At 61.8% G+C, this 84,181-nt stretch carries 70 protein-coding genes, 2 tRNA genes and 1 pseudogene; 41 read left to right on the top strand and 32 right to left on the bottom strand.

Annotated elements, in window-relative coordinates; translation table 11 throughout:
• Positions 1-217, bottom strand: a 217-nt coding sequence (locus tag CRP40_RS20405) for a transposase (RefSeq protein WP_141400916.1), incomplete at its 3' end; no start/stop codon positions are given.
• Between the two features lie 881 nt (positions 218-1,098).
• Between CRP40_RS20405 and CRP40_RS20400 the strand changes: the two genes are divergently transcribed.
• Positions 1,099-2,037: a DMT family transporter gene (locus CRP40_RS20400; protein ID WP_050587343.1), complete on the top strand. Its 939-nt coding sequence runs from the start codon at positions 1,099-1,101 to the stop codon at positions 2,035-2,037.
• Between the two features lie 72 nt (positions 2,038-2,109).
• Here CRP40_RS20400 and CRP40_RS20395 read toward each other — a convergent pair.
• Positions 2,110-2,454 (bottom strand): annotated as a pseudogene (locus tag CRP40_RS20395) (helix-turn-helix domain-containing protein); the annotation flags it as partial.
• A gap of 157 nt (positions 2,455-2,611) precedes the next feature.
• On the opposite strand from CRP40_RS20395, the gene CRP40_RS20390 reads away from it, so the two are divergent.
• The 4 genes from CRP40_RS20390 to CRP40_RS20375 all read left to right on the top strand — a co-directional run bounded on the left by CRP40_RS20390 (position 2,612) and on the right by CRP40_RS20375 (position 7,192).
• Positions 2,612-3,133, top strand: coding sequence for an RNA polymerase sigma factor (locus CRP40_RS20390; protein ID WP_050587342.1), 522 nt, complete (start codon positions 2,612-2,614; stop codon positions 3,131-3,133).
• Between the two features lie 41 nt (positions 3,134-3,174).
• The gene (locus CRP40_RS20385; protein WP_239930236.1) at positions 3,175-4,053 is read left to right on the top strand and encodes a FecR domain-containing protein; all 879 of its coding nucleotides are present in this window, start codon (positions 3,175-3,177) and stop codon (positions 4,051-4,053) included.
• Positions 4,054-4,139: 86 nt separating this feature from the next.
• A complete protein-coding gene (locus tag CRP40_RS20380; RefSeq protein ID WP_033695097.1) occupies positions 4,140-6,563 on the top strand; it encodes a TonB-dependent receptor in 2,424 nt (807 codons plus the stop codon).
• Between the two features lie 98 nt (positions 6,564-6,661).
• A complete protein-coding gene (locus tag CRP40_RS20375; RefSeq protein WP_027915500.1) occupies positions 6,662-7,192 on the top strand; it encodes an ATPase AAA in 531 nt (176 codons plus the stop codon).
• Positions 7,193-7,210: 18 nt separating this feature from the next.
• On the opposite strand, the gene CRP40_RS20370 is transcribed toward CRP40_RS20375, so the two are convergent.
• A complete protein-coding gene (locus tag CRP40_RS20370) occupies positions 7,211-9,169 on the bottom strand; it encodes an ATP-binding protein (RefSeq protein ID WP_050587341.1) in 1,959 nt (652 codons plus the stop codon).
• Positions 9,170-9,380: 211 nt separating this feature from the next.
• Here CRP40_RS20370 and CRP40_RS20365 point away from each other — a divergent pair, with 211 nt between their 5' ends.
• Together CRP40_RS20365 and CRP40_RS20360 are read left to right on the top strand one after the other, a co-directional pair.
• A complete protein-coding gene (locus tag CRP40_RS20365; RefSeq protein ID WP_027915499.1) occupies positions 9,381-11,156 on the top strand; it encodes a sensor domain-containing phosphodiesterase in 1,776 nt (591 codons plus the stop codon).
• An 86-nt stretch (positions 11,157-11,242) separates the two neighbouring features.
• The gene (locus CRP40_RS20360; protein WP_027915498.1) at positions 11,243-12,571 is read left to right on the top strand and encodes a PAS domain-containing methyl-accepting chemotaxis protein; all 1,329 of its coding nucleotides are present in this window, start codon (positions 11,243-11,245) and stop codon (positions 12,569-12,571) included.
• A gap of 74 nt (positions 12,572-12,645) precedes the next feature.
• Here the strand turns inward: CRP40_RS20360 and CRP40_RS20355 are convergent, their stop codons facing one another.
• Positions 12,646-13,467: an amino acid ABC transporter permease gene (locus tag CRP40_RS20355; RefSeq protein ID WP_027915497.1), complete on the bottom strand. Its 822-nt coding sequence runs from the start codon at positions 13,465-13,467 to the stop codon at positions 12,646-12,648.
• Positions 13,464-14,285, bottom strand: coding sequence for an ABC transporter substrate-binding protein (locus CRP40_RS20350; protein ID WP_027915496.1), 822 nt, complete (start codon positions 14,283-14,285; stop codon positions 13,464-13,466). The genes CRP40_RS20355 and CRP40_RS20350 overlap by 4 nt, the downstream gene beginning before the upstream one ends.
• Before the next feature lie 118 nt (positions 14,286-14,403).
• On the opposite strand from CRP40_RS20350, the gene CRP40_RS20345 reads away from it, so the two are divergent.
• Together CRP40_RS20345 and betT are read left to right on the top strand one after the other, a co-directional pair.
• Positions 14,404-15,288 (top strand): homocysteine S-methyltransferase family protein, encoded by an 885-nt coding sequence (locus tag CRP40_RS20345; RefSeq protein WP_027915495.1) that lies wholly within the window; start codon positions 14,404-14,406, stop codon positions 15,286-15,288.
• A gap of 164 nt (positions 15,289-15,452) precedes the next feature.
• A complete protein-coding gene (gene betT / locus CRP40_RS20340; RefSeq protein ID WP_027915494.1) occupies positions 15,453-17,426 on the top strand; it encodes a choline BCCT transporter BetT in 1,974 nt (657 codons plus the stop codon).
• A 6-nt stretch (positions 17,427-17,432) separates the two neighbouring features.
• Here the strand turns inward: betT and CRP40_RS20335 are convergent, their stop codons facing one another.
• Positions 17,433-18,389 carry a bile acid:sodium symporter gene (locus CRP40_RS20335; RefSeq protein ID WP_027915493.1) on the bottom strand — a complete coding sequence of 319 codons (957 nt, stop codon included), beginning with the start codon at positions 18,387-18,389 and terminating at the stop codon, positions 17,433-17,435.
• Between the two features lie 147 nt (positions 18,390-18,536).
• Here CRP40_RS20335 and CRP40_RS20330 point away from each other — a divergent pair, with 147 nt between their 5' ends.
• The 9 genes from CRP40_RS20330 to CRP40_RS20290 all read left to right on the top strand — a co-directional run bounded on the left by CRP40_RS20330 (position 18,537) and on the right by CRP40_RS20290 (position 32,326).
• A complete protein-coding gene (locus CRP40_RS20330) occupies positions 18,537-19,082 on the top strand; it encodes a fimbrial protein (protein ID WP_027915492.1) in 546 nt (181 codons plus the stop codon).
• A gap of 136 nt (positions 19,083-19,218) precedes the next feature.
• Positions 19,219-19,911 (top strand): molecular chaperone, encoded by a 693-nt coding sequence (locus CRP40_RS20325; protein WP_033695101.1) that lies wholly within the window; start codon positions 19,219-19,221, stop codon positions 19,909-19,911.
• Between the two features lie 40 nt (positions 19,912-19,951).
• Positions 19,952-22,483, top strand: a complete 2,532-nt coding sequence (locus CRP40_RS20320) for a fimbria/pilus outer membrane usher protein (protein ID WP_231977376.1) — start codon at positions 19,952-19,954, stop codon at positions 22,481-22,483.
• Positions 22,480-23,829: a fimbrial protein gene (locus CRP40_RS20315; RefSeq protein ID WP_042139696.1), complete on the top strand. Its 1,350-nt coding sequence runs from the start codon at positions 22,480-22,482 to the stop codon at positions 23,827-23,829. The genes CRP40_RS20320 and CRP40_RS20315 overlap by 4 nt, the downstream gene beginning before the upstream one ends.
• Entirely contained in the window at positions 23,819-24,556 is a 738-nt protein-coding gene (locus CRP40_RS20310; protein ID WP_033695094.1) for a molecular chaperone, read from the top strand. Before CRP40_RS20315 ends, CRP40_RS20310 begins: the two co-directional genes overlap by 11 nt.
• Positions 24,557-24,628: 72 nt before the next feature.
• Complete coding sequence (locus CRP40_RS20305; RefSeq protein ID WP_027915487.1) at positions 24,629-27,451, top strand: ATP-binding protein; 2,823 nt, start codon at positions 24,629-24,631, stop codon at positions 27,449-27,451.
• Positions 27,448-28,635 (top strand): EAL domain-containing response regulator, encoded by a 1,188-nt coding sequence (locus tag CRP40_RS20300; protein ID WP_097223527.1) that lies wholly within the window; start codon positions 27,448-27,450, stop codon positions 28,633-28,635. Before CRP40_RS20305 ends, CRP40_RS20300 begins: the two co-directional genes overlap by 4 nt.
• A gap of 114 nt (positions 28,636-28,749) precedes the next feature.
• Positions 28,750-31,650, top strand: coding sequence for an ATP-binding protein (locus CRP40_RS20295; protein ID WP_027915485.1), 2,901 nt, complete (start codon positions 28,750-28,752; stop codon positions 31,648-31,650).
• Positions 31,651-31,678: 28 nt separating this feature from the next.
• Positions 31,679-32,326, top strand: a complete 648-nt coding sequence (locus CRP40_RS20290; RefSeq protein WP_027915484.1) for a response regulator — start codon at positions 31,679-31,681, stop codon at positions 32,324-32,326.
• A gap of 145 nt (positions 32,327-32,471) precedes the next feature.
• On the opposite strand, the gene CRP40_RS20285 is transcribed toward CRP40_RS20290, so the two are convergent.
• The 3 genes from CRP40_RS20285 to CRP40_RS20275 form a co-directional block, all read right to left on the bottom strand.
• Entirely contained in the window at positions 32,472-33,059 is a 588-nt protein-coding gene (locus CRP40_RS20285; RefSeq protein WP_027915483.1) for a hypothetical protein, read from the bottom strand.
• Between the two features lie 135 nt (positions 33,060-33,194).
• The gene (gene glyA, locus CRP40_RS20280) at positions 33,195-34,448 is read right to left on the bottom strand and encodes a serine hydroxymethyltransferase (RefSeq protein ID WP_023533265.1); all 1,254 of its coding nucleotides are present in this window, start codon (positions 34,446-34,448) and stop codon (positions 33,195-33,197) included.
• Positions 34,449-34,699: 251 nt separating this feature from the next.
• Positions 34,700-38,569: a bifunctional diguanylate cyclase/phosphodiesterase gene (locus CRP40_RS20275; protein ID WP_081728217.1), complete on the bottom strand. Its 3,870-nt coding sequence runs from the start codon at positions 38,567-38,569 to the stop codon at positions 34,700-34,702.
• Between the two features lie 199 nt (positions 38,570-38,768).
• On the opposite strand from CRP40_RS20275, the gene CRP40_RS20270 reads away from it, so the two are divergent.
• The 3 genes from CRP40_RS20270 (at position 38,769) to gdhA (ending at position 42,668) form a co-directional block, all read left to right on the top strand.
• A complete protein-coding gene (locus CRP40_RS20270; protein WP_027915481.1) occupies positions 38,769-39,164 on the top strand; it encodes a hypothetical protein in 396 nt (131 codons plus the stop codon).
• Positions 39,165-39,371: 207 nt separating this feature from the next.
• Entirely contained in the window at positions 39,372-41,039 is a 1,668-nt protein-coding gene (gene ettA, locus CRP40_RS20265; protein WP_023533201.1) for an energy-dependent translational throttle protein EttA, read from the top strand.
• A 288-nt stretch (positions 41,040-41,327) separates the two neighbouring features.
• Positions 41,328-42,668 carry an NADP-specific glutamate dehydrogenase gene (gdhA, locus tag CRP40_RS20260; protein WP_027915480.1) on the top strand — a complete coding sequence of 447 codons (1,341 nt, stop codon included), beginning with the start codon at positions 41,328-41,330 and terminating at the stop codon, positions 42,666-42,668.
• Between the two features lie 84 nt (positions 42,669-42,752).
• On the opposite strand, the gene CRP40_RS20255 is transcribed toward gdhA, so the two are convergent.
• The 4 genes from CRP40_RS20255 to CRP40_RS20240 form a co-directional block, all read right to left on the bottom strand.
• The gene (locus CRP40_RS20255) at positions 42,753-43,250 is read right to left on the bottom strand and encodes a GreA/GreB family elongation factor (protein WP_027915479.1); all 498 of its coding nucleotides are present in this window, start codon (positions 43,248-43,250) and stop codon (positions 42,753-42,755) included.
• Between the two features lie 70 nt (positions 43,251-43,320).
• A complete protein-coding gene (locus CRP40_RS20250; protein WP_027915478.1) occupies positions 43,321-43,671 on the bottom strand; it encodes a hypothetical protein in 351 nt (116 codons plus the stop codon).
• 143 nt (positions 43,672-43,814) lie between these two features.
• Positions 43,815-45,668, bottom strand: coding sequence for a DUF4105 domain-containing protein (locus tag CRP40_RS20245; protein ID WP_027915477.1), 1,854 nt, complete (start codon positions 45,666-45,668; stop codon positions 43,815-43,817).
• Between the two features lie 72 nt (positions 45,669-45,740).
• Positions 45,741-46,229: a DUF3015 domain-containing protein gene (locus tag CRP40_RS20240; RefSeq protein ID WP_023533283.1), complete on the bottom strand. Its 489-nt coding sequence runs from the start codon at positions 46,227-46,229 to the stop codon at positions 45,741-45,743.
• A gap of 253 nt (positions 46,230-46,482) precedes the next feature.
• Between CRP40_RS20240 and CRP40_RS20235 the strand changes: the two genes are divergently transcribed.
• The 4 genes from CRP40_RS20235 (at position 46,483) to CRP40_RS20220 (ending at position 50,736) form a co-directional block, all read left to right on the top strand.
• Positions 46,483-48,921, top strand: coding sequence for an ATP-binding protein (locus tag CRP40_RS20235; RefSeq protein ID WP_027915476.1), 2,439 nt, complete (start codon positions 46,483-46,485; stop codon positions 48,919-48,921).
• A gap of 156 nt (positions 48,922-49,077) precedes the next feature.
• The gene (locus CRP40_RS20230; protein ID WP_027915475.1) at positions 49,078-49,416 is read left to right on the top strand and encodes a hypothetical protein; all 339 of its coding nucleotides are present in this window, start codon (positions 49,078-49,080) and stop codon (positions 49,414-49,416) included.
• A gap of 92 nt (positions 49,417-49,508) precedes the next feature.
• Positions 49,509-49,997 (top strand): TIGR00645 family protein, encoded by a 489-nt coding sequence (locus tag CRP40_RS20225; protein ID WP_003247486.1) that lies wholly within the window; start codon positions 49,509-49,511, stop codon positions 49,995-49,997.
• 121 nt (positions 49,998-50,118) lie between these two features.
• Entirely contained in the window at positions 50,119-50,736 is a 618-nt protein-coding gene (locus tag CRP40_RS20220) for an FKBP-type peptidyl-prolyl cis-trans isomerase (protein ID WP_027915474.1), read from the top strand.
• A gap of 46 nt (positions 50,737-50,782) precedes the next feature.
• On the opposite strand, the gene CRP40_RS20215 is transcribed toward CRP40_RS20220, so the two are convergent.
• The 3 genes from CRP40_RS20215 to CRP40_RS20205 all read right to left on the bottom strand — a co-directional run bounded on the left by CRP40_RS20215 (position 50,783) and on the right by CRP40_RS20205 (position 52,551).
• Positions 50,783-51,028 (bottom strand): hypothetical protein, encoded by a 246-nt coding sequence (locus CRP40_RS20215; protein ID WP_027915473.1) that lies wholly within the window; start codon positions 51,026-51,028, stop codon positions 50,783-50,785.
• Between the two features lie 83 nt (positions 51,029-51,111).
• Positions 51,112-51,453 (bottom strand): zinc ribbon domain-containing protein YjdM, encoded by a 342-nt coding sequence (locus tag CRP40_RS20210; protein ID WP_027915472.1) that lies wholly within the window; start codon positions 51,451-51,453, stop codon positions 51,112-51,114.
• 129 nt (positions 51,454-51,582) lie between these two features.
• On the bottom strand, positions 51,583-52,551 hold the full coding sequence (locus tag CRP40_RS20205) for a polyprenyl synthetase family protein (protein WP_027915471.1): 969 nt from the start codon (positions 52,549-52,551) through the stop codon (positions 51,583-51,585).
• Between the two features lie 244 nt (positions 52,552-52,795).
• Here CRP40_RS20205 and rplU point away from each other — a divergent pair, with 244 nt between their 5' ends.
• The 5 genes from rplU to CRP40_RS20180 all read left to right on the top strand — a co-directional run bounded on the left by rplU (position 52,796) and on the right by CRP40_RS20180 (position 56,484).
• Positions 52,796-53,110, top strand: coding sequence for a 50S ribosomal protein L21 (rplU, locus tag CRP40_RS20200; protein WP_023533254.1), 315 nt, complete (start codon positions 52,796-52,798; stop codon positions 53,108-53,110).
• Positions 53,111-53,148: 38 nt separating this feature from the next.
• A complete protein-coding gene (rpmA, locus tag CRP40_RS20195) occupies positions 53,149-53,406 on the top strand; it encodes a 50S ribosomal protein L27 (protein WP_023533198.1) in 258 nt (85 codons plus the stop codon).
• Positions 53,407-53,595: 189 nt separating this feature from the next.
• Positions 53,596-54,822, top strand: a complete 1,227-nt coding sequence (cgtA, locus tag CRP40_RS20190; protein ID WP_027915470.1) for an Obg family GTPase CgtA — start codon at positions 53,596-53,598, stop codon at positions 54,820-54,822.
• 85 nt (positions 54,823-54,907) lie between these two features.
• Entirely contained in the window at positions 54,908-56,026 is a 1,119-nt protein-coding gene (gene proB / locus CRP40_RS20185; RefSeq protein ID WP_027915469.1) for a glutamate 5-kinase, read from the top strand.
• Entirely contained in the window at positions 56,023-56,484 is a 462-nt protein-coding gene (locus CRP40_RS20180) for a CreA family protein (RefSeq protein ID WP_023533236.1), read from the top strand. Before proB ends, CRP40_RS20180 begins: the two co-directional genes overlap by 4 nt.
• Before the next feature lie 203 nt (positions 56,485-56,687).
• Here CRP40_RS20180 and mksF read toward each other — a convergent pair whose 3' ends face one another.
• From mksF to mksB, 3 genes are read right to left on the bottom strand one after another with little or no spacing between them, the layout of a single operon-like run.
• On the bottom strand, positions 56,688-59,519 hold the full coding sequence (gene mksF, locus CRP40_RS20175) for an Mks condensin complex protein MksF (RefSeq protein WP_027915468.1): 2,832 nt from the start codon (positions 59,517-59,519) through the stop codon (positions 56,688-56,690).
• On the bottom strand, positions 59,516-60,223 hold the full coding sequence (gene mksE, locus CRP40_RS20170; RefSeq protein ID WP_027915467.1) for an Mks condensin complex protein MksE: 708 nt from the start codon (positions 60,221-60,223) through the stop codon (positions 59,516-59,518). Before mksE ends, mksF begins: the two co-directional genes overlap by 4 nt.
• Positions 60,213-61,502 (bottom strand): Mks condensin complex protein MksB, encoded by a 1,290-nt coding sequence (gene mksB, locus CRP40_RS20165; protein ID WP_023533191.1) that lies wholly within the window; start codon positions 61,500-61,502, stop codon positions 60,213-60,215. The genes mksE and mksB overlap by 11 nt, the downstream gene beginning before the upstream one ends.
• A 223-nt stretch (positions 61,503-61,725) precedes the next feature.
• Here mksB and CRP40_RS20160 point away from each other — a divergent pair, with 223 nt between their 5' ends.
• From CRP40_RS20160 to CRP40_RS20150, 3 genes are all read left to right on the top strand, one after another.
• Complete coding sequence (locus tag CRP40_RS20160) at positions 61,726-62,511, top strand: hypothetical protein (RefSeq protein ID WP_027915466.1); 786 nt, start codon at positions 61,726-61,728, stop codon at positions 62,509-62,511.
• Positions 62,508-62,960, top strand: a complete 453-nt coding sequence (gene rimI / locus CRP40_RS20155; RefSeq protein ID WP_023533216.1) for a ribosomal protein S18-alanine N-acetyltransferase — start codon at positions 62,508-62,510, stop codon at positions 62,958-62,960. The genes CRP40_RS20160 and rimI overlap by 4 nt, the downstream gene beginning before the upstream one ends.
• A 133-nt stretch (positions 62,961-63,093) precedes the next feature.
• On the top strand, positions 63,094-63,597 hold the full coding sequence (locus CRP40_RS20150; protein WP_033695098.1) for a D-Ala-D-Ala carboxypeptidase family metallohydrolase: 504 nt from the start codon (positions 63,094-63,096) through the stop codon (positions 63,595-63,597).
• Here CRP40_RS20150 and CRP40_RS20145 read toward each other — a convergent pair.
• Positions 63,537-64,454 (bottom strand): LysR substrate-binding domain-containing protein, encoded by a 918-nt coding sequence (locus CRP40_RS20145; protein ID WP_027915464.1) that lies wholly within the window; start codon positions 64,452-64,454, stop codon positions 63,537-63,539. The two genes, CRP40_RS20150 and CRP40_RS20145, sit on opposite strands and share 61 nt — an antisense overlap.
• 177 nt (positions 64,455-64,631) lie before the next feature.
• On the opposite strand from CRP40_RS20145, the gene CRP40_RS20140 reads away from it, so the two are divergent.
• On the top strand, positions 64,632-65,243 hold the full coding sequence (locus CRP40_RS20140) for a LysE family translocator (protein WP_027915463.1): 612 nt from the start codon (positions 64,632-64,634) through the stop codon (positions 65,241-65,243).
• A gap of 82 nt (positions 65,244-65,325) precedes the next feature.
• On the opposite strand, the gene CRP40_RS20135 is transcribed toward CRP40_RS20140, so the two are convergent.
• Positions 65,326-65,402 (bottom strand) — tRNA-Met (locus tag CRP40_RS20135).
• Between the two features lie 314 nt (positions 65,403-65,716).
• Here CRP40_RS20135 and CRP40_RS20130 point away from each other — a divergent pair.
• The 3 genes from CRP40_RS20130 (at position 65,717) to CRP40_RS20125 (ending at position 68,424) form a co-directional block, all read left to right on the top strand.
• Entirely contained in the window at positions 65,717-66,931 is a 1,215-nt protein-coding gene (locus CRP40_RS20130; RefSeq protein ID WP_027915462.1) for an MFS transporter, read from the top strand.
• A gap of 116 nt (positions 66,932-67,047) precedes the next feature.
• Positions 67,048-67,185, top strand: a complete 138-nt coding sequence (locus tag CRP40_RS22055) for a hypothetical protein (RefSeq protein WP_165919232.1) — start codon at positions 67,048-67,050, stop codon at positions 67,183-67,185.
• Positions 67,186-67,263: 78 nt separating this feature from the next.
• Complete coding sequence (locus tag CRP40_RS20125) at positions 67,264-68,424, top strand: MFS transporter (protein WP_027915461.1); 1,161 nt, start codon at positions 67,264-67,266, stop codon at positions 68,422-68,424.
• A 77-nt stretch (positions 68,425-68,501) separates the two neighbouring features.
• Here CRP40_RS20125 and CRP40_RS20120 read toward each other — a convergent pair whose 3' ends face one another.
• Both CRP40_RS20120 and CRP40_RS20115 read right to left on the bottom strand, forming a co-directional pair.
• Positions 68,502-69,455: a FecR domain-containing protein gene (locus tag CRP40_RS20120; protein ID WP_027915460.1), complete on the bottom strand. Its 954-nt coding sequence runs from the start codon at positions 69,453-69,455 to the stop codon at positions 68,502-68,504.
• Positions 69,442-69,957 carry a sigma-70 family RNA polymerase sigma factor gene (locus CRP40_RS20115; RefSeq protein ID WP_027915459.1) on the bottom strand — a complete coding sequence of 172 codons (516 nt, stop codon included), beginning with the start codon at positions 69,955-69,957 and terminating at the stop codon, positions 69,442-69,444. Before CRP40_RS20115 ends, CRP40_RS20120 begins: the two co-directional genes overlap by 14 nt.
• Before the next feature lie 171 nt (positions 69,958-70,128).
• On the opposite strand from CRP40_RS20115, the gene CRP40_RS20110 reads away from it, so the two are divergent.
• The 3 genes from CRP40_RS20110 to CRP40_RS20100 are packed head-to-tail and all read left to right on the top strand — an operon-like array spanning position 70,129 to position 74,318.
• A complete protein-coding gene (locus CRP40_RS20110) occupies positions 70,129-70,752 on the top strand; it encodes a DNA-3-methyladenine glycosylase (protein WP_027915458.1) in 624 nt (207 codons plus the stop codon).
• A 36-nt stretch (positions 70,753-70,788) separates the two neighbouring features.
• The gene (gene ada / locus CRP40_RS20105) at positions 70,789-71,844 is read left to right on the top strand and encodes a bifunctional DNA-binding transcriptional regulator/O6-methylguanine-DNA methyltransferase Ada (protein ID WP_027915457.1); all 1,056 of its coding nucleotides are present in this window, start codon (positions 70,789-70,791) and stop codon (positions 71,842-71,844) included.
• Between the two features lie 56 nt (positions 71,845-71,900).
• Positions 71,901-74,318, top strand: coding sequence for a DUF3772 domain-containing protein (locus CRP40_RS20100; RefSeq protein ID WP_027915456.1), 2,418 nt, complete (start codon positions 71,901-71,903; stop codon positions 74,316-74,318).
• A 1-nt stretch (position 74,319) separates the two neighbouring features.
• On the opposite strand, the gene CRP40_RS20095 is transcribed toward CRP40_RS20100, so the two are convergent.
• Positions 74,320-75,120, bottom strand: a complete 801-nt coding sequence (locus tag CRP40_RS20095; protein WP_027915455.1) for a helix-turn-helix transcriptional regulator — start codon at positions 75,118-75,120, stop codon at positions 74,320-74,322.
• A 98-nt stretch (positions 75,121-75,218) separates the two neighbouring features.
• Here CRP40_RS20095 and CRP40_RS20090 point away from each other — a divergent pair, with 98 nt between their 5' ends.
• Positions 75,219-76,679: an MFS transporter gene (locus CRP40_RS20090; protein ID WP_027915454.1), complete on the top strand. Its 1,461-nt coding sequence runs from the start codon at positions 75,219-75,221 to the stop codon at positions 76,677-76,679.
• A 122-nt stretch (positions 76,680-76,801) separates the two neighbouring features.
• On the opposite strand, the gene ychF is transcribed toward CRP40_RS20090, so the two are convergent.
• The 8 genes from ychF to CRP40_RS20050 form a co-directional block, all read right to left on the bottom strand.
• On the bottom strand, positions 76,802-77,902 hold the full coding sequence (ychF, locus tag CRP40_RS20085) for a redox-regulated ATPase YchF (RefSeq protein WP_027915453.1): 1,101 nt from the start codon (positions 77,900-77,902) through the stop codon (positions 76,802-76,804).
• A 24-nt stretch (positions 77,903-77,926) separates the two neighbouring features.
• On the bottom strand, positions 77,927-78,511 hold the full coding sequence (pth, locus tag CRP40_RS20080) for an aminoacyl-tRNA hydrolase (RefSeq protein ID WP_027915452.1): 585 nt from the start codon (positions 78,509-78,511) through the stop codon (positions 77,927-77,929).
• A gap of 79 nt (positions 78,512-78,590) precedes the next feature.
• Positions 78,591-79,190, bottom strand: coding sequence for a 50S ribosomal protein L25/general stress protein Ctc (locus CRP40_RS20075; RefSeq protein WP_027915451.1), 600 nt, complete (start codon positions 79,188-79,190; stop codon positions 78,591-78,593).
• 120 nt (positions 79,191-79,310) lie between these two features.
• Positions 79,311-80,252: a ribose-phosphate pyrophosphokinase gene (locus tag CRP40_RS20070; RefSeq protein ID WP_003247410.1), complete on the bottom strand. Its 942-nt coding sequence runs from the start codon at positions 80,250-80,252 to the stop codon at positions 79,311-79,313.
• 48 nt (positions 80,253-80,300) lie between these two features.
• Positions 80,301-80,375 (bottom strand) — tRNA-Gln (locus tag CRP40_RS20065).
• Between the two features lie 19 nt (positions 80,376-80,394).
• The gene (gene ispE, locus CRP40_RS20060; protein ID WP_027915450.1) at positions 80,395-81,255 is read right to left on the bottom strand and encodes a 4-(cytidine 5'-diphospho)-2-C-methyl-D-erythritol kinase; all 861 of its coding nucleotides are present in this window, start codon (positions 81,253-81,255) and stop codon (positions 80,395-80,397) included.
• Positions 81,256-81,259: 4 nt separating this feature from the next.
• Positions 81,260-81,877: a lipoprotein insertase outer membrane protein LolB gene (lolB, locus tag CRP40_RS20055; RefSeq protein ID WP_023533208.1), complete on the bottom strand. Its 618-nt coding sequence runs from the start codon at positions 81,875-81,877 to the stop codon at positions 81,260-81,262.
• A 4-nt stretch (positions 81,878-81,881) separates the two neighbouring features.
• Entirely contained in the window at positions 81,882-83,603 is a 1,722-nt protein-coding gene (locus tag CRP40_RS20050; RefSeq protein WP_027915449.1) for a tetratricopeptide repeat protein, read from the bottom strand.
• Positions 83,604-84,181 lie beyond the last annotated feature (578 nt).

The raw sequence follows: 84,181 nt of genomic DNA, 5'->3' as shown, positions 1-84,181 counted from the left end.
CCAACTCTTGGATTTTTTGCTGCTCTGGCGTCAACGCTTTGCTGGCCGGCGTAACGCCGCCGCGCTCCTGCTGAAGCTGATTAACCCATCGGCGCAGTGCCGACTCGACCAAGCCGAGCGAACGGGCCGCTTCGGCATGGCTGTAGCCTTGATCGAGCACCAGGCAGGCAGCTTCGCGCTTGAACTCAGGGGTAAAGGTACGGCGTTGCTTGGTCATCGGACACCTCTCTGTGGCGAGCATTCTCGCCTAAATGGGTGTCCGGGGTTAGTAGACCACTACAAGTTTGCGCCAGAGCCATGGTGAGTTGCACCACTTCCTGGGACACGATCTTGGGCCATAAAGCGAAGACCTCAGGCTTATCCCTTGCTACAAATATCCTCGTGGCTGACGACCTTCGGCTTCGCTTGGATGTGGGTGACCTACGCATTCATCAAGGCATGAACGTTGATGCCACGGCGATCGTCGCTCTCACTGGACCCTTCGCAATTCCCGATTCGATTCCACTGTAGGCCATAAATAGCTGATTTGTTCATAGATACCCTAATGAGGTACGTCTATAAATCCACCAAATGCCAGCTCCGCGAAAGCCGGCCCTGATTCAGGTGCGCCCGCGCTTTGCAAAGAACCGTCAGCGGTTCCGCAAAGCTTCGATCCCAAGCGGTCATCGGCAAGACCCTTGGTTTACTCAGCTTGCGAAGGCAGCCGTGACCTTGAGAAGACCCGCTACGGGGCGAACGGTCCCACCACGTCCCCCGCTGTCCGGCTAAACCCGGCTCTCCAGCGCTCACTCGATGTGGGGAAATCGCACAGTGGCGGCGTGTGACATAAATAATGTCCTGTTTTGACAAGAGCCTGTCTTACCTGAAGGGTTGATCAATCCCTCCACCCTCAATAATTCACATAACGGCTCGCTTCGCGCCACAGGCCAGTCGTTGCAGTTTCGCGAGTAAGCAGCCTCGTCTTACAACTCCAATGCTGCGGCGCCCCTTGCACCGGCAATCCGGTAGCACTCCTATAAAAATAGAACCTATTACCTCTCTAACACCGCGCCGCGCCGCGCGGAACGCGCTCGCGCGCTTATTGAAGACTTGACTGCCATGATCGTTACTTCTGCTTCCAGCACCGGTGTCTCCACCGGTCATCGCAATGCTTTGCTCGCCGCACACGTTGCGGCGGTGCTTTTCGGGCTTACCGGTATCCTCGGGGCGTTGATTCTCGCCGATGCCAGCGTCATCACTTTCGGCCGAGCGACATTTGCCTTCATCGCCCTCGGGTTTGTTGCTGGCCTCAAGGGCACTCGTCTGTTGGATGCCCTGAGCTGGCGCAACCTCCCGGTCATAGGCCTCACTGGCACTTTATTGGCCGCCCACTGGGTGACGTTCTTCATTGCTGTGAAAGTGGGGGGCGTAGCAGTCGCTACGCTCGGCTTCGCCAGCTTCCCCGCGTTCATCGCGCTCGTGGACTTGCTGCTGTTTCGCGAGCGTATCAGTAGAACCGAGGGCCTGCTGCTGCTGATGGTGACAGCTGGGCTGGTGTTGGTGTTGCCTTCATTCGACCTGCTCGACAAGGGTACTGTCGGTTTGGTCTGGGGGTTGGCTTCGGGCTTGTCATTCGCACTGCTGGCGGTGGCTAACCGTCGCCACACGGGGGGTATGAACGCCCTGCAGATCGCGTTTTGGCAGAACGTGGTAGTGGCAGCGCTGATGATCCCCTTTGCGTTTAGCCACCTCGCCACTGCCAGCCTGCGGGCTGATGACTGGGTGAACCTGGCGTTGCTGGGCGTTTTCTGTACCGGGCTTTCGCAGTTTCTTTTCGTAAAAAGCCTGGATGGCCTGCAGGCGCGCACGGCTGGGATGATCATCGCGCTGGAGCCTGTGTATGCCATCGCTTGTGCTTGGTGGCTATTTGGCGAACAGCCTTCATTGCGCATGGGTGCTGGGGCAGCGCTGGTGGTACTCGCCACTGTGCTGAGCGCCCGCTGCAAACCATCACCTCCACTGACGTGTAGCCAGGGTATGTCCGGCTCACTCGATTAGGGGGCCGAACCGGTCAATTAAGGCGAGATGGCGTTGGCGAGGCCTGAGACCCGTCTGCGCGCCGGTTCCACGTCAAACGGGTTCGCGCTGTACGCTTGTCACGCAGCCAAAGCGTTTTTCTTTCGAAGGACTGTACCCGAAGAACGACGCATAACACTTGCTGAAGTGGCTTGCCGAGACGAACCCGCACGCCACGGCAACGTCCAACAGAGGCAAGTCGGAATATTGCAGCAGCCGTCGGCTTTCGGTGATGCGCAGCTCCATGTAGTAGCGCACAGGCGTAGTCCCCAGCTGATGTTGAAACAAGCGTCCGATCTGGCGCTTCGAGCGACCTACGTATTCGGCTATCTGATCCTGGCTCAGGGGCTCTTCGATGTTTGCGGTGATCAGGCTGATCGCTTCACGTAGCGGCTCACTGAATGTTGGTGGCTTTCGTTTTCACCCCCATCAGTGCGTCTGTCTACTTGAGCGTATCGTGGTATGGGCCATTCATCCTGGCCAAATGCCACAATCTCTTGCGAGTAATTCTCAATAACGTTAGCATCGCCGCTTCTTCTGTGCCCGGCATACGCCAATGTCTGACGAGCAGCAAGCCCGCAGCCTGTCCGTGCTTTACAAGCGCCACCGCAACGAGTTGCTGGCGTTCCTTACCCGCAAGGTGCGTTGCCGTGAAACCGCTCGCGACCTCACACAGGACACGTTTGTGCGTCTGCTGCACAGTGAACATGGCCACGTGGGCAATATACGGGCCTTTCTGTACCGTATCGCCACCAATCTGAGTATCGACCACGCTCGTCGCACCCAAGTACGCGGCGTCAACGACGACCAGGCGCTTGAGCATTTGCTGACGGACGCCACGCCTGAGCGCAGCGCGGTCGCAGGCAATACACTGACTCATTTGGAGCGCCTGATCGATGGCCTGCCGTCGCCAACACGGGAGGTGTTTCTGCTGGCCCGTGTCGAGCAATTGGGTTACAAGGAAATTGCCCACCGGTTGGGGCTCAATGAGCGCGCAGTCGAACGGCACCTCAACAAAGCACTCCAGCAGTGCGCGGCGGCCGCCCTGGACGCGCGTATGCAGATCGAATCGTCATGACTGGCTCCCAAAGACACGATGCCACAACCCAGCAGCAGGCCGTGGACTGGTTTACTCGTCTGCGCGCTGCCGACGTCACGGTCCAGGAGCGCGACGCCTTCGAAACATGGCGTTTGCAACCGCAGAACGCGCATGCCTACGCCGAGGTGGAGCACTTGTGGCAGTGCCTCGAGCTGCCAGCACGGCGCGTATCCAAGGCACGGCGAACGATAAAGGCAAAGGGATTGCGCCTGGGCGCAGCGGCTTGCCTGTTGCTCGCACTGGGTACGCTCATCCTGGCGCGGCCTGAGCTGGTGAACCTCGGGGCTGACATTGCCACCGCTACAGGTGAGCGACGCGAAATCCAGCTTGGCGACGGCTCCCGGCTCTTGCTCGACAGCGCCAGCGACGTGGATGTGGATATGGCAGGAACTACGCGCAGCGTCCGCTTGCGCCGTGGGCGCCTGTTCGCCGACGTAGTCCACGACGGCCGACCCTTTGTGGTTCATGTGGGTAACGCCAAGGTCGAGGTGCTGGGGACACGGTTCTCCGTCAGCCGCGCGGGGGACGAAGAGGAGGTGATCTTGCTAAGCGGCCACGTACAGGTGTCCACACCGACCCAGCAGCGCCGCTTGACGTCCGGTCAGCGCTTGACGCTGCGCGGTGCTGAGGTCACCGGCCCGCAGGCGGTAGACGCCGAACGTCTGCTGGCCTGGCGCACTGGGCAACTCAGGGTTCGTGATGTGTCGTTGCAACAGGTCCTGCAGCAACTGGCTACCTACCAGGGGAAACAGCTGGTGCTGGTGAACGATCAGGCTGGACAGCGCCGGGTGAGTGGAAGCTTCAACCTGGATGAGCCTGATACTGCACTCGATGCCTTGATCGCCAGCCAGCATCTGCAGATCAGTGAGCTATTGGGCCACTGGTTGATCATTCGATAAATGCGCTTCGTGCGGGGAATGCGAGGCGTGCTGCGTCACACCCATACATAAGAAAAATTTGCATTCGCATTTCATGGGGAAGACACATGCACCGCATACGCACGACGCTGTTCAAACGCAGCACGCTGGCCACGGCGCTCCTGGCGCCAGGCCTGTTGCCATCGGTAGGCGCGCTGCCCGTACAAGCGCAGGAGCACCCAATGGAGCGGGCCCGGGCGCAGCAGCATACCTTCGATATTCCTGCCCAAAAGCTGGCTGACGCGCTAGACACGTTCAGCGCGCAGAGTGGCTATCAAGTGATCTACACCGCTGAGCAGGTAAACGGCCAAACATCGCCTGGCGTGCGGGGCAGTTTCGGTGTCCGTGAGGCCCTGAACGTGTTGCTGGGCAGCAGCAAGGCGCAGGTCAGCCAGCCGAATGGCAGCAGCTTTCTGATCACTGTGCCGATGCAGGTCGGTGGCAGCATACAGCTCGATACGCTCAACATCTCTGGCAAGGCGCCTGGCTCGACCACGGAGGGGTCCGGGTTATACACCAGCTATTCCTCGAGTAGCTCCACCCGCTTGAACCTTACCCCGAAGCAAACGCCGCAGTCGCTGACGGTGATGACGCGCCAACGGCTCGATGACCAGAAGCTCACCACGCTCAATGAGGTACTGGAGCAGACGCCAGGCATCACTGCCTCGCACACCAGCATCGGGGCTGAAAACAACACCTACTGGTCACGCGGATTTCAGATCAACAACTTCGAGATCGATGGCGTGCCGACGTCGTCTCGCATCGACAACTCGACGCAATACACGGCCATGTACGACCGGGTCGAGATCGTGCGCGGCGCCACAGGGCTTATCAGTGGCTCCGGCACCCCTTCGGCGACCATCAACCTCATTCGCAAGCGGCCCACGTTCGAGCCCCAGGTTAGCGTCCGCGCCGAGGCCGGCAGTTGGGACCGTTACGGTGTCGGCCTTGACGTATCCGGACCACTGACCGAGTCGGGTAACGTGCGCGGCCGGTTGGTACTGGACTACAAGGACCAGAAGTACTGGGTTGACCGCATGTCGTCAGACGCCGCGCTGGTGTATGGCATCGCCGAAGTTGACCTGGCGCCCTCGACGCTGCTCACGCTGGGGTTCAGTCACGCCAATACGCATACCAACTCACCGCTTCGCGCGGGCTTTCCCGCTTATTTCAGCAACGGCAACAAGACCGACTTCCCTCGCTCGACGAACAGCTCGCCCGACTGGGCGTATTACGATCGCAAGGTGACCAACCTGTTCGGCTCGGTGGAACATACCTTCGATAACGGCTGGAGCGCCAAGATGGAGCTCAGCCACACCCAGAATACCTTCGACCAGCTCACAAACTACCTTAACGGCGCGATCGATCAACAGACCGGAGAGGGCGCCTACCTCTACCCCAATCGCTGGACCGGCACCCCTCGACAAGAGACCGTGGACGCCTATGTCACCGGGCCGTTCAGCCTGTTGGGGCGCGAACATGAACTGATCGTGGGCACCACGTTGTCGCGTTATGGTGAGCACACGCCCGAGCGTGGTGGCTGGTACGGTCCGTGGACTGGCTACGACGGTACCCTGGGCAGTTTCTTCACCTGGGACGGCAGCGGGCCTCGTCCCGACACCACCCCGGTGGGCAAGAGCCTCATCGACGAGGACCAATACGCTGCCTACCTCACCACGCGCCTGCATGTAACGGACAATACCCATATCATTTTGGGTAGCCGGGTCACCGACTGGAAACGGTCCAACGACAGGGTCGACGAAGGCGGCCTCAGGACCAGTGACAGCCAGAACCGGCATGGCGTTTTCCTGCCTTATGCAGGGCTGGTCTATGACCTGAACGATACCTGGTCGCTGTACGGCAGTTACACCAAGATTTTCAACCCTCAGCAATACGGCATGAAAGGCGACAATGACAAAGCGCTGGACCCTCAGGAAGGGGTTGGCTACGAGGTGGGCATCAAAGGTAACTTCAACGACGATCAGCTCAACGCCAGCCTGGCGTTGTTCAAGATTGAGCAGGACAACCTGGCAGTCTATGTGCGCGATCCGGATATCTATCGGCTCGAGCAGGGCACCACGACCAAGGGCGTCGAGTTGGCGCTTGATGGCGAGCTGGCCGATGGCTGGCAAGTCATGGCCGGCTATGCCTATAGCATCAGCACCAACCAGGACGATCAACGCATCGTCACCAACATTCCCCGCCACAGTCTCAAGACCTTCACCACCTACCGCCTTCCTGGGGCCTTGGACCACGTGACAGTAGGTGGTGGCGTTAATTGGCAAAGCAAATACGGTCAGGACCTGCGCACCTTCACGCAAGGCAGTTTTGCCGTCGTGAACTTGATGGCTCGGTACGATGTGAGCGAGGACCTGAGCCTCAAGCTGAACCTCAATAACGTTTTCGACCGGTCCTACTACGGCTATGCCGACAGCTGGGTGGTGTATGGCGAGCCACGTAGTTTCGTGACCAGTGCTGAATACCGTTTCTGATCAGCGCTCAGCGGGCTGCGCGCAATTGGCACGCAGCTTCGAGACTTCTTTACAACTCCAGCCTCGTGTACACAATGGCGGGTTGAGAGGGAGTCCCCATGAAACGCGTCATGATCATTGGTCAGCCAGGCGCCGGCAAAAGCACGCTTGCTCGCCAGCTGGGCGAGCGAACCGGCTTGCCGGTCGTGCATATCGATACCATTCACTGGCTACCCGGCTGGGTCGAGCGCAGTCGGGACGAAAAGACCCGCCTGTGCCATGAAGTGGAGGCGCGCGAGCGGTGGATTTTCGAGGGAGGGCATTCGGCAACCTGGGAGAACCGTCTTGCCAGGGCCGACCTGTTTATCTGGATTGACCGTTCCCTGACGGTCCGACTGTGGCGTGTCCTGGTCAGGACCTTGACCCAGTTGGGCCGCACACGTCTGGACTTGCCAGATGACTGCCCCGAGTCGCTACGCAACTTGCCTGGCTTCATCCGGTTCATCTGGTCCACGCGGCATTCTTCACAGGACAAGATCAAGCACCTGATGGCGACGGCGCCTCCCGGGTGTCAGGTAGTGCACCTGCGCTCCAACCGGCAGACGCGTCAGTTTCTGGCATCGATCGACTCGCCGTCCTCTGGCGTGTAGCGCTCGTCGGCCATGGCGCTAGCGCCGTGTGGCCTGGTCCCGCACTGGGGGCGCATCTTGTGAATCACCGAGCATCCCTTCCACACACGCCTTGAACTGGCCGAGCGTGAAGGGCTTGGGCAGCAAGCGCGTATGCGGCTGCTGCTCGGCAAGGCTGGCCGGCGCCTCGATCAACCCAGAAATGAACAGCACCCGCACCGCTGGCACGAGCGCCTGCACCCCTTGGGCGATGTTGTCTCCCGTCAAGCCGCCGGGCAGGACCAGGTCGGTTACCACAAGCTGCAGGTCCTGGCACTGTTCGATCAGGAGCAGCGCATCGGCAGGATGAGTGACTTCGATTACGTCGAAACCCAGCTCCTGCAAGGCTTCGCCGACCAGCTCCCGGATCGCGCCCTCGTCTTCGATCACCAGTGCACTGCCGCGGTGGTCGGTGCGGGCCGCCAGGGTGGCGTGCGTGATCGCTGTGACACTGGACGAAACGGACTCAAGGTGGACGGGCAGCAGCAGGCTGACTGTGGTGCCGCTGCCCATCACCGACTCGATCACTGCGGTGCCGCCCGCCTGGCGAGCGAAGTCCCTGACCATCGACAGCCCCAGACCCGTGCCCGACCCCAGCGGCTTGGTGGTGAAGAACGGTTCGAAGGCCCGCTCGGCAATGCTGGCCGGCATCCCCAGACCCGTATCGGTGACGCTCACCTGAATGTATTCGCCAGCGCGTAGCCCAAGCTGCTCCAACTCAGCCGTGCCGCTCGTCACCTTGCTGACCCGCACCTGCAAGCGGCCCCCTTGGGGCATGGCGTCACGTGCGTTGATGCACAGGTTCAGCAGCGCATTTTCCAGTTGATGGGGATCGCAATAGCACAAGGCTGGCGACGGATGCGGGCTGAGCTGAAACTCGATCTTGGGTGTAAGGGTTCTGGCCAGCAGCTCTTTCATGTCGTCCACCAGCAGCACCACATCGACCGTGGCGCTGGCCAGCGGTTGTCGTCTGGCGAAGGTCAGCAGGCGGTGGGTGAGGGTGCTGGCTTTGCGAGTGGCAGTTCTGGCCAACGACAGGTAACGACCCAGCTCGTCGTGCCGGCCTTGCGCCAGGCGTTGTTCGATCATGTCCTGAGTGCCGGTGATCACGGTCAGCAGGTTGTTGAAGTCATGGGCCAGGCCGCCGGTGAGCTGGCCGAGCGCTTCCATCTTCTGGCTTTGCTGCAGTTGCTGGCTGACCTGCTCGAACGCCTGCTGCCGCTCGCGGTACTGGGTGACGTCCCGCGCCACGGCGAAGTAACGGCCCTCGAACCTGGCTATGCGCCAGTTGAGCAGCAAGGGTTGGCCATCGCTGCGCACGCTCTGGGTGTCGAGCTCGACGATGGGCTTGTGGTTGAGCTCACGTAACGCGTTCGCCAATTGCGCGGGGGAGATGAAACTGTAGAACGTCCCAGCCTTGAGTTGCTCTTCAGTGAAGCCCGTTTCTACCTGCCATGCCGGGTTCACCGACAGCACCTGACCGTTTTCGGACAACGTGCAGATCAGGTCGGGGGACACGTTCCACAGGCTGTCGCGCTCACCCGTTCGGTGTTGCACTTGCTGCTCGAGCGTTTCATTGAGCCGTTCCACGGCGCTCAGGTTACGCCTGAGCGAAGCACACACCACTGCCATGGCGAAGGTGACCACGCCAAAACTCAGGCTGTTGGCCCATGTGGTCCAGTCCGCATCGAAACCCAGCAGTCCGATGAAGAAATACTGGGCGATCAGCACCGCCATGATGCAGCCCAGCAGGGACGGGCCTGCGCCGAACCAGAACCCGATCAGCATCAGGCCAGGAATGAAAAACAGGTACGGGAGCGCGGCAGGCGACATCTGCGCGCGCGCCAGGGAGCACGCAGCGATGATCAACGCGGCGCCCACGTAGCGGCTGGCCGTGCTCGGCTCGGCACGTCGCAGGCGTTGCAGGATGGCGGTAATCCTTTCTTTGAACCAGGCCAAGGCTGACTCCGTAACAGGCTGAGCATCATCTATGCAATCTGCCGTGCCAAGCGCGGCTGACAGCCTTTTAGGCTAGCTGACCGCAGGCGTCCAATAGATTTTTTGGCCGACCACCGGTGGGGGCGCTCAATTGTCGAGAGAAACCGATCACAGCTAAGCTGGCAATGTGCCTTATGGGCTAGAATTTGCTGTTACCGCGACCGGAGTTTTCATGGACAACTTGACGACCCTTCGAGACGAGCGCTTGCGCCTGGTTGAAGTGGACCGCCTTACATCGGACCTGGCAAATGGAGAGGATCCGGTGCTCAACGGCGTCGTCAACATGCTCTGTGCGCACTTCGACGTCCCGACCGCGCTGGTCAGCATCGTCGACCGCGATTACCAGGTATTCAAGGCCAAGATCGGCATGGCCGACGACCGCACGCCGCGCGAAATGTCCATCTGCGCCCACGGCCTGCGCCAGGAAACGCTGCTGGAGATCTGCGACACGCTGCAGGATCCCCGCACGGTGGATAATCCCCTTGTGCAATCGGCCCCCCACATTCGCTATTACGCCGGCGCGCCGCTGATCGTTCGGCCAGGCGTCAGCCTGGGTGGGCTGTGCATCATCGACCATGCCACGCGCGAAGCCTTGTCGGAGCGCGACCGTAACCTGCTGACCAACGCCGCCAACGTGGTGGTGGCCCGGCTGCAATCGATCCACCGGCAGAACTTCTACGATCCGATGACCGGGCTGCCCAATCGGCGGCGCTTCGAGACGGACTTCAAGGAAGGTGCCGTGACGGCCGGACAGGTGGCTGTTTTCATCGAGCCGGTGTCGGCTGCGGGTATGGACCGGCTGTTCAAGGCGCTGGGCATCGAGTTCTTTACCGATTTCATGCTGGCAGTCAAAGAAGTGCTGCTCACGGCACTTGTGCCCGGTTGCCGCCTTTATCGGGCCAGCACCCTGGGCTTCATGACGGTCATCGATGCGTGCGATACCCGCTTTCTCGCCGGTTGGCTTCAGACGCTGGTGGCTTCGCTCAGTGGGCCGCTGCGCAGCGGTCACATACCGGTTACGCCGGATGTTGGCATCAGCGTCCTGACGCTGGGTGTGGACGCCAGCGCCTCGTCGGACATCCTGCGGCTGATGGCCAGCATGACCGACACCGCTCGCAAGAGCGAGCAACGCTGGTTGGCGTACGACCCGGTGGTGGACGCGAACCTGCGTCGCAACACCGCCATACTCAACGCCCTGGAAGCCGCACTGCTGGCACCGGACCAGTTGAGCCTGGCCTACCAGCCCAGGATCGACCTTGGCAGCAACCGCTGCGTGGCGGTCGAGGCGCTCTTGCGCTGGACGCACCCGCAACTGGGTGTGATCAGCCCGGCCGAGTTCATTCCGCTGGCAGAAACCACCGCTTCCATCCGCGGCATCACGCGCTGGGTCGTGGAGCAGGTGTGTCGTCAGATCGCCCAGTGGCAGGCCAGCAACGTGGTGTTGCAGGTCTCGCTGAACATCTCGGCCCTCGACCTGGGTGATGGCCAGTTGTACGAAGATGTGACCCGAGCGCTGGCCCGACACCAGGTCCACCCGAGCCTGGTGGAACTTGAGTTCACCGAAAGCGCCCTGGTGGCCGATTTCGATGCCGTGCAGGAACAGCTCCAGCGCTTCCGCGCCCTGGGTATCTCGATTGGCATCGACGATTTTGGCAGCGGCTACAGTAACTGGATCTACCTGCGCAAAATCCCCGCCACCAGCGTGAAGCTCGATCGCTCCCTGCTGGCCGAACTGCAGCCAGGCGGTAACGACTGGCACATCGTGCGCGGGTTGGTCAGCCTGCTGCGTGACCTGCGCCTGACGGTAGTGGCCGAGGGCGTGGAGAAGGACCTGCACCATCATGTGCTACGGGGATGGGGCTGTGATCAAGGACAAGGCTATTATTACGCAAGGCCCCTCTCGGCAGATGACCTGGCGACATGGTTGTGTCAGCCGCGGCAAGCCTGACGTTGTGTGAAGCAGCACTCGGTGTGCGCTGCCTGACAGCGCCTGTTCATTCCCAACAGTTGTCATCCGCAATGACGAGGATCGCCATGTTCAACAAAGCGCTTAGGGATGAGGTCGAGGCACTCAAACGGGAGCTTCATGGGCTCAGGGCTGCGCAACAGAGCAGGTCCGACGAGATGCTTGAAATCACCGTGGACCGTGACCTGCTGATCACGGCCGTCAATCCGCGGTTTTCCAGCTTCGTAGGTATCGACGCTTCGAAGCTTGTCGGTACATCGATGGGCACGCTCACGCCTGACTATGTGAGGGACTTGCCATGCTACGAGGATTTTCAGACCGCGATGAGCCAGGGCACTGGGGTGAGCGACGACTACCGCTACATCGCGGCCGATGGGCGCCTGGTCTGGATGCGCGCGGCGTGGTGCCCGGTCAAGACCCCCAGCGGCGAGGTGACCCACATGACGGCTTACGGCACCGAGGTCACCGCTGCCATCGACAAGGCCCGGGAAAACGATGAGTTGATCAAGGCGCTTTCCCGCTCCACGGCGGTGATCGAGTTCGGGCTGGACGGCACCATACTCACCGCCAACCAGAACTTCCTGAATACGGTGAACTACACGCTCCCGGAAATCGTCGGCAAGCACCACAGTATTTTCTGCGATCCGGCCTACACGAAGTCGCCGGACTATCAGCGACTGTGGGCCAGCCTCAACGATGGTCGCTTCGTCGCCGAACGTTTTCAGCGGTTCGACAAGGGCGGCCGCGAGCTGTGGCTCGAAGCTTCCTACAACCCCGTGCGCGATACCCGGGGGCGGCTGTACAAGGTCGTGAAATTTGCGGTGGATATCACCGCTCAGGTCGAAAGCGAGAAACAGGTCAGCTCAGCGGCGGACGTTGCCTACGAGATCTCCATGAAGACCGACAGCTCCGCCCAGCGCGGCGCTGAGGCGGTCAGGGACACGGTAGAAACCATGAACCGCATCGTCGAGCAGGTCTCGAACGTATCCAGCGGCGTCGAGGCGCTGGGGCATCAGTCGCACCTGATCACGTCCATCGTGTCGACCATCGGCGGCATCGCCCAACAGACCAACTTGTTGGCCCTGAACGCGGCCATCGAAGCTGCGCGTGCAGGTGACCAAGGGCGGGGCTTTGCCGTGGTGGCGGACGAGGTGCGCAAGTTGGCCGGCCGAACCAGTGCCGCGACCCAGGAAATCGTCGAGGTGGTGCAGAAGAATAACGCCTTGGTGGAGGAGGCAGTACACAGCATGGGCGAGAGCAGGAAGCAGGCTGAGCTGGGCCTGAGCCTGGCCCAGCAGGCAGGTACCGTGATCACGGAAATACAATCAGGTGCGCAGGAGGTGGTCACTGCCGTGGGCCAGTTTTCCTCGAAACTGGTGGCAGAGGCGGGACGTTAGCCCCATCGGCGCCTGACTGGCGATTGATTGCTACGCCCGCCCCTGCGCAGTGGCGGGGCAGGCGCTACGTACCCTCAGCGCTGATAGGCTTTGCCGTAGTGCCGCTCAAGGCGCGCCTGCACCAGCTCCAGCGCGATCGACAGCACCCAGTAGATCACGGCAGCGGTGGTCAGCATTTCCAGGTAGCGGTAGCTCGACCGTCCGTAGGACTGGGCCAGGAACATGATTTCCCACACCCCCATCACCGAGATCAACGACGAATCCTTGAGCATGGAGATGAACTGGTTGGCGGTTGGCGGGATGATCACCCGCATGGCCTGCGGCAGTACGATGTGGCAAAAAATCTGCGGCGGGCGCATGCCCAGCGCCAGCGCCGCTTCGCGTTGGCCTTGGGCAACACCCAAAATGCCTGCGCGAAAGATCTCACTGAGATAGGCGCCGTAGTTCAGCGACAGGGCGATGATACCGGCACTGATCGCGCCGGGCACCAGGCCTATCTGGGGCAACCCCAGGTAAATGAGCAGAATCTGGATCAGCAGCGGTGTACCACGGAAAAAAGACGTGTAGAAACTGGCAACACCCACCAGCACCGCGCTGCCGGACAAGCGTGCCAGCGCGGCGGCAAAGCCCAGCGCCACCGACGCCACCATCGAGCACATGCACAGGAACAGCGTCAGCGCTGCGCCCTGCAGAAAACCATTGGGTCCCAGTTTTAAACCGGCCAGGTTAGGAAACTTCTCCAGGATGATCGAGAACTTGAGGTCGAAGCTCAGGAAGAACCCGACGAACAGGGCGAACATCACCAGCCAGGTGAGCATCAACCGTGTGCGAAAACCCAGCAGGCGTGTGCCCGTGGTATTGGCCACGGGCTTGGGGGAGGGCGTAAAGGTGCTCATTTGCTGATATCGGCGCCGATCCACTTCTGCGAGAGCTTGCTCAGGGTGCCGTCCGCCTTGAGTTCGGCGAACACCTGGCGAACTTTGGCATCCCACTCCGGGTCGCCCTTCTCGATGGCGACCGAGTTGGGTTCTTCATACAGCGGCGCACCGGCGAGCTTGAAGCGTTTGTCCTGGTCCAGGCGCGGCTTGGCCGTGACAAGGTTGGTCAGGATCGCATCCAGGCGCACGCCCGCGCCCAGCCCAAGGTCCTGGAACGCCACATTGTCGGTGTCATACGGGGCGATCTGCACGAAATCGAAGGGGTAGTCGAGGGCGCGTTCTTCGTCACCCTCGATGACCAGGTTCTTGTTCAGGTAGCTTTCATAGCTCGACGCGCTGGTCAGGCCGACCTTGCGCCCGTTCAGGTCCTTTGCATCGTGGATGCGCTCATCCTTGGCATTGACCACGATGACGGCCGGGGAGGCGTAGTACTCCACCGGGAAGTCGAACACCTGGGCGCGGGCCTTGCTGGGGGTCATCGAGCAGATGCAGATGTCGTAGCGCCCACTCCAGCGACCGGCGGCGATTACATCCCAGGAAGGGGTCTCCAGGCGCAGCTTCACGCCCAGTTTATCCGCCACCGCCTTGGCAACATCCACGTCAAAGCCGTCGAGCTGGTTCTGGTCATTGAGGAACGAGAACGGGGGATAGCTCTCCATCAGCACATTGACCAGTTCCTTGCGTGATTCGACCCGCTCCAGCGTGGCGCCGGCAAAAGCCTGAGTGGCGGTCGCAAGCAGCGCAAGGCCTGCACCGAGCAATGTGGAAAAACGCATGTTCATACCTGAAGTGTTGGCCAAATGAGTATTAGGGTATTAAATAGTTATATATCCAACCCACATAATGAATTTTATTCATAAGCACCTTCAGAGTAGTTATATGAAAGAGCGAGCGATGGTGATTCTCGACGGTGGCATGGGCCGCGAACTGCAGCGCAGCGGTGCGCCGTTCCGCCAGCCAGAGTGGTCTGCACTGGCGTTGACCGAGGCCCCGGAAGCGGTGGTGGGGGTGCACGCGGCGTTCATTGCCGCAGGTGCCCAGGTCATCACCAGTAACAGCTATGCGGTCGTCCCCTTCCACATTGGTGAAGCGCGCTTTGCCGAAGAGGGCCGGCAGTTGGCCAATGTCGCCGGTCAACTGGCCCGCCACGCGGCCGACACCGGCCCGCACCCGGTGAGGGTGGCCGGTTCGCTGCCGCCGTTGTTCGGGTCCTATCGTCCCGACCTGTTCCAGCCTGAGCGCGTCGAGGAAGTCCTGCGGCCGCTGCTAGAGGGCCTGGCGCCACACGTTGACCTGTGGCTTGCCGAAACCCAGAGCGCGATCGCTGAAGTGCGCGCCATACGTGCCCACCTGCCCGAAGACGGCCGCCCGTTCTGGGTGTCCTTCACCTTGCAGGACGAAGACGTCGATACGGTGCCGCGCCTGCGCTCCGGTGAGCCGGTGGCCGAGGCGGTGCAAGCGGTGATCGAGCTCGGCGCGGCAGCGGTGCTGTTCAACTGCAGCCAGCCAGAAGTGATCGGCGCGGCCATCGATGTCGCCCGTTCGGTCATCGATCAGCAGGGTGGAGAAGTCGCCATCGGTGCCTATGCCAATGCCTTCCCGCCCCAGCCCAAGGAAGCCACCGCCAACGACGGGCTGGACGAACTGCGCGAAGACCTGGACCCACCGGGCTACCTGGCCTGGGCCAAGGACTGGCGCGCACGCGGCGCCAGCCTGGTAGGTGGCTGCTGCGGCATTGGCCCCGAGCACATTGCCGAGCTCAAATTAAGCCTCGGCTGACGGGTTCCAGAGCATCTGCAAGGCAAACGAAGCGTTTAAGTTTGGGAAACGCTGGAACTGACGGTAAGGTTTCAGCATCTTCCATTCATCATGCGCCACGGGCAGTCGTGTTCTGACTGCCCAACCATGGAGCGCAGCGCTGAACGTCAGAAGGAGCAATGCCTATGCCTGAAGAACAACAACGCACGAGTACCATCAACCCGCCTGTCTTTTTCACCAGTGCCGTACTGATCCTGTTATTGGTGCTGTATGCCACTTTGTTTCAAGAGCATGCCCAAGGTGTGTTCGAAGCGGTTCAGCAATGGATCATCACCAATGCCAGCTGGTTCTACATTCTGTCTGTCGCGTTGATATTGATCTGCGTGGTCTTCCTCGCCATCAGTCGATATGGCGATATCAAGCTCGGGCCTGACCATAGCGAGCCGGATTACCGCAACAAGAGCTGGTTCGCCATGCTCTTCTCTGCCGGTATGGGCATCGGCCTGATGTTCTTTGGCGTAGCCGAGCCGGTCATGCATTTCATCAACCCCCCTGTGGGCGACCCCAACACCGTTGCCGCTGCCCGGGAGGCCATGAACATCACGTTCTTCCACTGGGGGCTGCATGCATGGGCCATTTACGCCATGGTGGCGTTGATCCTGGCCTACTTCAGTTTCCGCAACGGCCTGCCGCTGACGCTGCGATCAGCACTGTATCCGCTGATCGGTGAGCGCATCTACGGACCCATCGGCCATGCCGTAGACATCTTCGCCATTCTGGGTACGGTTTTCGGTGTCGCGACATCGCTGGGCTACGGCGTGCTGCAGATCAACAGCGGCCTCAACCAGTTGTTCGACTTGCCGATCAACACGACCGTCCAGGTGATCCTCATTGCCGTGACGTGTACCTTGGCCACGCTCTCGGTAGCGAGCGGGCTCGACAAGGGCGTCCGGATTCTGTCCGAGGTCAATCTTGGCCTTGCCGCCATACTGATGCTGTTCGTGCTCACCGTAGGGCCGACGGTATTTCTGCTGCAAGCGTATGTGCAGAACACTGGCGCGTATCTGTCTGACATCGTCAGCAAGACCTTCAACCTCTTCGCCTACGAACCCACCGACTGGATTGGTGGCTGGACCCTGCTCTACTGGGGCTGGTGGCTTTCCTGGTCGCCCTTTGTCGGGTTGTTCATCGCACGCATCTCGCGTGGCCGGACCATTCGTGAGTTCGTCTGCGGCGTCTTGTTCGTGCCTGCCGGTTTCACCCTGCTGTGGATGACGGTATTCGGCGACTCGGCCATCCATATGATTCTGCATGGGGGTGTCAAGGAACTCGCGGCGGTGGTGGACAAGGACAGTTCACTGGCCCTGTTTGCATTCCTTGAACAATTCCCTTGGTCAACGGCCATTTCCATGGTGGCAGTGCTGATGGTGGTGGTGTTCTTCGTCACCTCCGCCGACTCGGGTGCATTGGTCATCGACATGCTGGCCTCCACCGGCAAGGGGCAATCGCCGTTGTGGCAACGCGTGTTCTGGTCGATCACAACTGGCGCAGTGGCCATTGCCCTGCTGTTGGCCAATGGATTGAAGGCGTTGCAGGCGGCCACTATCGCCAGTGCCTTACCCTTTGCGATCATCCTGCTGGTGGCCATGTGGGGGCTGTTCAAGGCATTAGGCATGGACGCCACGCGCCGCGGCCTGCGCACACAGGCGCTACCTGGCCAGCGTCAGCACCGGCAGAACCACGGTGGATGGCAGCGCCGTCTGCGCAACATCGCCATGATGCCGCGTCGCGCTCACGTCACCCGGTTCATTGGTGAGGTGGTGAAGCCAGCCTGCGAGGAAGTTGCTCAGGAACTGCGCAAGCAGGGCTATGACGTCACTGTCGATGAACGTGAAGACGGCCGCGTTGCACTGGAACTGTCCCATGCCGGCGAAGGCCGTTTCCGGTACGAAGTGCGCCCGCGTGCGTTCAACACCCCGAGCTTCGTGTTGCGCGAAACCGACGACAGCAATGATTCACGCAAGTATTTCCGTGCGGAGGTGTACCTGCGCCAGGGTGGGCAGGACTACGACGTCATGGGCTGGAGCCGTGAAGATGTGATCGGCGACATCCTCGACCAGTACGAGCGCCACCTGCACTACCTGCACGTGGTCAGCTGAAGCCGCCTACGTGCGGGCGATCACTGGAATCGCCCGCACGTACACCAACTCGCAGATCAGCTCGACCAATGTCTGCGTGATCACCGCCGCTGCTGCCAGCGTTCGTATCTGCTCTGGCAAGGCGAGCGCCAACGGCAAGACTACCAACGAATTGCGCGTCGAAGCACTGAACATCACGGCGCGCTTTTGTTGTACAGGCAAGCCCATCAACCTTGCCGTCGCCCAGCCAATGACCGGTGCCAAAAGCGCAAAGCCCAGGTACACCGGCACCACCGGCAGCAATTGGTCCAGCCTGTGCAATACCATGCCGATCTGCGAGGCGATCACCACGAACAGCACGAGGGCCATCGCCGGCACGGGCATCCACGCCCAGGCGTCGTTCCAGCGACTGATCCGCTCTGCTTTGGCCACGTGCGCACTGGTCAGCACCGCCAAGGCCAATGGCACGGCGATCATCAGCAAGAACGCCTGCACGAAAGGCCCGACCGTCAGGCTTATCGCATGGTCGTCTTCGATCATGAGCGTCAGGTAAAGCGGCAGAAGCACCAGTTGCAGCAGCAACAGCACGGGTGTTGCGGCCAGCATGAGCCGTGCATCGCCCTTGCCCATGTGCGTGAACACCACCACGTAGTCGATGCAGGGTGCCAGCAGGACCAGCAGGGCGCCGATGAGCAAGGCCGGGTGGCCTGTCAGCCCACGGGTCAACGCCCAAGCCAGGACGGGCACCAGCACAAAATTGGCCAGGAGCAAGGCTGTCATGAACCGCCGATTTGCCAGGCTTGCGCGCAGGTGCAGAAAGGGGATTTGCAGGAACATGGCGTACATCAGCACGGCGATGGCTGGTGTGATCAGTGCTTCCAGAATAGCGCTAGTGGTATCGGCTATAAGGCCGAAGGCGATGGCTGCCAGCACGGTGGCGAAATACACGGGTGTCTGCCGGGTTTCGAGTTGGTCTTTGGTCAAGAGCGTACCTGCTTGGAAAAAGGCGCAGCGCTGCAGGGGGATGCGGCAATTGAGCGCGTGTAGCCGTTTTAAGACTCGTCTGAGTTATCCAACAGCGCCAGGGCTGCATTCTATGCGCAGCCCACATAACAACCACAGGACGCTGTAATGAATATTCGCGCTATCGCTTTTGCTGCAGCTGCAACCATGGCCGTGCCTGGCCTGGCGAACGCGGCCAACACCATCACGTTCAGCGGCGAGGTCACCGACCAGACCTGCTCGGCTGTCGTCGATGGCAACACCGAGCCAACCGTTGTCATGCAAAGCGTGCCAGCCAGTGCGCTGAACGGCAGCATCGGCAAAAATACCGGGGAAACCCAATTCACCCTGCGCCTGACCGGCTGCGCCGCGCCGACCGACGCCAACGAGCAATTCACCACGCTGTTCCAGGCCACCAACCCGACGTCGCTGGGCAACCTGACCAACACCGCCGCCAATGGCGCGACCGGCGTTGCACTGCAGTTGCTCGACGCACCCGGCGGCAGCCCGGTGGACCTGGCAGGTGGTGCGGCCGTCACCGCCGGACAAATCATCCTGAGTTCCGGCCAGACCTCCACAAGCCACGACTATGCCGTGCGTTACGTGTCCGAGGCCGCCACCGTTACGGCAGGCCCTGTCCTTGGCGCCGTTACTTACACCCTGCGTTACGAGTGATTGGCGCACGCCACTTTTTCCGACTGCCGCCATGGGGCTCGTATCCAGAGCGGCAGGCCTTCGAGGTATCTGCATGAGAACTTTGCCAGTGGGCCGGCTCAGGCTGGTCGCCATTGCGCTTGCCTTCGTGCTCGGCATGACGGGCGCCACCCTCGTCCAGGCCAGCGTGGTAGTGACGGGGACGCGGGTCATTTATCCCGGGAATGCGAAGGAAAAAACCCTGCAGCTCACCAACCAGGACCCCTTCGCCAATGTTGTGCAGGCCTGGGTGGACGTCGATGACCCCGCCTCCACACCTGAAACCGCCAAGGCTCCGTTCATGGTCAATCCGGCCGTGTCACGCGTGGCTCCGGGCAGCGGACAATCCCTGAGGCTCATATATACCGGCGCCGCGCTCCCCCAGGACCGGGAGTCGGTGTTCTATCTGAACGTGCTCCAGATCCCCCCGCGCAACGCTGCACAGGCCGACAGAAGCCAGATGCTGCTGATCCTGCGCAATCGCCTGAAGCTGTTCTACCGGCCTGCTGGCATCGCAGGCGCGGTCGAGCAGTTGCCTGAAAAATTACGTTTCAGCCTGGTCGAAAACGGCGCCAGCTGGCAAGTGCTCGTCGATAATCCGACGGGCTTCTATGCCTCGTTCGGGGCTGCGACGATCACTGTCGGCAACAGACAGGTGAAACTCCATGCTGCCATGGTGCCGCCCTACGGCTCGGTGCACTGGACGCCAGAGGCTACCGGAGCGCTCACAGGTACAGCGCCGCAGCTCACGGCGCAGTTGATCAACGACTATGGTGCACGTGTGGGCATCACTCATGCCTTGCAGCGCTAATGTGCGGCGCACCTCGGTCCTGCTGGGCAGCATTGCCTGGATGATGGCCCGGCTGGCCCACGGCGAAGGCGACTACCGTTTCGACGACAGCCTGTTGCTGGGCTCGGGGCTGGCCGGTGGCAGCCTGGAGCGCTTCAATCGGGTGCAGCAGATCGACCCGGGTACTTACCTGGTCGATGTGTACGTGAACACGCACTACGTGAACCGAAGCGACGTGAGTTTTCGACTGCAAGACGATGCTGTCGAACCTTGTTTTTCCGAACGGTTTTTGCATCGACACATGAACGCCCGCAAGCTTGAAACCCCTACCGCCGACGCGGGCCAGTGCCTGGCGCTGAGCACGCGGCTACCAGGGTCAACGTTCCAATATGACTCAGCCCGCTTGCGCCTGGACCTCTCCGTGCCCCAGGCATTGCTCGACATCAAGCCGCGCGGCTACGTCGATCCGCAGGACTGGGACGCAGGCGGTATGATGGGCTTCGTCAACTACGACGCAAGCCTGTACAACTCGCGCTACGAAGCCTCAGCAAGCGAGGCGGCCAATTACGGTTACCTGGGCCTGAACACGGGGGTGAACGTTGGGCTCTGGCGTTTGCGGCATCAGTCCAACTACAGCTACTCAAGCTTCGGCGGCGCCGCGGTCAGCCGCTGGAACAGCATTCGCACCTATGCTCAGCGTGCCATTGCCCCTTGGCAGAGCGAACTGACGGTCGGTGACAGTTTTACCGAGGGCAACCTGTTCGGTAGCATCGGCTTTCGAGGCGTGCGGCTGGCCAGCGACGATCGCATGCTGCCCGACTCTCAGCGTCAATATGCCCCACAAGTGCGCGGCACGGCGGTGAGCAACGCGCGCGTGGTAATCAGCCAGAACGGCCGCAAGGTGCATGAAACCACAGTGGCGGCGGGTCCCTTTGTGATCGACGATCTGTACGGTACGGCCTACAACGGTGACTTGGACGTGCAGGTAATCGAGGCCGACGGCAGCGTCACGCGCTTCACTGTCCCTTATGCGGCGGTGCCCGACTCCATCCGTCCGGGTATCTCTCGCTACAGCGCCACGCTCGGTGAGGTACGCCAGACGGGCGCGAACCAAGGGGCTTTTGCCGAGGCCACTTATCAACGGGGCCTTAGCAATGCACTTTCCGCCAACCTGGGCGCTCGGGTAGCGCAGGATTACCTCGCCGTGCTGGGCGGTGGCGTACTGGCAACGCCCTATGGTGCCTTCGGGGTCAACAGCACGTTTTCCAGTGCCACCGTTGAAAACCAACAGCGCAAGCAAGGCTGGCGCATGGGGCTTAGCTACAGCCGTACCTTCCAGCCAACCAACACCACCCTCAACCTTGCCGGCTATCGATACTCAACCCAAGGGTACCGGGATCTGGCCGATGCGCTAGGTGCGCGGCAGGCCTCCGAGCGCGGTGACAGTTGGGACTCGACCAGTTTCAAGCAGCGTAACCAGCTGACCTTGCTGGTCAACCAGGGGCTGGGGGGGTACGGAAACCTGTACCTGTCTGGCTCGAGCAGCGACTATTACGACGGCAAAAGCCGTGATACGCAGGTGCAGTTCGGTTATTCCAACACCTGGCGGCAGCTCAATTACAGCCTGGCCTATTCACGCCAGCGCACGACGTGGTACCGGGACACGGTAACCAGTGCCGTGCCCGATTTCGCAAACCCGGCAGACCAGCGCGACACCAGCAGTCGTACCAACACCCTGACGCTGACGTTCTCCATGCCCCTGGGCAACTCGACCCGGGCACCGAGCATCAGCTCGATGCTGACGCAGCGCTCAGGTGATACCCGGGGCAGCAGTCTCCAGACGGGGATCAACGGCACCCTGGGCGCCCAACGCGACATGAGCTACGCAATCGCAGCCAGTCGTGACAGCGCCGGACGCGGGACGAACTGGACTGGCAATCTCCAGGCACAGAGCGCCGTTGCCACCTTCAACGGTGGCTACTCGCAAAGCGCCGATTACCGGCAAATCAATGGCGGCATTCGCGGTGCAGCTGTCTTGCATGAAGGCGGTCTGACCTTGGGGCCTTATGTGGGCGACACCTTCGCGCTGGTGCGGGCCAAAGGCGCAGGTGGCGCGACCATCCGGGGCGGGCAGGGGGCTCGTGTGAACGCTGATGGCTATGCGCTGGTGCCTTCGTTGTCGCCCTACCGGTACAACCCGGTAGGGCTCGACCCCAGCGGCATGGGTGATCAGGCCGAGCTGATCGAAACGGAGCGAAAGGTCGCGCCCTACGCCGGTGCTGCGGTGGTGGTGGATTTCAAGACGTTGATCGGCCATGCCTTGTTGATCCAGGCCAGCTTGCCGGGCGGTGGGGCTATCGCGCTGGGCGCCGATGTGCTGGATGAGCACGGCACCATCATTGGCATGGTGGGGCAGGGAGGGCAGGTGTATGCACGCGCCGAGGCTGATAGCGGGCACCTGCAGGTTCGCTGGGGCGTAGGCCCTGACCAGGCATGCCTGTTGCCCTTCGACGTCAACAGCAGCAACGCCCATGACAGCCAGGGCTTCATTCATCTGAAAAGTATATGCACGCCTAACGAGGAACCCACATGACGCTCAGGGCCTGGCTATTGGCAGCCTTCATGTTCGTAACCGTTCAGCACGCCTGGGCGACCTGCTATAAAGTGACCTCTGTGGGGGGCGCCACTACCACGGCCAACACTGCTATCAGGCCTGGTGAGGGAACTGCCGGCAGCTGGGCCGGGGCGTGCGATACCTGCAATGGATCATTGGGCTTACCGAGTGTGATCAACGTCAGTGATCCAAGCTTTCAACCCTATGGCACGTTGATTGCGAGTTCCGTAGTGCCCTTCACGCAGTATGGTGTGACCGCTGGCTACAATCCGGAGTACGTATTTTTTCGCTGCGCGGGGCAAGATGCGGTTTACGAAATGTGGTCCACCAATGGCGATGACCTCTATAGCGGTTGGTACCAAGGGGGCGACAGCGTCGGTCAAAGTATTGGTTTGCAAGACGCCTACAGGACAGCCTGGCCGAATGTGCTGTTGAAGCTATTTCATCTCGAAAGCGGCGAGCCTTTTACCCACATTTGGCGCGAGCGCAGGCTCACTGGCCTGGACATCGATTCTCGCGGCTTCCAGTTGGTCAAGGCCAAGAACCTCAGTGCCGTACGCGCGGAGCTATACAGTGCACCGAAAGACCCCAGTTACAACTACTACAGCGAAACCGTCCCATCGCAGCTCTACGCCTACGCACAGGCGGCGGCCTATATCGCCATCAAGGGGCCAGGGCTGGCCTATCCAACAGTGGGTCAAACGCACTATGGAAACTGGAGTGGCTGGTACGGAAACTGGCCGGGAGCGTTGGGCTTGTACAACAAGGTCACGCTCAAGCGTTACCCCACCTGCAGCGTCACCAGTGTTACTCCCTATGTGGTGTTTCCCTCGATCAGCGTGAGCGAGATCAACGCGGGCGGGCGCCGCGAAATGCCTTTTCAGATCAACTTTCGCTGCCAGAGCAACATCGTCAACAGCACCAGCGCCAACGGCACGGCCATTGGCATCAAGGTTTCATCCGGTGCCCTGGCTGCGTCGTCTTCCCTGGGTTTGGTCAATGCCCAGGGCGGCCTTACCTACCTGCTGGCGGACCGTTATGGCCAGGCAGGTGTGGCGCAGGGAGTAGGCATACAGTTGCTGCGCGACGGTGCGCCCATCAATTTGCTGGCCAATGAGGATTCTGCCAATGGCAGCGGCGCGGCTGGCCGGGGTTGGTACCCGGTGATCAGCAGCGCTGCCAACCTGACCGGTACCGTCAATGGCATCGGTCAGTACACCGAGACATTCCGAGCGCGTCTGGAGAAACTCTCCACCGGCACCATGCCTACCGTAAGGCCCGGCCGGGTCGAGGCCACAGCGCAGGTGGTGATACGTGTTCAATAGCTGCGGGCAGCGTCTGCTGCTGCTGGTCGCCGTGCTGATCAGCACCCCCGCCAACGCTGGGGTCACTGCCGAGCGCACGAGGGTCATCGTGCATGAGGGCCAGCGCGAAACCTCACTGGCGCTGGTCAATCAAAACGCCTATCCGGTCGTGGTCCAGACCTGGATCGACAATGGGGATCTGGCTGTTACCCCGGACACGGCAAGCGCACCGATCATGCCGCTTCCTCCGATGTTCAGGCTTGAACCCCAACAGCAGCGAAGCGTGCGCCTCGTGACGACCGGGCAGGTGCTTGCCCAGGACCGAGAGTCGCTGTACTGGCTTAATGTGTACGAGATTCCACCTCGGCCAAGCGAGGTGCTGGAGGAGGGCGCGACGCGCCTGACGATCACCCTGCGCACTCAGCTGAAAGTCATCTACCGGCCCAAGGGTTTGTCAAACAAGGCCGAGCTAGCGCCTTCGCACCTGGTTGTCAGGGTCCAGGGTCGCCGTGTGCAGTTGCGTAATCCGACGCCGTTCTACATCTCCCTCTCCCACGCACAGATCGGCGAAGGCGAGCGTTCGATCATTCTGGATGCGCCCATGCTGGCACCGTTCAGTACGCAGCATCAGACGGCACCGGCCACCGCGCCGAGCGACGCGACGTTTCGCTTTTCATGGCTGGATGATGAGGGTAATGCGCAGCGCGGTGAGCGGCCCATCACGCACGCGGTGTCCATCAGCCCGTAAGGCCACATACCGTCTCGCCAGATTGAGATTCGTCCTATTCAGGTCTGTCGGTGCCGCCCCTAGGCTGGCTGGATGAAGCTAGCCAACCTGTTACCTGCCGCCCAGTGGAACCTGTCGACGCCTATTGCAGCGCGTAATCTCTTACGCCTGTTTGCGATCACCCTCGTAGCGGGTGTCTATGTCGGCGCCTACGGTTACATGCGCATGACCCTGAACGAGGAGATTTCGTCCCGGCGCAGGTACATGAACGAGGCCATCTTCAACGCTCAGGATTTCTTTGTCAGCCGTCAGACCCTGCTCAGATCGCTGGGGCTCTCGACGGTCAAGCACGCCGCTGCTGCGGGCGATAGCGAGACCTACATTCCAGGCGAGGAAGTCCACATTTTCCTCCGTCAGCCCGGGGGTACCTGGAGCTTGTGGCTGACGCCACGCATGCTGGATTTTCTACGCGCCAAGCAGACCAACCTGGTCTACGTGCCGCACGCCCTGGATGCCTCGGTGCAGTGGCTCTACAGCCGGCCTGAGGTTCCACCCCTGGTCCCCAACGCCGTGCTGCAACGTCTGCGTGGATCGACCGGCGAACCTGGGGACGAGCAAATCTGGCTGGCAGACCCTGGAGACGATAAACCGCCTTCGCTCTACATTTTCACTGCCATGGATGAGCGCGACCGCGCTTCAGGTTGGCTGGGGCTCGAAGTCGAGGGCCCGCAGTTGGTCGCAGCGTTGCGCCATGAGCAGGCGGGTGACTTCCAGCTGGTCGACAGCGCAAGCCAGATCATCGCCAGCAAGGACCGCGAGCAGCAATTGACTTCCCAGCGCCATACGGCAACGCGCGTGGATGATGGTTTCGGTTGGGAGGGCGGCTATTGGCTCCCGGACCGCCTGACCATTCGCAAACAGCTCGACCATTCGGACTGGCAGATCATCTACAGCGCACCCTTGGCCTCTATCATTCCGGCGCTGATTCTGCCGTTCGGGCTGGCAGTGCTGATCAGCGTTGCCGTCACACTGTTGATGCTGTGGCTGGTCCGCCGGGTCGACGTGCGACTCATCCGCCCGGCAGCTGCTCGAATCGAGGCATTGGTCGAGAGCGAAGCGTTCAGCAGTGCCGTCATCCGCACCGCCCCGGTTGCGCTGTGCGTGTTGCGCCGCAGTGACGGTGCAGTGGTGCTGGCCAATCGGCTGAGCGAGCAGTGGCTTGTAATGGGTGATGAGCGAACCCGAGTCTGTCAGGACTGGATTACCCGTGCGTTCGGCAAGCCTGCGCAGACCAGTTGCACACAAGAGCTGCAAATGGCCGATGGCCGTCACCTGTGTCTGAGTTACGCACCTACCCGCTATCGACGTGAAGATGTTCTGATCTGCGCCTTCAGCGACATCACCGAACGAAAAACCGCCGAGCTGTCGCTGCAACAGGCCAGGGCACTGGCCGATGCTGCCAATGAAGCAAAAACGCTGTTTCTCGCCACCATGAGCCATGAAATCCGCACGCCGCTCTACGGCATGCTGGCAACGCTGGAACTGCTTTCACGCACCCACCTCGATAGCCAGCAAAGGGGGTACCTCAATGCCATCGAAGGTTCATCGGCTACCTTGCTGCAACTGATCTGCGATGTGCTGGATGTGTCCAAGATCGAGGCTGGTCAGCTGGCGCTGGAGGTCAGTGCGTTCTCACCCGTCGAGCTGACCCAGGACGTCATGCAAGGCTATATGGGGGCCGCACACACCAAAGGGTTGCAGTTGCTGAGTTGCATGGATCCGCAGCTTCCTGAACAGGTAGTGGGTGACACGACGCGTACGCGCCAGATCCTTGGCAATCTGCTTAGCAACGCGGTCAAGTTCACTCGCAGTGGCCGAATCATGGTCAGGCTTCACCTGGTTGGGGTCGAAGGTGATCGCATGATGCTGCGCTGGCAGGTAGTGGACACGGGGCAGGGCATCCCTGAGCAAGACCAGCAACACTTGTTCGAACCGTTCTTCCAGAGCGGTCCCAGTACCAACACGGTGGCAGGGACCGGCCTTGGCCTGTCCATTTGCAAGCGGCTGGTCGAGTTGATGAACGGGTCGATTCGTGTGTTCAGCGAGCCGGGTCTGGGCAGCAGCTTCTCGTTCACGCTGCCACTGGGGCAATTGGCGCTCGATGAGGACCAGAGCTGGGCCCAGCCTTTGCTCAACCAGGGCGTCATGGTTTATTCACCTGTGCCCGAACTGGCCGATCATGCCGCTGGCTGGCTACGTCGCTGGGGCGCCCGGGCGCAAGTGATTGCCGTGCCGGACGTCCGTCATGAACCGGGCATCGTGCTGGTCGAGTTATGTCCAGGGCCTGCCAGCTCGGCTGTCATCAGGCAATGGCCTGGCCCATTGGTACTGGCCTGCGCCGATGAGCACGCGCTTTCGCGTCCTTCGGCTCAATACTGGCAGGTGGGGCTGAACAATCTTCAGTGCCTTAACCAGGCGGTGAGCCAGGCCCAGGGCATCGAGGCACGACACAGCGCAACGGCCCGTCAGGCAATGATCGAAACCAAACTGTGCATTCATGTGCTGGTGGCGGAGGACAATGTCATCAACCAGTTGATACTGCGGGATCAACTGGAGAAGCTCGGCTGCACGGTCACCCTTGCCAACGATGGCGAGCAAGCGCTGGCCCTGTGTCAGAAGGAGGTCTTCGACCTGGTACTGACCGATGTGAACATGCCCAGACTCAACGGGTATCAGTTGGCGCAGAACTTGCGCCAACAGGGCCATGCCCTACCCATCATCGGCGCAACTGCCAACGCCATGCTCGATGAGGCAGAGCGTTGCCTGGGCGCCGGAATGGATCAGTTTCTGGTCAAGCCCTTCACTCTGCACGCGCTCTATCAGTGCCTGCTGCCGTATCGCAAGGGCTCGGCCTGATGATCCACCGCGTCTTGATCGTCGAGGATCATCCCTTTCAACACCAGTACCTGGCTCAGCTGTTCCGGTCCGTCGGTGGGTTCGACGTCGAGCTGCAAGCCGATGCCAACCTGGCGATCGAGCAGTTGCGCAATCAAGCCTTCCACCTTGTCGTCACTGACCTGATGATGCCGCAACTGGATGGGGTACAGTTCATCCAGAGAATGAGCCTGCTACCGTCGCCTCCGGCGCTGGGGCTGATGACCGCTGCCTCTGCGCGCGTGCTCGCAGGCGTTGGCAAGGTCGCCGAAAACCTCGGTATCCGCCTGGCCGGCATGATCAGCAAGCCCGTGCAGGGTCATCATGTCGCTGCACTGCGTCGCTACATGGATAGCACCTGCGATCAAGGCCATCTGCAACCTCGATCCTGTTCCGGTGGCCATTCGGTCAGTGCGCTTACCCGTGCACTGCAGGCGGGCGAGATCCAGGCGTGGTTTCAACCCAAGAAATCCATGCTCGACGGCAGGATCGTCGGTGCCGAGGCCCTGGCCAGGTGGCTGCATCCGGTCGAAGGTCTTTTGTTGCCGCGGGCATTTCTGGCCGATTTGGAATCTGCAAGGCTCGATTTGCCGTTGCTGTACAACATGCTTGAGCAAACGCTCACCGCTCAATCACGCTGGGCCGCAGCAGGATACAGGCTGCCGGTCTCGATCAATCTGCCTACACACCTGCTGGACCGTCCTGATCTGGTCGACACGTTGTACCGAACGGTCCGAGAGCGAGGTGCCGACCCCAGGACCATCACCTTCGAGCTGACCGAAACGTCGACCACCCGACGGTCCAGTGATTACTTTGCAGGGACGTGCCGGCTGCGCATGATGGGCTTCGGCCTGGCCCAGGATGATTTCGGCAAGGGGTACAGTTCCTATTCCAACCTGGTATCCACGCCCTTCACCGAAATGAAGATTGATCGCTCTCTGGTCAGTGGTTGTGCGAGCAATCCTGACATGGCCATCGCTTTGGCCAGTGCCGTCCACCTCGGCCGCGCACTGGGGCTTGTGACAGTAGCAGAAGGCGTTGAAACGCGTGATGAGCTGGAAGTTGTCCGCAAGGCTCAGTGTCATCAGGTGCAGGGGTTCATCATCTCCCCGGCTGTGGATCGAGACGGCATGCTCCCATTGCTCAACGGACAGCTCTCCGAGTGAGGGGTGAGTTGGCGAAGAAACGTTTCAGCATCTGCAATGTGCCGTCATATGGCATGAATTTTGTGTCTGTTTGAGCACTCTCATCTTCATAACGTGATGTCGACGATCAACACCATGAAAAATGCCAGCCTGCGCATGGATAAACTTGCGCGCAGCTCTCAGCGCCTGAACAAAGCCATCTTGCTGCTCAGCGGGCTCATGCTGCTGTTGTCCAGTACCTGTTATTGGGCAGTATCGCGCCTTCTGGAATCGGAACAGCAGCGGTTGGAGCTCCATTTTGCCCGGGTGATCGAAATCATCCATGAGCATGAGATCTTCTTGCGCAATCTCGCCAACAGCATGCCAGCCGGTCGCGCGCTTCCTGCGCCGGTGGAGCAGGGCGTCATGATGCTCGATTCGACGAGCGTCGATGGCAAGACACTGGTCAAGGCAAAAGGATTCGAACTCTCCTTACCCTTCACCCTGGCCTACACCGGCGACTTTCGGGCTCAGGAGATACGCGGCGCCTTGGGGTTGGGGTTGCGTCTGACCGACTACTACGGGGGGTTCTGGGCCCGCTCGTTCTACGCATCGCCTCAGCTGTTCGTGCTCGAACGGGGAACCGGCGCGAGCATTGCCGTCCCCGCGGCTGGCGACCAACGTCAGCATCAGCCGCTGTTGCCTCACCATTATGTGACCGTGGTTGATCGCTTGGTGCACTTACTGGCTCAACCCGACCTGCTACCCGATCAGCATGTCCACTGGGTGCGAGCGCCAGCACGCCTTTACAATGACAACCTGCGCATGGTGGCGCTTCTGAAGTTGGGGGCTGAGCACACCCTCAAGCCGAGTACGACGGGCGACCGGACAATGGTCTTGGCTGCCGTAATGGATACGGAGCAGATCGACGAATTCGAGCGTGTGCTCAGGTTATCGGTCTACAACCAGTTCACCCTGATTTCCCCGGATGGCAAGGTCTTGATGGGAGAGCGCAGCAAGGGTGATCTGGCGCCGCTTGGCCTGAGCTTCAACCGTAGCGGCTTGCGTTTCAAGATGATGTCTTCGTCGGGAGACGCGTGGACTGGGCTGTATGCCATCAGTTACGGGGACTTTCTGCGCTACGCCAAATGGCCGCTGCTTGGCCTGGCGTTGACAATCATCGCTGCGATCCTGCTAGGGCTCTGGGTCAATCACTGGTACAAGTCGCGCATTGTTCGGCCCGCCCAACGAGCACAAGTCCGGCTTGCAGAAAGCGAGGCCTTCAGCCGCATCATCCTTCACAACGTGCCGGTCGGGCTGTGCGTCGTGAGGCGACATGATCACAGGGTGTTGTTGGAAAACGAATGCGCGGTACACCTAGGCGTTACCGCAGCGGTGCTGCAACTGCTGCGTGATAACCACGGTGACCAGGCGCCGGGCGAACTGTGCCTGCTGGTGGATGGGCGTTACGTCCAGGTGGTGGCGGTCGCTACCCGTTATGACGGAGAAGACGTGTTTCTATGCGGCTGCAACGACATCACCCGCCACGTTGGCGAGCAATTGCAGCTCAACCAGGCTCACCAGCGTGCAACGGCGGCCAATGAAGCCAAAACCGTTTTCCTGGCCACCATGAGCCATGAGATAAGAACCCCGCTCTACGGTGTGCTGGGCAACCTTGAGCTGCTGTCGCTGACCGAACTCAGCGAACGCCAGAGGCATTACCTGCAGATCATCGAAACCTCGTCGACAGTCCTGTTCCAGCTGATCAGTAATGTTCTGGATGTGACCAAGATCGAGTCTGGGCAGATGGCCTTCGAGCATGCCGCATTCGATCCGCGTCAGCTGGTCGACGATGCGCATGCCAGTTTCGAGGCCACAGCGCAAAGTAAAGGGCTGCAACTTGAGGCTGAAATCGACGCACAAGTGCCTGCACGGGTGGAAGGAGATGCCGGGCGAATCAGGCAGATCCTGCACAACTTGCTGGGCAACGCGATCAAGTTCACCCCCTCCGGACGCGTACGTCTGCGCCTGATCGTTCAAGAGCGAAGCGACCAGGATGTGTTGTTGCAATGGCAAGTGACGGACACCGGAAAAGGTATCCCTGAAAAAGCCCTGGAGCATCTGTTCAAACCGTTCTATCAGGTGTCCGCAGGGCAGGAAGGTGGGGGTGCAGGGCTCGGGCTTTCCATCTGTTCACGCTTGAGTGAGTCGATGGGCGGTACCATGCGCGTGGTCAGTGAGCCCGGTCTGGGGAGCAGCTTTTCCCTGTTCATACGCTTGCCAATCGTGGCCTCCTCGCCGGTCTTGGTGCCTGTGCCGAAAGAGGGTTCGCAGGCGCCGTCTGCGCCGTTGAAATTGAGCGTGTTGGTGGCAGAGGATAACCCAGTCAGCCAGGCGGTCATGCGTGAGCAGCTCGAAGCCATCGGGGCTTACCCAACCGTCGCGGCTGACGGCCACCAGGCACTTCAGCTTTGGCAATCCAAGCGTTTCGACATGGTCATCACCGACATCAACATGCCCAGGATGAACGGCTACGAGCTGACCCGCGCGCTGCGAGAGGCAGGTGTCGAAGCACCTATCATCGGCATCACCGCCAATGCACTGCGCGAAGAAGGTGAGCGCTGCCTGCAAGCGGGTATGACCGCGTGGATAGTCAAGCCTCTGAGCCTTGGTACCCTTCGGCAGGTACTGATGAACCACTGCCCTGGAACGATTGACACTCACGTTGCACCCGACCCGGGCAGGGATGATTTTTCAGGCTGGATTCAACTGTCCCAGCCCATGCGCCAATTGCTTGCCCAGACGTTGGCCAGCGATATCGAGCAGTTGGAGAAGGGGGTGATCGAGCACGATGCGGTTCTGGTCGAACAACGGTTGCACAGCTTGAGCGGTGCACTGGCCAGCATCAATGCCACGGCGTTGTACGGCGCATGTCAACGGCTGGAAAACATGTTTCAGGAGCTGCCGCTCGACGCACGCCTGGGCGGGCAAGTCCGTGCTCTGTGCAGGCGGCTTGCCAAGGTCGCGCAGCGCTTGTCAGACGAGATTCCCGGATGAGCCTTGTCCCCTAATGGAGTAATTCTGCATGCCTCATCACAAGGTTGTCATCGCTGACGATCATCCCATCGTCCTGCTGGGGGTGCGTGAAGTCGTTCAACGCATCGGGCGCTATAAAGTCGTCGGTCAAGCCACCAACTCATCGGAATTGATCGATCAACTGCGCCTGCACAACCCCCGCACCCTGATCACCGACTTCAATATGCCGGGGGATTGTACCTACGGAGATGGCTTCAAGCTCATCGAGTACATTCTGCGTCACTTCCCGGACACCCAGGTCCTCATTCTGACCATGATTTCCAATGGGTTGATTCTTTCCCGGCTTCAGGAACTGGGTGTGGCAGGGGTCATTCAAAAAAACCACCTGCATGATGAAATCGAAAAAGCGCTGAGTGCCATCCGCAAGCGGCGTCGGTACCGAAGCCCGTTGCCGCCACCTACATCCGTGGTACGCGAAGCAGTGAAGGTCGAGGCCCGCTTCAATCAGCTGTCCCCCAGGGAGCTCGAAGTCGTCCGGCTCTTTGTCACTGGCATGACCGTAGGTGATATCGCGCGGCAACTGTCGCGCAGCAACAAGACAGTCAGCGCCCAGAAGGTGTCGGCGATGCGCAAGCTCAACGTCGACAGTGACCAGGACTTGCTGACTTACTGTATCGAATCCAGGCAGTTTCAGTAACGAGGTTCTGTGCCTGGCGAGGCGTTGCCCAGCCGGTGCGTGGCCCTGATGACACGCGTACAGACGATTGGACCCGCAGCGCAAAAAGCCCAGCTACTCGCTGGGCAATCTATCGGTCTTCAGCCGACGATCATCATTCAAAGCGCTACGCTGGCTTGAGCCAATCTACATTCCGCTCCTGAATGACCAATTTGAGCGAGCGGCCAACTGCATTGGCGTGACATACCGAATAGTCGCCAACAGGGTAGAGCGCATGACGTCCCCACGGCCCTGCCTTGCTTTCCAGTTTGATATCGACCTGGTCACCTTCGCTGGTTGTCAGATCAAACGCGTTACCGCTCGACGCCTCGGTGATTTTCCAAGCGGTAGGGTCTTGCTGCTCGATGCGCTTCACTTCCACCAGACCATGCGTTGTCGCGAAAATCCCCTTACGAAGATGTGCTCCGCTGCGAACGTAGAGGCGGTAGCCGTCCTCACTGTGCCGGAAATACAGCAACAGGGGTAGGACAGCAGAGGATTTCTCGAAAGTGACCAGCCCCAGTTCTTGACCGTGGTGCCAATCGTCTTCGGAACAATTCAGTGCACCCAGCGTAGCGGCGCCGTCCACGGCATATCCGGGCGTGGTCAGGGGGCTTGCCAGTACCACATTGTCGTTCGTCATGCTGTCGAAGGTGTTCAACGGGCAATCAGCTGCATGCAGTGTCGCGAGAAAAGAGTGCGCTTTGTGATTCATCGTATACCTCCAGTGTTCATGAATGCACTCAGGAGGCTATGCCGACACGCGCGAGGGGACTAACCGGAACGGGTTCCAGACGCAGGATGCAAAAAGCCCGGCACTTGGCCGGGCTTTCCAGTGGGCGATCAGCGATCAGTTGCCGTAGACCGGCAGCTTCTTGCAGATGGCTTTGACCTTCTCGCGCACGGCGTCGATCACCGCTTCGTTGTTCAGGTCGGCAAGGATGTCGCAGATCCAGCCAGCCAGCTCACGGCACTCGGCTTCCTTGAAACCGCGGGTGGTCACGGCCGGGGTGCCGAAACGCAGGCCCGAGGTGACGAACGGAGAGCGCGGGTCGTTAGGAACCGAGTTCTTGTTGACGGTGATGAACGCCTTGCCCAGCGCCGCGTCAGCGTCTTTGCCCGAGATGTCCTGCTTGATCAGCGACAGCAGGAACAGGTGGTTTTCGGTGCCACCGGAAACCACGTCGAAACCGCGCTCGATGAAGACGCTGGCCATGGCCTGGGCGTTTTTCACCACTTGCTGCTGGTAAGCCTTGAACTCCGGCTGCAGGGCTTCCTTGAAGCAGATGGCCTTGGCCGCGATCACGTGCTCCAGTGGGCCGCCCTGGGCGCCTGGGAATACAGCGGAATTGAGCTTCTTCTCGATCTCTTCGTTCTTGCGAGCCAGGATCAGGCCGCCGCGCGGACCGCGCAGGGTCTTGTGCGTGGTGGTGGTGACGACGTCGGCGAAAGGAACCGGGTTAGGGTAGACACCGGCGGCGACCAGGCCAGCCACGTGCGCCATGTCGACGAACAGGTAGGCACCCACCTTGTCGGCGATGGCGCGGAAGCGGGCGAAGTCCAGCACCTGCGAGTAGGCCGAGAAACCGGCGACGATCATTTTCGGCTTGTGCTCGACCGCCAGGCGCTCGACTTCGTCGTAATCGATCAGGCCGTTGCCATCGATGCCGTACTGCACGGCGTTGTACAGCTTGCCCGACGAGCTGACGGAGGCACCGTGGGTCAGGTGACCACCATGGGCCAGGCTCATGCCCAGAATGGTGTCACCGGCCGACAGCAGGGCCAGGTAGACAGCGGCGTTGGCCTGGGAGCCGGCGTGCGGCTGGACGTTGGCGTAGTCGGCACCGAACAGTTGCTTGGCGCGGTCGATGGCCAGCTGCTCGACGACGTCGACGTATTCGCAGCCACCATAGTAGCGCTTGCCTGGATAGCCTTCGGCGTACTTGTTGGTCAGTACCGAACCCTGGGCTTCCATGACGGCCGGGCTGGTGTAGTTTTCCGAGGCGATCAGCTCGATATGCTCTTCCTGGCGCAGAGCTTCTTGCTGCATGGCTTCGAAGAGCTCGGCGTCGTACTTGGCAATGGTCAAATCACGGCTGAACATGGCGGTCCTCAAGGATCGGGGGTGAAGTGGGTGGGCATTCTACCCCATTGATCCGCCGCTGGCATATGAAGTGGCATCAAGTCGCGGACCAGTGGGGTTCATGTTGCATCCCGCGCCGTTGCTGGGCTGGGCGGGCATGCGAGTTGACTTTCAGGTCCGGTTTCTGGCGTTGCCTGTGCGTGGTGGCGGGCCGGGCGTGATGGGCCCCGCTGGCGTTTCGGCAGCCGCGTGAGGGCAGGGTCAGGGGCGACTCAATTGAACATGAACAACGTCTCATTGGCGAATTGCGCCTCGAACTGATGCGCCGGCATCGGTCGCCCGAACAGGTAGCCCTGTACTTCGTCGCACCCGTGCTCCCGCAGAAACTCAAGTTGCTCATGGGTCTCGACGCCTTCGGCGATGACCGCCAGGTTCAGGCTGTGGGCCATGGCGATGATCGCCCTGGCGATCTGCGCATCCTGCTCACCTTCGGGCAGGCCGTCGACGAAGGTGCGGTCGATCTTCAACACATCGATCGGGAACTGCTTGAGGTAGTTGAGCGAGGAATAGCCGGTCCCGAAATCGTCCACCGCGATGCTCAGGCCCAGGTTCTTGAGGCTGGCCAGAATCTGCAGCGCTTCGTTTACTTCGCGCATCAGGATGCTTTCGGTCAGCTCAAGCTCAAGACACGCCGGTGGCAGGCCGCTTTCTTCCAGGATGTTGGCGATCCGCGTGCCCAGTTGACCATCGGAGAACTGGCGCGCGGAAATGTTGACCGACACTTTCGGCACACGCACCTTGGCCTTGTGCCAGGCCTTCAATTGTCGGCTGGCTTCGCGCAGTACCCAGTCACCCACGTCCACCACCAGGCCCAGCTCTTCGATGACGGGAATGAAGTCGCCCGGTGGCACCAGGCCGCGGGTAGGGTGCCGCCAGCGTAGCAGTGCCTCGGCGCCGGTCAGGCGCTTGCCGTCGCCGCTGAATTGCGGCTGGTAATACAGAATGAATTCGTTCTGCTCCATGGCATGGCGCAGATCGCTTTCCAGTTCCAGGCGCTCCAGGGCACTGGCGTTCATTTCAGCCTGGTAGAACTGGAAGTTGTTCTTGCCGCGCTCTTTGGCGTGGTACATGGCGGTGTCGGCGTTCTTCATCAATTGGCTCAACTCGCCGCCATCCTGCGGGCTGAGTGCGATGCCGATGCTGGCCGTGACGAAGAACTCGCGGTTCTCCAGCACGAACGGCTTGACCAGGCTGCCCAGGATGTTTTCGGCCACGTGAATGGCGCGGTTCAATGCCAGCTCGCGAGTAGGCCGAGGCTGGAGCAGCAGCGTGAATTCATCGCCGCCCATGCGCGCGACCGTATCGTCCTCGTCCACGCAGGCCAGCAAGCGCAGGGCCATGTCCTTGAGCATGCGATCGCCCGCGGCATGGCCCAGGGAGTCGTTGATGGGCTTGAAACGGTCCAGGTCCAGGAACATCAACACCACCCAGGCCTTCTGCCGCTCGGCCTGCTGCAAGGCGTTGTACAGCCGGTCCTGGAACAACGTACGGTTGGGCAAGTGGGTCAGGGCGTCGTAGTAGGCCAGGCGGTGAATGCGCTGTTCGCTGGCCTTGCGTTCGCTGATGTCGGTAAAGAAGCACACGTAGCTGGCCAGGTCGCCTTCATCGTCCAGCACGGCAGTGATGCCTACCCAGGCCGGGTAGTGATCGCCATCACGGCGCTTGAGCCACACCTCGCCCTCCCAGCTGCCACGCTGGTTGAGCTGCTTGAGGATGTAGCGCAGGTGCGCCTGCTGCTGGTCGTTCATCACCAGCATGCTCGGCAGTTGGTCCAGCACCTCGCTGACTGCGTAGCCGCTGACCCGGCTGAAAGCCTCGTTGGCCTGCACAATGTAGCCGGCAGGGTCGGTGATCAGAATGGCCGAAGTCGAATGCTCGAAAACCGTCGCAGCCATGCGCAGGTCTTTCTCCGCCCGGCGCTGCTGGCTGATGTCGCGACCTACCCCCAGTACGCCCTCGAAACGCTGATCGTCATCCCAGACCAGTACCAGGCGCAACTCGATGGGGATCTTGCGGCCGTCGGCGCGCAGGCAGTCGAACAGGAACAGCTGGGTCGGCAACTGGCCACGCAGTTCGGCCAGTTGAGCCGGATCGTCCATCGCCTTGCTTACCCGCTCCATCAACCCGTAGATGCCAGTGAGCTGGGCGGGGTTGGCGATGATCGAATGCCACCCGTTGGCGAAGATCCAGTCGGCGTGATAGCCCAGCACGCTTTGCACCGAGGGGCTTACGTAGTCGAGCTTGAGCTGGCTGTCGGTGGAGAAGATCACGTCACTGATGCTTTCGGCCAGCATCCGGTAGCGCTGTTCGCTGTCGCGCAGCGACTGGCTCGCCTCGATCTGCACGGTCACGTCCTTGCCCACGCCGATGATGCGCGTCACCCGGCCGTCGGCGTCACGCGCCAGCACCTGCTCGCGTATGTCGTAGCAGCGCCAGTTGCCATCGCGGTGCCGGAAACGCAGCTGGCAATGCAGCGGCAAGTCATGGCCGTTGTCGAGCTGCTGTTGGCGCAGGTCCTGGTAATGCGCAGCGTCTTCAGGGTGCAGCAGCAGCTCCCAGAAGCGGTCGCCCATGCGGGCCAGTTCCGTGCGGTCATACCCCAGCGTCTGGCCCAGGTGACGGTTGCTGAAGATCATCCGCTGGCTGTGGATATCCTGGACGTAGAGCTGATCCGGCACGGTACGCACCACGTCCGACCAGAACCGCTCGCGTTCGAGCAGCGAGAGCTCCACTTTCTTGCGGCTGGTGATGTCGCTGATGCTGAGGATCACGGCCTGGTAATTGCGGCGCAATTGCGGCAGGCGCGCTGTCAGCCACAGGTGCAGCTCGCCGCCATGCGCAGCAGGCAGGCGCACCTCGAGCTCCAGGGACGGGCGTTGGTCGATCAAGGCGTCGAGCAACTGCATACCGACACTGTCCTGGCCGTCGCCGCTGTCGTCGATCAGGCGCTGCCAGGCTTGCTGGTGATCTTCGATATGAAGCAGCTGGCGCGCCACCTGGTTGATTTCGGTGATCTTCAGTTGCGCCAGGAGCGAGCGGCGCAGTTGAGGGTCCAGCATCAGGCTGTGCTTGAGTGCGGCGCGGTTGCGCAGGTGATAGCGGTCCAGTTGGCCGGGCAAGCTGGACAGGTCGAGCACGCACAGGGCCACACCTGTGCCTTCGAAGATCTCTTGATAGCGTCGGCGATCTTCCTGCAAGGCCCGCTGGCGGCGGCGCATGTTGACCAGGGCCAGGACCGGGAGCAGGGCGCAGAACAGCACCAGCAGGCATTTGCCTATCAAAGCAGGCAGCAGGTCGTTGCGCGCCTGTTCAGCATCGAACAGGCCGCGCAGTTGCCAGGCACTATTGTCGATGAACGCCAGCATGACGCTCTGCAAGGGCGCGTCGGGGCGCTCGGAGGCCAGGTAGCGTTGCAGCACCTCGCCCGTACGGTTGTTTTCCAGCAGCCACAACAGCTGATCGGCCTCATGCAGATGGCCAGTAAGCGCGCGGTAGTAATCAGGTGACAAGCGCAGCAGCCAATGGCCTTGGCCTGGCGACTGGCTCAGCAACAGGTACACGCTGGCGTTGCTGGGCGCATTGGTAAAGAAATAGGGCCGCTCCTGGTTGAGCCTCAGCACCTCACCGACGACTGCGTGATCGTCGCTGGCAGGTGCACTGTCGGCAACGATCTGCCCGGCTCCGTCTATCCAGACCACGCTGCGCAGCGCGGGCATTCGTTCGCGCAGCGTATCCACCAAGCCGCCAGCTGCCGGTGCCGCCACGGTGGGATAGGGCTGGAGCAGGTTGATGGCCTGCTGCGCCTTGAGCGCCATGTTCAAACCCAGGTGGTCCGCCAGTTCGGTCGTGTCTTCCAAACGCTTGTCGCGCAGCTCGGCCTGGGTAAGGTTGAACTGCGCGAACAGCTGCCACAGCAGCAACCCGAGCAGAATCAGGGCGAGCAGTGCCAGCGCACCCTTGATCGACCCGCGCAGGCTGGCAGCGGGCGCCTTGGACGCGCTACGCGATGACGGCGGTGGAGTGAGTTTGATCAAGCGTCGATCCTGCGATGGGCCTGGCGATGGCAGGGAGGGGTCGGGCATGGCGTATGCTTTTTTTATGAGGTAACCGATGCGCGGTGGCGCACTATAAGCCGACCACTCGAAACCGGCTAGCATGCCTCGCATTATGGCAAAGTGCCAGTGCCATTCATGCTTCCGACCGCTCGTATTCGGCAAGCACGTGCCTGCTGTGCGAGAATGCCGCCCGCTTTACATGACACTGCTTGGGAGATGTTCGGTTTTGGTTACTCATTTTTCCATCAATGGCCTCGATTCCGCCTGTGGGCGCAGCAGTCAGACCCTTGTCAGCTCTGCCGTGACCGAGGACGTATCCTGCAAATCGTGCCAACGCTCGCTGGCCAAGCCCGAGGCGGCCACGTCAACCAAGCACAAGGCGCCATCGCTGGCCGAGCTGCGCACGTCTGCCAAGGCACCCGTCCCAGCTGCAGTCGTTGCCGACGCACCGCGCCCGGCGGCGGCATCGGTCACGTCCGGCACCTCTGTCAATCGTGTCGCCGCTGCGCAACCTGCGCGCCCGGACGGGTTCTGCGTCAAGTCCGCCTGGGCCGCGCGCCTGGCCGAGCAGGGCGACCGTTGCCGGCTGCCACGGGGCAAGGCGCGCCAGCGTCACGTCTGAACAAGGGCTGCTCGCCAGGCGCGACTACAGGGCAAGGCCACTGCTGCCGGACCACCGCTTCAGGCCTGCGCCGCCGGCGCGGCGCCTCCTATCAAATACTGCGCGTTGGCGTAGAATGGTCCACTTTGTTCAACGACACCCGACCCCTGGCCGACCCGCTGGGGCGATCGTCGATGTCTTTACCTATCTGAATTAGAGGGCTTGGTTTTGGCTCAATACGTCTACACCATGCATCGGCTGAGCAAGGTCGTGCCGCCGAAGCGGGAAATCCTGAAGAACATTTCCCTGTCGTTCTTCCCTGGCGCCAAGATCGGCGTGCTGGGCCTCAACGGCGCAGGTAAATCGACGCTGCTGCGGATCATGGCGGGCGTCGACAAGGAATTCGACGGCGAAGCCCGTCCGATGCCTGACATCAACGTGGGCTACCTGCCCCAGGAGCCTCAGCTGGACCCGAGCAAGTCGGTCCGTGAGGTGGTCGAGGAAGCCGTCAGCGTCATCAAGGACGCCCAGGCGCGTCTTGACGAGGTCTACGCGGCCTACGCCGAGCCGGACGCCGACTTCGACAAGCTGGCTGCCGAGCAGGCCAAGCTCGAATCCATCCTGCAGGCCGCCGACGGGCATAACCTGGAACGCCAGCTGGACGTCGCCGCCGACGCGCTGCGCCTGCCGGCCTGGGATGCACGCATCGAGCACCTCTCCGGTGGCGAGAAGCGCCGTGTCGCCCTGTGCCGCCTGCTGCTGTCGGCCCCCGACATGCTGCTGCTCGACGAACCGACCAACCACCTGGACGCTGACTCGGTCGCCTGGCTCGAGCGTTTCCTGCACGATTTCCCCGGCACCGTGGTGGCCATTACCCACGACCGTTACTTCCTCGACAACGTCGCAGGCTGGATCCTGGAGCTCGACCGCGGTGCCGGTATTCCCTATGAAGGCAACTATTCGGGCTGGCTGGAAGCCAAGTCCGATCGTCTGGCCCAGGAATCCAAACAGCAGAGCGCCCATGAAAAGGCCATGAAGGAAGAACTGGAGTGGGTGCGCAAAGGCGCCAAGGCCCGCCAGTCCAAATCCAAGGCACGTCTGCAGCGTTTCGAGGAACTGCAGTCGCAGGAATTCCAGAAGCGCAGCGAAACCAACGAGATCTATATCCCGGCCGGTCCGCGTCTGGGCGACAAGGTCATCGAATTCAAGAACGTCACCAAGGGTTATGGCGACCGCGTCCTGATCGACAACCTGTCCTTCGCCATGCCCAAGGGTGCGATCGTGGGCGTGATCGGGGGTAACGGCGCCGGTAAATCCACCCTGTTCCGCATGCTCATGGGCAAGGAGCAGCCGGATTCGGGCAGCATCGAGATCGGTGAAACCGTGCAACTGGCGTGTGTCGACCAGAGCCGCGAGGACCTGGACGGCGCCAAGACCGTGTTCCAGCAGATTTCCGACGGCTCGGACATGATCCGTATCGGCAACTACGAAATCCCGTCGCGCACTTACGTGGGCCGCTTCAATTTCAAAGGGGGCGACCAGCAGAAGTTCGTCAAGGACCTCTCAGGCGGTGAACGTGGCCGTCTGCACCTGGCCCTGACCTTGAAAGAGGGCGGCAACGTCCTGCTGCTCGACGAACCGTCCAACGACCTCGACGTCGAGACCTTGCGTTCCCTGGAAGAGGCGCTGCTGGACTTCCCCGGCGCCGCCATCGTGATTTCCCACGACCGTTGGTTCCTGGACCGCGTCGCGACTCACATCCTGGCATACGAAGACGACTCGAACGTGGTGTTCTTCGAAGGCAACTACACCGAGTACGAAGCCGATCGCAAGAAGCGCCTGGGCGATGCCGCCGCACAGCCGCACCGTGTGCGTCACAAGAAGCTGGCGCAATAAGCCAGCGTCTGCTGCACAGAAATGGGGCCCTCAGGGGCCCCATTTTCGTGCGTGCTTCACAATTTGTTCGGATTCTGTCCATAGGTCATGAAGGGCTACGGCAGGCCTTCTGGTAGCTGACATCTAGTGGGCCGCGCCTGAGTTGCCGTCTGAGCGGTTTGTATACATTTACATAAAACGCACCAAATTATTTCAATAAAACGACATTTCGCCCTGTTGCAGGGCAATTGCTTCTTGGTACATTCGGGAAAAACCAATAAGTCCAATCCTCTTGGTGAGATGTCTACCATGATCGAATCCGTCGACAATTTCCTTGCACGCCTGCAACAGCGTGACCCTGGCCAACCCGAGTTTCACCAAGCCGTCGAAGAAGTGCTGCGCACCTTGTGGCCCTTTCTGGAAGCCAACCCTCACTACCTGCAAGCGGGCATTCTCGAGCGCATGGTCGAGCCTGAGCGTGCAGTGTTGTTCCGGGTGTCGTGGGTGGACGATCACGGCAAGGTTCAGGTCAACCGCGGTTACCGTATCCAGATGAACAGCGCCATTGGCCCCTACAAGGGCGGCCTGCGCTTCCACCCTTCGGTGAACCTCAGTGTTCTGAAATTCCTCGCATTCGAGCAAGTCTTCAAGAACTCCCTGACCTCGCTGCCCATGGGCGGTGGCAAGGGTGGGTCTGACTTCGATCCCAAGGGCAAGAGCGACGCCGAAGTGATGCGCTTCTGCCAGGCCTTCATGAGCGAGCTGTACCGTCACATCGGTGCCGACTGCGATGTTCCGGCCGGGGACATCGGGGTAGGGGCGCGCGAGATCGGCTATATGTTCGGGCAATACAAGCGTCTGGCCAACCAGTTTACCTCCGTGCTGACCGGCAAGGGCATGACCTATGGCGGCAGCCTGATTCGTCCGGAAGCCACGGGCTATGGCTGTGTGTATTTTGCCGAGGAGATGCTCAAGCGCCAGGGCCAGCGCATCGACGGCCGTCGCGTGGCGATCTCGGGCTCGGGCAACGTCGCGCAATACGCCGCGCGCAAGGTGATGGACCTGGGGGGCAAGGTGATCTCGCTGTCCGATTCCGAAGGTACCTTGTACGCCGAAGCGGGCCTCACCGACGCGCAGTGGGAAGCGGTGATGACCCTCAAGAACGTCAAGCGCGGCCGCATCAGCGAGCTGGCCGGGCAATTCGGCCTGGAGTTCCGCAAGGGCAAGACGCCGTGGAGCCTGGCCTGCGACATCGCGCTGCCATGCGCGACGCAGAACGAACTGGACGTCGAGGATGCCAAGGCACTGTTGGCCAACGGCTGTATCTGCGTCGCAGAAGGCGCCAACATGCCCACGACCCTGGCGGCTGTGGACATCTTCCTTGAAGCTGGCATCCTCTATGCGCCGGGCAAGGCGTCCAACGCGGGTGGCGTTGCGGTGTCGGGCCTGGAAATGTCGCAGAACGCCATGCGCTTGCTGTGGACTGCTGGCGAAGTGGACAGCAAGCTGCATGGCATCATGCAGTCGATTCACCACGCCTGCGTTCACTATGGTGAAGAGGGCGATGGCCGGGTCAACTATGTCAAAGGGGCCAACATTGCGGGCTTCGTGAAGGTGGCCGATGCGATGCTGGCCCAAGGGGTCGTCTGATCGCGTGAGGCTTGGCAGCCCATCGTCGGCACACCAGTTACAGGCATATTGGAGAGGTCTCGCCGGGTCGGCTGCGGTGGGCTGTCAGCCCGCCCCTTCGATCTCGATGATCTCGATAGCCTGTTCACCGACGGGGCGGCGCCATGTCACCTCATCTCCCGGGGCTGCGCCCAGCAAGGCCCTGCCCAGGGGTGAGCCCCAGTTGATCAATCCACGCGCCGCGTCAGCCTCATCTTCGCCCACCAGGCACACCAAGTGTTCCTGGTCCTGATCGTCGATGAACCTGACGCGGCTGCCTATCTGCACTTTTTCGGTGGACAGGGCTGTCGGCACCACTTGGGCACTGTGTACCCGCGCGGCGAAATACCGCAGATCACGCTCGATTTCGGCCAATCGCTGTTTGTCGGCACGCTCGCCCTGAGCCTGCAACTCACTGCGCAACGTATTGAGTTCGGTCAGCCGTTGCTGCAGTTGGCGCAGGCCGTTGGCGGTGACGTAATTGGGCTGGTCGCTGACACGCCGCTCGACGGGTTGGTCGGCCTGGGCGGCGGCCTGGTCTTCGTTGACAAATGCTCGGCTCATGAGTGCCTCCTTGTGCAGAAGACCATCATGGCAGGGGCGGGGTTTCAAGCAATGCCCACCTGCGACGTCTTCAACGCCAGGCGCGGGCAGCGCCGCGGTCTTTCTCCTGCTGCCACTCACGGTCCCGTTCGTCCCAGAAACGCTCGTGGTAGCGCTGCTGTTCGGCCCGCTCCTGCATGGCCTGGCATTGGCGAAAGCCATCGTCCCAGCCGGACTCGTACTGCCGTTCTTGAAGGTAGCGCGGCACGTTCTTGCGAAAATCACCTGCCGGCACGCCCGCGGCCTGACGGCCGCTGCTGCACCCGTCCTCGAAGCCATCGGCGTAGGCAGGGGGAAACCCCTGGCCAAGCATCTGCTCGTGAGTCGTTTCGCACCCCGACAGCAGCATCGCCACGCACAGACCCAACCAGAACCGCCACATAGACCTTGCCCTCATGCCGTCCAGGTGAAGTCTAGAGGGCCAGTTGTGGGCGTGCTGTCAAAACCGTGTCAAAGACTGGTTGAGGCGGGCCACAGGCCGGAACATCGCCGTAAACATGAACGCTTTCACACCAGACCAGACCCTCAGTAGTGATACCACTTCACTTCCAGCATCACCTCGTTCTGCGCCGTGGACAGGTGGCTGAACTGGCGCGAGGCACTCAGGCGCAGCCCCAGGTTCTGGCTGATTTCCCACTGCTGGTTCAGGCTGACGCTACGGCGCACTTCGCCATTGGTGAAGTAATCGCCCTTGGCCTCCAGCGTCATGTTGCCAAGCCCATTGCGCCACAGCAGCCCGCCATTGAAACCTGCGGCAGGTGCGATGAACTGCGCGAAGTCGTTGTGGTGTTCTACACGGACTGTACCCAGTGCAAAGCCCAGCAAGTCATCACCCAGCTGCCAGGTGCCACCGGCGCCACCATTGACGTGGCTCACCAGCACCTCGTCATCGTGTTTGCCCGGCACCCGCTCAAGGCCGCCGGCCACTTGCCACGACCAGGGCTTGAGCAGTTCGTTGCGCGGTGTCAGCGAACGAATGGTCGCCAGGTCCAGGCGTTGCACTTGCCAGTCATTGCCTTCGTACTGGCGCACTTTCAGTTGCAAGATCTCGATCTGCGCCCCCAATGGGAAGCCGTAGGCGTTGTCGTTGAGATCATGGTAAGCCATGCGCAGGCCATATTCGGCATAGGCGCGGTCTTCGCGCGTGCCCACGCCCAACTGCCAGGTACGCGAGTCATGGCCGTCCTCGGGCAACCCCGGGCGCTCGATGGCCAACGGCGGCGGCGGGTTGGTGTTGATCGCGCGTAGCAGTTCGAAGCTGCGCTTGGCCTGGCCGGGGTCACGTTCCTGGCCATTGGCGCGGTAACGCTCAAGGCGGTAGGCAGCGTCTTGTATCAAGGCCTGCCGCTCGCGGGGCAGGGCCTTGAACGCGGGGTTTTGCAATTGCGCAGTGTCGGCGCTTACGGCCAGCACCTGGCGTTTCTCGTCATGGTCCAGTGGCGCTGCACGCGCCAGCAGTTCGCGCTCGCGCGAGGGGCGGTAGAGTTCACTGGCGACCAAGCCTGATTGTTTCACCGCCTTCACGGTGTCGGTCGGTATGGCGGTCAGCGGGAACTGCGAGGTCAGGTCCAGGCCTGGCCGAGCCACCTGCAGCAACTCCAGCAGGCGATAGGAGCAGTTCTCGTCGAAGAAGAAGTAGTCGAACTGAATCTGTTTCAGTTCCCAGACGTGCTCGACCATGCGGCCTGTTTCTTCCGGCGTGAGGTCTAGCTGGTATTCCCACAGGTCGCGGTTTTCCAGGCTGCGGTATTCCGACAGTTTCTCCTGATAGGGCATCAGCGCGAACAGGCCGGGATAACCACCGGCCAACCCTTTCCAGGCATACAGAATGCTGTTGTCGCTGCCTTCGATGTACGCGCCGAAGTTGATCGCGTAGCTGAGCAGCGTGGTGGCGTCACTGCGGGTAGTGGACTGGTCGATGCGCAGCAGCGTGTGCCCGAACATCGACGAGGGGCTGTTCAGGTAGGCAGCCGGGAAGATCAACGCAGCGCTGTGCGGGTCGATCGACTGGTACCAGGTCTTGAATTCCTGGCACTGGGGTTGCGGCAAATCCTGTAGGCCAAGTTGCTCTTTCAGCCAGCGAGTGCGGGCCGGGAATACACACTGAGCGTGCTTGTCGCCCAGGCTTGCCGGGGCATACAGCGCCTGCACCGTCGCTTTCAGCTCACGGTCCGGATGGTGTGCGCCATCGTGGGCAAGGAAGAATGCGTCATCGTCTACGTAGCTGCGCCAGCCACCGAGCTTACCGGTTTCGTAATGGCCCAAAGCAATCCAGTAGGGGGTACTGGCCAGTTGCTGGAGACGGCCTTGATCCAGCATCGGCGCAGCATGAACAGGGGCGCAGAACAACAGCGCCAGAGAGGCAAGGCGTTTGAGCATATCGGGCAACTACTTCCAGACGATGCCGAAGAAAGAGAGACCCGCCCCGGAGCCGGGGCGGGAAACGCGCGTTTAGGCTTCGGTAGCGTACTTGGCCAGGCGTGGGTCGTTCTTCAGAACGGCCAGGGTGTTGCTGTGCACTGTTTCAGCATTGACATCGGCGCTGCTGAAGATCTGGTTGAAGTGATCGTGGGTGACCGATGCGAAGTGCGCACGGTCTTCCGGCGCCACGCCCAGTACCACGGCGTAGGTGGTCAGTGCTTCACCCTGACCCATGGCCATGTCTTCGGAAAGCTCGTTCATCATGCCGTTCATGGCGAACCACGATTTGCCGCCGTAGGTCAGTGCAGACTTGGTGGAGCAGCCGTTGGTGCCGGAGGTCATGCCGAAGGTGGCGTTACCGGAAGTGCCGTTGGTGGTGGAAGCCAGGAAGTGTGCCGGAGTGCCGCGCTGGCCTTCGAACAGCATGTTGCCCCAGCCGCAATTCGGGCCGCCTGGCGCGTCGGCCATGGCGTTGAGCGAAGCGACGGTGAACAGAGTACCCAGAAGAATCCGTTTCATAGCATTTATTCTCTATTTGACTTAAACCAAGGGTCAGGTTTCTGGCAACTCGGGTGCCAGGTCGGGAAAGCATTTCACCCACCCGCGCAAGTTGGAGTTTAGGCATGTTCCAAAGGTTGCGTTACCGATTGCGAAAAATTTGCTTGTACAAGACACCGTCGCGCCTGCGACATAAATCCCGAGGAGCCTTGCAACCCGCGCGCAGGCAGCGCCAGAATGCTGCGTATCTGCCCCGCCGAAGTAAGGAAACCCAATGCCCGATCCTGTCGCTGCGCGCCTGCGTCTTGCGCCTGAAGCCCTCACCCGGCGTTTCTCTCCCGAGCAGTTTGCTTTCACCAATACGGACGATCTGGAGCCGTTTCGCGGCGTACTGGGCCAGGAGCGTGCTGTCGAGGCCCTGCAATTCGGCGTGGCCATGCCGCGCCCCGGCTACAACGTATACGTGATGGGCGAGCCCGGTACCGGCCGGTTCTCGTTCGTCAAGCGTTACCTCAAGGCGGAGGGCAAGCGTCAGCAGACCCCATCCGACTGGCTTTACGTCAACCATTTTGACGACACCCGCGAGCCGCGAGCCCTGGAATTGCCATCGGGCAGTGCCGGGGACTTCATCGCTGACATGAACGGGTTGATCGACAACTTGCTGGCGACATTCCCGGCCGTGTTCGAACACCCCTCGTACCAGCAGAAAAAAGGCGCCATCGACCGCGCCTTCAACCAGCGCTACGACCGCGCGCTGGATGTGATCGAGCGCGCTTCGCTGGAAAAGGACGTGGCCTTGTACCGCGATGCCAGCAACGTGGCCTTCACGCCGATGGCAGACGGCAAGGCCCTGGATGAGGCCGAGTTCGCCCAGTTGCCTGAGCACGTGCGCGAACAGTTTCACGAAGACATCGCCCTGCTCGAGGAGCGTTTGAACGAAGAGCTGGCCAGCCTTCCGCAATGGAAGCGTGAGTCGAACAACCAGTTGCGCCAGCTCAACGAAGAAACCATTACCCTGGCACTCGAGCCTTTGCTCGCACCGCTGTCGGAAAAGTACGCCGAGAACGCTGCCGTGTGTGCCTACCTGCAATCGGTGCAACTGAACCTGTTGCGCACGGTGGTCGAGCAACTGGTCGAGGACAGCAAGACAGACGCCGTGGCGCGCAAGATGCTCGAGGAGCAGTACGCACCCAGCCTGGTCGTGGGCCATCATCATGACGGCGGGGCGCCGGTGGTGTTCGAGCCGCACCCGACCTACGACAACCTGTTCGGTCGCATCGAGTACAGCACCGACCAGGGCGCGCTCTACACGTCGTACCGGCAGTTGCGTCCGGGAGCCCTGCACCGGGCCAACGGCGGCTTCCTGATCCTGGAAGCCGAGAAAATGCTGGGTGAGCCCTTTGTCTGGGATGCGCTCAAGCGCGCCCTGCAATCGCGCAAGCTCAAGATGGAGTCACCCTTGGGCGAGCTTGGCCGGGTGGCGACCGTCAGCCTTACCCCGCAGGTGATCCCGCTAAACGTCAAGCTGGTGATCATCGGCTCGCGTCAGTTGTATTACGCGCTGCAGGACCACGACCCGGACTTCCAGGAGATGTTCAGGGTGCTGGTGGATTTCGACGAAGACATGCCCATGGTCGACGAGAACCTGGAGCAGTTCGCCCAACTGCTGCGCACCCGTACCAACGAGGAGGGCATGGCGCCCTTGACCAGCGACGCCGTGGCCCGGCTAGCGACCTACAGCGCTCGCCTGGCTGAAAACCAGGCACGGCTCTCGGCCCGGATCGGCGACCTGTTCCAGCTGGTCAGCGAGGCCGACTTCATTCGTCAGCTGGCCAACGACGAAATGACCGATGCTGGCCATATCGAACGTGCACTCAAGGCCAAGGCCACACGCACCGGGCGGGTCTCGCAGCGGGTGCTGGACGACATGCTGGCCGGCATCATCCTGATCGACACTCAGGGCGCGGCCATCGGCAAGTGCAATGGCCTGACCGTGCTGGAGGTGGGCGACTCGGCATTCGGCATGCCCGCGCGTATCTCGGCCACCGTGTACCCGGGCGGTAGCGGTATCGTCGACATCGAGCGCGAGGTAAACCTGGGCCAGCCTATCCACTCCAAGGGGGTGATGATCCTGACCGGCTACCTGGGCAGCCGCTATGCCCAGGAATTCCCGCTGGCGATCTCGGCCAGCATCGCCCTGGAGCAATCCTACGGTTACGTGGACGGCGACAGCGCCTCGCTAGGTGAGGCCTGCACGTTGATCTCGGCCCTTTCGCGCACCCCGCTCAAGCAGTGCTTCGCGATCACCGGTTCCATCAACCAGTTCGGTGAAGTGCAGGCTGTCGGGGGTGTGAACGAGAAGATCGAAGGGTTCTTCAGGCTCTGCGAAGCCCGTGGCCTGACCGGTGAGCAGGGGGTGATCATCCCGCGCGCCAACGTGGCCACGCTCATGCTCGACGAACGTGTGTTGCAGGCGGTCGAGAGTGGCACCTTCCATGTGTATGCGGTCAGCCAGGCAGATGAGGCGTTGAGCCTGCTGGTAGGCGAGGAGGCGGGTGTGCCTGACGAGAAAGGGCAGTTCACCGAGGGTAGCGTGAATGCACGCGTCGTCGAACGGCTGCGCGAGATTGCCGAGATGATCAGTGAGGAAGACATCGAGAAGGCGGAAAAGGAGCGCCTTGAAGAGGTGATCGCGCAAGCCAAGCCTGCTTGAGTCAAGAAACCGGCGCTGGCGGCCAATGGCTACCGTTCGGCGCCGGTTTTCCATCTTGTGCTGACGCTCTTCTATGCTGAACCAAGGACGACATCAGTGTTCAGGATGAAGACAGCCCGTTTGCTGGGCTGAACGGAGCTTTCGGAGGACGCGGCCATGCGCAACCTCAGCCTTACACGTCAGTGCCTGGGCCTTGTGACCCGCATCGAATGCAGTATCCGGCCACTGGCTGGCGATACCGGTATGTGGACGCTGCTGTTCGCCGCCGGCATGGCCGGTGAGCAACCCTCGGCAGTAAAGGCCCAAGGGCCGTTTCACGGGCCGCAGGTGGCCGAGTCCGTGCTCAATGCCATCGTCGACAGCCTGACCCTGCACGGGTATCAGCTCAACGAAGACCCGCCCATCTGGTGCCTGCACCTGCAGGCGCAGTTGCGGCGCATGAACGGCGAGCGCACCAAAAACCTGGGCGACTACCAGTTCCATCCTGAGACCTGAACAGGCCGGGACGGTCATCCAGCTTTTGCTGCATGAGGCGGCTGGCTATACTCGCGGTCGTTTTTCCAGCCACCTACGAGTCCCCATCCTCCATGGAACGTATTCTCGAAAATGCGATGTATGCCTCCCGCTGGCTGCTCGCCCCCATCTACTTCGGCCTGTCCCTGGGCCTGCTGGCCCTTGCGCTGAAATTCTTCCAGGAAGTGGTCCATGTCCTGCCCAACGTCTTTGCCTTGAGCGAAGCCGACCTGATCCTGGTGATCCTGTCGCTGATCGATATGTCGCTGGTCGGCGGGCTGTTGGTCATGGTGATGATTTCCGGCTATGAGAACTTCGTTTCGCAGCTGGATATCGACGAGAGCAAGGAAAAGCTCAACTGGCTCGGCAAGATGGACTCCTCCTCGCTGAAGATGAAGGTGGCTGCGTCGATCGTGGCCATCTCGTCCATCCACCTGTTGCGGGTGTTCATGGATGCCCAGAACATCTCCACCGATTACCTGATGTGGTACGTCATCATCCACATGACCTTCGTGGTCTCGGCGTTCTGCATGGGTTACCTGGACAAGCTCACCAAGCACTAGCCTCGACTTCAGCTGCACGCGGGGGTCTGCCGCGTGCAGCTAGGTGCCTCTCGATATGCTAGGCTGCTCGCCCTTTTCATCAAGGGCGTGGCTGCGCTGCGCCCTGCAGTGGAGCATGACAATGTCCGAGATCAACCTGTCTACCGACGAAACCCGCGTCAGCTACGGCATCGGCCGTCAGCTGGGTGGCCAGCTGCGCGACAACCCGCCGCCAGGGGTGAGCCTGGAAGCGATCGTGGCCGGCCTGACCGACGCCTTCAACGGTGCAGACAGCCGCGTCAGCGAGGCCGATCTGTCGGCCAGCTTCCAGGTTATCCGTGAAGTGATGCAAGCCCAGGCAGCCGCCAAGGCCGAGGCTGCAGCGGCTGCCGGCAAGCAGTTCTTGGCCGACAACGCCAAGCGCGACGGCATCGTCACCCTGGATTCGGGCTTGCAGTACGAAGCGCTGAACACCGGTGAAGGCGCCAAGCCATCGCGCGAAGACCAGGTGCGTGTGCACTACCACGGCACCCTGATCGACGGCACCGTGTTCGACAGCTCGTACGATCGTGGTCAGCCGGCCGAATTCCCGGTTGGGGGCGTGATCGCAGGTTGGACCGAAGCCCTGCAATTGATGAGCGCCGGCAGCAAGTGGCGCCTGTATGTGCCAAGCGAATTGGCCTACGGTGCCCAGGGTGTCGGCAGCATCCCGCCGCACAGCGTACTGGTGTTCGACGTCGAATTGCTCGACGTTCTGTAATACCGCTGGGGCCGCATTGCGGCCCTTTCCCAGCTCGCCAGATGTGTCAGTTCCAGTCTGTCCCCATCGGGCGCAACGCCCGTGCGTAGCAGAACAGAAACAGGTTGCGCACCAGCTCCTTCAGTACCCCAGGCTCATTCGAATTCAGCCCGCGCAGGTCCAGGTCGCCCTGGTCGCGCAGTTCATCCAGCGCCTCTGCTTCGAGCACCGCGCACACCTCACCGGTCTCCCGATGAAGAATGCGCAGGTATGGGTGAGGGCGGTCCAGCCAGGCATCGATCAGATAAGTCATGACTATTCTCCTTGGATAACTTTCCAATGAGAATAATTCTTATTATCAAAATAGCAAGAACCAATTGGCGGATCTGGATGAAATCAGACCTTGCGCACGAATTCCGATTTCAGCTTCATCGCGCCAATACCGTCGATCTTGCAGTCGATATCGTGGTCACCGTCGCACAGGCGGATGTTCTTGACCTTGGTGCCGACCTTGACCACCAGGGACGAGCCCTTGACCTTCAAGTCCTTGATCACGGTCACGGTGTCGCCGTCCTGTAGCACATTGCCGACGGAATCTTTTTTTACCACGTCGTCATTGGCAGATTCGGCTTCGCCGCTGGCCGACCACTCGTGGGCACATTCAGGGCAGATCAGCTGCGTGCCATCCTCGTAGGTGTATTCGGAATTGCATTTGGGGCAGGGTGGCAACGTACTCACTTGGGTTCCTCGAACAGACAGGCGGAAAAAGCCGCCATTGTAGAAGGTCTGGTTTCAGAAGTGATTATGTCCGGACAAAAGTCCGCAGCGGTTCGAGGAACGAACCGCGTGTGGGGAAGGGACGTACCGTTAGTGAGTGCGTGCGACGGCGAACTGGCTGAGTTCGACCAGCGCATCCCGGTATTCGCTGGCAGGGAGCACTTCCAGGCACTCGATGGCGCGCTTGACGTAATCCTGCGCCAGGGCTGCGGTGTACTTGAGCGCACCCGATGCCTCTACCGCAGCGCGGATCTGCTCCAGGTCTTCAAGGCCGCCTTTCTGGATGGCCTGGCGTACCAGTGCTGCTTGCTCGGCAGTGCCCTCGCGCATGGTGTAGATCAAGGGCAGGGTGGGCTTGCCCTCGGCCAGGTCGTCGCCCACGTTCTTGCCCAGTGCCTCGGCGTCACCTTCATAGTCGAGCAGGTCGTCGACCAATTGGAAAGCCACGCCCAGGTGGTCACCGAACATGCGCAAGGCCTCGCGCTGGGCATCGGAAGCCTGGGCCAGGGCCGCAGCACTGTGGGTGGAGGCTTCGAACAGCATGGCGGTCTTGCCGCGGATGACGTCCATGTAGACGTCCTCGGTGGTGCTGGCGTCGCGAACCCGCGACAGCTGCAGCACTTCACCCTCGGCAATGACCCGGGTCGCCCTGGACAGGATCTGCATGACCGGCATCGACCCCAGTTCGACCATCATCTCGAACGAGCGGGAATAGAGGAAATCACCGACCAGCACGCTTGGGGCATTGCCCCACAGGGCGTTGGCCGTGGAGCGGCCGCGGCGCATGCCCGACATGTCGACCACGTCATCGTGCAGCAGGGTGGCGGTGTGCAGGAACTCGATGGTTGCCGCCAGCAGCCGCAGGTCGTCGCCCCGGTGGCCCAGGGCCTTGCCGCACAGCAACACCAGCAATGGGCGCAGGCGCTTGCCACCGGCCGACGTGATATAGTCGCCGATCTTCGATACCAGCGGCACGCGCGAGGTCAGCTGCTTCTTGATGATCTCGTCGACGGCGCTGAAATCGTCAGCCACCGCACGGTAGAAGGTTTGGGGTTGCATCGGCTGCTCCAGTGAGGTTGCGCGGCATGCTAGGTTGCGGGTCCCGGTGTGTCAAGGCACGGTGCCAGTCGGTCGGGCGCTGCACTTGCAAGCAAAACCTGTGTTGCGTACAATCGCGCACCCTAACTTCCTGGGCAGCACCTGCCTTACGCAATTGCGCCGGGCCGTTCCAGCCCTGTGCAGCCATGCCAGCCAATACTCATCATATAAAGCGCTGGGTGAGCAGGATTATCGGAGAAATACCATGTCTTACGCAGTAATCGTTACCGGCGGCAAGCAGTACAAAGTCGCTGAAGGTGAATTCCTCAAGGTCGAGAAACTGGAAGTCGCCACTGGCGAGTCCGTGACTTTCGATCGCGTTCTGCTGGTCGCCAACGGTGAAGAAGTCACCATCGGTGCTCCAGTTGTTGCTGGCGCTAAAGTAGTGGCCGAAGTCGTTTCGCAAGGCCGCCACGACAAGGTTCGCATCATCAAGTTCCGTCGTCGTAAGCACCACATGAAGCGCATGGGCCACCGCCAGTGGTTCACCGAGATCAAAATCACCGGCATCCAGGCTTAATCCCCTAGATCCCCTGAATTTATTTGGAGAATTGAACCATGGCTCACAAGAAGGCTGGTGGTAGTACTCGTAACGGTCGCGACTCAGAATCGAAACGCCTTGGCGTGAAGATGTATGGCGGCCAGGTTATCAAGCCAGGCAACATCATCGTCCGCCAGCGCGGCACCGAATTCCACCCAGGCTACGGCGTGGGCATCGGTAAAGATCACACCCTGTTCGCCAAGATCGAAGGCGTGATCAAGTTCGAGAAGAAAGGCGAGTTCAACCGCCGTTACGTGAGCATCGTCGCAGCCTAATCGCGACGTCGCTCCAGAAGCCCCGTCATGCGACGGGGCTTTTTCGTTTGTGGTGAGCCTCTTGCAAAGCTGTTTGTATGGGTTGCCGGCGTGGGTTTCTACGGTCGTACGGGGCCGCCGCGCTCATTTTTGCAAGAGCCTCATGTTTATCAGTGTTCAACTCGTCGGAAGGCGAGAGGCGGTTTTTGAATGAAGTTTGTTGACGAAGTATCCATTCGGGTCAAAGCCGGTGACGGCGGTAACGGTTGCATGAGCTTCCGTCGCGAGAAGTTCATCGAGAACGGTGGCCCCAACGGCGGCGATGGCGGTGACGGTGGTTCGGTGTTCATGGTGGCAGACGAGAACCTCAATACCCTGGTCGACTATCGCTACACCCGTCACCACGAAGCTCAGCGCGGCGCCAATGGCGGCAGCACCGACTGCACCGGCAAGAAGGGTGAAGACCTGTTCCTGCGTGTGCCGGTGGGCACCACGGTCATCGATGCCTCCACGCAGGAAGTGATCGGTGACCTGGTCAAGCCGGGGCAGAAGCTGATGGTCGCTCAGGGCGGCTGGCACGGCCTTGGCAACACCCGTTTCAAATCCAGTACCAACCGCGCACCGCGCCAGACCACTCCAGGTAAACCGGGTGATCAGCGCGACCTGAAGATGGAAATGAAAGTGCTGGCCGATGTAGGCCTGCTGGGCCTGCCGAATGCGGGCAAGAGCACCTTCATCCGCTCGGTATCGGCCGCCAAGCCGAAAGTGGCCGATTACCCGTTCACCACCCTGGTGCCAAACCTGGGCGTGGTCAGTGTCGACCGCTGGAAAAGCTTCGTCATCGCCGACATTCCTGGGCTGATCGAAGGTGCCTCCGACGGTGCTGGCCTGGGCATTCGCTTCCTCAAGCACCTGGCGCGTACCCGTGTTCTGCTGCACCTGGTGGACATGGCGCCGCTGGACGAGAGCAGCCCGGCCGATGCCGCCGAAGTCATCGTCAACGAGCTGACCCGCTTCAGCCCGTCGCTGGCTGAGCGTGAGCGCTGGTTGGTGCTGAACAAGGCCGACATGGTCATGGACGACGAGCGCGACGAGCGGGTCAAGGAAGTGGTCGAGCGCCTGCAATGGAAGGGCCCTGTGTATGTGATCTCGGCCATCTCCAAGCAAGGTACCGAAAAGCTCAGCCACGACCTGATGCGCTACCTCGAAGACCGCGCCGACCGCCTGGCCAACGACCCGGCCTATGCCGAGGAGCTGGCTGACCTCGACCAACGCATCGAGGACGAGGCTCGCGCCCAGTTGCAGGCCCTGGACGATGCCCGCACCTTGCGCCGCACCGGTGTCAAGAGCGTGCACGACATCGGCGATGACGATGACTGGGATGATGATTTCGAGGACGACGAAGACGGTCCGGAAATCATTTACGTGCGCGACTGATCGGTTGCAGTACACTAAACGCCGCTCGCTTGAGCGGCGTTTTTGTATCCACGGTATCTACAGATTCGACATAGGTTGGAAGACGATGCGAAGCAAGGTGACGGGCGCCAGGCGCTGGGTCGTGAAGATTGGCAGTGCGCTGCTGACCGCCGATGGCAAAGGCCTCGATCGCGGCGCCATGGCCGTGTGGGTCGAGCAGATGGTCGCGCTGCGTGAGGCGGGCGTGGAGTTGGTGCTGGTCTCCTCGGGCGCCGTGGCTGCCGGCATGAGCCAGCTGGGCTGGACGTCACGCCCCAGTGCGATGAACGAGCTGCAGGCAGCAGCGTCCATCGGCCAGATGCGCCTGGTGCAGGCCTGGGAGTCGAGCTTTGGCGAGCACGGCAAGCATACCGCGCAGATCCTGCTGACCCATGACGACCTGTCCGACCGCAAGCGCTACCTCAATGCGCGCAGCACCCTGCGCACCCTTGTCGAGCTGGGCGTGGTGCCGGTGATCAACGAAAACGACACGGTGGTGACCGACGAGATTCGCTTCGGTGACAACGACACTCTGGCGGCGTTGGTGGCTAACCTCGTGGAAGCCGACCTGCTGGTGATCCTGACCGACCGTGACGGCATGTTCGATGCCGACCCGCGCAACAACCCCGATGCGCAACTGATCTTCGAAGCCCGTGCCGATGACCCGGCGCTGGACGCCGTGGCGGGCAGCACCGGTGGTGCACTGGGGCGCGGCGGTATGCAGACCAAGCTGCGCGCTGCACGCCTGGCGGCACGCTCTGGTGCCCATACCATCATCATTGGCGGGCGCATCGAGCGCGTGCTCGATCGTCTCAAGGCCGGTGAGCGGTTGGGCACCTTGCTGTCGCCTGAGCGCGGCATGCTGGCAGCCCGTAAACAGTGGCTGGCGGGTCATCTGCAGACCCGCGGCACGCTGGTGTTGGACGAGGGAGCGGTACAGGCGCTGCGCCAGGCCCACAAGAGTTTGCTACCAGTGGGCGTCAAGGCCATCCAGGGCAGCTTCCGACGTGGCGAGATGGTGGTGTGCGTGGGCCCTGACGGGTTGGAAGTGGCCAGGGGCCTGGCTAACTACAGTGCCCTGGAAGCGCAGAAGATCATTGGGCAATCCTCCGACGCCATCGCGACTATCCTGGGTTATAGCGCCGAGCCTGAGCTGGTGCATCGTGACAATCTGGTGCTGGTATGAACATGCTGAAGAAACTGTTTGTCGTGGCAGCCCTTGGGTTGCCGATGCTTGCTGGCGCCGAGGAAATCGGCCAGGTGTCCACTGTCTTCAAGTTCCTGGGGCCGAACGACCGCATCGTCGTGGAAGCCTTCGACGACCCCAAGGTCGAAGGTGTGACTTGCTACCTGTCGCGGGCCAAGACGGGGGGAGTGAAGGGTGGACTGGGGTTGGCCGAGGATCGCGCCGAGGCCTCGATCGCCTGCCGCCAGGTAGGGCCGATCAGTTTCAAGGGCGAGCTCAAGGATGGCGATGAGGTGTTCAAGGAGCGCACATCGCTGGTGTTCAAGACCATGCAGGTGGTGCGCTTCCTGGACAAGAAGCGCAATACGCTGGTGTATCTGGTGTACAGCGACCGCATCGTCGAAGGCAGCCCGCAGAATGCCGTGACGGCGATTCCGATTCTGCCGTGGGCTCAGTGACGGGTAGGCCTGGTCGATTTCGAGTTGAAAACGTGCAGGTGTCGAGGCACGGGCAACTGACGTGAACCGCATCTAGAGGCTGTCGTTTGCCACGGTGGCCTCGGCATGACACGGGACGGGCCGCTATGGGAGGCGGAACAGTTCCAGCATCTGAGCTTCGCAGCGCCCACTGTCGGGGCCGCTCTGCGGCCCCACAATCTCCGTCAGATAACCACTTCACCCTGATCTTCGCGTACCACCACCTTCACCTCCTCCAGCGGGCTGATGAACTTCCAGTCCGATTCGTCGATATAGATGCCGTTGGGGCCGCTGCCGCCTTCCAGGTCGATGGCCACGTGTGCCGAGACCTGCGGCTTGACGCTCGCCAGAATCGGCACGAACCCCAGCTGCAGGCTGGTCTCCAGCAGTGCCGCCTGGTTGCGTTCGTCGATGTCCGCCGCTTCGTCCAGGTAGTACGGCAGGCGCACACGTCCGGCCAAGTCACGGTCCATCAGGTGCAGCAACAAATACATGTTGGTCAGCGCCTTGATGGTCATGGTCGTACCGTTCGAAGCCGCGCCGTCGATGTCGGCGTGGATGATCGGCTGGCCGTTGACCTTGGTGATCTCGAACGCCAGCTCGAACAGGTCCTTCAACCCCAATTGGTTATGGTTCGCGGCGACCAGGCGCGCCAGGTATTCCTTGGCCTGCTCGTTCCGGTTGTCCTGGTCGGCGTTCTGGGTGAGGTCGAACACCGACAGGGTTTCGCCTTCTTCATACTGGCCGGCACTGTGGATGATCTGGTCGATGTGCTTGAGTGCCTCCTTGTTCGGTGCCAGCACCACGCGGAAGCTTTCCAGGTTCGAGACCTGGCGCCGGTTGATCTCGCGGTTGAACAGGGCAAGCTGGTGCTCGAGGCTGTCATAGTCGCTGCGGATGTTGCGCAGGGTACGGGCAATGTCGGTCACGGCAGCGCGACGCGCCTTGGCCAGGGTCAACGCCTCGTCGGTGCGGTGGGCATAGGCGTTGACCAGCAACTGCAGGCGACGCTCCATGTCGTCCTCGCTGTCGAACTTGGCCACGCCTTTGAGGCGTACCTGCGCGTACAACGCTTCGATCTGGTTATCCACCCGCTGCAGGCTCTGCCAGCTGTCCTGGTAGTCGTTGAGCAATGGCAGCAGGTTGTCCATGGAGTCGTCGATGGCCTCCATGAACGGGGTGCCGAGGGGCAGGTCGGCCGGTAGCAGCTGACGGCGGCGCAGTGCGTCGTCCAGGGTACGTTGCTTGGACTCAAGGTCGCCCAACTGGCGCGCCACCAGTTGCAGTTTGGCCGACAGCTGCTGCACGCGCTCGGTGAACGCATCGCTGGAGCGCTTGAGCTCATCCTGGGCGGCCTCCATCTGTGCGAGCTGTTCGAGCTTGGCAGGCTCTTCGGCGGCCAGGGTCTGGCTGCGGCGGTAGTCTTCCAGGGCTTTCTGGGCGTCGAGTACCTGCTGGTACAGCGCTTCGGTCTGCGCCTTGGAAGCCGAGCGGTCGGCGCTTACTGCCTGCTGGGTCTTGAGCTGGCGCAGCTCCTTGTCCAGGCGCTCCTTCTGATCACGCAGCGCGGCGCGGTCAGCCAGCGCCTGCAAAGCCGGTGGGTCGATGTGGGTCAGGTCGATGGACAGACCCGGCGCCTCGAAACGCTCACCTTTGAAGCGGTCGAGCACCGCTTCAAGGGATTTCACCCACAGGTCGCTGTCGTCCAGCTCGATGCCACGCTCACCCAATGGCAGGCTGAACAGGGCGCCGTTGAACAGGCGCATCAGGCGGTCGACATCCTGCTGCGAGAACTCTTCGCGCAAGCGGGCGTAACTGTTGTTGTCGGCGTGGTCGAGCTGCTGCTTGACCTGCCTGAGGCGTTTTTCCAGGTCGCCAACGCGCTGGTCGAGGTCTTCGGCACTGAACTGACGGGACTGGGCCAGGGCGCCTGCAAGCTCGTCATGGGCATCCTTGGCCGCCAGCAGCTGCTGTTCCAGCACCTTGACGTCATCGACCAACGCAAAACGATGGCGCAACACCGACAGCTCGCCCAGCCAGCGCTGGATGCCGGTGATTTCACGCTCAAGGCGCATCAGCTCCTGGGTGCCGCCGCGCTGATCGTTTTGCAAGCGGTCCTGTTCACCCCGGTAATGCTCGGCCTGGATGACCAGTTCTTCCTTGCGCGCCATGGCGTAGTCCTGCCAGGTACCCAGCAGGTTGTCGAGCACCGGCGAAATCCGGTGCAGCTTGCCGCGCAGGATGTCGCGTTGGGCGACGCCGCCTGCCAGCGCCTCGACCAGCGGGCCGGCGGCGACCAGGGCGTTGTAGTCCTGTTCCATGCGCCGCACATCGCGGAAGGCTTCTTCGCAGGCGGCAATGTAGTCGACGCTGCCAGAGCGCAGGCTGTGCTCGAAGGCATCGAGGAACAGCTGCTTGAGCTTGGCTGCCGTGATTTCGCGCATGTGCAGCAGGTTGATGAACAGCGCGCGGAAGGTCTTGAGGCTCTGCTCGCTGGTCGAGCGCAGCGGGATCAGGGTCAGGTCCAGGGGCACCGAGGTATGGCCGCCGACCAACAGGCGGCGCAGCTCGTCCGGCTTGAGCTCGTAGGCTTTGATGCCTTTGCTTTCGAGGTTGGTGAACAGCTCTTTCTGGCGCAGACACGTGTCGTTTTTCTGATAGTGCGCCAGGTCCAGCTCGCCCTGATAGGCGAAGAACTGGTGCCCGAAGCCGCCACCCGGCCCACGGCCGACGACACCGATCACGTGCGGACCATGGGGCAGGCTCAGCTCGCAGAGGATGTACGAGGTATCGCTGGCAAAGTAGAAGCGGCGCGACTGCTCCAGGCTGTACTTGCCGAAGCTCATGTCCGACATGCGTGCCAGGATCGGGAACTGCAGGGCGTTGATCGATGCCGACTTGCCCAGGTTGTTGGCGCCGTACACCGACAGCGGATGCTCCAGTGGGAACAAGCCCAGGCTGTAGCCTGCCGTGTTGAGCAATGCGAAGCGGCGGATGCCGTAGCGTTCCTGGCTCATGCGTCGATCTCCTGTTGCTCTTGGCGAATGGCACGAGCCAAGGCCTGCTCTTCGTCTTCCTCAGCCTCGAACGGCGTCAGGTCGAGCGGGTCGTCGGTGTGTTCAGGCATTGGCTCGGCGGGGTCTTCGGCCAGCACTGGCGTGGGCAAGGGCAGGGCGCTGTGCAGCGTTGCCGCCAGGTCCCGGTCCTGCTGCACGGCCAGGCAAACGTCCAGGAACCGGTGCATCGGCGGCAGGAAACGGTAAATGCCACCTTCTTCATGGGCGAAGCCGAGCTGGGTCATACGGCGCAGGATCTTTTCTTCCAGGTCCTCGACGGTCTGCACCTCGGCCTGCACGAACAGGTCCCGGTACTTGTCGAGCAACGAAGGCAATTCGTCGCGGCCAACGCTGCCGCCGTCGAGCACCGCGATCGGGTCACGGCCTTGATCGGCCAGGTGCTCGACCAGGATGAAGGTGAACAGCGACAGGCGCTGCGCCGTCTTGTTGACCTGGGCCGCCGTCATGTCCGGCACGAAGTAGTAGAAACCGCGGGTGTCGCACACCAGCTCGAAGCCCAGGGCCTTGAACAGGCTGCGGTACTGGTCCTGGAAGTTGGACAACTGCGCGTACAGCTCCGGGTCGCGGCGGCTGATGTGGAAACCTTTGAACAGCTCGCGGAAGATCGGTGCGAGCTGGGACAGTTCGGAAAGATCAAGATGCATGGGCTGGGCTCGCGTGGGGTTCTGGGGACGCACTGGGGGCGTCTTCGCGGCTGGAGGTCAGGGCGTACGAACGCAGGCTGACGCGGTGTTCCTGGGTGTCGTAGTCACGGCGCTCGAGGCGCTCGCGGTTGAAGCGTTTTTCCCGTGACAAGCGCGAGAACCAGTACAGCAGTTCGTCGGTGGCGCCTTCGGGCTCCTGCTCCAGCAGCCACACCATCAGGTCTGGCAGTGGCAGCGCCTGTTCACAGCGTTCGGTCATTTCCTTGACCGTGCGCGGTGCGCGAGGCTTGTCGTCGGACGCGCTCTTGTGCGCCTTGGGGAAGCGCGCCGGCTTGGGCTCGAAGCGCGCCAAGGCATAGACATAGGCTTCGACCTGGCTGGCGCTGCCCAGGAAAGTGCTTTGCGGCCGGGTGAACAACGGCATGGCTGCCTGGGGCAGCGCGTCCAGGCCCTTGCGGCGCACCACCGACAGGGCCAGGGCAGCGCCACGGGTCACCGCGTTGTGACGCCGTGCTTCCTCGCGCAGCGGCAGCAGCAGTTCACGGGCATGACGCAGGGTCAGCTGGGCGCTGGTCTGCATCTCCAGAATACGCGCATGGGTGCGCAGCAGCATGTCGTCGTCGACCAGGTGGCCAAGGCGCGCCTGTTCCCCGAGCAGTTTCAGCAGCACGGTCTCGACCTTGCGCACCCCTTGCTCGAAGGCGCCGTCGGCGTTGACCAGCTGGATCATCGGCTCGACGTATTCATCCCAGGTGGCCAGCACTTCGGCATAGCGCTGGCGCAAGGGTATCTGGCGGCTGCTGGTCTTGGCCCGCTCGGCTACGGCCACCAGTGCCTGCTCATCGTTGTCGAGCTTCTTCAGCACGTCCCGCACGCGCATGTCCAGGAGCCGCAGTTGCCGCGCCAGATCGTCACTGTCGCGGTTGTCGAAGGCATCCTGGATGTGCCCGGCCAGGCGCTCCAGGTGACGCAGGTAAGCCTCGATCTCCAGGCACAGGCCAAGGCGATGCTCACGGCGCAGATAGGCGAGGAAGTCGTGGATCTGGGCGTTGAGCTCGAAGCGGTTCGGGCTCTTGGCAACGGGCACCAGGATGTCCAGGCGGATCCACACATCGAGCAGTTGGGTGATGTCCTGCGGGGTGCTCTCGATCTGCTGGCGGGCCACATGCTGGCGCAGCTCCACCAGGCTGAGGGTGCCCTGGTCGAAACGCTCGCACAGCGGCTCGATCAGGGCCCAGTGTTCGGCTAGGGCACGCAGGACGCGCTTGGGTTCGATCATCGGCTTGGACTCGTTGCCAAGAAAAAGGGGGCGATTGTACTGCATCCGACGGGTTGGTTCTTATCCCCTTGGCTTGTCGTGCGACAGGCTGATCGAGCCGCCCGCCTGCTGTGGCTTGCCCAGGCAGGCAGGGCATGCGTAAAAAACCGCCGAGCAGATGCGGCACTGGCAGGTTATCGGCGGTAGAATGCGCACCTGTCCCAACCCCCCTCGGATGACCGCCTTGCTTACCGAACAACGTCGCCGCGCCTACCTGTCCGCCATGCAAGTGGTGCACTGGCTGCCGCGCGCCGAGCTGCCGTTCGCCGCGCCGTCACGGCCTGAACTGCTGCTGCCGTTGGCGCCGCCCGAGGACATCGATTTCGAGCCGCCGCCACGCCAGGTACCCGACCAATCGCCTGTCGCCCCCCAGGCCCGTGTCATCGAGCGGCCGAAGATCGAGGTGCCGCGGCCGGGCGCTTCCGCCAAGGCTGCGGCCAAGCCTGTAGAGGCGCCCGAGCAGGCTGCGACACCTCGCCCAGTGCCGGTGCCGCCTCCGCGTTTTGCCTTGCAATTGCTGCGTGCCGGCGATTGCCTGTTACTGGTCGAGCTGGCCACCGGCCAGCCTTTCCAGAGCCGTGACCCGTCCTACCTGCTGCTCAAGGATATGCTGCGCGCCGCCGGCCTGCCCGACGCCCCGCAAATCGTGGGTGAGCCGGTGCGCTGGCCGCTGCTGATGCGCGGCAACATGGACCAGGGCCCGGACGCGGCCCGCGATTTCGTACAGGGTTTTGTCCAGGCTCGCCTGGAGGAAGCGCCCTGCACCTGCCTGTGGCTGGTGGGCATGCCTGCGCTGCGCTTTGCCGCCGGCGCCGACGACCAAGCCTATTATCAAACCCTCAAGCTCGACGGCCTGGGCGAGGCCTGGGCCTTGCCGGGCCTGGAACTGTTGATGGACGAGCCGCAGCGTAAAGCGGACGTCTGGAAAGCCATGCGCCAGCTGATGGCGCGCTGGAAACGCGTTGAATGAGTGACTCGATCAGTTTTCGCCCCATGACCGAGGCGGATCTGGATGCCGTGCTGAAAATCGAATATGCCGCGTTCAGCCACCCCTGGACCCGCGGCATCTTTCTGGATGCCCTGAAATCCTATGAAGTCTGGCTGATGTTCGATGGGCAGCAACAGGTCGGCCACGGCGTGATCAACGTGATCATCGACGAAGCCCACCTGCTCAACATCACCGTCAAGCCGGAGAACCAAGGGCGCGGCCTGGGCCTGCGGCTGCTCGAACACCTGATGTCGCGCGCCTACCAGCTCAACGGCCGCGAGTGTTTCCTTGAGGTGAGGGCCAGCAATCCGGCGTATCGCCTGTACGAGCGTTTTGGCTTCAATGAAATCGGCCGCCGGCGCGACTATTATCCAGCTGCGGGTGGTCGCGAGGATGCGTTGGTGATGGCCTGCACGTTGTTCCCGGACTGAGCCAGCGGCAGGGTGCCGCTGCCATGACGTGCAGGGGTGGGCCATGTCGAAGAAACGGAGTGTGGTCGCCGCGCTGCTGCTGGCGGTAAATTCAGTGCCCAGCGGGGCCGTGGCCGATGAGCGCGACCTGTGGATGTTCGCCCAGTGGGCAGGTGACCACCCGACGCGGCCTTTTCGCGACATGCTCGTGCAGGCACGTTTGTACGGTGTTGTGCCGATTCATCAGCTCCTGCGCTCGGCCTCGGACTGGAAAGTGTGCCGGGCTTCACCGTTTGCCGTGCCGCCCAAGCAACATTGGCCGGCTGTGCGCGCTACGCTGTCGTTGCTCCGAACACTGGGTGAGCAAGGGGCCTTACCCGATTTCGAAGTGGTCTCCGCCTACCGTGACCCGGGCCTCAACCGCTGTGCCGGCGGGGCGATCGGCAGCGCGCATACACAAGCATTCGCCGTGGATGTCCTGCTGGCGCCTTGGGCCGACCCCAACCCGCTGTGCCGGTTCTGGCAGCAGCACGGCCAGGCATGGGGCATGGGCCTTGGCCGCTACCCGAGCGGTCGCATCCACCTGGACACGGCCGGCTACCGCACCTGGGGCGGCGATGGCAGCGCGGCGTCATCCTTTTGCAGCAAGCCCAGGTGAGTCAGGCAGCCCTGGCATTCCTGTTTCACCCATTCGGCAAACCGCTGGCGCTTGCCTGCATCATTCAGAGGGCAGGGGCTCAACAGGTGGTAGGCCGAGCCATCGCGTACAAAGCCCAGGGGCGCCTGTAACTGCCCTGTATCGAGTTCGTCACGCACCATCAAGGCGGATGCCATCGCGACCCCCAGCCCTGCGCTGGCCGCCTGAATCGACAGGTAAAAGTGCTCGAAGTCGCTACGCTCGCCCGCGATGGCTGTCTCACCTGTAAGCCGCAGCCAAGTGGCCCAGGCGTCGGGGCGGGTCGCACTGTACAACTGTCGATGGCCTTGCAGCTTCGGCGACAATGGCGGACGCCCCACAGGGCCAATCCACTCGTCACAGATCTTCTGCTGATGCAGCGTCATGCCCCAATGAAAGTCGTCGCGGCGGATAGCGATGTCGACGTTTGTGCGGGCGAAGTCCAGCGGGCCGCCTGCGGCCACCAGCTGCAATTGAAGATCAGGGTGGGCAGCGTTAAGACGCGGCAGGCGCGGGATCAGCCAGCGCATGGCGATGGTGGGCTCGCAGGAGACGACCAACACCGGATTGTCATCGCTGTCCTTGAGCCGCTGCACCGTGCTTTCGAGCTGTTCGAAGATGGCTTGGGTCGTGGCATGCAGTGCTCGCCCCGCCGAAGTCAGGAACACGGCGCGATTGCGTCGTTCGAACAACGCCACCTCCAGGCTTTCCTCGAGCAAGCGCACCTGGCGGCTGACGGCGCCATGGGTGACGTGCAGGCACTCGGCTGCGCGGATGAAGCTTTGGGTGGTGGCTGCGACGTCGAAGTAGCGCAAGGCGGCCAGGGGTGGAAGCTTCATGGCAGGCATGGATTCCTGATGGGTGCGGTATGCGCGTATGGAAAAACCAGCCAATACGCGTGATGAAGCACGATGAAAACTCACCGATTTCACGCACTTTAAATCGTTTTTAGGCGCCTGATAAGCGTTCGATAATGCCTGACCTGTGCATGTTCATCGCCTATCGAGAGTCCATGAATGACTGAAATCTTCGCTGTCGCCTTGTTTACCCTGCTAGCGGTCATCAGCCCCGGCGCCGACTTTGCAATGGTCACCCGATGCAGTTATGCGCAAGGGCGCATTGCTGGCCTGGCCGCTGCCGTGGGTATTGGCCTTGGGGTTCAGGTGCATGTGCTGTACACCGTGCTCGGGCTATCGATCATCGTGACTCAAAGCCCGACACTGTTCTTGTGCATGAAGGCCATTGGTGCGTGCTACCTGCTGTACCTGGGCTATCGGTCCTTGACCAACACTGTGCGCGTGCGTCTTGACGACAAAGGTGCTGCAGGCGGGGCGCTGCAAGCGCTGCGCACCGGGTTTTTGACCAATTGCCTGAACCCCAAGACCATGCTGTTCGTCATCAGTGCGTTCAGCCAGGTGGTGGAGCAGGGCAGCCCGCTGTGGCTCAACCTGGCCTACGGCGCATTCATGTCGCTTGCGCACTGGGCGTGGTTCAGCTTGGTCGCTGTGTTTTTTTCCAACACCGTATTGCGCAAGGCAATGATCGAGCGGCAAATCATCGCAGACCGGGTGATCGGGGTGGCACTCATTGCGCTGGGGCTGATGGTGGCGATGAGCAGTGTGGGTTGATTGCACCGGCTGCCGAAAACCGCCTGACTTTCTGGCAGGCAAAGAAAAAGGGCTTACCTTGCGGTAAGCCCTTCGTCTTGTTTGGTGGCTACACAGGGACTTGAACCCCGGACCCCAGCATTATGAATGCTATGCTCTAACCAACTGAGCTATGTAGCCGATGGCGCGCATTATTCTCTTGAACGGCCCCCCTGTCAACACGATTTTTAAAAAAAATTTACACGCTTTCAAAAACTTAGCGAGCGATCGCGTGATGCGTAGCGTTATCCATCCCCTGAAAAGCCCGAATCGTAGGGGTGATCAGCTCCAGTTAGGGCCTTTACCTCTTTGTACCGCGCATCCGCTCGCTCCTGTCTGACGCCCACCACAGGCCTGGGAAAATGGCTGCCAGACTGGATCTGGAAAAAAAGGTAGCTATGTATCTATTTGTATCCCGATAATCGGAGCCCAGCTTTCCGACGGAGATCCAGGCCATGGCCATCCCCAGCGCCGCCCCGGCGTCCACTCAAGCGCAGGCGAGCACCGCTACACCGCTGGTGATGCGCATCATCGGCTTCTGCGCCTTGGCGCACCTGATCAATGACCTGATCCAGTCGGTACTGCCGGCCATCTACCCGATGCTCAAGGCCAATTACGACTTGAGCTTCGCCCAGATCGGCATGATCACCCTGACATTCCAGATCACCGCGTCGCTGCTGCAACCCTGGGTAGGCTTTTTCACCGACCGCCGGCCCACGCCCAATCTGCTGCCCATGGGCACGGTGTGCACGCTGATCGGTATCGTGCTGCTGGCATTCGTCGGCAGCTTCCCGATGATTCTGCTCGCCTCGGCCCTGGTGGGCATCGGCTCTTCGACATTCCACCCCGAAACCTCGCGTATTGCGCGATTGGCCTCCGGAGGCCGCTTTGGCCTGGCGCAATCGACTTTCCAGGTAGGCGGCAACACTGGGTCTGCCCTGGGTCCGTTGCTCGCAGCGGCCATCGTCATTCCGTTCGGGCAAACCCACGTCGCCTGGTTTGGCGTGGCTGCACTGTTCTTTCTCGCCGTGACCCTGATGCTGCGCCGCTGGTACATCGAGCACCTGAGCCAGGCCAAGGCGCGCAAGGCGGTACAGGCTACCCATGGCATCTCCCGCGCACGCGTGGTTGCCGCGCTAGTGGTGCTGGGGCTGCTGGTGTTTTCCAAGTACTTCTACATGGCGAGCTTCACCAGCTACTTCACCTTCTACCTGATCGAGAAGTTCGGCGTTTCGGTCGCCAGTTCCCAGTTGCACCTGTTCCTGTTCCTGGGCGCGGTAGCGGCGGGCACCTTCTTTGGCGGGCCCATCGGCGATCGCATCGGGCGCAAGGCGGTGATCTGGTTCTCGATTCTGGGTGTGGCACCGTTCACCCTGGCACTGCCCTACGCGGACCTGTTCTGGACGACGGTACTGAGCGTGGTGATCGGCTTTATCCTGGCCTCGGCATTCTCGGCCATCGTGGTGTATGCCCAGGAACTGGTGCCCGGTAGCGTAGGCATGATCGCGGGCATCTTCTTTGGCCTGATGTTCGGCTTTGGCGGCATCGGCGCGGCATTGCTGGGCTATGTGGCTGACTTGCGCGGTATCGAATACGTGTACGGGCTTTGCTCGTTCCTGCCCCTGTTCGGGGTGCTGGCGGTATTGCTGCCGAGCACTGGCAAGCGCTGATGATCAACGGGGCAGGGATGCCCCTTGACGCCACAGTCACTGGGGCGATTGACGGTATCGCCTGCTCTGGCCTAGAGTGCCGCCTCTTGCTCACTTTATGCGTAGTAGCCAAAGCAATGCGCCGTTTCCAGTCCTTGCCCTGTTGCCGTCAGCCTGCCCTGGATGGGCTGCGCCGTGCCTGGCCGAGTGACACCGTGCTCAAGCGCCGCCGCAGCGTCCTGTTTGCCTTCACCTTCTCGCCACACCTGAACTGATCAGCATTTGAACAGCGTCCGCCGTGCTGGTGGGTGCGTTTTTGTCTGCACGTCTTATCGGTTTGCTGGGAGTGGTTCATGAACATACGTTTGCTGGCGGGCTTGCTGTTCGCCGTTTCGGTCGTGGGATTCAGCCTGGGCGCGACCCTGCCGCTGGTGTCGTTGCGTCTGCACGAGGCTGGCGCAGGCACCCTCGAAATCGGGATGATTTCCGCCATCCCCGCGGCCGGCATGATGCTGTCGGCATTCCTGGTGGATGCCTGTTGCCGGTATTTCAAGCGACGCACGCTCTATTTGCTGTGTTTCAGCCTGTGCACGCTCAGCATCGGCCTGCTGGAGCCTGCATTCGCCTCGTTGTGGGGGCTGGCGGTCTTGCGCCTGGCGTTGGGCCTTGGCATGGGTATCGCGATCATTCTCGGGGAATCGTGGGTCAACGAACTGTGCCAGGAACATAACCGCGGCAAGATCATGGCCCTCTACGCCACCAGCTTTACCGGTTTCCAGGTGCTTGGACCGGCGATGCTGGCGGTGCTCGGTGCCCACAGCCCATGGATCACTGGCGTGGTCACGGCCTGCTATGGTCTGGCGTTGGCGTGCATTGTGGTAACGGTTCCCAATGACCGGGTGCTGCACGCTGAAGACGACAAGAGCTTCGGACTGGCCGGCTTCTTCCGCGTGGCCCCGGCCCTGTGCGTGGCCGTGCTGTTCTTCTCGTTTTTCGATGCGGTGGTGCTCTCGCTCTTGCCGGTGTATGCCAGCAGCCACGGATTTGCCGTGGGCGTGGCGGCACTGATGGTGACCGTGGTGTTCGCAGGGGACATGCTGTTCCAACTGCCGCTGGGCTGGCTTGCCGACCGCATCGAGCGCACTGGCCTGCACCTGGCGTGCGGGGTAGTAGCCATGGCCATTGGCATAGGGTTGCCCTGGTTGCTGAACATGACGTGGCTGTTGTGGCCGTTGCTGGTGGTGTTGGGCGCGGTCGCGGGCGGTATCTATACCCTGGCGCTGGTGCTGATAGGCCAGCGTTTCAAAGGGCAGGACCTGGTCACCGCCAATGCCAGCGTCGGGCTGTTGTGGGGCGTCGGCAGCCTGGTAGGGCCGCTGATCAGCGGTGCCGCCATGGACGTCGCGCCCCACGGGCTGCCCATGGCGCTGGCATTGATGGCCGGTCTGTTCGTGTGCTTTGCACGGCAGTCTCATCGGCGTGAGCAGCCGTCGTGCACACCCTCTGAAAACTAGCAGACTTCCGTGCAGGAACGGCCTTGCAGGTTACCCAAGTGATTGCCAACTGGCGCCCCTGACGGCCATGCCGAGACCTAAGCGGCATCGATGTTGACCCAATACCGGGTGTGGTAATCGATACGCACCGGCAGGCTGCGGGCCAGTAGTTGCAGGATCTGATTGGTGTCGGCCAGCTGGTAGGTCCCGGAAACCTTGAGGTTCGCCACCGCTGGCGCGCAGCGCAGCAGGCCGGGGCGGTATCGGTTTAGCTCGGCGACGAAATCCGCCAGCGGCATTTGCCGAACGCTGAGTACACCTTCCGTCCAGCCCCAAGGGTCACTGGGCGGCGTGATGGCCTGATGGCCTCCATTGGCCTGCACGCGCAAGGTCTCGCCGGAATGTACCCGCACTGGCGTGGCACCGGTCATCACCGTGGCTTCGCCCCGGCGCACCGCCACCAGTAAGTCGTGATCGCTCTGGCGCACCAGCAGTTGCCCGTCGAGGGTGCGCAGGGTGGCCACTCGGGTATTGATGAAGAACGGGCGCTTGTCGGCAGGGTTGCTGTCCAGGCTGACTTCACCGCGCAGAAGCGCCAGGCGGCGTTGGCCCGCCGTGAAACGTAGGTCGATGGCACTGGCGGTGTTCAGTTGGATGCGGCTGCCATCGCTGCCTTGCAGTTGTCGGCGCTCGCCGGTGGCCGTGGCACTGTCGGCCAACAGCTCTGGCAGGCCCAGCGGCTCACGCGCCATCCACCCAAGGCCGCTGCCGACCACCAGCAAGGCCCCCAGCTTGAGCTGGTCGCGCCGGCTGATGCCTTGGCGTTCGCTGCCTTGGAGGGTACGACGGCTGAGGTCCTTGGGCAGCCCGGCGAGCTCATCGCCCAGGTTGCTGACGCGCTGCCAGGCCAACCCATTGTGAGGGTGCAAGGACAACCACCGTTGGAACTGCGCCTGGGCATCCGGGCCGGGGCTGCCGAAGCGTAGCCTGACCAACCAGTCGATGGCCTGGTCGACACGGGCCTGGGCCGGTGCTTGGTCAGGCGTCGGCATAACGCAACCGGTAGCAAGTCTTGAGCGCCTTGGCCAGGTCGCGCTCCACGGTCGCTTTCGAAACGCCTAGCAGCAAGCTGATCTGGATGATGCTCAGCCCGTCCAGTTGCGCATGCAGAAAGGCCTGGCGAGCACGCGGCTTGAGCTGGTGCAGGGCACGGTCGAGCCGCTCCAGGCTATCGAGGATGACCAGCCTGTGTTCTTCGCTCGGGATGTCGGTTTCGGGTAGATGTGCCAGGCTGTCCTGGTAGGCCCGCTCCAGCGCCCGGCGACGAAACTGGTCGATCATCAGGCCACGGGCGATGCTGCTGAGGTAGGCGCGAGGCTCTTTCAAAGGCGAGGTCTGCCGGGCGCGCAACAGCCGCACGAAGGTGTCCTGGGCCAGGTCGGCTGCATGTTCGCTGCAACCGACGCGACTGCGCAGCCAGCCGCGCAACCACGCATGGTGGGATTGGTAGAGCAGGGCGACCTCGGTCGGTTTGAGCGTGTCGGGAAGCTGCATCGTCGCCACGGTCGGTTCCTGTCAGGTGTGATTGTGAATGGTTCTCAATTCTATGCGGGTAGGGCTGTGGCGAGCAATGCTCCCTCAGGAATTACTTGCGCAAGATCTGGCAGTCGGCCGATGAGTGGCTGGGTTAAGCTGGCATCTCCTCTGGTCGATGGAGCCGCTTCAATGTTGATCGACGCCGAACCTGTCGCCTACCGGCAAGCGGCCGAGTACCTGAGTGGGCTGGATGCGGACTGGGCACGGCACATCGCCGCCGTCGGCCCCTGCCGCCACCGTACTACTCCGGGGCGCGAACCCTTCGAGGCACTGGTGAGGTCGGTCGCTTACCAGCAACTGCACGCCCGTGCAGGCGACGCCATCCTTGGACGACTGCTGGCGCTGTTTGGGCCAGGGGTTTTCCCCACGCCCACCCAACTGCTGGCAGCGGACCCTGCCGCCTTGCGCAGCTGCGGCTTTTCGGCCAGCAAGCTGGGCACGGTGCTGGGCATTGCCCAAGGTCGCCTGGACGGTGTCGTGCCAACCCGCGAGCAGGCCCTGGGCATGACCGACGACGAATTGATCGAGCGCCTGGTGACCCTGCGTGGGGTCGGGCGATGGACGGTTGAGATGCTGCTGATCTACAGCCTGGAGCGTCTGGATGTGCTGCCGGTCGACGACTTTGGCGTACGCGAGGGCTATCGGCGGCTCAAGGCTATGGAAAAAGCGCCGACGCCTGCACAGATGCGCGCGTTGGGCGCCGTCTGGCGACCTTATCGCACCATCGCTGCCTGGTACTTGTGGCGGACCTGAGCGCCTGCCGAACTGCACTTAGCCCGGAAGATGAACATGACAACCTATACCACTCCCGAGCAGCGCTGGCAGGCCGTCGCGGCGCGTGTTGCCGAGGCGGCGGACCATTTCGTCTATGCCGTGCGCACCACCGGTATCTACTGTTATCCAGGCTGCAAGGCCAGGCTGCCCCTGCGTAACAATCTGGAGTTCTTCGAGTCCCCGGCATTGGCCGAGGCAGCAGGCTACCGCGCCTGCAAGCGCTGCGCGGGCCCGCCTGCCATGTCGGCGCGTACGCGGCGCCTGGTCAGCAGTGCCTGTCGCCTGATCGAGGCGTGCGATCTACCGCCCAGCCTGGCGCAGTTGGGCGAGCGCCTGGCCGTCAGCCCGTTCCATTTACATAGGCTGTTCAAGGCGCAAACCGGCCTTACCCCCAAGGCCTATGCCGAGGCCTTCCGCGCCCAACGCCTCAGGACCAGCCTGGGGCAGGGGCAGGGCTCGGTCACCGATGCCATTTTCGAGGCGGGCTACAACTCCAGCAGCCGCTTCTATGCCGGCGCCGAGCAGCGCCTGGGCATGCCACCACGGCAGTTTCGCGCAGGTGGCGCCGGGGTGACCATCCGCTTCGCCGTGGGCCAGTGCTCGCTAGGTGCCATCCTGGTCGCCCAGAGCGAAAAGGGCATCTGCGCGATCTTGCTTGGCGATGAGCCCGAGGCGCTGGTGCACGCCCTGGAAGACCAGTTCTGCAACGCCGAGCTGGTGGGTGCCGATGCCGAGTACGAACGGGTCGTGGCGCAGGTCATCGGGTTCGTCGAGGCGCCGGCGCTCGGTCTGGACCTGCCGCTGGATGTGCAGGGCACCGTCTTTCAGGAGCGCGTGTGGCAGGCGCTGCGTGAAGTACCTGCCGGCTGCCGGGTCAGCTACAGTGACATCGCCCAGCGCATAGGCGCCCCCAAGGCGGTGCGGGCAGTGGCCAAGGCCTGCGCGGCCAACCGTATTGCCGTGGCCATTCCGTGCCACCGGGTGGTGCGCCGGGACGGCGACATCAGTGGCTACCGCTGGGGGATCGAGCGCAAACGGCAATTGTTGGCACGCGAAACAGCCCTCTCCTGATGGCCCGAAGCGGCGTAGAATCGCTTGCCAGATCGAATTGCAAAGAGGAATGTTCGATGAGGCGTGTCAGCCTTGCCCGCTTTAGTCACAGCCTGATGCTGTTGCTGGCGCTGATCGTGGCAGCGTCCAACCCAGCCTGGTCGGCGCCGGCCCCTGCGGCGACGGCGCAGGCTGCCGCCGACGCACCGGCACTGGACGAAACTGCGACCGTTGACCAGCTCAGCGACCGGCTGGACCAGATTCGCCAGGGCGTCACCAGTGACGCCAACGATGACCTGCTGGCGCAATTGCGCATGGCGGCCGTGCAGGTCCAGCGCCAGGCCGATGCCTTGAGCACCCAGCGTGCAGCCGATGCGCAGAAGGTGGATGACCAGTTGAAAGTCATCGGCCCGGCGCAGCCGGACGAGCCTGCGCCCTTGACCCAGCAGCGCAAGGCGCTGGAGGCCGAGAAGAAAACCCTGATGGCCCAGCAGGACCAGGCCACTAAGCTAACCCAGTCGGCGCGGGACCTGTCCACGCAGATCGTCAACCTGCGCCGCAGCCTGTTCAACTCGCAGATATCCAGCCGGGCAGCGTCGCCGTTGAGCCCTGCGTTCTGGCAGAGCATGATCCGCCCGACCCAGGACGACGTGGCACGGCTGCATGACCTGCGTGGCGAGATCACGGATGCGCTCGACAGTGCCCTGAGCGCCGAACACCGCTGGCTCTTCTTCGCCAGCCTGATCGCCTCGATCCTGGTATGGACCCTGGTGCGAGGGTTGCTGGAGCGGCTGTTGGCCAGGTCCATGGTGCGCTGGTTGCCAGAGGGGCGCTTGCGTCGCAGTGCCTTGGCCGTGGGCGTAAGCCTGGCGACCCTGGGCACCATTGCCGGCTCGGTATCGTTGCTGCGCTGGGGCGTTGAAAGCAGTGCGCAACTGGGTTCGGACCTGGCCAGCCTGACCGACCACATCCTTGCCCTGGTGGTGTTCAGCGCCTTCATTACCGGCCTTGGCCGGGCATTGTTGATGTTGCAGCGCCCCTCCTGGCGTTTGCCGGCGATTGCGGACGAAGTGGCCGAGGCCCTGGGCTGGTTCCCCAAGGTGCTGGCACTGGCCTTGATGGTGATGATGACCCTGGAGCGGGTCAACAGTGTGATCGGCGTCAGCCTGGCCCTGACCGTAGCGGTCAATGGCCTTACCGCTCTGGTGGTGGCGTTGATTTTCGCCGGCGCCCTGATGGCCTACCGCCGTGCTCGGCGTCGGCATGGTATTGACCGGGCAACGGGCCTGGCCGGTTTGATCCCGTTCGTGATGGTGGTGTGGCTGGCTGCGATCCTGCTATCACTGATCACCGGCTACCTGACCCTGGCCTATTACCTGACCGCCAAGCTGCTGTGGGTCAGCCTGGTCGTCACGTGCGCCTACTTGCTCACGACGTTCCTGAGTGATCTGTGCGAAATGCTGCTCTCGCCTCGCCAACCGGGTGGCCTGGCGCTGGCGTCCACGCTGGGCCTGGCACCACGGCACCAGGCGCAGGCGAGCACGGTGCTGGCCGGCATTGGCCGCACCGTCGTGGTGATTCTGGCCCTGCTGCTGACTTTGATGCCGTCGGGCACCAGCCCCAGCGAACTGTTGCTGAGCCTGGGGGACTGGGACGGCACGGGCGGCAAGCTGCTCGGCAACCTGAACATCGTGCCCCAGGACATCGTGCTGGCCCTTGGCATCCTGGCTGGCGGGATGCTGGCCATTCGTGTGGTCAAGCGCTGGTTGAGTGAACGCCTGCTGCCGGAAACCGACATGGACGCCGGCATGCGCGCCTCGCTGGTCACCCTGGTGGGTTACCTGGGCTTCCTCTTCCTGGCCATGCTGGTGATGTCGACCCTGCACATTAACCTCACCAGCCTGACCTGGGTGGTGAGTGCCTTGTCGGTCGGTATTGGTTTCGGTCTGCAGCAGATCGTGCAGAACTTCATCTCCGGCCTGATCCTGCTCACCGAACGCCCGGTCAAGGTGGGCGACTGGGTGAGCTTGGCGGGTGTCGAGGGAGATATCCGTCGTATCAATGTGCGCGCCACCGAGATCCAGATGTCGGACCGCTCCACTGTGATCGTGCCCAACTCGCAGTTCATCTCCCAGAACGTGCGCAACGTGACCATGGGTAATGCCCTGGGTGTGGTGGGTATTACCCTGACCTTGCCCCTGGACACTGACGCCAACCGGGTCCGTGAGCTGCTGCTGACCGCCTTCCAGGAGCACGAGGCCATCCTCGAAGCACCGGCGCCATCGGTGTCGTTCAAGGACCTGACCAATGCGGGCATGGTAATTGGCGTCAGCGGTTATGTGGCAGGACCGCGGTTGGTGGGCGGGGCCCGCAGTGACCTGCTGTTCACCATACTGGGGCGCCTGCGCGATGAAGGTATCGCCCTGTCGGCGCCGCAGAGCATGGTGCTGCTGCAGGACGGGCAACGCCCGGACGACGCTGAAAAAGACGCGTGACCTATGGGCTGCCTGGCAGCCCATCTTGACGTGCGTACACCACCAGCCGAAGGTGCCGGTCTTCATCGACGGTCAGCGAGGTATGCTCGAACGGCTGGGCCTGCCCATCAATGACCAGTTGGCGCACACCGCTGCAGGGCGCGTGCACGTCGTGGGTGCGCCAGCCGGCCTTGAAGGCTGGCGAGACGTGCTCCAGTTCGTCCACCAACGCGTGGATATCGGCCTCTTGCGTGGCCCGGGCAAAGTCGCGGCGAAAGCTTGCCAGCATCAGCGGGGCCTGGCTGTCCCAGTCGTGCAAGCGCCCATGCACTGTTGGGTCGGTGAACAGCAGCCAGAGCAGATTGCGCCGCTCAGGCGGGTGCGGGGCGAACCCGAACAGTGCGTCGGCAGGCCCATTGAACCCCAGCACATCCCAGCGCAGGTTGAGGACGAAGGCCGCGTGCGGCAGGTCGTGCATCAAACGCCGTACCAGCGACGGCAAGACACACCAGGTCTTGCCTGGCTCAGCGGGCGGACGGGCATGTGCCAACAGGAACAGATGGCGACGCTCGGCGGCATCGAGTTTCAACACCCGCGCCAGGTTGTCCAGAAAACTGGCCGACACGCCGATGTCGCGGCCCTGCTCCAGCCAGGTGTACCAGGTCAGTCCGACACCCGCGAGCGCGGCAACCTCTTCGCGTCGAAGCCCAGGTGTGCGCCGGCGGCCGCCGCTTGGCAAACCGACGTCCTCGGGCGACAGGCGCTCGCGCCGCGAGCGCAGGAAGTCGGCCAGATCGGATCGTGTACGTTGCAGCGTTCGCATGGCGTGTCTCGTTGCTTTGAGTAATAGCATAAACGGTTAAATTGTAATGGTTTATAGGCCATCCCAGAATGCCTGTGTCTAAATTCTGGAAAGGCACGATGAACGCCAATACTCCTCTCCCGTTAACGCCCACACATCGCCTTGGAAGCCCGCCGTGGGTAGGTCTGTCGGTACTTTTGCTGGCAGGCTTCGTGACGATCTTCGACCTGTTCGTGGTCAACGTCGCCATCCCGAGTCTGCAGACCGGGTTGAACGCAAGCTTCGCGCAAATCGGTTTCATCGTGGCCGGCTATGAGCTGGCGTTCGGCGTGTTGCTCATTACCGGGGGGCGCTTGGGGGACGTATTTGGCCGTCGCCGGTTGTTCATCGTCGGTATGGCAGGGTTTACCGTGGCATCGGCGTTATGCGGCCTGGCGCCCAGTGCTGCTTTTCTGATCAGTGCGCGGGTTGTACAGGGGCTGGCCGCCGCGCTGTTGTTCCCTCAGGTCTATGCTTCGATCCGGGTCAACTTCGATGCCCAGGACAGCCGCCGCGCGTTCGGCTTGCTGGGGATGACGCTGGGGCTGTCTGCCATAGCGGGGCAGGTGCTGGGCGGCTGGATGGTGCATGCTGACCTGTTCGGATCAGGCTGGCGCAGCATCTTTCTGATCAATGTGCCTATTGGGTTGCTCGCCATCGTGGCGGCGCGCTACATCCCCGAGAGCCGCGCCCCCCAGCGCCCGGACCTGGACTGGGCAGGCGTGGCGCTGGTCAGCCTGGGCCTGGCATTGCTGCTTGTGCCGCTGATCGAAGGACCGGGGCAGGGGTGGCCTGCCTGGAGTTTCTGCGCGCTCGGCCTGGCACTGGCCTTGCTCGCGCTGTTCAAGCGACAGCAGGAACGGCGACGAGCGACCGGCAACTTGCCATTGGTGGATATGCAACTGCTGGCGCAGCGTCGCTTTGCACTGGGTGCGCTACTGGTGCTGGTGGTCTATTCCACATCCAGTTCCTTCTTTCTGTGCTTCGCCTTGTTGATGCAAAGCGGGCTGGGTCTGGATCCCTTCAGGGCCGGCAGCATCTTCGCACCCTGCAGTGTTGGTTTCGTGCTGGCATCGCTCGCTGCCCCACGGCTGGTTGCGCGCTGGGGAATACGTGCCATCGTGGCAGGGGCATTGCTGTATGCCCTATCGATCGGGTTGCTCATTGCCCAGGTGCAGACGGCAGGCGCGCAGTTGGTAGCCGTTCGGCTGATCCCGGTACTGATCGTGGTGGGGGCGGGCCAGGGGTTGGTGATGACCCCTTTGCTCAACCTGGTGCTGGCCTTGGTTGACGAAGCGAAAGCGGGCATGGCCTCGGGCGTGATCTCGACCGTGCAGCAGGTCGGTGCGGCGCTGGGGGTGGCCGTAGTTGGGATTTTCTTCGCGGCGGCCCTGCCAGGGGCGGAGGGCTCATTCGTTCAGGCCGGTCAGTATGTGCATGGGTTTGTGGCTGGCATGCTCTACAACCTGGGTGCCGCAGTGATGGTGATCGCCTTGCTGGTGATGCTGGCAGGCGAGCAGCGGTCTGGGGGAGGTGAGTAGGCACAATGCACCGGTGCAATGCTCTTGCTTTTTCCGGGCTTGAATAAAAACAGGAGCGTTCGGCAGGCCCTCGATTGGGCTACTGAACGCTCCTGCTTGTTTACGCCGTGGTTGTCAGCGGATCAGACGTTGAAGCGGAAGTGCATCACGTCGCCATCTTTGACGATGTAATCCTTGCCTTCCAGACGCCACTTGCCGGCTTCCTTGGCGCCGCTCTCACCCTTGTACTGGATGAAATCGTCATAGGCCACGACTTCGGCACGGATGAAGCCTTTCTCGAAGTCGGTGTGGATCACCCCGGCCGCTTGTGGGGCGGTGGCGCCTACGCGCACGGTCCAGGCACGTACTTCCTGCACGCCGGCCGTGAAGTAGGTCTGCAGGTTCAGCAACTCGTAACCGGCACGGATTACACGGTTCAGGCCAGGTTCTTCCAGGCCCAAGGCCTCGAGGAACATGTCCTTTTCCTCACCGTCGTCCAGCTCGGCGATTTCCGCTTCGATCTTGTTGCACACCGGTACGACCACAGCGCCTTCTTCTTCGGCGATGGCCTTCACTACGTCCAGGTGCGGGTTGCTCTCGAAACCGTCCTCGGCGACGTTGGCGATGTACATCACCGGCTTGCTGGTCAGCAGGTGGAAGCTGCGGATCAGGGCCTTTTCGTCGGCGCTCATGTTCTTCATCAGGCTGCGCGCTGGCTTGCCTTCGGTGAAGTGCGGGATCAGCTGTTCCAGAATGGCCTTCTGCGCCAGGGCTTCCTTGTCGCCACCCTTGGCGTTGCGGGCCACTTTCTGCAACTGCTTTTCGCAGCTGTCGAGGTCGGCAAAGATCAGTTCGAGGTCGATGATCTCGATGTCGCGCTTGGGATCGACGCTGTTGGAAACGTGAATCACGTTCTCGTCTTCGAAGCAGCGCACCACGTGGGCGATGGCGTCAGTTTCGCGGATGTTGGCGAGGAACTTGTTGCCCAGGCCTTCGCCTTTCGAAGCACCGGCCACCAGGCCTGCAATGTCGACGAATTCCATGGTGGTGGGCAGAATGCGGTTGGGCTTGACGATTTCAGCCAGCGCATTGAGGCGCGCATCGGGCATGGGCACGATACCGCTGTTCGGCTCGATGGTGCAGAAAGGGAAGTTCTCTGCCGCGATGCCAGACTTGGTCAGGGCGTTGAACAGGGTGGACTTGCCGACGTTGGGCAGGCCGACGATGCCGCAATTGAAACCCATGGGTATTCCCCTCTCTAAAGGAAATCAGGCCTTCTGGCTGTGCAGCTCGCGCATCGCCTTGGCGAAGTCGCCAGCGAGCACGTCCGGCAGCACACCGAGGGCAAAGTCGATGCTGGCGTCGAGCTTCTCCTGCTCGGCACGCGGTGCGCGGCCCAGGACGAAGTTGGAGACCAGCTTGGCATCACCTGGATGGCCAATACCGAGCCGCAGGCGATGGAAGTCGTTCTGGTTGCCGAGCTGCGCGATGATGTCGCGCAGGCCGTTGTGCCCACCATGGCCGCCGCCGCGCTTGAGCTTGGCAACGCCGGGAGGCAGGTCGAGTTCGTCATGCGCCACCAGTATGGCCTCCGGCTTGATCCGGAAGAAATTGGCCAACGCCGCCACGGACTGGCCGCTACGGTTCATGTAGGTGGTGGGGATCAGCAGGCGAACATCGTTACCCTGATGGCTGAACTTAGCCGTCAGGCCGAAATATTTCTTGTCAACGGTCAGCGAGATGCGCTGGGCGCTGGCAATGCGTTCAACGAAAAGAGCCCCTGCGTTATGCCGGGTCTGTTCGTATTCGGGGCCGGGGTTACCCAGGCCGACGATCAACTGGATGGCGGTCACGTCAGGGGCTCTTCCTTGGAGTTGGTGGGTTACAGGGCGCGCGGCACTGTAACCCGATCAACGCCGGCGTGCGAGTGGATTACTCGGCAGCGCCTTCTTCCTCAGCTTCAGCGGACACGCGTGGGGCGTGAACGTTGGCAACTGCTTTGTCATCACCGTGGGCCAGAGCGACGAACTCTACGCCTTTCGGCGCTTTCAGGTCCGACAGGTGGATGATGGTGCCGATTTCAGCATTGGCCAGGTCGACCTCGATGAACTCAGGCAGGTCTTTGGCTTCGCAGGAAACTTCCAGCTCCGACTCAACGTGCGAAATTTCGCCGCCTTTCTTGACCGGGCCTTCTTCGTTGATGAAGTGAACCGGTACCTTGGCGGTCAGTTTCTGGCCAGCAACGACGCGGATGAAGTCGGCGTGCATGATGAACTGCTTGGCCGGGTGGCGCTGCATGGCCTTGATGATGACGTTCTGCTTGACGCCGTCAACGTTCAGTTCGATGACGTGGCTGAAGGCAGCTTCGTTTTCGAACAGCTTGGTGATTTCCTTGGCCACGATGGTCAGGGATTGAGCTTCTTTATCACCACCGTAGACTACGGCTGGGATGCTGGCGGAGTGACGCAGGCGGCGGCTCGCACCTTTCCCCAGGTCAGTACGCACTTGGGCGTTCAGATTGAAATCAGTCATTTTGTTTCTCCAAAATAGCCCCCCGAGGGCGTTTGCGACCAGCGCCAACGGGGATGGCAAAAAAGCCCCGCCCCAGCGGATGTGCTGGGGCGGGGCGCTTTTCGTCAGCGTGCGTTCCGCTTAGCGGAACATCGCGCTGATCGATTCTTCGTTGCTGATGCGGCGAACCGCTTCGGCGACAACCGGTGCGATATCCAACTGGCGGATACGGTCACAGGCTTGAGCAGCGGCGGACAGTGGAACGGTGTTGGTCACCACCAGCTCGTCCAATACCGACTTCTCGATGTTCTCGATCGCGCGGCCCGACAGGACAGGGTGCGTGCAATAGGCGTAAACCTTGGCAGCGCCGTGCTCTTTCAGGGCTTTGGCCGCATGGCACAGGGTGCCGGCGGTGTCGACCATGTCGTCTACCAGGATGCAGGTGCGCCCTTCGACGTCGCCGATGATGTGCATCACTTCGGAGTGATTGGCCTTTTCACGGCGTTTGTCGATGATACCCAGGTCGACACCCAGGGACTTGGCGACAGCGCGTGCGCGCACGACACCACCGATGTCCGGGGAGACGATCATCAGATTCTCGAAACGCTGGTCTTCGATATCGTCGACCAGTACGGGCGAGCCGTAGATGTTGTCGACCGGGATATCGAAGAAACCCTGGATCTGGTCAGCGTGCAGGTCGACGGTGAGTACACGGTCGATACCCACGACAGTGAGCATGTCAGCGACGACTTTGGCGCTGATGGCTACACGTGCCGAACGCGGACGGCGGTCCTGGCGGGCGTATCCGAAGTAAGGAATCACGGCGGTGATTCGGGAAGCTGAGGAGCGGCGGAAGGCGTCGGCCATCACTACCAGTTCCATCAGGTTATCGTTGGTCGGTGCACAGGTCGGCTGAATAATGAAGACGTCTTTACCGCGGACATTTTCATTGATCTCAGTGCTGATTTCGCCGTCGGAGAATTTACCGACAGAGACGTCACCGAGAGGGATATGCAGCTGACGTACGACACGCCGAGCCAGATCGGGGTTAGCGTTCCCCGTAAAGACCATCATCTTGGACACGCGCAGTACCTGAAGGCTGAGGGTATACCTGGATGAGTATAAGGAAAATGGCAGGGGCGGCTGGATTCGAACCAACGCATGGCAGGATCAAAACCTGCTGCCTTACCGCTTGGCGACGCCCCTGTATCTGTTGCTGCGAGCGCTAGGCACTCGACTTCTTGACCAGACTTTGCAGCTTGCGATGCAACATCGAAATATTGCTTCCTTTCGCCACAAACCCTGTTTGGGTCGCTGAAAGAAGGGCCAGAACTTTATCAGCTTCGGCTTTGCTTGGGAAGGCCCCAAACACACAACTTCCAGTTCCGGTTAGTCGAGCCTCTGTGAACTTCCCCAGCGAATTCAGCGCGTTGCGAACTTCCGGGTAATTCTGCTCTACCACCGGTTGGCAGTCATTTCGACTGTTTCCCTTGGGAACGGGGCGCATCTTAAGGGGGAGAGAATCACGTGTCAACTGCGGATGTGAAAAAATTTCTGCTGTGCTTACAGACACTTGCGGAACCAGCACCACATACCACGGCTGTTCCGGATCGACCGGCGTGAGCTGTTCGCCCACCCCCTGGGCAAAGGCGGCATGCCCGCGCACGAATACCGGGACATCGGCACCCAGGCCGAGGCCCAGGGCCGTCAGGCGATCTTCATCCCACTCCAGCTGCCACAAGTGAGCAAGGCCAAGCAGGGTGGTGGCGGCATCTGAGCTGCCGCCGCCGATGCCGCCGCCCATCGGCAGCACCTTGTTCAGCCAGATGTCCGCGCCCAGGGGCGTACCCGATTGGGCCTGCAGTTGGCGAGCGGCACGCACGATCAGGTTGCTGTCATGGGGCACGGTATCGAGGTCGCTGTGCAGGCGGATGACACCGTCTTCCCGCACGGCGAAGCTCAGCTCGTCACCGTGGTCGAGAAACTGGAAGACCGTTTCGAGTTCGTGGTAGCCATCGGCACGGCGGCCAATGATGTGCAGCCACAGGTTCAGCTTGGCCGGCGCGGGCAGGGTGAGCGCTTGCATCGACTCAGTGTCCTAGCTGGCGGGGCTGCCAGTCCTTGACCACCAGGGTCACGTCCAGGTCCTTGCCGTGTAGCTTGAGGCGTTCGGGCAGCCAGTAACCGTTGTGCTCGGCATAGCTCAGGTACTCGACCTGCCAGCCGTCCTGTTCGAGGCTGGCCAGGCGGCTGTCGCCGTCGAGGGTCAGCTTGCTCTTGGTATCCGGTGCTGGCAGGCCGCGCACCCACCAGACCAGGTGGGAAACGGGCAGCTTCCAACCCAGTTGTTCTTCCAGCAGCGCTTCGGGGCTGGTGGCTTCGTAGCGGCCCTGGTTAGCCACTTCCAGCACCACGGCGTCAGGCCGGCCGGTCAGGCGTGCGGCCCCACGGCCCAGTGGCCCGGCCAGGCGAATGTCGAAATAGTCCTGGCGCTGCAGCCAGAACAGGGTGCCACTGCCTGAGTCGCGTGGGGCACGGATGCCCACCTTGCCGTTGATCTGCCAGCCGTCGAGGCTGCTCAACTGCTGTTTGTGGGCACGCCACTGCTGCGGGTCGCCGTGGCCCTGCAGGGCCTCGCGGCTGCCGATGCCGGCGCAGCCGGCCAGGAGGGCGATGAGGGTGAAGGTAACGAAGTGGCGCAATAGCATGGTCTTAAAGGGTCTCGGATCCGGTCAGGCGTAGGAGGGTCTTGCGCAGCACGGGGCTGTCGGCCTGGGCTTCGAAGCCCTTGGCCCACACTTGGCGGGCTTCGCGCCGCTTGCCGTTGGCCCAGAGCACCTCGCCCAGGTGGGCGGCGACTTCATGGTCGGGGAAGCTGGCGAAGGCCTGGCGCAGGTAATCCTCTGCTTTGTCGAGGTTGCCCAGGCGATAGTTCACCCAGCCCAGGCTATCGAGCACCGCCGGATCGTCTGGGGTCAGCTGATGAGCCTTGTCGATCAGGGCCTGGGCTTCGGCGTAGCGGGTGGTGCGGTCGGCCAGGGTATAACCAAGGGCATTCAGGGCCATGGCGTTTTCCGGCTCGCGGGCAATGATGGCGCGCAGGTCCTTTTCCATCTGGGCAAGGTCATCGCGCTTTTCGGCGAGCATGGCACGGGTGTAGAGCAGGTTGAGGTCGTCCGGGTAGCGCTGGATGGCTTGTTGCAGCACCTGGCTGGCCTGGGCGTCCTTGTTGTTATTGCTGTAGCTTTCCGATTCGATCAGGAAAAGCTGAATCGCGTAGTCGGGCTGGGCCTCGCGGGCTTCGGCCAACAGGCGAGAGGCTTCGGTGCCGCGGCCGTTGGCGATCAGGATATCGGCCTGGCGCAGTTGCGCGGCCAGGTAATCGGGCCCTGGCCCTACCAGGGCGTATTGGCGCAGGGCACCTGCCGGGTCGTGGCGCTCTTCGCGGATACGGCCAAGGTTCAAGTGCGCGGCATCGGTGTTGCTGTCGCGTTCGACCAACTCCTGCAGGTAGCCTTCGGCTTCGTCCCACTCCTTGTTCTCAAGGCACACCAGCGCCAGGGAATAGCGCAGCTCATCGTCCTCGGGATACTGCTGGACCAGGCTGACGAATTCACCCTTGGCGTCGGCAATGCGGTCCTGTTCGACCAAGGTCCGGGCATAGGTGAGCCGCAGGCGCTTGTCGTCGGGGTTGTCGCGAATCGCCTTGCGCAGCAGGGGGAGGGCTTCAGGGCCACGGTCCAGGGCTTGCAGCAAGCGAGCGCGCAGCAGGATGGGGGCGATTTCGCCGTTTTGTGGCGCGTGCGATTCGAGCAGCTCAAGCGCCTCTTCGGCCTTGCCGTCCTGGTTCAGCAGCAAGGCCTTGCCGAAGATCAACTGACCGTTGTCGGGGTACTTGGCCAACAGGCGTTCGAAGCTTTGTAGCAGACCGTCGCGTGTGCTCTGGTCGGTTTCGGCAGCCGACAGGGCCAGAAAATCGAAATGGGTATCGCCCTGGCCTTGCAGGACTTTTTCCATATAGGCCATGGCATCGTCATAGCGGCCTGCGCGGGCCAGCTGGATGGCGGCGGCGCGTTGCGCATCGAGGTTCTGCGGGTCGTTGCGGGCCCAGATGAGGGCGTTGTCCAGCGCCGGTTCATCGGCGCCCAGGTATTCGGCAATGCGGTAGGCGCGCTCGGAGACGCCTGGGTCCTGGGTTCGCGCGGCCTCGTCGGTGTAGTTGGCCAGGGCGATGTCGAAGCGATTGCGTTGCCCGGCGAGCTCGGCTACCAACAGGTTATAGAGCGTATCCTGCTTGAACGAGCCGTACACCATGGGCTTCTCGGCTTCGGGTTTGCCGACGTCGGCGGCAGCCGGCTCGGCCTTGTGCGCGGGCAGGCTCTGGCAACCCTGGAGCAGGGCGAAGGCAAGCAGCAATGCGTAGGGTCTGTTCATAGAGGGCTTATAAGGAGACTCACCGGCGGTTGGGGCATGATGACACAAGCGCGGTGGCAAACCCACCGGGCCAAGGTATGAAGCGGATCCTTCGCTTATGAAGACCGCGACATTAGGATGTGGTTCGGCTTGCAGCGCGGGAGGTGGCCAGGTCGGCGGACTACGGACCTGTGCGTGGCCATCGCGCAAGGGCTTGCTGCTGGCAAGCCCGCAGTATACCCCCCTCCATCCTAGTGCCCATGCCATGCCATGCCATGCCCATGCTTTTGCATCTGCTTTTGCTTCTAAGTGCGCGGTAGCTCAGGCGCCGCAGATCGCGACTTCAGGAGGCCGAGCGCAGGGCTTGCGGAGGGAGGTGACGGGCATGGATGCCCGTCAAGCGCTGGGCCCCAGGATGGGGCCTGCAGCGCGGTCCTCCCGGGAGCAAGCCCGGAGCGAGGGAACCCCGGAGCGTAGCGTAGGGGCCGGATGATAGGAGCAGGCGGTTTTTGCTTACTTTTTGACAAGACAAAAAGTGAGCCGCCGTAAGGGCGGAAGGGTGACTGTGCGCCACCCGCGCCAATGAATACCAACTTGCT

Origin of the sequence: Pseudomonas sp. URMO17WK12:I9, assembly GCF_900230165.1 — a bacterium.
Taxonomy (GTDB): Bacteria; Pseudomonadota; Gammaproteobacteria; order Pseudomonadales; family Pseudomonadaceae; genus Aquipseudomonas; species Aquipseudomonas fulva.
Note: the sequence above shows the minus strand (reverse complement) of the source record. Positions and strands in the feature narration are given on the sequence as shown.

What these genes read in the sequence shown, in the direction of transcription:
- CRP40_RS20400 (WP_050587343.1), top strand. Translation starts at nt 1,099, where the DNA reads ATGATCGTTACTTCTGCTTCCAGCACCGGTGTCTCCACCGGTCATCGC.
- CRP40_RS20390 (WP_050587342.1), top strand. Translation starts at nt 2,612, where the DNA reads ATGTCTGACGAGCAGCAAGCCCGCAGCCTGTCCGTGCTTTACAAGCGC.
- CRP40_RS20380 (WP_033695097.1), top strand. Translation starts at nt 4,140, where the DNA reads ATGCACCGCATACGCACGACGCTGTTCAAACGCAGCACGCTGGCCACG.
- CRP40_RS20375 (WP_027915500.1), top strand. Translation starts at nt 6,662, where the DNA reads ATGAAACGCGTCATGATCATTGGTCAGCCAGGCGCCGGCAAAAGCACG.
- CRP40_RS20365 (WP_027915499.1), top strand. Translation starts at nt 9,381, where the DNA reads ATGGACAACTTGACGACCCTTCGAGACGAGCGCTTGCGCCTGGTTGAA.
- CRP40_RS20360 (WP_027915498.1), top strand. Translation starts at nt 11,243, where the DNA reads ATGTTCAACAAAGCGCTTAGGGATGAGGTCGAGGCACTCAAACGGGAG.
- CRP40_RS20355 (WP_027915497.1), bottom strand. Translation starts at nt 13,467, where the DNA reads ATGAGCACCTTTACGCCCTCCCCCAAGCCCGTGGCCAATACCACGGGC.
- CRP40_RS20350 (WP_027915496.1), bottom strand. Translation starts at nt 14,285, where the DNA reads ATGCGTTTTTCCACATTGCTCGGTGCAGGCCTTGCGCTGCTTGCGACC.
- CRP40_RS20345 (WP_027915495.1), top strand. Translation starts at nt 14,404, where the DNA reads ATGGTGATTCTCGACGGTGGCATGGGCCGCGAACTGCAGCGCAGCGGT.
- betT (WP_027915494.1), top strand. Translation starts at nt 15,453, where the DNA reads ATGCCTGAAGAACAACAACGCACGAGTACCATCAACCCGCCTGTCTTT.
- CRP40_RS20330 (WP_027915492.1), top strand. Translation starts at nt 18,537, where the DNA reads ATGAATATTCGCGCTATCGCTTTTGCTGCAGCTGCAACCATGGCCGTG.
- CRP40_RS20325 (WP_033695101.1), top strand. Translation starts at nt 19,219, where the DNA reads ATGACGGGCGCCACCCTCGTCCAGGCCAGCGTGGTAGTGACGGGGACG.
- CRP40_RS20320 (WP_231977376.1), top strand. Translation starts at nt 19,952, where the DNA reads ATGATGGCCCGGCTGGCCCACGGCGAAGGCGACTACCGTTTCGACGAC.
- CRP40_RS20315 (WP_042139696.1), top strand. Translation starts at nt 22,480, where the DNA reads ATGACGCTCAGGGCCTGGCTATTGGCAGCCTTCATGTTCGTAACCGTT.
- CRP40_RS20305 (WP_027915487.1), top strand. Translation starts at nt 24,629, where the DNA reads ATGAAGCTAGCCAACCTGTTACCTGCCGCCCAGTGGAACCTGTCGACG.
- CRP40_RS20295 (WP_027915485.1), top strand. Translation starts at nt 28,750, where the DNA reads ATGAAAAATGCCAGCCTGCGCATGGATAAACTTGCGCGCAGCTCTCAG.
- CRP40_RS20290 (WP_027915484.1), top strand. Translation starts at nt 31,679, where the DNA reads ATGCCTCATCACAAGGTTGTCATCGCTGACGATCATCCCATCGTCCTG.
- CRP40_RS20285 (WP_027915483.1), bottom strand. Translation starts at nt 33,059, where the DNA reads ATGAATCACAAAGCGCACTCTTTTCTCGCGACACTGCATGCAGCTGAT.
- glyA (WP_023533265.1), bottom strand. Translation starts at nt 34,448, where the DNA reads ATGTTCAGCCGTGATTTGACCATTGCCAAGTACGACGCCGAGCTCTTC.
- CRP40_RS20275 (WP_081728217.1), bottom strand. Translation starts at nt 38,569, where the DNA reads ATGCCCGACCCCTCCCTGCCATCGCCAGGCCCATCGCAGGATCGACGC.
- gdhA (WP_027915480.1), top strand. Translation starts at nt 41,328, where the DNA reads ATGATCGAATCCGTCGACAATTTCCTTGCACGCCTGCAACAGCGTGAC.
- CRP40_RS20255 (WP_027915479.1), bottom strand. Translation starts at nt 43,250, where the DNA reads ATGAGCCGAGCATTTGTCAACGAAGACCAGGCCGCCGCCCAGGCCGAC.
- CRP40_RS20250 (WP_027915478.1), bottom strand. Translation starts at nt 43,671, where the DNA reads ATGTGGCGGTTCTGGTTGGGTCTGTGCGTGGCGATGCTGCTGTCGGGG.
- CRP40_RS20245 (WP_027915477.1), bottom strand. Translation starts at nt 45,668, where the DNA reads ATGCTCAAACGCCTTGCCTCTCTGGCGCTGTTGTTCTGCGCCCCTGTT.
- CRP40_RS20240 (WP_023533283.1), bottom strand. Translation starts at nt 46,229, where the DNA reads ATGAAACGGATTCTTCTGGGTACTCTGTTCACCGTCGCTTCGCTCAAC.
- CRP40_RS20235 (WP_027915476.1), top strand. Translation starts at nt 46,483, where the DNA reads ATGCCCGATCCTGTCGCTGCGCGCCTGCGTCTTGCGCCTGAAGCCCTC.
- CRP40_RS20230 (WP_027915475.1), top strand. Translation starts at nt 49,078, where the DNA reads ATGCGCAACCTCAGCCTTACACGTCAGTGCCTGGGCCTTGTGACCCGC.
- CRP40_RS20225 (WP_003247486.1), top strand. Translation starts at nt 49,509, where the DNA reads ATGGAACGTATTCTCGAAAATGCGATGTATGCCTCCCGCTGGCTGCTC.
- CRP40_RS20220 (WP_027915474.1), top strand. Translation starts at nt 50,119, where the DNA reads ATGTCCGAGATCAACCTGTCTACCGACGAAACCCGCGTCAGCTACGGC.
- CRP40_RS20215 (WP_027915473.1), bottom strand. Translation starts at nt 51,028, where the DNA reads ATGACTTATCTGATCGATGCCTGGCTGGACCGCCCTCACCCATACCTG.
- CRP40_RS20205 (WP_027915471.1), bottom strand. Translation starts at nt 52,551, where the DNA reads ATGCAACCCCAAACCTTCTACCGTGCGGTGGCTGACGATTTCAGCGCC.
- rplU (WP_023533254.1), top strand. Translation starts at nt 52,796, where the DNA reads ATGTCTTACGCAGTAATCGTTACCGGCGGCAAGCAGTACAAAGTCGCT.
- rpmA (WP_023533198.1), top strand. Translation starts at nt 53,149, where the DNA reads ATGGCTCACAAGAAGGCTGGTGGTAGTACTCGTAACGGTCGCGACTCA.
- cgtA (WP_027915470.1), top strand. Translation starts at nt 53,596, where the DNA reads ATGAAGTTTGTTGACGAAGTATCCATTCGGGTCAAAGCCGGTGACGGC.
- proB (WP_027915469.1), top strand. Translation starts at nt 54,908, where the DNA reads ATGCGAAGCAAGGTGACGGGCGCCAGGCGCTGGGTCGTGAAGATTGGC.
- CRP40_RS20180 (WP_023533236.1), top strand. Translation starts at nt 56,023, where the DNA reads ATGAACATGCTGAAGAAACTGTTTGTCGTGGCAGCCCTTGGGTTGCCG.
- mksF (WP_027915468.1), bottom strand. Translation starts at nt 59,519, where the DNA reads ATGAGCCAGGAACGCTACGGCATCCGCCGCTTCGCATTGCTCAACACG.
- mksE (WP_027915467.1), bottom strand. Translation starts at nt 60,223, where the DNA reads ATGCATCTTGATCTTTCCGAACTGTCCCAGCTCGCACCGATCTTCCGC.
- mksB (WP_023533191.1), bottom strand. Translation starts at nt 61,502, where the DNA reads ATGATCGAACCCAAGCGCGTCCTGCGTGCCCTAGCCGAACACTGGGCC.
- rimI (WP_023533216.1), top strand. Translation starts at nt 62,508, where the DNA reads ATGAGTGACTCGATCAGTTTTCGCCCCATGACCGAGGCGGATCTGGAT.
- CRP40_RS20150 (WP_033695098.1), top strand. Translation starts at nt 63,094, where the DNA reads ATGTTCGCCCAGTGGGCAGGTGACCACCCGACGCGGCCTTTTCGCGAC.
- CRP40_RS20145 (WP_027915464.1), bottom strand. Translation starts at nt 64,454, where the DNA reads ATGAAGCTTCCACCCCTGGCCGCCTTGCGCTACTTCGACGTCGCAGCC.
- CRP40_RS20140 (WP_027915463.1), top strand. Translation starts at nt 64,632, where the DNA reads ATGACTGAAATCTTCGCTGTCGCCTTGTTTACCCTGCTAGCGGTCATC.
- CRP40_RS20130 (WP_027915462.1), top strand. Translation starts at nt 65,717, where the DNA reads ATGGCCATCCCCAGCGCCGCCCCGGCGTCCACTCAAGCGCAGGCGAGC.
- CRP40_RS22055 (WP_165919232.1), top strand. Translation starts at nt 67,048, where the DNA reads ATGCGCCGTTTCCAGTCCTTGCCCTGTTGCCGTCAGCCTGCCCTGGAT.
- CRP40_RS20125 (WP_027915461.1), top strand. Translation starts at nt 67,264, where the DNA reads ATGAACATACGTTTGCTGGCGGGCTTGCTGTTCGCCGTTTCGGTCGTG.
- CRP40_RS20120 (WP_027915460.1), bottom strand. Translation starts at nt 69,455, where the DNA reads ATGCCGACGCCTGACCAAGCACCGGCCCAGGCCCGTGTCGACCAGGCC.
- CRP40_RS20115 (WP_027915459.1), bottom strand. Translation starts at nt 69,957, where the DNA reads ATGCAGCTTCCCGACACGCTCAAACCGACCGAGGTCGCCCTGCTCTAC.
- CRP40_RS20110 (WP_027915458.1), top strand. Translation starts at nt 70,129, where the DNA reads ATGTTGATCGACGCCGAACCTGTCGCCTACCGGCAAGCGGCCGAGTAC.
- ada (WP_027915457.1), top strand. Translation starts at nt 70,789, where the DNA reads ATGACAACCTATACCACTCCCGAGCAGCGCTGGCAGGCCGTCGCGGCG.
- CRP40_RS20100 (WP_027915456.1), top strand. Translation starts at nt 71,901, where the DNA reads ATGAGGCGTGTCAGCCTTGCCCGCTTTAGTCACAGCCTGATGCTGTTG.
- CRP40_RS20095 (WP_027915455.1), bottom strand. Translation starts at nt 75,120, where the DNA reads ATGCGAACGCTGCAACGTACACGATCCGATCTGGCCGACTTCCTGCGC.
- CRP40_RS20090 (WP_027915454.1), top strand. Translation starts at nt 75,219, where the DNA reads ATGAACGCCAATACTCCTCTCCCGTTAACGCCCACACATCGCCTTGGA.
- ychF (WP_027915453.1), bottom strand. Translation starts at nt 77,902, where the DNA reads ATGGGTTTCAATTGCGGCATCGTCGGCCTGCCCAACGTCGGCAAGTCC.
- CRP40_RS20075 (WP_027915451.1), bottom strand. Translation starts at nt 79,190, where the DNA reads ATGACTGATTTCAATCTGAACGCCCAAGTGCGTACTGACCTGGGGAAA.
- ispE (WP_027915450.1), bottom strand. Translation starts at nt 81,255, where the DNA reads ATGCAAGCGCTCACCCTGCCCGCGCCGGCCAAGCTGAACCTGTGGCTG.
- lolB (WP_023533208.1), bottom strand. Translation starts at nt 81,877, where the DNA reads ATGCTATTGCGCCACTTCGTTACCTTCACCCTCATCGCCCTCCTGGCC.
- CRP40_RS20050 (WP_027915449.1), bottom strand. Translation starts at nt 83,603, where the DNA reads ATGAACAGACCCTACGCATTGCTGCTTGCCTTCGCCCTGCTCCAGGGT.